General features: G+C 70.0%; 115 protein-coding genes, 1 tRNA gene and 1 other RNA gene (2 of these 117 only partly in view). 56 read left to right on the forward strand and 61 right to left on the reverse strand.

Annotated features, from left to right (window positions below; all coding sequences use genetic code 11):
• The 7 genes from qcrC to EFK50_RS06940 all read left to right on the forward strand — a co-directional run.
• Positions 1–96, forward strand: partial view of a cytochrome bc1 complex diheme cytochrome c subunit gene (gene qcrC / locus EFK50_RS06910; RefSeq protein ID WP_246004070.1) — the final stretch only. The gene continues 786 nt to the left of window position 1, outside the view; only the last 96 of its 882 coding nucleotides appear in the window; its start codon lies beyond the left edge, outside the window; its stop codon occupies positions 94–96.
• Positions 93–1,145 (forward strand): cytochrome bc1 complex Rieske iron-sulfur subunit, encoded by a 1,053-nt coding sequence (gene qcrA, locus EFK50_RS06915; RefSeq protein ID WP_123226831.1) that lies wholly within the window; start codon positions 93–95, stop codon positions 1,143–1,145. The genes qcrC and qcrA overlap by 4 nt, the downstream gene beginning before the upstream one ends.
• The gene (gene qcrB, locus EFK50_RS06920; protein ID WP_425454376.1) at positions 1,142–2,875 is read left to right on the forward strand and encodes a cytochrome bc1 complex cytochrome b subunit; all 1,734 of its coding nucleotides are present in this window, start codon (positions 1,142–1,144) and stop codon (positions 2,873–2,875) included. Before qcrA ends, qcrB begins: the two co-directional genes overlap by 4 nt.
• Before the next feature lie 170 nt (positions 2,876–3,045).
• Entirely contained in the window at positions 3,046–3,552 is a 507-nt protein-coding gene (locus EFK50_RS06925) for a SigE family RNA polymerase sigma factor (RefSeq protein WP_123226832.1), read from the forward strand.
• Positions 3,545–4,552: a hypothetical protein gene (locus tag EFK50_RS06930; protein ID WP_148046076.1), complete on the forward strand. Its 1,008-nt coding sequence runs from the start codon at positions 3,545–3,547 to the stop codon at positions 4,550–4,552. The genes EFK50_RS06925 and EFK50_RS06930 overlap by 8 nt, the downstream gene beginning before the upstream one ends.
• Before the next feature lie 58 nt (positions 4,553–4,610).
• Positions 4,611–5,360 carry a FadR/GntR family transcriptional regulator gene (locus EFK50_RS06935; RefSeq protein ID WP_123226834.1) on the forward strand — a complete coding sequence of 250 codons (750 nt, stop codon included), beginning with the start codon at positions 4,611–4,613 and terminating at the stop codon, positions 5,358–5,360.
• Positions 5,357–6,082 carry a sterol desaturase family protein gene (locus EFK50_RS06940; protein WP_123226835.1) on the forward strand — a complete coding sequence of 242 codons (726 nt, stop codon included), beginning with the start codon at positions 5,357–5,359 and terminating at the stop codon, positions 6,080–6,082. The genes EFK50_RS06935 and EFK50_RS06940 overlap by 4 nt, the downstream gene beginning before the upstream one ends.
• 53 nt (positions 6,083–6,135) lie before the next feature.
• On the opposite strand, the gene EFK50_RS06945 is transcribed toward EFK50_RS06940, so the two are convergent.
• The 4 genes from EFK50_RS06945 to ctaC form a co-directional block, all read right to left on the reverse strand.
• Positions 6,136–7,335, reverse strand: a complete 1,200-nt coding sequence (locus EFK50_RS06945) for a L,D-transpeptidase (protein ID WP_123226836.1) — start codon at positions 7,333–7,335, stop codon at positions 6,136–6,138.
• Positions 7,336–7,444: 109 nt separating this feature from the next.
• A complete protein-coding gene (locus EFK50_RS06950) occupies positions 7,445–7,840 on the reverse strand; it encodes a cytochrome c oxidase subunit 4 (protein ID WP_123226837.1) in 396 nt (131 codons plus the stop codon).
• Positions 7,840–9,585 carry an aa3-type cytochrome oxidase subunit I gene (ctaD, locus tag EFK50_RS06955; RefSeq protein WP_123226838.1) on the reverse strand — a complete coding sequence of 582 codons (1,746 nt, stop codon included), beginning with the start codon at positions 9,583–9,585 and terminating at the stop codon, positions 7,840–7,842. The genes EFK50_RS06950 and ctaD overlap by 1 nt, the downstream gene beginning before the upstream one ends.
• A complete protein-coding gene (ctaC, locus tag EFK50_RS06960; protein WP_484213814.1) occupies positions 9,582–10,472 on the reverse strand; it encodes an aa3-type cytochrome oxidase subunit II in 891 nt (296 codons plus the stop codon). Before ctaC ends, ctaD begins: the two co-directional genes overlap by 4 nt.
• 152 nt (positions 10,473–10,624) lie before the next feature.
• Here ctaC and EFK50_RS06965 point away from each other — a divergent pair, with 152 nt between their 5' ends.
• Entirely contained in the window at positions 10,625–11,722 is a 1,098-nt protein-coding gene (locus EFK50_RS06965) for a cysteine desulfurase family protein (protein WP_123226840.1), read from the forward strand.
• Positions 11,719–11,952, forward strand: coding sequence for a sulfurtransferase TusA family protein (locus tag EFK50_RS06970; protein WP_246004071.1), 234 nt, complete (start codon positions 11,719–11,721; stop codon positions 11,950–11,952). Before EFK50_RS06965 ends, EFK50_RS06970 begins: the two co-directional genes overlap by 4 nt.
• On the opposite strand, the gene EFK50_RS06975 is transcribed toward EFK50_RS06970, so the two are convergent.
• A complete protein-coding gene (locus EFK50_RS06975) occupies positions 11,945–12,919 on the reverse strand; it encodes a carbohydrate kinase family protein (RefSeq protein ID WP_123226841.1) in 975 nt (324 codons plus the stop codon). The genes EFK50_RS06970 and EFK50_RS06975 overlap by 8 nt on opposite strands.
• A 126-nt stretch (positions 12,920–13,045) precedes the next feature.
• On the opposite strand from EFK50_RS06975, the gene EFK50_RS06980 reads away from it, so the two are divergent.
• Positions 13,046–13,282: a hypothetical protein gene (locus EFK50_RS06980; RefSeq protein ID WP_123226842.1), complete on the forward strand. Its 237-nt coding sequence runs from the start codon at positions 13,046–13,048 to the stop codon at positions 13,280–13,282.
• Between the two features lie 57 nt (positions 13,283–13,339).
• Here EFK50_RS06980 and erpA read toward each other — a convergent pair whose 3' ends face one another.
• On the reverse strand, positions 13,340–13,711 hold the full coding sequence (gene erpA, locus EFK50_RS06985; RefSeq protein WP_123226843.1) for an iron-sulfur cluster insertion protein ErpA: 372 nt from the start codon (positions 13,709–13,711) through the stop codon (positions 13,340–13,342).
• A gap of 98 nt (positions 13,712–13,809) precedes the next feature.
• On the reverse strand, positions 13,810–14,901 hold the full coding sequence (locus EFK50_RS06990; protein WP_123226844.1) for a glycerate kinase family protein: 1,092 nt from the start codon (positions 14,899–14,901) through the stop codon (positions 13,810–13,812).
• Positions 14,902–14,983: 82 nt separating this feature from the next.
• On the opposite strand from EFK50_RS06990, the gene nadA reads away from it, so the two are divergent.
• Both nadA and EFK50_RS07000 read left to right on the forward strand, forming a co-directional pair.
• On the forward strand, positions 14,984–16,159 hold the full coding sequence (gene nadA, locus EFK50_RS06995) for a quinolinate synthase NadA (protein ID WP_123226845.1): 1,176 nt from the start codon (positions 14,984–14,986) through the stop codon (positions 16,157–16,159).
• 47 nt (positions 16,160–16,206) lie between these two features.
• On the forward strand, positions 16,207–16,791 hold the full coding sequence (locus EFK50_RS07000) for a DUF3043 domain-containing protein (protein WP_123226846.1): 585 nt from the start codon (positions 16,207–16,209) through the stop codon (positions 16,789–16,791).
• Here EFK50_RS07000 and EFK50_RS07005 read toward each other — a convergent pair.
• Positions 16,788–17,036, reverse strand: a complete 249-nt coding sequence (locus EFK50_RS07005; protein ID WP_246004072.1) for a hypothetical protein — start codon at positions 17,034–17,036, stop codon at positions 16,788–16,790. The genes EFK50_RS07000 and EFK50_RS07005 overlap by 4 nt on opposite strands.
• The gene (gene gcvT / locus EFK50_RS07010) at positions 17,033–18,130 is read right to left on the reverse strand and encodes a glycine cleavage system aminomethyltransferase GcvT (protein ID WP_123226847.1); all 1,098 of its coding nucleotides are present in this window, start codon (positions 18,128–18,130) and stop codon (positions 17,033–17,035) included. Before gcvT ends, EFK50_RS07005 begins: the two co-directional genes overlap by 4 nt.
• A gap of 66 nt (positions 18,131–18,196) precedes the next feature.
• On the opposite strand from gcvT, the gene EFK50_RS07015 reads away from it, so the two are divergent.
• A complete protein-coding gene (locus EFK50_RS07015) occupies positions 18,197–19,687 on the forward strand; it encodes a leucyl aminopeptidase (protein ID WP_123226848.1) in 1,491 nt (496 codons plus the stop codon).
• Here the strand turns inward: EFK50_RS07015 and EFK50_RS07020 are convergent.
• Positions 19,684–20,067, reverse strand: a complete 384-nt coding sequence (locus EFK50_RS07020; RefSeq protein WP_246004073.1) for a hypothetical protein — start codon at positions 20,065–20,067, stop codon at positions 19,684–19,686. The two genes, EFK50_RS07015 and EFK50_RS07020, sit on opposite strands and share 4 nt — an antisense overlap.
• 130 nt (positions 20,068–20,197) lie before the next feature.
• Here EFK50_RS07020 and lpdA (EFK50_RS07025) point away from each other — a divergent pair, with 130 nt between their 5' ends.
• The 3 genes from lpdA (EFK50_RS07025) to EFK50_RS07035 are packed head-to-tail and all read left to right on the forward strand — an operon-like array spanning position 20,198 to position 24,150.
• Positions 20,198–21,592, forward strand: a complete 1,395-nt coding sequence (gene lpdA / locus EFK50_RS07025) for a dihydrolipoyl dehydrogenase (RefSeq protein ID WP_246004074.1) — start codon at positions 20,198–20,200, stop codon at positions 21,590–21,592.
• 27 nt (positions 21,593–21,619) lie between these two features.
• Positions 21,620–23,395: a 2-oxoglutarate dehydrogenase, E2 component, dihydrolipoamide succinyltransferase gene (gene sucB, locus EFK50_RS07030; RefSeq protein WP_123226851.1), complete on the forward strand. Its 1,776-nt coding sequence runs from the start codon at positions 21,620–21,622 to the stop codon at positions 23,393–23,395.
• 47 nt (positions 23,396–23,442) lie between these two features.
• On the forward strand, positions 23,443–24,150 hold the full coding sequence (locus tag EFK50_RS07035) for a YwaF family protein (protein ID WP_123226852.1): 708 nt from the start codon (positions 23,443–23,445) through the stop codon (positions 24,148–24,150).
• Positions 24,151–24,412: 262 nt separating this feature from the next.
• Here EFK50_RS07035 and lpdA (EFK50_RS07040) read toward each other — a convergent pair whose 3' ends face one another.
• Positions 24,413–25,810, reverse strand: a complete 1,398-nt coding sequence (gene lpdA, locus EFK50_RS07040; protein ID WP_123226853.1) for a dihydrolipoyl dehydrogenase — start codon at positions 25,808–25,810, stop codon at positions 24,413–24,415.
• 61 nt (positions 25,811–25,871) lie between these two features.
• Between lpdA (EFK50_RS07040) and EFK50_RS07045 the strand changes: the two genes are divergently transcribed.
• From EFK50_RS07045 to EFK50_RS07070, 6 genes are all read left to right on the forward strand, one after another.
• Positions 25,872–26,768: a TIGR01777 family oxidoreductase gene (locus EFK50_RS07045; RefSeq protein WP_123226854.1), complete on the forward strand. Its 897-nt coding sequence runs from the start codon at positions 25,872–25,874 to the stop codon at positions 26,766–26,768.
• 4 nt (positions 26,769–26,772) lie between these two features.
• Positions 26,773–27,495: a lipoyl(octanoyl) transferase LipB gene (gene lipB, locus EFK50_RS07050; RefSeq protein ID WP_123226855.1), complete on the forward strand. Its 723-nt coding sequence runs from the start codon at positions 26,773–26,775 to the stop codon at positions 27,493–27,495.
• A 55-nt stretch (positions 27,496–27,550) separates the two neighbouring features.
• Positions 27,551–28,492: an ABC transporter ATP-binding protein gene (locus tag EFK50_RS07055; RefSeq protein WP_123226856.1), complete on the forward strand. Its 942-nt coding sequence runs from the start codon at positions 27,551–27,553 to the stop codon at positions 28,490–28,492.
• Positions 28,489–29,460, forward strand: a complete 972-nt coding sequence (locus tag EFK50_RS07060) for a hypothetical protein (RefSeq protein ID WP_123226857.1) — start codon at positions 28,489–28,491, stop codon at positions 29,458–29,460. The genes EFK50_RS07055 and EFK50_RS07060 overlap by 4 nt, the downstream gene beginning before the upstream one ends.
• A 147-nt stretch (positions 29,461–29,607) precedes the next feature.
• Positions 29,608–30,558, forward strand: a complete 951-nt coding sequence (lipA, locus tag EFK50_RS07065; RefSeq protein WP_123227006.1) for a lipoyl synthase — start codon at positions 29,608–29,610, stop codon at positions 30,556–30,558.
• A gap of 45 nt (positions 30,559–30,603) precedes the next feature.
• The gene (locus EFK50_RS07070) at positions 30,604–31,308 is read left to right on the forward strand and encodes a DUF4191 domain-containing protein (protein WP_123226858.1); all 705 of its coding nucleotides are present in this window, start codon (positions 30,604–30,606) and stop codon (positions 31,306–31,308) included.
• Between the two features lie 111 nt (positions 31,309–31,419).
• Here EFK50_RS07070 and EFK50_RS07075 read toward each other — a convergent pair whose 3' ends face one another.
• Positions 31,420–31,812: an RDD family protein gene (locus EFK50_RS07075; protein ID WP_123226859.1), complete on the reverse strand. Its 393-nt coding sequence runs from the start codon at positions 31,810–31,812 to the stop codon at positions 31,420–31,422.
• A gap of 193 nt (positions 31,813–32,005) precedes the next feature.
• Between EFK50_RS07075 and glnA the strand changes: the two genes are divergently transcribed.
• Both glnA and EFK50_RS07085 read left to right on the forward strand, forming a co-directional pair.
• On the forward strand, positions 32,006–33,427 hold the full coding sequence (glnA, locus tag EFK50_RS07080; protein WP_123226860.1) for a type I glutamate--ammonia ligase: 1,422 nt from the start codon (positions 32,006–32,008) through the stop codon (positions 33,425–33,427).
• 171 nt (positions 33,428–33,598) lie between these two features.
• Positions 33,599–35,053 carry an ApeA N-terminal domain 1-containing protein gene (locus tag EFK50_RS07085; RefSeq protein ID WP_123226861.1) on the forward strand — a complete coding sequence of 485 codons (1,455 nt, stop codon included), beginning with the start codon at positions 33,599–33,601 and terminating at the stop codon, positions 35,051–35,053.
• Positions 35,054–35,099: 46 nt separating this feature from the next.
• Here EFK50_RS07085 and EFK50_RS07090 read toward each other — a convergent pair whose 3' ends face one another.
• The 5 genes from EFK50_RS07090 to EFK50_RS07110 all read right to left on the reverse strand — a co-directional run bounded on the left by EFK50_RS07090 (position 35,100) and on the right by EFK50_RS07110 (position 39,875).
• Positions 35,100–35,516, reverse strand: coding sequence for a hypothetical protein (locus EFK50_RS07090; protein ID WP_123226862.1), 417 nt, complete (start codon positions 35,514–35,516; stop codon positions 35,100–35,102).
• Between the two features lie 566 nt (positions 35,517–36,082).
• Positions 36,083–36,448, reverse strand: a complete 366-nt coding sequence (locus tag EFK50_RS07095) for a hypothetical protein (RefSeq protein WP_148046077.1) — start codon at positions 36,446–36,448, stop codon at positions 36,083–36,085.
• 215 nt (positions 36,449–36,663) lie between these two features.
• Positions 36,664–38,289 (reverse strand): hypothetical protein, encoded by a 1,626-nt coding sequence (locus EFK50_RS07100; RefSeq protein WP_221177309.1) that lies wholly within the window; start codon positions 38,287–38,289, stop codon positions 36,664–36,666.
• Positions 38,290–38,446: 157 nt separating this feature from the next.
• On the reverse strand, positions 38,447–39,220 hold the full coding sequence (locus EFK50_RS07105; RefSeq protein WP_221177310.1) for a hypothetical protein: 774 nt from the start codon (positions 39,218–39,220) through the stop codon (positions 38,447–38,449).
• Positions 39,213–39,875 (reverse strand): excisionase, encoded by a 663-nt coding sequence (locus EFK50_RS07110; protein WP_148046078.1) that lies wholly within the window; start codon positions 39,873–39,875, stop codon positions 39,213–39,215. Before EFK50_RS07110 ends, EFK50_RS07105 begins: the two co-directional genes overlap by 8 nt.
• A gap of 101 nt (positions 39,876–39,976) precedes the next feature.
• On the opposite strand from EFK50_RS07110, the gene EFK50_RS07115 reads away from it, so the two are divergent.
• Both EFK50_RS07115 and EFK50_RS07120 read left to right on the forward strand, forming a co-directional pair.
• Positions 39,977–40,159, forward strand: a complete 183-nt coding sequence (locus EFK50_RS07115) for an ArsR/SmtB family transcription factor (RefSeq protein ID WP_246004090.1) — start codon at positions 39,977–39,979, stop codon at positions 40,157–40,159.
• Positions 40,160–40,372: 213 nt separating this feature from the next.
• Entirely contained in the window at positions 40,373–40,594 is a 222-nt protein-coding gene (locus EFK50_RS07120) for a hypothetical protein (RefSeq protein WP_123226867.1), read from the forward strand.
• 169 nt (positions 40,595–40,763) lie between these two features.
• Here the strand turns inward: EFK50_RS07120 and EFK50_RS07125 are convergent, their stop codons facing one another.
• The 6 genes from EFK50_RS07125 to EFK50_RS07150 form a co-directional block, all read right to left on the reverse strand.
• A complete protein-coding gene (locus EFK50_RS07125) occupies positions 40,764–41,372 on the reverse strand; it encodes a hypothetical protein (RefSeq protein WP_148046079.1) in 609 nt (202 codons plus the stop codon).
• A 101-nt stretch (positions 41,373–41,473) separates the two neighbouring features.
• A complete protein-coding gene (locus tag EFK50_RS07130) occupies positions 41,474–41,944 on the reverse strand; it encodes an aminoacyl-tRNA deacylase (RefSeq protein ID WP_123226869.1) in 471 nt (156 codons plus the stop codon).
• A gap of 138 nt (positions 41,945–42,082) precedes the next feature.
• Positions 42,083–44,332: a heavy metal translocating P-type ATPase gene (locus EFK50_RS07135; protein WP_123226870.1), complete on the reverse strand. Its 2,250-nt coding sequence runs from the start codon at positions 44,330–44,332 to the stop codon at positions 42,083–42,085.
• Positions 44,329–45,237 carry a hypothetical protein gene (locus tag EFK50_RS07140; protein WP_123226871.1) on the reverse strand — a complete coding sequence of 303 codons (909 nt, stop codon included), beginning with the start codon at positions 45,235–45,237 and terminating at the stop codon, positions 44,329–44,331. The genes EFK50_RS07135 and EFK50_RS07140 overlap by 4 nt, the downstream gene beginning before the upstream one ends.
• Entirely contained in the window at positions 45,234–45,476 is a 243-nt protein-coding gene (locus tag EFK50_RS07145) for a heavy-metal-associated domain-containing protein (protein ID WP_123226872.1), read from the reverse strand. Before EFK50_RS07145 ends, EFK50_RS07140 begins: the two co-directional genes overlap by 4 nt.
• A 146-nt stretch (positions 45,477–45,622) precedes the next feature.
• Positions 45,623–46,093, reverse strand: coding sequence for a tRNA (cytidine(34)-2'-O)-methyltransferase (locus tag EFK50_RS07150; RefSeq protein ID WP_123226873.1), 471 nt, complete (start codon positions 46,091–46,093; stop codon positions 45,623–45,625).
• Positions 46,094–46,231: 138 nt separating this feature from the next.
• On the opposite strand from EFK50_RS07150, the gene EFK50_RS07155 reads away from it, so the two are divergent.
• The 4 genes from EFK50_RS07155 to EFK50_RS22610 are packed head-to-tail and all read left to right on the forward strand — an operon-like array spanning position 46,232 to position 49,412.
• Entirely contained in the window at positions 46,232–46,816 is a 585-nt protein-coding gene (locus EFK50_RS07155) for a M15 family metallopeptidase (protein ID WP_221177311.1), read from the forward strand.
• Between the two features lie 19 nt (positions 46,817–46,835).
• Positions 46,836–48,401, forward strand: a complete 1,566-nt coding sequence (locus EFK50_RS07160) for a peptide chain release factor 3 (RefSeq protein ID WP_123226875.1) — start codon at positions 46,836–46,838, stop codon at positions 48,399–48,401.
• Positions 48,391–49,095: a 5'-3' exonuclease gene (locus EFK50_RS22605; RefSeq protein ID WP_246004075.1), complete on the forward strand. Its 705-nt coding sequence runs from the start codon at positions 48,391–48,393 to the stop codon at positions 49,093–49,095. The genes EFK50_RS07160 and EFK50_RS22605 overlap by 11 nt, the downstream gene beginning before the upstream one ends.
• Entirely contained in the window at positions 49,023–49,412 is a 390-nt protein-coding gene (locus tag EFK50_RS22610) for a hypothetical protein (RefSeq protein WP_246004076.1), read from the forward strand. The genes EFK50_RS22605 and EFK50_RS22610 overlap by 73 nt, the downstream gene beginning before the upstream one ends.
• Here EFK50_RS22610 and EFK50_RS07170 read toward each other — a convergent pair.
• A complete protein-coding gene (locus EFK50_RS07170) occupies positions 49,357–50,877 on the reverse strand; it encodes an acetyl-CoA acetyltransferase (protein WP_123226876.1) in 1,521 nt (506 codons plus the stop codon). The genes EFK50_RS22610 and EFK50_RS07170 overlap by 56 nt on opposite strands.
• A 4-nt stretch (positions 50,878–50,881) precedes the next feature.
• The gene (locus EFK50_RS07175; RefSeq protein WP_123226877.1) at positions 50,882–51,619 is read right to left on the reverse strand and encodes a glucose 1-dehydrogenase; all 738 of its coding nucleotides are present in this window, start codon (positions 51,617–51,619) and stop codon (positions 50,882–50,884) included.
• A gap of 49 nt (positions 51,620–51,668) precedes the next feature.
• On the opposite strand from EFK50_RS07175, the gene EFK50_RS07180 reads away from it, so the two are divergent.
• Positions 51,669–52,754, forward strand: coding sequence for an NAD(P)H-dependent amine dehydrogenase family protein (locus EFK50_RS07180; RefSeq protein ID WP_123226878.1), 1,086 nt, complete (start codon positions 51,669–51,671; stop codon positions 52,752–52,754).
• Positions 52,755–52,820: 66 nt separating this feature from the next.
• Positions 52,821–53,111 (forward strand): excalibur calcium-binding domain-containing protein, encoded by a 291-nt coding sequence (locus tag EFK50_RS07185; RefSeq protein ID WP_183407706.1) that lies wholly within the window; start codon positions 52,821–52,823, stop codon positions 53,109–53,111.
• 11 nt (positions 53,112–53,122) lie between these two features.
• On the opposite strand, the gene smpB is transcribed toward EFK50_RS07185, so the two are convergent.
• Positions 53,123–53,602, reverse strand: coding sequence for an SsrA-binding protein SmpB (gene smpB, locus EFK50_RS07190; RefSeq protein ID WP_123226880.1), 480 nt, complete (start codon positions 53,600–53,602; stop codon positions 53,123–53,125).
• A 19-nt stretch (positions 53,603–53,621) separates the two neighbouring features.
• The gene (gene sigJ, locus EFK50_RS07195; protein ID WP_123226881.1) at positions 53,622–54,521 is read right to left on the reverse strand and encodes an RNA polymerase sigma factor SigJ; all 900 of its coding nucleotides are present in this window, start codon (positions 54,519–54,521) and stop codon (positions 53,622–53,624) included.
• A gap of 127 nt (positions 54,522–54,648) precedes the next feature.
• Between sigJ and EFK50_RS07200 the strand changes: the two genes are divergently transcribed.
• Positions 54,649–55,224 carry an NADPH-dependent FMN reductase gene (locus tag EFK50_RS07200; protein ID WP_123226882.1) on the forward strand — a complete coding sequence of 192 codons (576 nt, stop codon included), beginning with the start codon at positions 54,649–54,651 and terminating at the stop codon, positions 55,222–55,224.
• On the opposite strand, the gene EFK50_RS07205 is transcribed toward EFK50_RS07200, so the two are convergent.
• Positions 55,221–55,841 carry a TetR/AcrR family transcriptional regulator gene (locus tag EFK50_RS07205; RefSeq protein WP_221177312.1) on the reverse strand — a complete coding sequence of 207 codons (621 nt, stop codon included), beginning with the start codon at positions 55,839–55,841 and terminating at the stop codon, positions 55,221–55,223. The genes EFK50_RS07200 and EFK50_RS07205 overlap by 4 nt on opposite strands.
• Positions 55,842–55,863: 22 nt before the next feature.
• Here EFK50_RS07205 and EFK50_RS07210 point away from each other — a divergent pair, with 22 nt between their 5' ends.
• Complete coding sequence (locus EFK50_RS07210; RefSeq protein ID WP_123226883.1) at positions 55,864–57,069, forward strand: alpha/beta hydrolase; 1,206 nt, start codon at positions 55,864–55,866, stop codon at positions 57,067–57,069.
• Here the strand turns inward: EFK50_RS07210 and EFK50_RS07215 are convergent.
• Positions 57,020–57,856 (reverse strand): pseudouridine synthase, encoded by an 837-nt coding sequence (locus EFK50_RS07215; protein WP_123226884.1) that lies wholly within the window; start codon positions 57,854–57,856, stop codon positions 57,020–57,022. The genes EFK50_RS07210 and EFK50_RS07215 overlap by 50 nt on opposite strands.
• Positions 57,857–57,976: 120 nt before the next feature.
• The gene (locus EFK50_RS07220; RefSeq protein ID WP_123226885.1) at positions 57,977–58,729 is read right to left on the reverse strand and encodes an SDR family NAD(P)-dependent oxidoreductase; all 753 of its coding nucleotides are present in this window, start codon (positions 58,727–58,729) and stop codon (positions 57,977–57,979) included.
• Between the two features lie 92 nt (positions 58,730–58,821).
• Between EFK50_RS07220 and EFK50_RS07225 the strand changes: the two genes are divergently transcribed.
• From EFK50_RS07225 to EFK50_RS07240, 4 genes are all read left to right on the forward strand, one after another.
• Complete coding sequence (locus EFK50_RS07225; protein ID WP_123226886.1) at positions 58,822–59,727, forward strand: NAD(P)H-dependent flavin oxidoreductase; 906 nt, start codon at positions 58,822–58,824, stop codon at positions 59,725–59,727.
• Between the two features lie 182 nt (positions 59,728–59,909).
• Positions 59,910–62,732: a putative Ig domain-containing protein gene (locus EFK50_RS07230; protein WP_123226887.1), complete on the forward strand. Its 2,823-nt coding sequence runs from the start codon at positions 59,910–59,912 to the stop codon at positions 62,730–62,732.
• Positions 62,733–62,756: 24 nt separating this feature from the next.
• Positions 62,757–63,434: a response regulator transcription factor gene (locus tag EFK50_RS07235; RefSeq protein ID WP_123226888.1), complete on the forward strand. Its 678-nt coding sequence runs from the start codon at positions 62,757–62,759 to the stop codon at positions 63,432–63,434.
• On the forward strand, positions 63,431–64,783 hold the full coding sequence (locus EFK50_RS07240; RefSeq protein WP_123226889.1) for a sensor histidine kinase: 1,353 nt from the start codon (positions 63,431–63,433) through the stop codon (positions 64,781–64,783). Before EFK50_RS07235 ends, EFK50_RS07240 begins: the two co-directional genes overlap by 4 nt.
• Here EFK50_RS07240 and EFK50_RS07245 read toward each other — a convergent pair.
• Positions 64,780–65,631, reverse strand: coding sequence for a COG4705 family protein (locus EFK50_RS07245; RefSeq protein ID WP_246004077.1), 852 nt, complete (start codon positions 65,629–65,631; stop codon positions 64,780–64,782). The genes EFK50_RS07240 and EFK50_RS07245 overlap by 4 nt on opposite strands.
• A gap of 122 nt (positions 65,632–65,753) precedes the next feature.
• Here EFK50_RS07245 and EFK50_RS07250 point away from each other — a divergent pair, with 122 nt between their 5' ends.
• Positions 65,754–67,271 carry a glycosyltransferase family 39 protein gene (locus tag EFK50_RS07250; protein ID WP_123226891.1) on the forward strand — a complete coding sequence of 506 codons (1,518 nt, stop codon included), beginning with the start codon at positions 65,754–65,756 and terminating at the stop codon, positions 67,269–67,271.
• On the opposite strand, the gene EFK50_RS07255 is transcribed toward EFK50_RS07250, so the two are convergent.
• From EFK50_RS07255 to EFK50_RS07270, 4 genes are read right to left on the reverse strand one after another with little or no spacing between them, the layout of a single operon-like run.
• Positions 67,202–69,721 (reverse strand): AMP-binding protein, encoded by a 2,520-nt coding sequence (locus EFK50_RS07255; protein ID WP_123226892.1) that lies wholly within the window; start codon positions 69,719–69,721, stop codon positions 67,202–67,204. The two genes, EFK50_RS07250 and EFK50_RS07255, sit on opposite strands and share 70 nt — an antisense overlap.
• Positions 69,718–70,746 carry an ABC transporter ATP-binding protein gene (locus tag EFK50_RS07260; protein WP_123226893.1) on the reverse strand — a complete coding sequence of 343 codons (1,029 nt, stop codon included), beginning with the start codon at positions 70,744–70,746 and terminating at the stop codon, positions 69,718–69,720. The genes EFK50_RS07255 and EFK50_RS07260 overlap by 4 nt, the downstream gene beginning before the upstream one ends.
• Complete coding sequence (locus EFK50_RS07265) at positions 70,743–72,278, reverse strand: ABC transporter permease (protein WP_123226894.1); 1,536 nt, start codon at positions 72,276–72,278, stop codon at positions 70,743–70,745. The genes EFK50_RS07260 and EFK50_RS07265 overlap by 4 nt, the downstream gene beginning before the upstream one ends.
• Entirely contained in the window at positions 72,275–73,300 is a 1,026-nt protein-coding gene (locus tag EFK50_RS07270; protein WP_246004078.1) for an iron ABC transporter substrate-binding protein, read from the reverse strand. Before EFK50_RS07270 ends, EFK50_RS07265 begins: the two co-directional genes overlap by 4 nt.
• 129 nt (positions 73,301–73,429) lie before the next feature.
• On the opposite strand from EFK50_RS07270, the gene EFK50_RS07275 reads away from it, so the two are divergent.
• The 6 genes from EFK50_RS07275 (at position 73,430) to EFK50_RS07300 (ending at position 79,553) form a co-directional block, all read left to right on the forward strand.
• On the forward strand, positions 73,430–74,755 hold the full coding sequence (locus EFK50_RS07275; RefSeq protein ID WP_123226896.1) for a serine hydrolase domain-containing protein: 1,326 nt from the start codon (positions 73,430–73,432) through the stop codon (positions 74,753–74,755).
• Between the two features lie 152 nt (positions 74,756–74,907).
• Positions 74,908–75,432: a CAP domain-containing protein gene (locus EFK50_RS07280; protein ID WP_183407708.1), complete on the forward strand. Its 525-nt coding sequence runs from the start codon at positions 74,908–74,910 to the stop codon at positions 75,430–75,432.
• A gap of 16 nt (positions 75,433–75,448) precedes the next feature.
• Positions 75,449–76,465 (forward strand): alpha/beta hydrolase, encoded by a 1,017-nt coding sequence (locus tag EFK50_RS07285; RefSeq protein WP_123226898.1) that lies wholly within the window; start codon positions 75,449–75,451, stop codon positions 76,463–76,465.
• 75 nt (positions 76,466–76,540) lie between these two features.
• Complete coding sequence (locus EFK50_RS07290; protein WP_123226899.1) at positions 76,541–77,389, forward strand: LLM class F420-dependent oxidoreductase; 849 nt, start codon at positions 76,541–76,543, stop codon at positions 77,387–77,389.
• A 2-nt stretch (positions 77,390–77,391) separates the two neighbouring features.
• Complete coding sequence (locus EFK50_RS07295) at positions 77,392–78,018, forward strand: TetR/AcrR family transcriptional regulator (RefSeq protein ID WP_123226900.1); 627 nt, start codon at positions 77,392–77,394, stop codon at positions 78,016–78,018.
• A complete protein-coding gene (locus EFK50_RS07300) occupies positions 78,015–79,553 on the forward strand; it encodes an FAD-dependent oxidoreductase (RefSeq protein WP_123226901.1) in 1,539 nt (512 codons plus the stop codon). The genes EFK50_RS07295 and EFK50_RS07300 overlap by 4 nt, the downstream gene beginning before the upstream one ends.
• A 37-nt stretch (positions 79,554–79,590) precedes the next feature.
• Here the strand turns inward: EFK50_RS07300 and EFK50_RS07305 are convergent, their stop codons facing one another.
• From EFK50_RS07305 to EFK50_RS07355, 11 genes are all read right to left on the reverse strand, one after another.
• Entirely contained in the window at positions 79,591–79,926 is a 336-nt protein-coding gene (locus EFK50_RS07305) for a DUF4288 domain-containing protein (protein ID WP_123226902.1), read from the reverse strand.
• A gap of 21 nt (positions 79,927–79,947) precedes the next feature.
• Complete coding sequence (gene arfB, locus EFK50_RS07310) at positions 79,948–80,382, reverse strand: alternative ribosome rescue aminoacyl-tRNA hydrolase ArfB (RefSeq protein ID WP_123226903.1); 435 nt, start codon at positions 80,380–80,382, stop codon at positions 79,948–79,950.
• Positions 80,382–83,372: a bifunctional [glutamine synthetase] adenylyltransferase/[glutamine synthetase]-adenylyl-L-tyrosine phosphorylase gene (locus tag EFK50_RS07315; RefSeq protein ID WP_123226904.1), complete on the reverse strand. Its 2,991-nt coding sequence runs from the start codon at positions 83,370–83,372 to the stop codon at positions 80,382–80,384. The genes arfB and EFK50_RS07315 overlap by 1 nt, the downstream gene beginning before the upstream one ends.
• Before the next feature lie 5 nt (positions 83,373–83,377).
• Positions 83,378–84,715, reverse strand: coding sequence for a glutamine synthetase family protein (locus EFK50_RS07320; RefSeq protein WP_123226905.1), 1,338 nt, complete (start codon positions 84,713–84,715; stop codon positions 83,378–83,380).
• Positions 84,708–85,340, reverse strand: a complete 633-nt coding sequence (locus tag EFK50_RS07325) for a hypothetical protein (RefSeq protein ID WP_123226906.1) — start codon at positions 85,338–85,340, stop codon at positions 84,708–84,710. Before EFK50_RS07325 ends, EFK50_RS07320 begins: the two co-directional genes overlap by 8 nt.
• Positions 85,319–86,554 (reverse strand): hypothetical protein, encoded by a 1,236-nt coding sequence (locus EFK50_RS07330; RefSeq protein ID WP_123226907.1) that lies wholly within the window; start codon positions 86,552–86,554, stop codon positions 85,319–85,321. Before EFK50_RS07330 ends, EFK50_RS07325 begins: the two co-directional genes overlap by 22 nt.
• Positions 86,551–87,297 (reverse strand): ABC transporter ATP-binding protein, encoded by a 747-nt coding sequence (locus EFK50_RS07335; RefSeq protein WP_183407709.1) that lies wholly within the window; start codon positions 87,295–87,297, stop codon positions 86,551–86,553. The genes EFK50_RS07330 and EFK50_RS07335 overlap by 4 nt, the downstream gene beginning before the upstream one ends.
• A 37-nt stretch (positions 87,298–87,334) precedes the next feature.
• Positions 87,335–87,811 carry a hypothetical protein gene (locus tag EFK50_RS07340; RefSeq protein ID WP_123226909.1) on the reverse strand — a complete coding sequence of 159 codons (477 nt, stop codon included), beginning with the start codon at positions 87,809–87,811 and terminating at the stop codon, positions 87,335–87,337.
• Positions 87,812–87,902: 91 nt separating this feature from the next.
• Entirely contained in the window at positions 87,903–89,945 is a 2,043-nt protein-coding gene (locus EFK50_RS07345; RefSeq protein ID WP_123226910.1) for an NAD(+) synthase, read from the reverse strand.
• Between the two features lie 39 nt (positions 89,946–89,984).
• On the reverse strand, positions 89,985–90,905 hold the full coding sequence (locus tag EFK50_RS07350; protein ID WP_123226911.1) for a methylenetetrahydrofolate reductase: 921 nt from the start codon (positions 90,903–90,905) through the stop codon (positions 89,985–89,987).
• Positions 90,906–91,044: 139 nt separating this feature from the next.
• Entirely contained in the window at positions 91,045–91,674 is a 630-nt protein-coding gene (locus EFK50_RS07355) for a DUF6924 domain-containing protein (RefSeq protein ID WP_123226912.1), read from the reverse strand.
• A gap of 40 nt (positions 91,675–91,714) precedes the next feature.
• Between EFK50_RS07355 and EFK50_RS07360 the strand changes: the two genes are divergently transcribed.
• The 5 genes from EFK50_RS07360 to EFK50_RS07380 are packed head-to-tail and all read left to right on the forward strand — an operon-like array spanning position 91,715 to position 95,397.
• Positions 91,715–92,047: an antibiotic biosynthesis monooxygenase family protein gene (locus EFK50_RS07360; protein ID WP_123226913.1), complete on the forward strand. Its 333-nt coding sequence runs from the start codon at positions 91,715–91,717 to the stop codon at positions 92,045–92,047.
• Complete coding sequence (locus tag EFK50_RS07365) at positions 92,047–92,619, forward strand: GNAT family N-acetyltransferase (protein ID WP_123226914.1); 573 nt, start codon at positions 92,047–92,049, stop codon at positions 92,617–92,619. Before EFK50_RS07360 ends, EFK50_RS07365 begins: the two co-directional genes overlap by 1 nt.
• Before the next feature lie 60 nt (positions 92,620–92,679).
• Positions 92,680–93,525: a 3-methyl-2-oxobutanoate hydroxymethyltransferase gene (gene panB, locus EFK50_RS07370; RefSeq protein ID WP_123226915.1), complete on the forward strand. Its 846-nt coding sequence runs from the start codon at positions 92,680–92,682 to the stop codon at positions 93,523–93,525.
• Positions 93,526–93,572: 47 nt separating this feature from the next.
• Positions 93,573–94,190, forward strand: a complete 618-nt coding sequence (locus EFK50_RS07375; RefSeq protein ID WP_123226916.1) for a class I SAM-dependent methyltransferase — start codon at positions 93,573–93,575, stop codon at positions 94,188–94,190.
• Between the two features lie 49 nt (positions 94,191–94,239).
• Positions 94,240–95,397 (forward strand): PQQ-dependent sugar dehydrogenase, encoded by a 1,158-nt coding sequence (locus EFK50_RS07380; RefSeq protein WP_123226917.1) that lies wholly within the window; start codon positions 94,240–94,242, stop codon positions 95,395–95,397.
• 9 nt (positions 95,398–95,406) lie between these two features.
• Here EFK50_RS07380 and EFK50_RS07385 read toward each other — a convergent pair whose 3' ends face one another.
• Together EFK50_RS07385 and EFK50_RS07390 are read right to left on the reverse strand one after the other, a co-directional pair.
• Positions 95,407–95,706, reverse strand: a complete 300-nt coding sequence (locus EFK50_RS07385) for a hypothetical protein (RefSeq protein ID WP_123226918.1) — start codon at positions 95,704–95,706, stop codon at positions 95,407–95,409.
• Complete coding sequence (locus EFK50_RS07390; RefSeq protein ID WP_123226919.1) at positions 95,703–95,924, reverse strand: hypothetical protein; 222 nt, start codon at positions 95,922–95,924, stop codon at positions 95,703–95,705. Before EFK50_RS07390 ends, EFK50_RS07385 begins: the two co-directional genes overlap by 4 nt.
• Positions 95,925–95,948: 24 nt before the next feature.
• On the opposite strand from EFK50_RS07390, the gene map reads away from it, so the two are divergent.
• The gene (map, locus tag EFK50_RS07395) at positions 95,949–96,797 is read left to right on the forward strand and encodes a type I methionyl aminopeptidase (protein WP_123226920.1); all 849 of its coding nucleotides are present in this window, start codon (positions 95,949–95,951) and stop codon (positions 96,795–96,797) included.
• Here map and EFK50_RS07400 read toward each other — a convergent pair.
• From EFK50_RS07400 to rnpB, 5 genes are all read right to left on the reverse strand, one after another.
• Positions 96,794–97,207 (reverse strand): tetratricopeptide repeat protein, encoded by a 414-nt coding sequence (locus EFK50_RS07400; RefSeq protein WP_123226921.1) that lies wholly within the window; start codon positions 97,205–97,207, stop codon positions 96,794–96,796. The two genes, map and EFK50_RS07400, sit on opposite strands and share 4 nt — an antisense overlap.
• A 58-nt stretch (positions 97,208–97,265) precedes the next feature.
• Positions 97,266–97,691, reverse strand: a complete 426-nt coding sequence (locus tag EFK50_RS07405; RefSeq protein ID WP_123226922.1) for a nuclear transport factor 2 family protein — start codon at positions 97,689–97,691, stop codon at positions 97,266–97,268.
• A 62-nt stretch (positions 97,692–97,753) separates the two neighbouring features.
• A complete protein-coding gene (locus EFK50_RS07410; protein WP_123226923.1) occupies positions 97,754–98,452 on the reverse strand; it encodes a hypothetical protein in 699 nt (232 codons plus the stop codon).
• Between the two features lie 44 nt (positions 98,453–98,496).
• On the reverse strand, positions 98,497–98,937 hold the full coding sequence (locus EFK50_RS07415; RefSeq protein ID WP_123226924.1) for a ScoMcrA-related endonuclease: 441 nt from the start codon (positions 98,935–98,937) through the stop codon (positions 98,497–98,499).
• Between the two features lie 628 nt (positions 98,938–99,565).
• Positions 99,566–99,943: RNase P RNA component class A (gene rnpB / locus EFK50_RS07425), an RNA gene on the reverse strand.
• 124 nt (positions 99,944–100,067) lie between these two features.
• On the opposite strand from rnpB, the gene EFK50_RS07430 reads away from it, so the two are divergent.
• Positions 100,068–100,910 carry a hypothetical protein gene (locus tag EFK50_RS07430; protein ID WP_123226926.1) on the forward strand — a complete coding sequence of 281 codons (843 nt, stop codon included), beginning with the start codon at positions 100,068–100,070 and terminating at the stop codon, positions 100,908–100,910.
• A 5-nt stretch (positions 100,911–100,915) separates the two neighbouring features.
• Here EFK50_RS07430 and EFK50_RS07435 read toward each other — a convergent pair whose 3' ends face one another.
• Complete coding sequence (locus EFK50_RS07435) at positions 100,916–102,355, reverse strand: RNB domain-containing ribonuclease (RefSeq protein WP_123226927.1); 1,440 nt, start codon at positions 102,353–102,355, stop codon at positions 100,916–100,918.
• An 88-nt stretch (positions 102,356–102,443) separates the two neighbouring features.
• Between EFK50_RS07435 and yaaA the strand changes: the two genes are divergently transcribed.
• Positions 102,444–103,241: a peroxide stress protein YaaA gene (yaaA, locus tag EFK50_RS07440; protein ID WP_123226928.1), complete on the forward strand. Its 798-nt coding sequence runs from the start codon at positions 102,444–102,446 to the stop codon at positions 103,239–103,241.
• Here yaaA and EFK50_RS07445 read toward each other — a convergent pair.
• From EFK50_RS07445 to EFK50_RS07450, 3 genes are read right to left on the reverse strand one after another with little or no spacing between them, the layout of a single operon-like run.
• A complete protein-coding gene (locus EFK50_RS07445) occupies positions 103,238–103,954 on the reverse strand; it encodes a histidine phosphatase family protein (RefSeq protein WP_246004079.1) in 717 nt (238 codons plus the stop codon). The genes yaaA and EFK50_RS07445 overlap by 4 nt on opposite strands.
• Positions 103,951–104,712: a zinc ribbon domain-containing protein gene (locus EFK50_RS22615; RefSeq protein ID WP_425454377.1), complete on the reverse strand. Its 762-nt coding sequence runs from the start codon at positions 104,710–104,712 to the stop codon at positions 103,951–103,953. Before EFK50_RS22615 ends, EFK50_RS07445 begins: the two co-directional genes overlap by 4 nt.
• Complete coding sequence (locus EFK50_RS07450; RefSeq protein WP_123226930.1) at positions 104,713–105,831, reverse strand: Nif3-like dinuclear metal center hexameric protein; 1,119 nt, start codon at positions 105,829–105,831, stop codon at positions 104,713–104,715. It lies immediately after the preceding gene.
• Positions 105,832–105,877: 46 nt separating this feature from the next.
• On the opposite strand from EFK50_RS07450, the gene EFK50_RS07455 reads away from it, so the two are divergent.
• Entirely contained in the window at positions 105,878–106,744 is an 867-nt protein-coding gene (locus EFK50_RS07455; RefSeq protein WP_148046080.1) for a hypothetical protein, read from the forward strand.
• Here the strand turns inward: EFK50_RS07455 and EFK50_RS07460 are convergent.
• The gene (locus EFK50_RS07460; protein WP_123226932.1) at positions 106,741–108,267 is read right to left on the reverse strand and encodes an AMP-binding protein; all 1,527 of its coding nucleotides are present in this window, start codon (positions 108,265–108,267) and stop codon (positions 106,741–106,743) included. The genes EFK50_RS07455 and EFK50_RS07460 overlap by 4 nt on opposite strands.
• A gap of 219 nt (positions 108,268–108,486) precedes the next feature.
• Between EFK50_RS07460 and EFK50_RS07465 the strand changes: the two genes are divergently transcribed.
• Positions 108,487–109,440 carry a hypothetical protein gene (locus tag EFK50_RS07465; protein ID WP_123226933.1) on the forward strand — a complete coding sequence of 318 codons (954 nt, stop codon included), beginning with the start codon at positions 108,487–108,489 and terminating at the stop codon, positions 109,438–109,440.
• 27 nt (positions 109,441–109,467) lie between these two features.
• Here the strand turns inward: EFK50_RS07465 and EFK50_RS07470 are convergent.
• The 3 genes from EFK50_RS07470 to EFK50_RS07480 form a co-directional block, all read right to left on the reverse strand.
• A tRNA-Val gene (locus EFK50_RS07470) sits at positions 109,468–109,539 on the reverse strand.
• A 176-nt stretch (positions 109,540–109,715) separates the two neighbouring features.
• Positions 109,716–110,177, reverse strand: a complete 462-nt coding sequence (locus tag EFK50_RS07475) for a peroxiredoxin (protein ID WP_123226934.1) — start codon at positions 110,175–110,177, stop codon at positions 109,716–109,718.
• A gap of 3 nt (positions 110,178–110,180) precedes the next feature.
• On the reverse strand, positions 110,181–110,600 hold the full coding sequence (locus tag EFK50_RS07480) for a DUF3052 domain-containing protein (protein WP_123226935.1): 420 nt from the start codon (positions 110,598–110,600) through the stop codon (positions 110,181–110,183).
• Positions 110,601–110,810: 210 nt separating this feature from the next.
• On the opposite strand from EFK50_RS07480, the gene aceE reads away from it, so the two are divergent.
• Positions 110,811–112,625, forward strand: partial view of a pyruvate dehydrogenase (acetyl-transferring), homodimeric type gene (gene aceE, locus EFK50_RS07485; protein ID WP_123226936.1) — the 5' portion only. Its footprint extends 996 nt past the window's final position; the window shows 1,815 of its 2,811 coding nt (coding positions 1–1,815); it begins with the start codon at positions 110,811–110,813; its stop codon lies off the right edge, out of view.

Raw genomic sequence — 112,625 nt, forward strand, 5'->3', positions numbered from 1 at the left:
CTCCTCGGGATCGGCGGCCTCACCGTCGCCGGCATCTGGATCACCTCGCAGACCGCCCGTTCCAAGAAGACGATCAAGAAGGGGGCGGACGCGTGAGCACCGACAACCACGACGAGGGCCACGAACTGGTTCCCGCTGAACCGCTGGCCGATCCCGGCCTGCCGGAGCACCTCCCGCGCCCGACCGACGTCGACGAGGGTGCCGCGAAGCGCGCCGAGCGTCAGGTGGCGACCCTCTTCGGTCTCTCCTCCGTCTTCGCGCTGCTCTTCTGCGTGAGCTACTTCGTCTTCGACATCGGCGACGACCCGGACACCGTCGGCGGCCTCGGTGCCTCCAACGTGTTCCTCGGCAGCTGCCTCGGCCTCGCGCTGCTCTGCATCGGCATCGGCGCCATCCAGTGGTCGCGGAAGCTGATGAGCGACCACGAGATCGTCGAGTTCCGGCACCCGGCCGCTTCTCCGCAGGAGGACCGCGACGAGGCGCTCGCCGCGCTGGACGCCGGCATCACCGACTCCGGCATCGGCCGCCGACCCCTGGTGCGCAACTCGCTCCTCGGTGCGATGGCGGTCCTCGGCCTGCCGGCGATCGTCGCGCTGCGCGACCTCGGCCCGCTGCCCGGCAAGAAGCTGGAGCACACCGTCTGGAAGAAGGGCATGAAGGTCGTCCAGGACGTCGACGGCACGCCCATCAAGCCCGACATGATGGAGATCGGCCAGCTGGTCAACGCCGAGCCCGCGGTCTTCTTCCCGCAGGACGGCGAGCCGGAGCTCTCCGGTCACAAGATCCTCGCGGAGAAGGCCAAGGCCGCGGTGATCCTGGTCCGGATGCACCCCGACGACATCAAGCCGACCGAGCTGCGCAAGAACTGGGGCGTCGACGGCATCCTCTGCTTCTCGAAGATCTGCACCCACGTCGGCTGCCCGATCTCGCTGTGGGAGCAGCAGACGCACCACCTGCTCTGCCCGTGCCACCAGTCGACCTTCGACCTCGCCGACAACGGCCGGGTCATCTTCGGACCGGCCGCTCGTCACCTGCCGCAGCTCCCGCTGGAGCTCGACGCGGACGGCTACCTCGTCGCCCAGAGCGACTTCACCGAACCCGTTGGCCCGAGCTACTGGGAACGAGACAGGACTGATCTGAAGTGAGCGCAGTCTCCAACGGCACCACGCCTGCCGCGACCCCCAAGCCGAACCCCGCCGGCGCCGTCGCCAACTGGGCGGACGAGCGTCTCGGCATCGCGACCGCGACCAAGAAGCAGCTCCGCAAGGTCTTCCCGGACCACTGGTCCTTCATGCTCGGCGAGATCGCGCTGTGGAGCTTCGTGATCCTGCTGCTCACCGGCGTCTTCCTGTCGCTGTGGTTCAAGCCGAGCATGGGCGAGGTCGTCTACAACGGCTCCTACGACCAGCTCCGCGGCATCCACATGTCCGAGGCCTACGAGTCGACGCTGCACATCAGCTTCGACGTCCGCGCCGGACTGCTGATGCGGCAGATGCACCACTGGGCAGCGATGCTCTTCATCGCCGCGATGCTGGTGCACATGATGCGGGTCTTCCTGACCGGCGCCTTCCGCAAGCCCCGTGAGCTCAACTGGATCATCGGCGGCGTGCTGCTGCTGCTCGGCATCCTCGAGGGCTTCGCCGGCTACTCCCTCCCCGACGACCTGCTCTCGGGCACCGGTCTGCGGATCGCGGACGGCCTGGTGAAGGCGACACCGGTCCTAGGGTCCTACATGTCGTTCTTCATGTTCGGCGGCGAGTTCCCGGGAGACGTGATCATCCCGCGCCTCTACACGGCGCACATCCTGCTGATCCCCGGTCTGCTGCTGGCACTGATCGCGGCGCACATGCTGCTGCTCGTCTACCACAAGCACACCCAGTGGCCCGGGCCCGGCCGCACCGAGCAGAACGTCGTCGGCTACCCGATGATGCCGGTGTACGCCGCCAAGGCCGGCGGGTTCTTCTTCATCGTCTTCGGTGTCGTCGCCCTGATGGGCGGTCTGATGACCATCAACCCGGTCTGGCGGTACGGGCCCTACAACCCGGCCGAGGTGACCGCGGGCTCGCAGCCCGACTGGTACATGGGCATCGCCGAGGGCCTGCTCCGGATCATGCCCGGCTGGGAGACGCACATCTTCGGCGTCACGCTGAGCTGGAACGTCTTCCTGCCCGGCCAGATCGCGCCGATCGCGCTGCTGATGCTGGTGCTCGCGTACCCGTTCATCGAGCAGTGGATCACCGGGGACAAGCGGGAGCACCACCTGCTCCAGCGTCCGCGCAACGCCCCGACCCGGACCGCGTTCCTGGCCGCGATGATCACGCTGTACGGCCTGCTCTGGGCCGCCGGCGGCAACGACATCCTGGCCACGGTCTTCCACCTCGACCTGAACACGATCACGTACTTCATGCGAGGCGCGATCTTCGTGATCCCGCCGCTCGTGTTCATCCTGGCCAAGCGCTGGTGCATCTCGCTGCAGCGTCACGACAACGAGATGCTGCTGCACGGCTACGAGAGCGGCATCATCATGCGGGACGCCCAGGGCGGTTACACCGAGAAGCACCTGCCGCTCAGCGAGGACCGGGCCTACACGCTCACCGCTCGCGCCCGCGACGAGGTGTACGCCGGGATGAGCGGCGAGGACGCGAACGGCGTCAGCGCTCCGAAGGCGCGGATGGACCAGCTCCGGGCGAAGGCCTCCAAGGCCTGGTTCGCGACCAACGTGCAGAAGCCGACCGCGGAGGAGTTCGAGGAGGCGCACCACCACGCCGAGCTCGAGCACGCGCACGACGCTCCGCTCGAGGGTCACGCCGCGGACGGTCACCAGTTCGACGGTCGCCACGATGTCGCCGGAGACGACCTGACCCACAAGCACTAGTTGAGTGGGCCCTTTCTGAGGGTCGAAACGGCCCGAATCTCGTTCGAGATTCGGGCCGTTTCGACGTTCGGAAAGGGCCCACTCAACCTTTTCGGGAAGAATGCAACCGAAGGCCCCGCCCACGCGTATCTGCTGTGACACCACCCCTACACCCCCCTCGGAAGGGTTCCATGGACGAGGCAGAGTTCGACGAGTTCTACACCGCGTCGTTCGCCCGGATCACCGGCCAGCTCTACGCGATGATCGGCGACCGCGACGAGGCGCAGGACTGCGTCCAGGAGGCGTTCGTGCGCGGCTGGGCCCAGCGCCGCAAGCTGGCGAAGGCCGACCACCCCGAGGCCTGGATCCGGACGGTCGCCTACCGGCTGGCGGTCAGCCGCTGGCGGCACCGGAGCCTCGCCCGGCGGCCGTCCGACCGGGCCCTCTCCCCGGACACCCGCACCGAGGCGGTCGACGAGTCCAGAGTGGCCCTGGTGACCGCTCTGCGGCGGCTGCCGGCCAACCAGCGCCAGGCCCTGGTGCTGCACCACCTCTGCGACCTGCCGGTCCGAGCAGTCGCCCGCGAGGTCGGCGTACCCGAGGGGACCATCAAGGCCCGCCTCTCCCGGGGACGCGCTGCCCTGGCCGTCCTGCTCTCCCCCACCGACGTGACAGACCCGGGAGCCCACCATGTCTGACCACCGCGACCCGATCGAAGAACTCATGAGCTTCCGCACCGGCGGCATCGCCGCTCCCCCGCTGCCCGCGAACGAGGTCCGCCGCCTGGGCGACCGCCGGCGTACCCGGCGCAACGCCGTCCTGGCCGGCACTGCGGCACTCGCCCTCCTCGCCGTCGTCGTCCCGGTCGCGTTCCTGGCGAACCGCGGTGACGACACCGTGACGCCGAGCCCGCCGGTTCCGACGGCCACCGGTGATGCCGGCGTGGCCAGGGTGATCACCTACCCGGAGCCCGGCATCGAGGTCGTCGACCAGGGAGACGTCGGCAAGCTGACCGGCACGACCGCCGAGTTCAAGGCCTTCATCGGGCAGCTGGCCGAGAAGCAGGCCGACGACGGCGCGTCCTGCCCCGGTGCCTTCCACGGCGTCACCGTCCAGAAGTACGCCACCGCCGGCTACGCGCTCGGCGGGGTCAGCAGCTGCGGCGGGTACGTCGCACTCTGGGCGCTGCGCGACGCCGGCTGGCAGGAGGTCGCCGGCGGCCAGGAGGCCTTCGACTGCGACCAGCTCCGGTACTACGACGTCCCGGCCTCGTTCGCCGGCGGCTGCTACGACTACAAGGGCGACTTCGGCCCCGCGACGGCGAACGGGTTGCGGCTCGGGATGTCCCCGACGGAGGTGCTGGCGACCGGCGCGACGATCCGGCCCGGTGATCCCGACCAGTGCCGCACCGTGGTGCCGAACGGGCTGACCCCCGAGGAGGACCGGATCGACGCGTTCCTCTCGCCCACCCTCGGCGTGGTCGGGATCGGCGCCAGCCCGGGGACGAAGACCCCGGAGGGCATCGGACTCGGGTCGACCCTGGCCGAGGTGAAGGCCGCCTACCCGGACGGAGCGCTGCAGAACGGCTACTGGGTGGTGCCGCTGGCGCCGGGCACCGAGTACGAGATCGGCATCGAGTCCAGCGGGCTGGTGGGCGAGCTGATGCTGGCCAACGGCAACCAGGACTGCTTCGGGTGATCTCACCAACTGGTCATACCACTTGACCAGTTGACCAGTTGCGGGTGATCCTCGTGGCATGGCACTCACCCCGATCACCAAGCGCCTCGTCCCGGACGACGTCTTCGAGCAGCTGATGACCGAAGTCGTCGACGGGTCCTTGAGCCCCGGCGACGCGCTGCCCAGCGAGCGACGCCTGGCCGAGCTGCTCGGCGTCTCCCGGCCGGCGGTGCGGGAGGCGTTGCAGCGCCTGTCGGCGACCCGGCTGGTCGAGGTGCGGCACGGCGGCGCCACGGTGGTGCGGGATCTCCAGCGGCACGCCGGGCTCGACCTGCTCCCCCGGCTGCTGGTCCGCGACGGCGAGCTCGACCCGACGGTGGCCCGCAGCATCGTCGAGGCCCGGCTCTCGATCGCCCCCGACGTCGCCCGGATGGCTGCTGAGAGAGCCGATCGAGCCTCGGAGACGGCACGGGACGGGCTGCTCAGCGCCCAGCAGACGCTCGCCGAGGCGGAGGACCCGGTAGCGCGCCAGTACGCCGCCCTGGCCTTCTGGGACGCGGTCGTCGACTGCGCCGACTCGATCGTCTTCCGGCTGATGTTCAACAACCTGCGCCAGGCCTACGAGCCCGCGATCGAGCCCCTCGCTCCGCTTCTCGACGGCGAGGTCAGCAACGTCGAGGGCTACCGCGACGTCAGCGCAGCCGTGCTCGCCTGCGACGGTCCGGCGGCCTCAGCGGCAGCCGACGCCCTGCTCCGGCCGGCGACCGAGGCGATGGTCGGATTCCTCGACGCGTTCCAGGACGAGCCCGATGAAGGAGAAGCACGATGACCCAGCACAACTTCAAGGCGACCCCGGAGATCGAGGCGGTCGCGCAGGAGCGCCTCGCCGCGGAGGAGCGCCGGATCACCGGCGCCGGCCGGAAGACGGTCGGCCTCGGCGAGACCTTCGCGGAGTTCCTCCGCCACCCCAGCCCCTGGATGATCGCCGGGGCCCTGGCGACCGCGGTGACCTGGCGGATCGTCGAGGGCGACTGGCGACTCACCGACCTGTGGGCGCCGGTGATCCTGGTCGCGCTGTTCCCGGTGCTGGAGTGGGTCATCCACGTCTTCATCCTGCACTGGCGGCCGCGCAAGGTCGCCGGGGTGATGATCGACAGCGAGCTGGCCAGGGACCACCGCCGCCACCACGCCGACCCGCGGGACATCCCGCTGGTCTTCATCCCGTGGAGGTCGCTGGTCGTGGTGATCGCCGCCGACTTCGCGATCGCGCTCTTCGCCTTCCCCCGCCTCGGGCAGGGGCTCACCTTCATGGCTGCCGTCGCCGCCACCGGGTTGATCTACGAGTGGTCGCACTACCTGATCCACAGCGACTACAAGCCCCGGACCGCGACGTACAAGGCGATCTGGCGCAACCACCGGCTGCACCACTACAAGAACGAGCACTACTGGTTCACGGTGACCAGCACCGCGACCGCGGACCGGCTCTTCGGCACCTACCCGGACCCGGGCGAGGTCAAGGCGTCACCGACCGCCAAGAACCTGCACGGCTGATCCCCGGACGTCGAGCGATCCCCGGACGTCGAGCCTGTCGAGACGCGGTGCCCTCAGAGCGCCGAGTTCTGGGCGTACTCCGCGAACGGCACGTTCCAGTCACCGAAGCCGTTGCTCAGCGTCATCTGCTTGCTGGTCCCGGTGTACTCGATGACGTCGCCCACGATGCTGTTGTCGTAGAGCCAGCCGGCGTTCGCGGTGCTCATGCCGGTGCACCCGTGGCTGACGTTGGCCCGGCCCTGGGAACCCACCGACCACGGCGCGGCGTGCACGAACTCGCCGGAATAGGTCAGCCGCATCGCGTACTCGACGTCGTCGAGGTCGTAGCCGTCAGCACTGTCGACAGGGATGCCGACGGTCTCGGAGTTCATCCGCTTGTGCCGGAACTTCTCGACGATGACCTTGATCCCCGAGCGGGTGGTGAACTTCGGCTGCTCGCCGGTGGTGATCGGGATCGTCCGGATCAGCTTGCCGTTCTTGAACACCTTCATCTGGTGGGTGTTCATGTTCACCTTGCTGACCATCGAGCGGCCGATGGTGAACTTGTTGACCCGGCTCTTCTGACCGAAGACCCCGTTGCCGGCCGGGACGCTGTCGATGTCCGCGTCCACGGTGACCTTGGTGCCGGCCTTCCAGTACTTCTTGGGACGCCAGTGCACCTCGGTGTCGGAGATCCAGTGGAACGCGCCGACCTGGGCGGGCACGCTGGTGACCTTGATGTGCTTCTGGATCGACTCGTGGTCGGTGACCGGGACGTCGAACCGGATGATCACCGGCAGGCCGACGCCGACGGTGGAGCCGGAGGTCGGGAAGAAGCTCGGGAAGGTCTGCTTCTCGAGGGTCAGGGCCTCGGTGCGGAACCGCGACTTGTACGTCGTCTGCTCACCGCGCTCGTCGGTGGCGATCCCGTTGACCCGGTACAGCTCGCCGGGCTGAAGCCGGCCGGTGCTCTGCCAGCTGAGCTTGTCGGCGGACAGGCTGCCCTGCACCGAGCCGGACTTGCTCTTCACGGTGACCGAGTCGAAGGTGCCGTCGGTGACGTTGAGCCGCACCGAGCGGTTGATCTTCACGTTGCGGGCGCCCGCGGCGATGCTCGAGGTGATCGCGGCGTCCGACACCGGGGCGGCCGACGAGCTGTTCGTCGCCCCCGGCTTCGGGTCGTCCTCAGCCTTCTTGGAGGCACCGCCGCAGGCAGCGGTGGTGGCCATCAGCAGGGCAACGGATACCGCTGCCCAGGTACGTCGCGAACGCATGGGTCTCCCGATTCAGGGACAACTGGACCCCGCAAGCCTAACAACACAGCCGTCAGGTTCTGGGCTCCACGAGCGTGCGGAACGTCACGGTTTGCGCTGTCACGAAGCGTCAGTGCGCGTGTTCTCCGCGGTAGTACTCGAAGACCAGGCCGATCAGGGCCACGGTGCCGAGGACGGAGCCGATGATCACCAGCCACCAGCCGATGACGACCCCGACCACGATCAACGCCAGCGTCAGACCGCACCACAGCGGCCACCAGCTGTACGGCGGGAAGAAGCCCAGCTCGCCCGCACCGTCGGCGATCTCGCCGTCCTTGCGGTCCTCGGGGCGAGGCTCCATCTTCCGGGCGTGCGCACCGAGGTAGAAGCTGACCAGCAGCGTCAGCAGCGCGGTCATCACCAGCGCCGAGGTCCCGGTCGGGTCCTCCGTGACGAACCAGTACGCCGGCGCCACCAGCACGAAGAAGAACGTGCAGATCACGAAGAACCAAGTCTCGGACTTCATCAGGCGTCGTCTCCTTCACGGCGGTTCTCGTCCAGGTTGGCCTTGCGACCTTCCATCTCAGGCGCGTCGGCAATGCCGGCGGACTCGAGGTTGTCGTTGGCCTCGTACTCCAGCGCGGCGATCTCCGGGTGGTGGAGGTCGAACGCCGGCGACTCCGAGCGGATCCGCGGGATCGAGACGAAGTTGTGGCGCGGCGGCGGGCAGCTGGTGGCCCACTCGAGCGAGCGGCCCCAGCCCCACGGGTCGTCGACGGTGACCTTCGGGGCGCGCCGCGACTTGTAGACGTTCCAGAGGAACGGCAGCGTCGAGGACGCCAGCAGGAAGGCGCCGACCGTGGAGATCTGGTTCAGGACGGTGAAGCCGTCGTCCTTGCCGTAGTCGGCGTACCGACGCGGGAAGCCCTCGACACCGAGCCAGTGCTGGACCAGGAAGGTGACGTGGAAGCCGATGAAGAGCAGCCAGAAGTGGATCTTGCCCAGCCGTTCGTCGAGCATCCGGCCGGTCATCTTCGGCCACCAGAAGTAGAAGCCGGCGAACATCGCGAACACCACGGTGCCGAACACCACGTAGTGGAAGTGCGCCACCACGAAGTACGAGTCGGAGACGTGGAAGTCCAGCGGCGGCGACGCCAGGATGATGCCGGTCAGGCCACCGAAGAGGAAGGTCGTCAGGAAGCCGATCGACCACAGCATGGGGGTGTCGAAGGACAGAGATCCCCCCCACATCGTGCCTATCCAGTTGAAGAATTTGACGCCGGTGGGCACCGCGATCAGGAACGTCATGCCGGAGAAGAACGGCAGGTCGACCGCGCCGGTGACGAACATGTGGTGGGCCCAGACCGCGACCGAGAGGATCGCGATGCCGAGGGTGGCGCCGACGAGGCCGACGTACCCGAAGATCGGCTTGCGGCTGAACACCGGCAGGATCTCGGTCACGATGCCGAAGAACGGCAGCGCGATGATGTACACCTCGGGGTGCCCGAAGAACCAGAACAGGTGCTGCCAGAGGATCGGTCCGCCGTGCACCGCGTCGAAGACGTGGGCGCCGAACTTGCGGTCGGCCTCCAGCGAGAGCAGCGCACCGGCGAAGATCGGGAACGCGATCAGCACGAGCAGGCTGGTGACCAGGGTGTTCCAGACGAAGATCGGCATCCGGAACATGGTCATGCCGGGCGCGCGCATGCAGATGATCGTGGTGATGAAGTTGACCGCACCGAGGATCGTGCCGAGACCGGCGAGCCAGAGGCCCATGATCCAGAGGTCACCGCCGACGCCCGGCGAGCGGACGGCGTCGGAGAGCGGCGCGTAGGCGAACCAGCCGAAGTCGGCGGCGCCGGACGGGGTCAGGAAGCCCGAGGCGGCGATCAGGCCGCCGAAGAGGAACATCCAGTAGCTGAGCATGTTGAGCCGCGGGAACGCCACGTCGGGCGAGCCGATCTGCAGCGGCATGATCACGTTGGCGAAGCCGAAGAACAGCGGCGTCGCGAACAGCAGCAGCATGATCGTGCCGTGCATCGTGAACAGCTGGTTGTAGACCTCGTCGTTGACGAGCTGCTGGCCCGGGAACGCGAGCTCCGAGCGGATCAGTAGCGCCATCACGCCGCCGATCATGAACCAGGCGAACGAGGTGCCCAGGTAGAGCTTGCCGATCAGCTTGTGGTCGGTCGTCGTCAGGACCCGGACGACCTGCTGCCCCAGGGTGCGGGTCGGGGCGCCCACGGCGGGCGCGTCAGAGACGGCGGTCACTCTTCTCCTCCGTTGCTGTGGTCACCCAGACCGGGGACCTCCTGGATCATTTCGCCACCGAGGTTGACCCCCGTGTTGCCCTCGGCCTTGAGCCGGGCCATGTGCGCGTCGAAGGTGGCCTGGTCGGTCACCTCGACGTTGAAGAGCATCCGCGAGTGGTAGACGCCGCAGAGCTCGGCGCAGCGACCGTCGAAGGTGCCCGCGCGGTTCGGCGTGAACGTGAAGTGGTTGTACTTCTCGCGACCGGGCACGACGTCCATCTTGTAGAGGAAGTTCGGGACCCAGAAGGAGTGGATGACGTCGGGAGAGTAGAGGTCGATCGAGACGCTCTGGCCCTCGACGAGGTACAGCGTCGGCCGCTTCTCGGTGGTGCCGGCCTCCCAGACGGGCTGGCTCTCGATCGCGCTGTTGCCCTTGGTGTAGTTGAACGTCCAGGACCACTGCTGACCGACGACGGTGACGTTGAGGTCGGCCTCGGCGTTGGCCGCGACCAGGTCCTTCGGCGCGTGGTGCACCTTGTCCTGGGTCTCTACAGTCCAGAAGAAGAAGACGATCACCATCATCACCGGGGCGACGGTGTAGAAGATCTCGATCGGCAGGTTGTACCGGGTCTGCACCGGCACCTCGGACTCGTGGCGACGGCGGTACTTGATGAAGACGTAGAACATCAGTCCCCACGTCACGACACCGGTGATCATCGCGGCCAGCCAGGACCAGGCCCAGAGGTCGTAGATGTACTGGGCTTCCTTCGTTGAAGGAATCGGCATCGCGAGACGCATGACATCGGAGTTCTCATCGACTGAGCAGCCGGACAGCAACAGGAATGCCGAACCAGCAATGACACCAAGTGACAGCTTCCGCGCACGCTTGGGGAGTTCCAGACCCACGAACGAGCCCTCTCTCTTGACCGAACATCTTCTTGAGACGGACAACCGAACCCTACTACTGAGTGACCCTGCTTCGACGCACAGGGAGGGGGTTGGACGGGTGTGCCGCCCGCCACTCCTCGGCTTGCCGGGCCGCCCGCTAGTTTTCAGGGGTGACGACGTACCTGGACACGGCCTCCGGCGAGCCGCTGCACCCTGCCGCGCGGGCCGCCCTGGAGCAGGCCCGCGAGCACGGGTACGCCGACCCGCGGCGCCTGCACGGCCCCGCCCGTAATGCCCGGATTCTCCTGGACAACGCGCGGGAGGCGACGGCCGAGGCGCTCGGGATCCGGGCCGACGAGGTCACCTTCACGCCGAGCGGCACCCATGCCGTGCACCTCGGTGTCCTCGGCCTGCTGCTCGGCCGGGCCCGCCAGGGGAACCTGCTGCTCGCGAGTGCCGTCGAGCACGCGTCGGTGATGCACGCCGGTCAGTGGCACCAGGCCCGCGGCGGTGCGTTCGAGACGCTGCCGGTCGACGCTCTCGGACGGGTCCGCGTCGACGACGCCGAACGCGCGACCGTCCTGGCCGTGCAGACCGCCAACCACGAGGTCGGCACCGTGCAACCCGTCGCCGACCTCGCCCAGCACGCCCCGGTCTTCACCGACGCCTGCGCATCAGCCGGCCGGCTGCCGCTGCCGGAGGGCTGGTCGGCAGCCGCGGCGTCGGCGCACAAGTGGGGCGGACCCGCCGGGGTCGGCCTGCTCCTGGTCCGCAAGGGTGCCCGCTGGCGCAACCCCTTCCCCGGTGACGACCGGGTCGACGAGCGCGCCACCGGGATGGAGGACGTCGCCGGGGCGCTCGCCGCCGCTGCCGCCCTGCAGGCGGTGGTGGCGGAGCGCGAGGAGACCAACGCCCGGCAGGCGGCGCTGATCGACCGCCTGAGGGCCGGGGTGACCGCGATCCCGGACACCGACGTCGTCGGCGACCCGGTCGACCGGCTCCCCCACCTGGTCACCTTCTCGTTCCTGTACGTCGACGGCGAGGCGATCGTGACCGAGCTCGACCGCCGCGGTTTCGCCGTCGCCAGCGGATCGGCCTGCACCGCCAGCACCCTCGAGCCGAGTCACGTGCTCACCGCGATGGGCGCGCTCACCCACGGCAACCTGCGGGTCTCGGTCGGCCGTGAGAGCACCGAGGCCGACGTCGACAGGCTGCTGGCGGCGCTGCCCGAGGTGGTCGCCGGGATCCGCCGGGACGCCGGGCTGTGAACCCCGACCTCGAGCTGGACTGCCGCGGGATGCTCTGCCCGCGGCCGATCATCGAGCTGGCCCGGCACCTCGGGGACGTACCCGTCGGTGGGGAGATCGTGGTGTACGCCGACGACGTCGCGGCAGCTAGCGACGTCCCGGCCTGGTGCCGGATGCGCGCGCAGGAGTACGTCGGCGTGCAGAACGCCGACGACGGCGTACCCGGCTACCGGGTCCGCCGCCTCAGTTGAGGTGCTTGCCGACCTCGGTGCCGGCGTCCTCGCCGTACGACGCGCCGAGCCGCGCCACGAACTCCTCGCGGGTGAACGCGTACTCCTGGGTGCCGACGGTCTCGACGACGTAGGCGGCGAGGGTGCAGCCGACCTGGGCGGCCCGCTCGTGCGACAGACCCCACTCGGTGGCGGCCAGGAAGCCGGCCCGGAAGGCGTCGCCGACGCCGGTGGGCTCGACCGCGTTCACGTTGTCGAGCGCCGGGACCACGATCGGGTCCTGGCCCTTCGCGACGATCTTCACACCGTCCTTGCCCAGCGTGATCACCTGGGTGCCGACCAGGTCGAGGATCTCCTCGGCGCTCCAGCCGGTCTTCGACTCGATCAGGTGCGACTCGTACTCGTTGCTGAACAGCAGGGTCGCGCCGTCGATCAGCTTGCGGATCAGGTCGCCCTCACCGAACGCGAGCTGCTGGCTCGGGTCGGCGATGAAGGCGAACCCGCGCTGGCGGCACTCCTCGGTGTGCCGGAGCATCCCGTCGGGGTCGTCCGCGCCGATCAGCACGAAGTCCGGGGCGCCGACGCGCTCGACGATCGGTCCGAGCTCGATCAGCCGGGCCTCGCTCATCGCGCCCGGGTAGAAGGACGCGAACTGCGCCATCGTGGTGTCGGTCGTGCAGACGAACCGCGCGGTGTGCTTGCTGTCGGAGACGTGCACGGACTCGCAGTCGACGCCGTGGCGCTCCAGCCAGGAGCGGTAGTCGGCGAAGTCCTCGCCGACCGCGCCGACCAGGACCGGGCTCAGACCGAGCTGGCCGAGACCGAAGCAGATGTTCGCCGCGACACCGCCGCGGCGGATCTCGAGGTCGTTGACGAGGAAGCTCACCGAGAGCTTGTCGAGCTGCTCGACGACGAGCGAGTCGGCGAACTTCCCCTCGAAGGTCATCAGGTGGTCGGTGGCGATGGAACCGGCGATCAGGAGCGGCATAAGTCCTCAGCTTGGGGAGCCAACAATGGGTGGTCAGGCGGCGCGAAGATGTGCGCCTCGTGAACTCTGGAGCCTACCGGCCGGTACAGGTAGGAGTACTGGAAAGTAGCCAATAGCGTCGATCACATGAGTTACGAACGGCTTGCCTACGACGACCAGGACACCGCCCTCCAGATGCGCACCGACTGCACCGCCTGCGCCTCCGAGATGGGCATCCCCGAGCAGCGGATCATGCCCGACGCGCTCGGCGCGGCACCGTCGATCGCGTTCGCCGACTTCCCCCGCGAGATCCGCAAGCCCGAGATCACGGTCAGCGACGCGGCGGCGCACCTGGCGTCCCGGATCCACCTGCACTGGGACTGACCCCGGACACGACAAAGGGCCGCACCCCTCGGGGTGCGGCCCTTTCGTCTGCTCAGATCAGTGGAAGCTGTCGCCGCAGGCGCAGGACCCGGTGGCGTTCGGGTTGTCGATCGTGAACCCCTGCTTCTCGATGGTGTCGACGAAGTCGATGGTCGCGCCGTTCAGGTACGGGACGCTCATCCGGTCGCAGACGACGCTGACGCCGTTGAAGTCGGTGACGACGTCGCCGTCGAGGGTGCGCTCGTCGAAGAAGAGCTGGTAGCGCAGGCCGGAACAGCCGCCGGGCTGGACGGCGATGCGCAGCGCCAGGTCGTCGCGGCCTTCCTGCTCGAGGAGGCTCTTGACCTTGGCGGCCGCGGTGTCGCTGACGTTGATGCTGTCGGTGCGGTGCTCGGTCGTCGCGGTCGTGGACTCGACCTGTTCGGTCATGGTGCTCTCCCGGGTGTGTTCGTGGTGGTCCGCCGGAGTGGTTTCTACGGACCCTTCAACAGGCTCAATCGTCTCACACGGGTGGATATTCCCGGGTCTCAACGTCCCCACGTGCGGGCGACTCGCTCGGCGAGGTCGGCCAGGGCCTCGGCGGGCGCCGAGAACGCACGTTCCGCACCCACCCGGTCGACCACCGAGTACGCCGCCTCGATCCCGAGCGCCCGCATCTCCCGGGAACCCACCAGCACCTGGCCGGCCAGCGCGATGCACGGCACCAGCGCCGAGGTGGCGGCCTGGGCGACGCCGTACGGGACCTTGCCGGAGCGGGAGGAGAAGTCGAAGGCGCCCTCGCCGGTGATCACCAGGTTCGCCCCGGCGAGGTGCCCGGCCAGGTCGACGGCCTCCGCCACGACGTCCACCCCGGCGGTGCGGGTGGCGCCGAGCAGCATCAGCGCGTAGCCGATCCCGCCCGCGGCGCCGGCCCCCTTCGCGTCGGCGAGCTTGCGATCGGTCGCCTCCGCCAGCTCCCGGAGCCGGCCGTCGACGAGCAGCAGCTCCTCCTCGGAGAGACCCTTCTGCGGGCCGAAGGTCTTGGTCGCGCCGAGCAGGCCGAGCAACGGGACGTCGACGTCGGAGGCGAGGACCAGCTCGACCCCGGCCAGCCGTTCGCGAGCCGCGGCGAGGTCGATCGCGGCGATCCCGCCGAGCGCGACCGGTCCGGCGTCCAGGGGCTTGTCGGCGGTGGCGCCGAGGGCGGCGAGCAGGCCCGCTCCCCCGTCGTTGGTGGCGGTGCCGCCGGCGCCGATCACCACCCGGCGAGCGCCCGCGTCGAGGGCGGCGAGCAGCAGCTCCCCGACACCACGGCTGGAACCGGCCAGCGGGCGGCGCTCCGGCTCGGGGGTCAGGTGCAGTCCGACCGCCTGCGCGGTCTCCACGTACGCCGTCGCGCCCACCACCAGCACGGCCGCCGGAACCGGTTCGCCGTACGGGTCGGGGACGGTGGTGGCGACCAGCTCACCGCCGAGGGCGGCGTGCAGGACGTCGACGAACCCGGGTCCCCCGTCGGACATCGGCACCTCGACGATCTCGGCGTCCGGGACCCGCCGGATCCAGCCCGCGCCGATGGCAGCCGCGGCCTCGACCGCGCTCAGGGTGCCGGCGAACTTGTCCGGGGCGATCACGACACGCATGCGGCCATCCTGCCGTAGCCGGAATGACCGCCGGCCAGCGGCGGTTAGCCGAGTGAGACCGCCACCGTGGGAGGATGAGGACATGACCATGATCGACCTGCCGCTGCTTCCGCTGGGCCGGGGCAAGGACCTCTCCGCCGAGCGCGGGGTGGAGTGCCCCGGCGACCTGCCACCGGCCTCCGACCCGGACCTGGTGGCCCGGGCGGTCGCGGCCAAGAAGGCCCTCGGCGACAAGGTGTTCATCCTCGGCCACCACTACCAGCGCGACGAGGTCGTGCAGTTCGCCGACGTGATGGGCGACTCCTTCAAGCTCGCCAAGGACGCGGCGGCACGGCCCGAGGCCGAGTACATCGTCTTCTGCGGCGTGCACTTCATGGCCGAGTCCGCCGACATCCTCACCGGCGACGACCAGAAGGTGATCCTGCCCGACCTGGCCGCCGGCTGCTCGATGGCCGACATGGCCCGGCTCGGCCAGGTCGAGGACGCCTGGGACGCGCTGACCGATGCCGGCATCGCGGACGTCGTCGTCCCGATCACGTACATGAACTCCTCGGCGGACATCAAGGCGTTCTGCGGCCGGCACGGCGGTGCGGTGTGCACCTCGTCGAACGCGGACGTCGCGCTCGAGTGGGCCTTCGCCCAGCACGGCCCCGAGACCAAGCTGCTGTTCTTCCCCGACCAGCACCTCGGCCGGAACACCGCCGTCCTCAAGCTCGGCTACTCCCTGGATGACTGCATCGTCTGGAACCCGCTGCTGCCCAACGGCGGCAACACCGTCGAGGAGCTGCGCGCGGCGAAGGTCATCCTCTGGAAGGGGCACTGCTCGGTGCACGGCCGGTTCTCCGCCGAGGTCGTCGACGAGCTCCGCGCGACCATTCCCGACGTGCAGATCCTGGTGCACCCGGAGTGCGCGCACGAGGTCGTCCTCAAGGCCGACCTGGTCGGCTCGACCGAGTTCATCATCAACACCATCGAGGCGGCTCCGGCCGGCTCGTCGTGGGCGATCGGCACCGAGCTCAACCTGGTCAAGCGGCTGGCGAACGCGCACCCGGACAAGAACATCGTCTTCCTCGACAAGACCGTCTGCTACTGCTCGACGATGAACCGGATCGACCTGCCGCACCTGGTGTGGGCGCTGGAGTCCCTGGTCGAGGGCACGGTCGTCAACCAGATCCAGGTCGACGGCGAGACCGAGAAGCAGGCCAAGATCGCGCTGCAGCGGATGCTGGACCTGCCGGGACGGTCGCACCGGGACTAGTACGCCCGGGTAGTCTGCACACGTTCCGTCCCCACCCCTGATGAGGCATGAAGTTGTCCGGTAGTCCCGAGAAGCAGAAGTCCGCCGCGCAGGCGTCCACCGAAGCGGCGCCGACCTCCGGCAAGGGCCGCCCGACGCCCAGCCGCAAGGAGGCCGAGGCGGCCGCCAAGGAGCGCGCCCGGGCCGCGACCGACAAGAAGGCGGCGCAGAAGCTGCTGCGCGAGAAGCGGGCCGAGTCCAACCGCCGGATGCGCGAGGGGATGAAGTCCGGCGAGGAGAAGTACCTCCCCGCCCGCGACCAGGGACCGGTCAAGCGGTTCGTCCGCGACTGGGTGGACGCCCGGCTGACCTTCGCCGAGTTCCTGCTTCCGGTGCTGGTGCTGATCATGATCGGCAACTCGGTGCCGAACGACGACGTCAAGTCGATCATCAACGGACTCTGGCTGGCGAGCATCCTGCTGCTGCTCGTCGACACCGTGCTGCTGCGCTTCCGGCTGCGGAAGGCGCTGACCGCCAAGTTCCCGGACGAGAGCCTCAAGGGCACCACGTTCTACGCCTACATCCGGATGCTTCAGATCCGCTTCATGCGGTTGCCGAAGCCCCAGGTGCGCGTCGGCGGGAAGCCGCGCTAGGCGCCCAGACTCATGGGGCCGTACACCTCGCGCTCTCCCTCGAAGAGCGTGACGGCTGCGATCCCCTGGTCGGCCAGGTCGGCCCAGTACTCCCCCACCCAGGACTCGGCGTCGCTGCGGGTCGGGAAGTCCTGCCGACCCTCGCTCGGCTCGACCACGCGTCCGTCGTCGTCCAGGCACTGCCACCACCACGGGATCGTCGCCGACGCGGGCTGGAAGGCGCCGGGCTCGGGTGCGTTGGTCATGACTCCTTCACCTCCGGGGTGACGAACGGCGGCTTGGTCACCACGAAGACCTCCATCCGGCCGCGGACGTCGACGCTGACCTCGGCCCCCTCCTCCACCTGGGAGTTGATCAGGGCCAGCGCGACGCTCTTCTTCAGCGTCGGCGAGAACGTCCCGGAGGTGATCTCGCCGATCGGCAGGTCCGCGGTCAGCTTGACGGTCATGTGCGGGCGGGCGATGCCGCGACCGGCGGCCACCAGGCCGCGCAGCGTCACCACCGGTCCGGCCTCGCGCTCGGCCTCGAGCGCGGCCTTGCCCCAGAACGCGTCCTTCTTCCAGCCGATCGCCCAGCCCAGGCGGGCCTGCACCGGGGTGATCGCCAGGCTGATGTCCTGGCCGTGCAACGGGTAGCCCATCTCGGTGCGCAACGTGTCCCGGGCACCGAGGCCGCAGGGCTGTACGTCGTACCGGGCTCCCACGCGCAGGAGCGAGTCCCAGAGCGAGCCGGCGACCTCGTTGGGGGCGATCAGCTCGTAGCCGCGCTCTCCCGTGTAGCCGGTCCGGCAGACGACGACGTCGACGCCCTCGAAGGGTGCCTCGACGAACGACATGTACTCGTGGCCGACCGGGAAGCCCAGCGCGGAGAGGATCTCGTCGGACCGGGTGCCCTGGACGGCGAGCACCGCGTGCGTCTCGTGGTGGTCGGTGATGGTGATGCCGGCCGGGGCCTTCGCCTGGAGGCGGCGGGCCACCTCGGCGGTGTTGGACGCGTTCGGGACCAGCAGCAGGTGGTCGTCGTCCTTGAGGTAGACGATCAGGTCGTCGACGACGCCGCCGGACTCCTCGTCGCAGCAGAGCGTGTACTGCGCCTTGCCCTTCTCGATCCTGCCCAGGTCGTTGGTGAAGCAGGAGTTGATGAACGCGACCGCCCCTTCCCCGCGGACCACCAGCTTGCCGAGGTGGCTGACGTCGAAGATGCCGACGGCTTCGCGGACGGCGGTGTGCTCGGGGATGACGCCGGCGTACTGCAGCGGCATCTCCCAGCCTCCGAACTCGGAGAACTTCGCGCCGAGGGCGACGTGACGATCGTGCAGGACTGACTGCTTGAGGACCATGCGCAGAAGTTACCGCAGCCGCGGGTGGGGCCTCGAGCAAGCTCGGGCACTCGGTAGCCTCGACCCGTGACGACCTACACACTGCGCAAGGGCTCGGCCGACAAGGTCCGGACGGACCTCGTCGTCATCGGCGTGGCCACCGGCAAGGGCAAGACGCTGGTGCCCGGTCCCGGCGGCGAGCCGGTCGCGGCGGCGTACGGGCGCGGGTTCGCGCCGCTGCTGGCGGCGCTCGGCTTCACCGGCGGCTTCGGCGAGGTCGCGAAGGTGCCGACCGCCGGACCGCTGAACGCGGGGCAGCTGCTGGTCGTCGGCCTCGGCCCGCAGGACGCCCTCACCACCGAGAAGGTACGGCGCGCCGCCGGCGTCGCCGCCCGCAGCATCGGCAACGTCGCCTCGGTCGCGGTGGCCCTGCCGGCCGTCGACGCCGCGCACGTCCGAGCCGTCGTCGACGGCTTCTCCGCGGGTCTCTACCAGTACCGGGGCCTCAAGTCCGGCCCGAAGCCGACGGCGGTCGCCGACGTCGTGGTGCTCAGCGACGTCGCCCGCCGCGCCGACGCCGCGGCCGCGCTGGAACGGGCCACCCTCGTCGGCGGCCTCGCCGACCAGGTCCGCGACTGGGTGAACACGCCCCCGAACGTGCTGGTCCCGCTGCAGTTCGCCGCCGAGCTCAAGAAGGCGACCGCGAAGAGCGGCGTCGACTACGAGCTGGTGACCGCCGCCCAGCTGAAGAAGCTCGGCTGCGGCGGCATCCTCGGCGTCGGCCAGGGCTCGGAGAACCCGCCCTGCCTGGTGAAGCTGACCTGGACGCCCCCGGAGCCGCAGGGCTCGGTCGCCCTGGTCGGCAAGGGCATCACGTTCGACTCCGGCGGCCTGACCATCAAGCCTGCTGGCGGGATGGGGACGATGAAGTCCGACATGGCCGGCGCCGCCGCGGTGGCCGGAGCGATCCAGGCGGTGGCCGCCCTGGAGATCCCGGTCAGCGTCACCGCCTACCTGCCGCTCGCCGAGAACATGGTCGGCGGCGCCTCGATGCGCCCCGGCGACGTGCTGACGATGCACTCCGGCAAGACCGTCGAGGTGCTCAACACCGACGCCGAAGGACGCCTGGTCCTCGCCGACGCGCTGACGATGGCGGTCCGCGACGAGCCGGACGTGATCATCGACGTGGCCACCCTCACCGGGGCCTGCGTGGTCGCCCTGGGGGACCGGATCGCCGGCCTCTTCGGTGACGACGAGATCGTCGCCGAGGTGGAGGCCGCGGCGGCCAGCTCCGGAGAGCTGTTCTGGCACCTGCCGATCCCCGAGGAGCAGCGCCGGACGGTCCGCACCGAGAGCAAGGTGGCCGACCTGCAGCAGCACGTCTGGGTGCGCTGGGGATCGGCGCTCTACGCGGCCGCGTTCCTCGAGCAGTTCGCCGAGGGCGTCCCGTGGGCGCACCTGGACATCGCCGGGCCGTCGTATAACGCGGGCGGCCCCTGGGGGCACGTCCCCACGGGTGGCACCGGGTTCGCGCTGAGCACGCTGGTCGAGCTGATCGCGAGCCGCGCGAAGGCCTAGGGCGTGTCGGTCGGCGGCGGCTGCGAGAACGGGTTCGGAGCCTTCGCGGCCTTCTGCCGGCTGTTGTAGTCGCGCATCCGCTGCGGGATGCCCACCACGGCGGCGTCGTACGACGGCACGCCAAGCTTGTTCGCGAAGTCGTGCGCCCACTGCACCGACGGCACCCGGCGCCGCGTCCACTCCCCGTCGTGGGCGACGAGCAGCATCGTCACCTCGCTCACCGTCGTGCGGGGCTCGACGAATCCCTCGACCCCGCGGCGCGCCGCCACGAACTCCCGGAGATGCTTGGCATCGGCGGAATCGGACGACCGCACGGTCGAGCCGGTGGGGCCGCCACGGCTGAGGCCGTCACGGCGGCGGAATCGATCCATCAAACCCATGAGGGCAATTGTGCGGCATGGCCGGTGATCGCGCCCAGCGGATGCCCAAACCCCGCGTGTCGGCCTGCCGGTGGACATGATGGAGAGAAGTGCAAGGATGGTCCGAGTCAATCGAGCGAGCGGAGGGATCGTGGCGGACGCCAACCACGTCGACGTGGTGATTCTGGGAGCAGGATCGGGCGGCTACGCGTGTGCGCTCCGCGCCGCGCAGCTCGGTCTCACGGTCGTGCTGATCGAGAAGGACAACCTCGGCGGGACCTGCCTGCACGTCGGCTGCATCCCCACCAAGGCCCTGTTGCACGCCGCCGAGGTCGCCGACGCGACCCGCGACGCCGGCCAGTTCGGCGTCCAAGCGACGTTCGACGGCATCGACATGGCCGCCGTGAACACCTACAAGGACGGCGTCGTCCAGCGGCTCTTCAAGGGCCTCACCGGCCTGATCAACGGCCGCGGCATCACCGTCGTCGCCGGAGCCGGCCGGCTGACCGCGCCGAACACGGTCGAGGTGGACGGCCCCGAGGGCAGCACGGCGTACGTCGGCAAGCACGTCGTGCTGGCCAGCGGCTCGTACTCGCGGACGCTGCCGGGCCTGGAGATCGACGGCGAGCGGGTCCTCACCTCCGAGCACGCGCTCCGGCTGGACCGGGTGCCGTCGTCGGTGATCGTGCTCGGCGGCGGCGTGATCGGCTGCGAGTTCGCCAGCGTGTGGCGCTCCTTCGGCGCCGAGGTCACCATCGTGGAGGCGCTCCCCCGACTGATGGCCGCGGAGGACGCCGACTCCTCCAAGCAGCTCGAACGCGCCTTCCGCAAGCGCAAGATCAAGGCGCTCACCGGCACCGCGTTCGAGTCCTACGAGAAGACCGAGACCGGCGTCCGGGTGACGGTCGCCGGCGGTGACGTGCTCGAAGCCGAGCTGCTGCTGGTGGCGGTCGGCCGTGGCGCGACCACCGACGGCCTCGGGTACGACGAGCAGGGCGTCGCGATGGACCGCGGCTTCGTGCTCGCCGACGAGCGCTGCCGGACCAACGTTCCCGGTGTCTTCGCGGTCGGCGACATCGTCCCCGGGCTGCAGCTCGCGCACCGCGGCTTCGCCCAGGGCATCTTCGTCGCCGAGGAGATCGCCGGGCTGTCCCCGGCGCCGATCGACGAGGCCGGGATCCCGCGGGTGACCTACTGCGATCCCGAGCTCGCCTCCGTCGGGCTGACCCAGGCCCAGGCCGAGGAGGCGCACGGGGCCGACGGCATCGAGACGCTCACCTACGACCTCGGCGGCAACGGCAAGAGCCAGATCCTCAAGACCCAGGGCAGCGTCAAGCTGGTACGCCGCAAGGACGGCCCGGTGGTCGGCGTCCACCTCGTCGGTGCCCGGGTCGGCGAGCTCATCGGCGAAGCCCAGCTGATCTACAACTGGGAGGCGTTCCCCGAGGACGTCGCCCCGCTGGTGCACGCGCACCCGACCCAGAACGAAGCCCTCGGCGAAGCCCACCTGGCCCTCGCCGGCAAGCCGCTCCACGCCCACTCCTGAGCACCACACCAGATACGAAGGAAGCACATGTCGACTCCCGTCACTCTTCCCGCACTCGGCGAATCCGTCACCGAGGGCACGGTCACGCGCTGGTTGAAGCAGGTCGGCGACACCGTGAGCGTCGACGAGCCGTTGCTCGAGGTCTCCACCGACAAGGTCGACACCGAGATCCCCTCGCCGGTGGCCGGCGTGATCCTGGAGATCAACGCTGCCGAGGACGAGACCGTCGAGGTCGGTGCGCAGCTCTGCGTGATCGGTGCCGCCAGCGACGCACCGGCGGCTCCGGCTGCTGAAGCTCCCGCCCCGGAGGCTCCGGCCGCGCCTGCTCCAGAGGCGCCGGTTGCCGAGGCGCCGGTTGCCGAGGCGCCCGCCCCGGTCGCCGAGCCCGCCCCGGTCGCCGAGGCACCTGCTCCGGCAGCCGCCGGTCCCGGCACCTCGGTCACCCTGCCCGCGCTCGGCGAGTCGGTCACCGAGGGCACCGTCACCCGCTGGCTGAAGCAGGTCGGCGAGGCGGTAGCCGTCGACGAGCCGCTGCTCGAGGTCTCCACCGACAAGGTCGACACCGAGATCCCCTCGCCGGTCGCCGGCACCCTGCTGGAGATCAAGGTGAACGAGGACGAGACCGTCGAGGTCGGTGCCGAGCTCGCCGTGATCGGTGCCGCCGGAGCTGCTCCGGCCGCTCCCGCCCCTGTCGCACCGGCACCCGTCGCCGAGGTGCCGGCGCCGTCCGCTCCTCCGGCTCCCGCGCCGGTGGCCGAGGCCCCCGCTCCCCCGGCACCCGCGCCGGTGACTGAGGCCCCCGCACCCCCGGCACCCACGCCGCCGGCGCCCCCGGCTCCGGCGGCTGCTGCCCCGGCACCGTCCACCGACAGCGGCAACTACGTGACGCCGCTGGTGCGCAAGATGGCCGCCGAGCACGGCGTCGACCTGGGCTCGATCACCGGCACCGGTGTCGGCGGCCGGATCCGCAAGCAGGACGTGCTGGCCGCCGCGGACGCCAAGAAGGCCGCCGCTGCACCGGCTGCGGGCTCCTCGACAGGCTCGACGTCCGGGGCGGCCGCCCCCGCCGCAGCTCCGTCGGCGCCGAGCCCCCTGCGCGGCACTACCGAGAAGGTGTCCCGGCTCCGCAAGGTGATCGCTGAGCGGATGACCGAGTCGCTGCACATCTCGGCCCAGCTCACCCAGGTGATGGAGGTCGACGTCACCAACGTGGCCCGGCTCCGCGAGAACGCGAAGGCGGACTTCCTGGCGCGCGAAGGCGTCAAGCTGACGTACCTGCCGTTCTTCGCGAAGGCGGCGATCGACGCGCTGAAGTCGCACCCGAAGCTGAACGCGCACCTCAACGCCGAGGCCGGCGAGATCACCTACTGGGACGTCGAGAACGTCGCGTTCGCGGTCGACACCGAGCGCGGTCTGCTCACCCCGGTCGTCAAGAACGCCGGCGACCTCTCGATCGCCGGACTGGCGAAGAAGATCGCCGACGTCGCCGACCGCACCCGGACCAACAAGATCACTCCGGACGACCTCTCCGGGGGCACGTTCACGATCACCAACCTGGGCAGCTTCGGCGCGCTCTTCGACACCCCGATCATCAACCAGCCGCAGGTCGCCATCCTCGGTCCCGGAGCCGTCGTGAAGCGCGCGGTCGTGATCGACGACCCGAACCTGGGCGAGACGATCGCGATCCGGCACATGGTCAACCTCGCGCTGACCTACGACCACCGTCTCGTCGACGGCGCCGACGCCGGCCGCTTCCTCCAGGACGTGAAGGGACGCCTGGAAGCAGCGCAGTTCGAGGTGTGAGCACCCGGGCTCATGCTCAGGACGCGGAGACGTAGCACCCTGGACCCATGACCCTGCTCAGCACCCGTTTCGAGTCCTTCAGCCCGGAGCACTTCGGGCTGATCGGGTTGTTCCTCGCGGTGTTCGTCGGCCTCGTCGTCTACGGACGCAGGCGCGGGGACAACCCGCGCTTCCGACGCGGGTTCGCGATCGTCATCCCCTGCTTCACGCTGCCGATGCAGATCCAGCAGCTGACGCCCGGAGAGTTCGGCCTGGGGACCTCGCTCCCCCTCCAGTACTGCGACCTGGCCTGGATGCTCGCCGTGTACGCGCTCTGGACCCGAGCGCCCTGGGCTTTCGTGCTGACGTTCTTCTGGGGCCTGACCCTCACCCTCCAGGGCGTGATCACCCCGTCACTGGGTCAGGAGTTCCCCGAGCCCCGGTACTTCATGTTCTGGGGGATGCACTTCCTGACGATCTGGGCAGCCGGGTACCTCACCGCCATCGGGGACCGACCGACCTGGAGGCTTTACCGGTTCACCGTGGTCGTCACCGCGGCCTGGGCGGGTGTGGTGATGATCTTCAACGCCCTGACCGACACCAACTACGGCTACCTCAACCGGAAGCCGCCCGGGGCGTCGCTGCTCGACGCGCTGCCGGGGTGGCCGGCGTACGTGGTGATCGAGATCGCGATCATCGCCGCCGTGTGGGCGGCGATGACCTGGGCGTTCCAGACGCGACCACAACGCGCGAAGCGCACGTCGACCGAGCGCTAGCGGGGCCGAGGAGCACAGCATCAGGTGACCCCGACACAGGGTCGACCGCCAACGCGACCACAACGCGCGAAGCGCACGTCGACCGAGCGCCAGCGAGGCCGACCGAGGAGCACAGCATCAGGTGACCCGGACACAGTGTCGACCGCCGACGCGACCACGACGCGCGAAGCGCACGTCGACCGAGCGCTAGCGAGGCCGACCAAAGAGCACAGCATCATGTGTCCGGGCACATGATCGGCCGGCGAAACGAGCGAAGCGAGTTTCAGAGGTTGATCATGTGTCCAGCGATGCCGTGGACCGCTTCCTTGACGGCCTCCGACAGCGTCGGGTGGGCGAAGACGTTGCGCGCGACCTCGTCGGCGGTCAGGTCCCACTTCTGGGCCAGGGTCAGCGCCGGCAGCAGCTCGGTCACGTCGGGGCCGATCAGGTGGGCGCCGAGAATCTCGTTGTACTTGGCGTCCGCGACGACCTTGACGAAGCCGACCGCGTCGCCGAGCCCCATCGCCTTGCCGTTGGCGGAGAACGGGAACTTCGCCGTCTTGACGTCGTACCCCTTCTCCTTCGCCTGCTCCTCGGTGTAGCCGAAGGAGGCGATCTGCGGCTGGCAGTACGTCGCCCGCGGGATCATGTCGAAGTCGATCTCCTGGGTCTCGGCTCCGGCGATCGTCTCGGCCGCCACGACACCCATCGCCTCGGCGGTGTGCGCCAGCATCAGCTTGCCGGTGACGTCGCCGATCGCGTAGACCCCGTCGACGTTGGTGCGGCCGCGCTCGTCGACCGCGATCGCGCCGCGCTCGGTGGTGGCGACGCCGGTGTTCTCCAGCCCGTAGCCGGTCAGCCGCGGCGCGAAGCCGAAGGCGGCCAGGAACTTGCCGGCCTCCAGCACCTGCTCGTCACCGCCGCCCGCCGGGGCGACGGTGACCCGGACGCCGGAGCCGGTGTCCTGGACACCCTTGACGGCGGTGGAGAGCAGCACGTTGATGCCGAGCTTCTTGTAGTGCTTGAGCAGCTCCTTGGACACCTCGGCGTCCTCGGTGGGCACCATCCGGTCGAGGAACTCGACGATGGTGACGTCGACGCCGAAGTTCTTCATCACGTAGGCGAACTCGACGCCGATCGCGCCCGAGCCGCCGATGATCATCGAGGCCGGGAGGTTCGCGTCGAGGATCTGCTCCTCGTAGGTGACGACGTTCTGCGACAGCTCGACACCCGGGACCAGGCGGACGGTCGCGCCGGTGGCGATGATGATCTTGTCGGCGGTGACGGTGCGCACCGAGCCGTCGTTGCCCTTGACCTCCAGGCTCTTGGGTCCGGTGAAGGTCCCCCAGCCGTCGATCTCGGTGATCTTGTTCTTCTTCATCAGGAAGTGGACACCCTTGACGATGCCCTCGGAGACCTGACGGCTGCGCGCGTGCGTCGGACCGAAGTCCATCGAGGCATCGCCGGTGATCCCGAACTTGTCCTTCTCGTGGGTCAGCACGTGCGCCAGCTCGGCGTTCTTCAGCAGCGCCTTGGAGGGGATGCAGCCGACGTTGAGACAGACACCTCCCCAGTACTTCGACTCCACGACCGCGGCCTTGAGGCCGAGCTGGGAGGCGCGAATGGCGGCTACATAGCCACCGGGGCCGGCACCGACGACAACCACATCGAAATCGCTCACGGGATGAGGCTACAACCGCCGCCCGCTGTGGCGGTTCCCGGTCGCGTGCGAGGCTGGACACATGCGCTTCCTCATCGCCGGGGCGTCCGGCTTCCTCGGAACCCAGCTGCGCGCGAGCCTGACCCGAACGGGCCACGAGGTGACCGCCCTGGTCCGGCGTACCCCCGGGGCCGGGCAGGCCCGCTGGGACCCGTACGCCGACGATCCGAGCGCGGCGCTGGACCCGGCGCTGGTCGAGCAGGCCGACGTGGTCGTCAACCTCGCCGGCGCACCGACCCTGGGCAACCCGCACTCGACGACGTGGGCGACCCAGCTCCGGGACAGCCGGGTCACCACCACCCGGGTGCTGGCCGAGGCGATCGCGGCGAGCTCGCGACGCCCGGCGTTCCTGGCCGGAAACGGGATCTCCTTCTACGGCGACCACGGCGCCGATCCGGTCACCGAGTCCGCGGAGAGCCGCGGCGAGGCCTTCCTGACCGGCGTGACGGTCGCGTGGCAGGACGCCACGTCGGCGGCGGTCGAGGCCGGTGCCCGGGTCTGCGTCCTGCGCACCGCCCCGGTCCTGGACCGGCGCAACGCACCGCTCAAGCAGCTGCGGCTGCTGTTCAAGTCCGGACTCGGCGGCCGGATCGGTGACGGCAAGCAGTACTTCCCGGTCATCTCGACCCAGGACTGGGTCGCCGCGGTGACGTTCCTCGGCGAGCACGACGAGGTCGCCGGCCCGGTGAACCTCTCCTGCCCGGTCGCGCCGACCAACGCCGAGTTCACCCGAGAACTGGCCGCCGCGGTGCACCGGCCGGCGTTCCTGCCGGTGCCGGCGGCGATCATCCGGCCCGCCGCGGGCCGGATGTCCAGCGAGCTGCTCGGCTCGATCCGCGCGGTCCCCGAGGTCCTGATCGAGGGCGGGTTCCGGTTCGCCGACCAGGACGTCGCGGCCATCCTGCGCGGCGTAGGCTGAGGAGGTGACCAGCCTCGTGCACCGCCACCTCGGACTCGTCGACTACCGCGAGGCCTGGGAGCTGCAGCGCCAGGTGCATGCCGACGTGCAGGCGGGCGGCCCAGACGTCACCCTGCTGCTGGAGCACCCGCCGGTCTTCACCTGCGGCAAGCGCACCACGCCGGACGAGCGCCCGCTCGACCCCGGCACGGCCGAGGTCATCGACGTCGACCGCGGCGGCAAGATCACCTTCCACGGCCCCGGCCAGCTCGTCGGCTACCCGATCGTCCGGCTGCCCGACCACGTGCTGGTCGTCGACTACGTGCGCCGGGTCGAGGAGGCGCTGATCGGTGCCTGCGCCGAGTTCGGCGTGACCACGGCCCGGGTGCCCGGACGGAGCGGCGTCTGGTTGCAGGCCGCTCCCGAGCGCGGCCTTCCCGAGCGGAAGATCGCCGCCCTGGGGATCCGGGTGAGCCGCGGCGTGACGATGCACGGGTTCGCGCTGAACTGCGACGTCGACCTGGCCTGGTACGACCGGTTCGTGCCGTGCGGGATCGACGACGCCGGGGTGACCTCGTTGTCGGCGGAGCTCGGCCGGCCGGTCAGCACCACCGAGGCGATCCCGGTGGTCGAGGCGCACCTGACCCGGCTCCTCGCCTGGGCGCCGTACGACACCACCCCGGACTACGAGGCGAGGCCCGAACCCGGCCGCGGCCTGCGTGTCCCGGTCCTCAATCCCCTGGGCTGACCTCCGCCTGGGACATGCTGGGTTCCCCGAGCTGGAAATGGGGTAAGCCAAGCCGATGAGCGACCTCGTCGTCGAAACGCGCGGCCTGCGCAAGGTGTACCGCGACCGCGGGCGGAAGGTGGTGGCCGTCGACGGCCTGGACCTCGCGGTCGAGCGCGGCGGCGTGCACGGCTTCCTCGGGCCCAACGGCTCCGGCAAGACCACCACGATCCGGATGCTGCTCGGACTCGCCCGCCCCGACGCCGGCGAGATCACCGTGCTCGGCGAGCGCTTCCCCGCCGGGGTCCCGGCGGCGCTCGCCCGGGTCGGTGCCGTACTGGAGCGCGGCCAGTTCGCCCCGGACCTCTCCGGCCGCCGCAACCTGGACCTGCTGGCCCGCGCGGCGGGCCTGCCCTCGAACCGGGTCGACGAGGTGCTGGAGCAGGTCGAGCTCACCGCCGTCGCCAAGCGCCGCTACCGGGGCTACTCGCTCGGCATGAAGCGCCGGCTCGGCCTGGCCGCGGCCCTGCTCAAGCAGCCTGAGCTGGTGATCCTCGACGAGCCCTCCAACGGCCTGGACCCCGCCGGCATCCGGGACATGCGCGACACCATCCCGCGGCTGGCCGAGTCGGGGGTCAGCGTCGTCCTGAGCTCCCACATCCTGGCCGAGGTGCAGCAGGTGTGCTCCTCGGTGACGATCATCAGCGAGGGGGCGCTGCTGAAGGCCGGCCGGGTCGCCGACCTGCTCGGTGAGAGCACCTCCCGGACCCGGGTCGGCGTCGCGGACGTCGACCGCGCCACCGCCTGCCTGCTCGGCGCCGGGTACGAGGTGGTCGTGGAGGGGGCCTTCCTGGTCGTCGAGGGCCACGAGCACCCCGAGGTGATCAGCCGGCGGCTGGCCGACGTCGGGATCTACCCGTACGAGGTCTCCGCGATCCGTCCGACGCTGGAAACGTTCTTCCTCAAGCTCACCGGGCACCGCCCGACGCCGATGCCGGACCCGGAGGTCGAGGCATGAAGCGCCTGATCCTGGTCGAGCTGACCCGCTACCGGACCCGCCGGGCGATCGTTCTGCTGGTGCTGCTCGCCGCGCTGCTGGCGGCCTTCGTGGCGTTCCAGTCGGCCTGGGACACCCGGCCGCCGACCGAGGCCGAGATCGCCACCGCGCAGGCCAACGCCGACATCGAGGCGACCCGCGCCGGGCTGCAGGAGGATCTCGCCCAGTGCCTCAAGGACGCCACCAGCGGCGTCGCCGGGGTGCCCGGGGCCGAGCAGTGCCGGGAGATGTACGCCCCGAACACCGCGAGCTACCTCCCCCGCGACCCGTTGAGCCTCACCGGCACCCTGAAGGGCAACGGCATCGGGATCGCGATCCTGGTCGTCGGCCTGCTGATCATCGCCGGCAGCACCTTCGCCGGCGCCGACTGGAGCTCCGGCTCGATGCGCAACCAGGTGCTCTTCGAGCCGCGGCGGTCCCGGGTCTGGGCCGCCAAGGCGACCGCCGTGACGCTGTCGAGCGGTCTGGTGGCCCTCGTCGTCCTGGGCGGCTTCTGGCTGAGCCTCACCCTGGTCGCGGCCGACCGCGACGTCCCGCACGGGTCCGGGGTCCTGGAGGACGTCGGCTGGCACCTGCTCCGGGCCGTGGTGCTGGCGATGGCGGCAGGGCTGGGCGCGTTCGCCCTGACCACCGTGTTCCGGGGCTCGTTCGCGACCCTCTCGGTGCTGTTCACGTACAGCGTCGGCGGCGAGATCGTGTTCAGCCTGCTGCCGATCGACGGGATCGCCCGCTGGTCGCTGGGCAACAACGTCTTCGGCTGGCTGGAGACCAACCTGCGGTTCTACGACCCGACCACCCGGTGCATCGAGAACGGCACCTGCAAGGGCGCCCAGCACATCAGCCACCTGGACGCCGGGTTGTACCTGCTGGCGCTGCTCCTGATCGCCCTCAGCGTGTCCTGGTGGTCGTTCCGACGCCGCGACATCTGATCGCAGACGCGCCAGCGGACGCGATCGCCGGGCATCGAGCAGCGAGCGCCGGAGCGAGGAACGAGCCCGGCGACCGGGCGTGCCGAGATGTGGTGACGCTTGCGCAGACCGCTACACCAGCGGGCGTAGGCTGGAGCCGTGACTGATCTGCAGCCCGCTCCCCCCACCTCTGCACCCGAAGGCCGCAAGTTGCTGCGCCTGGAGGTCCGCAACGCGGAGACCCCGATCGAGCGCAAGCCGGAGTGGATCAAGACCCGGGCGAAGATGGGCCCGCAGTACCGCGAGCTGCAGCAGCTGGTGAAGTCGGAGGGCCTGCACACGGTCTGCCAGGAGGCCGGCTGCCCGAACATCTTCGAGTGCTGGGAAGACCGTGAGGCGACCTTCCTCATCGGCGGTGACCAGTGCACCCGGCGCTGCGACTTCTGCCAGATCGACACCGGCAAGCCGCAGCCGCTCGACCGCGACGAGCCGCGCCGGGTCGCCGAGTCGGTGCAGACCATGAACCTGCGCTACGCCACCATCACCGGTGTCGCCCGCGACGACCTCCCCGACGGCGGCGCCTGGCTGTACGCCGAGACGGTCCGCGCGATCCACGAGCTCAACCCGGGCACCGGCGTGGAAAACCTGATCCCCGACTTCAACGGCCAGCCGGACCTCCTCGCCGAGGTCTTCGAGTCCCGCCCCGAGGTGCTCGCGCACAACGTGGAGACGGTGCCGCGGATCTTCAAGCGGATCCGGCCGGCGTTCCGCTACGACCGGTCGCTGGACGTGCTCACCCAGGCGCGCGCCTTCGGCCTGGTCACCAAGTCGAACCTGATCCTCGGGATGGGCGAGACGCGCGAGGAGGTCAGCCAGGCACTGGTCGACCTGTACGACGCGGGCTGCGAGCTGATCACGATCACCCAGTACCTGCGGCCGTCGCCGCGGCACCACCCGGTCGAGCGCTGGGTGAAGCCCGAGGAGTTCGTCGAGCTGCAGGCCGAGGCGGAGGAGATCGGGTTCCCGGGCGTGCTCTCCGGGCCGCTGGTCCGGTCGTCGTACCGGGCGGGGCGGTTGTACAAGCAGGCCATCGAGGCCCGGGCCGAGAGTCTCGACTAGGCTCGACCAGCCCCCTCACCACCGCGACAGACAGGCACCACCGCCATGGCGAAGAAGGTCAAAGACCCGAACAAGGTCTCCAGGACGCGTCAGATCCTGCAGAGCTACCAGATGACCAAGAAGTCCGATCCCAAGATCGGGCTGATCCTGCTGGGCGTCTTCCTGCTCGCCGCAGCCGGTGGTTGGGCCGCGATCTACCTGCTGCTCGGCTCGGACGGCTACCTCTTCCCGACCATCTTCGCGATCCTGGTGGGCACCCTGGCGGTGCTGATCATCTTCGGCCGGCGCGCCCAGGCGGCTGCGCTGGCCTCGATCGAGGGCCAGCCGGGGGCGGCTGCCGCGGCGCTGGGGATGCTCCGCCGGGGCTGGAAGACCGACCCTGCCATCGGTTTCACCAAGCAGCAGGACGTCGTGCACCGCCTGGTCGGCCCTCCGGGGATCGTCCTGATCGGCGAGGGCAACCCCAACCGACTGAAGCCGCTGCTGCTGGCCGAGCGCCGCAAGCACGAGCGGGTCGTCGCCGAGACCCCGATCCACGAGGTGTACGTCGGCGACGGTCCCGGCGAGGTGCCGCTGCGCAAGCTCGTCCGCTACGTCTCCAAGCTGGGCCGCAACCTCAAGCCGGCCCAGATGACCGACGTACTGGCTCGGTTGAAGGCGCTGGACGCCAACCGGTCGAACGTGCCGCTGCCCAAGGGGCCCGTGCCGACGTCGATGAAGGGCGCCCGCGGCAACATGCGCGGGCGGTGATCAAGAACGCGTCAGCGGACTTGATCGTCGGTCATCGAGCGGCGAGCGCCGAGACGAGGAACGAGTTCGGCGACCGAGCGTGTCGAGATGCGGTGAGGCACCCGCAGAGCGTCACACCCGGTTGAAGGCGGCTGACCGCGTCCAGAGGTCGTGCAGGCCACGGCCGTCGGCGCGGAAGACCAGCGGCGGGATCACCAGGCAGACCAGCACCTGACGGAGCAGGGCCTGGAGCAGGCTGAGCGGCTGGCCGTCGAGCCGGTGCACCCGGACCTTCGTCGCGAGCTGCCCGAACGAGCCGCTGCTCAGCGCGACGCCGACGGCGGACTCGAGCAGGAAGATCGCCATCGTCAGGGCCCCGAAGGCCGTGTGCTGGACGTCGCGCAGGATGAAGAAGGCGACACCGTAGCTGGCGATCCAGTCGATCAGGAGCGCCAGGATCCGGCGCGGCCAGGACGCGAAGTCGGGGAATGTCTGGGGGCCGGCGGGCCCGGTGCTCTCGGTCATCGCGGCGAGCCTACCCAGCGTCTCGCAGCGGTCCGTCGGCCGGGACGTGTTACATGCCCGAAACAAACCCGATACGGTCGATTAACCGGCTCGTCGTACGTTTTCGACGCGTTCCCACGCGTTGTGACTCACCGTCGCGTCGCTCACCTCACCACCCTTGATCCAGGTCGCGGGTTGCGGCCAAGGAGGACGAATGTTCAGCAACAGCGAAGAGCTCCTGAAGTACCTGAAGGACGAGCGCGTCGAGATGGTCGACGTCCGCTTCTGCGACCTGCCGGGCGTGATGCAGCACTTCACCGTCCCGGTCTCGTCCTTCGACCAGTCGGTCTTCGACGACGGGCTCGGCTTCGACGGCTCCTCCATCCGCGGCTTCCAGGCCATCCACGAGTCCGACATGCAGCTGTTCCCGGACCCGACCACGGCCTACATCGACCCCTTCCGGGTGGCCAAGACGCTGGTGGTGAACTTCTTCATCCACGACCCGATCACCGGTGAGCCGTACTCGCGCGACCCGCGCAACATCGCCAAGAAGGCGATGGCTTACCTGGCCAGCACCGGCATCGGCACCAACGCGTACTTCGCTCCCGAGGCCGAGTTCTACGTCTTCGACTCGGTCCGGTTCGAGACCGGCGTGAACAAGGGTTTTTACCACATCGAGTCCGAGGCCGGCGCCTGGAACACCGGCCAGGACAGCGAGACCAACCGCGGCTACAAGGTCCGCTACAAGGGCGGCTACTTCCCGGTCGCGCCGTACGACCACTTCGGTGAGCTCCGTGACGAGATGGTGATCGAGCTCGAGAAGGCGAACCTCCAGGTCGAGCGCGCCCACCACGAGGTCGGCACCGCCGGCCAGGCCGAGATCAACTACCGGTTCGACGAGCTGCTCAAGGCCGCCGACGACGTGATGAAGTTCAAGTACATCGTCAAGAACGTCGCCTGGCGCAACGGCAAGACGGCCACCTTCATGCCGAAGCCGATCTTCGGCGACAACGGCTCGGGCATGCACGTGCACCAGTCGATCTGGAACGACGGCTCGCCGCTGTTCTACGACGAGACCGGGTACGGCGGCCTCTCCGACATGGCCCGCTACTACATCGGCGGCATCCTGAAGCACGCCCCGTCGCTGCTGGCGTTCACCAACCCGACGGTGAACTCCTACCACCGCCTGGTGCCGGGCTTCGAGGCCCCGATCTCGCTGGTCTACTCGCAGCGCAACCGGTCCGCCTGCGTCCGGATCCCGATCACCGGCTCGAACCCGAAGGCCAAGCGCATCGAGTTCCGCTGCCCCGACCCGTCGGCGAACCCGTACCTCGCGTTCTCCGCGCTGCTCCTCGCGGGCATCGACGGCATCAAGAACAAGATCGAGCCTGCTGCCCCGATCGACAAGGACATCTACGAGCTGCCCCCGGCCGAGATGGCCGAGATCGCCCAGGTCCCGACCTCGCTGAACGCGGTGCTCGACAACCTGGAGGCCGACCACGACTTCCTCACCGTCGGCAACGTCTTCACCCCGGACCTGATCGAGACCTGGATCGACTACAAGCGATCCAACGAGATCCTGCCGGTCCAGCTGCGGCCGCACCCGCACGAGTTTGAGCTGTACTACGACATTTAGGTCGTAAACTGATCGAATTGCTCATATTCGGTCAGCGTGATGGCCCCGGGGTTCCCCGGGGCCATCGCTAATTCGCAGCAGGGAAGCGCCGGCAAGGCTGTGCGTCACTCCGCCCAGAGTGAGACACCTGCAAGCGTTTGCAATGTCGGCGGACAGGTGCAACCTGTACCTATGGACGGACCTGAATCGAACGCGATCGATCTCCTCGCGCACTGGTGGCTGCCGGTCGAACGAGAGAGCGAACAGCCAGGTCGGCGGGTCCCTGGCCGCTTCGTGTGGGAGCCGGATGAGGGCGGCGACCTGCAGTTGATGGGCGAGCTGCGCGAACCGAAGATCCTTGAGAACCACCTGGAGAGCGGCGGCGTCCAGAGGTACCGGGCGCGGCCAAGTGAACTCGAAAGGCGGTACCCGGTGATTCATGGGAGTCGCACGACCCAAGGTGGCCATGAGGAGGCGTACACGCTTCTGCACTCACTAAGCCTCAACGCAGTCGGTTTCCACGGACTTGATGAGCTGCCCGAACACATCACTGTGGGCGCAGTCCTTCGCGGCGCCTGGTACTCCGATCCGAGCGAGATCGAGGCGGACCGCGCCATCTTTGACCTGCAGCACCTCGCAACTTGGGTCGATCAGGACAGCATCAAGACGGAGTTCCTTCCGCTCAACGACGGGCCGAACGGTGCACACCTGACTATCGAGGCGCACACCAGGCCTGCGATCTCCACCACGTACGACGGCGCAGAGGTGAAGCTCGTGCAACGCCTTCCCCACACCGGATCGGACCACTCCAGCGGCGTCGCGCAGGAGTGGCAACTCGTCATCGAGATCAAGCCGATGGGCGAGCTGGACCGCTACACCGACATCGCAACGGACATGCGGGCGCTCGTCACGATCGCTGCCGGGAAGACATCCGACATCACGGCAGCGGTTCTGCAGCATCCGAAATTGCACAAGTATCGGCTGGACGGAACGCCCGCTCCGGGCTTCCGCGACGACATCACCTACTGGAATCGGTGGGCTCATCGAGGCAAGGACTCGTCGATCGTTCGATCACACGACCTGTACTTCAACTTCGAGCAGTTCGGAGGCGCCGACGGGATTCGGTGTTGGCTCGAAACCGCGAGCACGTACCGCACGGAACTCCGACGGGTCATGGCGACCAGGTACACCGACTGCATGTACCTGGAAGACCGGATCATGAACACATGCGCAGCGCTTGAGCGGTTCGACAAGGTGCGTCGTCCCGGAGAGACCAAACTGAGTTCCAAGAACGAGCAGGTCAAACTGTCGTTCGTGGACCATGTCCAGGCGTGCGTCGGTTACGTCGGCAAGCCGTTCGAGGACCTGATTGGCGAGCCAACCTCCGATTGGGCCAAGAGGGTACGCGTTGCGCGCAATCAGCTCGCGCACCATGACGACCCGTTCCGAACGACTGGGCAGGTCGGAGAGTATCTCCTGGCCGAGCAGGTCTTCTGGCTGTTCGCGATGTGCATGTTTCGAGCCTCTGGTGCGCCTGAGTCGACGTTCGAGGCTGTCATGGAGCATCAGCAGATCAGGTGGCTCCAGAGTGAAGCGGCTAAGCGGCGGGCCGAAGAGACGCCTCACGAGGAGACAGCGGACGAGTAGGGACCGAGGCAGGCGTTGATTGGGCGCCGGACCGCTACTTGTTGCGCTACTTTCTCTTCTTCCGCTTGCTGTTGTTGTTCTTGGCCCGCGCTCGTGAAGGAGGCCGGGTCCCGGTCCGGCTGGGGATGTTCATGTCTTCGGGAACAACGAACGTCGCCCCCGGGTCATGCTCGGAGAGTTTGCCGGGTTCGAGCGTCTCGGTCATCTCGCGGAACTCCGCGGCGAGGGCTTCCCACTCCTTGAGGGTGGCGAATTGGTACTCGTACAAGCGCTCTCGGTGCCACCCGTAGAGGACGTCGACGACGGCCGCGTACTCGTGCATTACGTCGTAGAGGTTGACGTTGGGAGAGTGCGCGAGAAGGTATCGCTTGGCGCCGGCGTTCCATGAGGACGCGTATCGATTCAGCATGTGGTCGGTAAGGCACCGCACGTCGAACCGGATCCGGCCGCGCTCGTAACGCATGGCAGCACATGGTGAAGACGCCGCGATGCAGAGCGACGTTGCGCGACTCGTGCACGAAATGAACGACGTCGTGCGGCTTGATCAGCTCGCTGATCATCGCTTCGTATTCGGCGAGTAGATCGGGCGGCTGGTTCTTGGAAAGGATGCGCATGAGATCGACGACAGTCTTCGCGCCTGCCACGTAGTTGTGCCAGCGCCGACCGATCTCGACGAAGTACTCGCGTGCACCGTCCTCGTTGTCCCAAGCGACTTCGTCACCCCGCATGAACAGGTGGAAGCCAAGGCCATCGTGGTTGAGCGCATCGATCGCGTCGATGAGTTCGTCGGAGTTCCGGACGTACATCTCTCGGGCCCGGTCGATCTCCTCCATCTCCTGAACCCGCATGAGAGCAGGATGCTGCTCCATGATCGCCTCCATATCAGCGAGGCGCTCACCCAAGGCTTCGATGGAAGGCTCCCTGCTCGTCTCATCAATGGCGTCGTCGGTCATCCTCAAACCATTTCAGACGGCACGGACATTGAAGAGCGAGTTCTCGGCTCAGCTCATGTCACGATCAGAGTTCGGACTAGCCGGGGAACGGGAGCGAGTCGATGCCGCCAGGACAGACTCCGACGTCTTGGCCGTCGACTGTGTAGGCGGCCGACCACGAGCCCACCTGGACTCCCTCCAGCGGCCCCAGGTCACCGTCGTCGATGGACATCTGGACAGCTTTGCCGCTGACCTCGGGAGCGCCCGGCAAGTTCGTCTGGGCGCCGGCACCGAAGTCGAATACGAAGAAGGCGATCTGCTTCCCGTCCTGGAACTTTGCGCCAATCTGGCCGCCTTGTTCTCCTGCAGCGTCATAGGCGGTCACGGAGTAGAGAACCACCCCTGTCGCAGGAACCGGACGACCGGCGAAACGGATCGTCAGTCCGTCGTCGGTCTGCGTCAAGCGGACTTTGGCGCCACCCTTCCCCTCAAGGACACAGGTTGAAGACCTCTCGGCTTCGGGTTCCGGAGATGCGCTCTCACTCGGCGTTGCACCGGGCTGCGTGCTCCCAGCTTCGGGAGCGGAGGTCGATTTGGGATCCTCGGCACCACATCCGAGCGTTGTTGCGAGCGCGGCAGCAGAGAACACCGCTACGAGCGCCGGTCTATGCAGGGGCCTCACGCGTCGGCCTGGAGGTGAGGGTCGTCGTCGTCGTTTAGACCTGGACGACCAGGAAACGGAACAGGTGGCTGCGAGTAGCCAGGCGGCTGATCAGCGCGCTCCGCGCCCCCCAGGGCATGCACCGTGACGTCGGTGCCCTGAGGAGCGTCGCCTGCTGCCTGCGTCGACGAGAAGGAGTCCGAGGGAACGTGGTGGCTCTCGCGGACCGAAGCGGAGACGTCCTCGCTATCGAGGACCTCCGCCTCAGTGTCGTCGTGTGCCGGCTCGCGCACGGCAGCACCCTCGACCTGCGGTTCGTCCTGCGACGAGAGTGCGGTGGAGACCAGCGACGGCCGCACGTCAGAAGGCAGGTCGGGTTCGTCCCGCAACTTGGGGGGTGCGGCCGCCCAAGGCTTGAGCTGCTGGAGCACCTGCAGGTAGAAGTCGTCGACTGCCTCGATGACCGAGTCGATGAACCCGCCACGCCCGCGACCTCGCTTCGCTCCCATGTTGGTTGCTGATGCAACGCGGAAGCCTCGCAGATCCTTCGACGGGTCAAGGATGAGGACATTTGGATCTTCACGAACCACGCCCAGGAGTTCTGAGGCTCCTTGGCCGCGTTGGTTCGCAACGAAGGCTTCGACGCGAAGAGACGCGGGGGCGTCCTTCAGTTGCCGCACGAGCCAGTTGATTCGGGTTGCGGGGCGACCCGTCTTCGGGGACTCGAGGTCGACCTGGCACGTCACCTTCGAGGACCGAAGATCCGCAGTCACCTGGATGTCCCCAACAGTTCCGGGCAGTCGGATCAGACCGGTCAGGGAACCATTGCCGACAAGTTCAGTCTTCAGGCGGGCAGCGCGCAGGCTCGGGTCAGCAGACTCCTTACGGTTCAACTGGTGCGTGACTTCGGCGCCAAGTCGCCGCCCGAGGTGAAGTGCCGCGTAGCGAAGCATCGCATCGAAGCGAGACGTGACCCCTGCGATCGTTGAGTCGGTGGCTCGGAGTGTTCCTGCGGCGACGGCCTCGCGAAGAGTCACCCAGTCGGCACCCATGTCATCGAAGTCCAAGGCGCCGGACTTGGGGTGCTCCAGGTACCTGATCAACTCACCCAGGATCCATGCCTGGTCCGGGTCAGCGACGCCACGGTGCTCCTTCTGCATGACTGCCTGAGACAGCACATGGGACCAGGACAGGTGGTGCAGTTGAACGCGCTTCAACTTGCGCTTGTCGATGCCGGCCGTCGGGTGCAGCATTGGGTTGGCCGGGATCTCGTTGCTGATAGTGATGAGGGCGTCGAAGCCTTCGCCACGAGCGATGTCCAGGTATGCCTCAAGCTGCGGCGCAGCGAGATCGTTTTTCCCGGTCTTCACCTCGACAAGGGCAGTCCACGTCTTCGAGCCGCGCTTGACCCGGATCAGACCGTCAGGCCGGTAGTCGCGCTCCCCCAGTTTGAACGGGACTTCGATGAAGGACTCGATCGAGCCGGACGGCGCGCCGAAGGGGGCCAGGAGAGTTCGATGGAACTCCTTGACTGCCATCAGAACGGCGAGAAGCGCAGAAGTTGCGCGGCGCTCCTGCTCCTCGGCCCCGGAGATTCCAGAGGTGGGAATCAATCGCGCGCTGTGCCACGACTCTTCGGACATCGTTCACCTTCCATTCGCCGCCCCCGGAACTGAACATAGACCGGAGGTCCGGCACACGCAGCGAAACGAGACTGCCGAGGCTCGAACTTGGACGGAGGAGTCCGGATCTGCCGCGATACGTGCGTCATACCGCCGCGAGTGACGCGCCAGCCACCGCTCAGGCGTTCAGGATGCGCAGCGCAGTCTGACCGTTGGCGCGGGCGTCGGCCGGCAGCGTTCGCCATTGGGTGGCGGAGTCTGGAAGTGCGCGTACCAACGTCTGCAGTCGGGAACGATCCGAGCCGGCGAACTGCACGCGCTCGGCGTAGGGATCCTCAATGACCGCGAGCAATAGCGCGGCGTCCTGGAGATGACGCTCGCGGTCACGGGAGTCGGTCTCGTAGGCAGCAGCCTTGAGGATCACCGCGCCGAACGGCGACGGGACGCTCACCGTGGTGGTGCGGCCCGTCGTGATCTGGAGCCGTGCGTTGACCGTTCGGCGCAGGGCTTGCGTGCCTCCCTCGATAGCGATCATCGTGCGACCACGGAGCTTCTCGACCACCCGCGGTGCGACATGGTCAGCGATGAGGATGTCGACGACATCGGGACTGGCTGCCACGACATCGACCGTCGAAACCCCTCGCTTGAACCGATGAGCGGTGTTGTTCCGTTCGTCGATCGACGGCGCAAGCTCGTAGCCGAGCGACTCGAGCGCCCGGGCGGTCTCCGACGCAATGCCGCGGGTGGTCTCGACGTGGAGGACGATGTCGACGTCGTTCGTGGGGCGCACGGCATCGATACCTGCGTGGATTCCGTGCAGCTGAGCCATCAGGCCGCCGACGAGCGTCCACTTGTCGTGGGGCAGCACGGCCTCGATCTCGGCGACGTTCGGCCACGGCGCACCCCAGCCACCGGTGGGCGTAGCGACGTCGATGGTCGGCCGATCAGCCACGGAACGCCCCCAGCGCTCGGTCGATCGCATCGATTCCGGCTCGGCGCTCGCGGACGTCGAGGGACTCGGCCAGGTCGAGTGCGGCGAGAGCATCGCTGGCGCCGACCAGGTCGCGAACCACGTCGAGATCCATGGAAGTCGCGCGTAGCGTCACGCTCCCGGCGTCATCGCGAATCAGGCCATGACGCGACACGACCGCCTTCAAGTCGGTCGTGCCCAGGTAGCCGTCGATCGCGTTCGTCGCCGCCAGCCCTAGTCGCGCAGCCGCCGGCCACGTGTCCACCAACTCCGCGCGCAGCCGCTCCCCCGCACTGCGATGCGCGACGTACCGGCTCACGCTGGCCCGCCCACGCGCGCGCTCGGCCAGCTCCTCGGCTTCGAGCCCACGGAGGCGTCCTCTGAGCCGGGACCGTTGGCTGTCCCCCAGCCACCCCGACTCACGTCCGGACAGCAGCGCAACGGCGGCCCATGCCGTCGACTCAGCCCACGCCCTCGTGTGCGAACCGCGGCGAACGGCCAGCAGTCGCTCGACTGAGGTCTCGTCGACTACTCCTCGGGCCAACGACCGCAGGTCACCTCGCGCGACCAGGTGCTGGACCTGCCGCGTCGAGACGCCGAGCCGCTCAGCGGCCTCGGAGACGGCGAGCAATGTCATGACATACATGTTCGCTTAGGCGAAGTTATCCGTCAAGTTAGTCTCGGACCCGGAGAGCGATCGTCACCGAGCTCGCTGCCGGTGAGCGAACGGTCGGCGAGCTGGCCGCCGCACTGCCCGTGGCCCAGCCGGCCGTGTCCCAGCACCTCAAGGTTCTCAAGCAGATCGGCCTGGTCTCCGACCGAGCCGAGGGCACCCGTCGGCGCTACCGGCTGAACGAAGCCGGCGCCGCCGCTCTGCGTGACCAACTCGACGGAAGAACTGCAGGAAATCGAGATCGGTGATGCTTCCGTCGTACGAGCCGTAGACCCTCAGTGACTTGGACGGTTTCTCCTGGAACCACTCGCCCAGCAGCTCGTAGTCCGAACGCTTCAGCGCTGAATCGAACTGGATCGTTTCGGGCCGGTCGTCCAGCCAGTCAAGATCCGCGACCCTGATGGGTGAACGCACGTCGTACGGCACGACCAACAAGGTACGCGTGCGCATAAGGTCAGAGCATGGATTCGACCACGGTGGGCTACCTCGTGTTGGCGCTGGCGGCTGTCGGACTGATCGGCGGCGGGATCAACCTGTATCAGGCGCATACCGGCCGCGAGATCATCAAGACCGGCAAGGACGCTACGCCCGAGGATCTACGCCGGAACTCAACGACTGCCGGGCTGATCCTGCTCCTGTCAGCCGTGGCCGAGATCGCGCTGGGCTTCTACCTCCTGAGTTGACTCGTGTCCGACGGGCCGCAGACCTATGACCTGAGAACTGGTCATATGACCAGCATTCTGTTCCTACGAACTTCGGCGAGCCTTTCGGCGGTCTGATGCCCGGAGCTGCGCACAAGCACTCGCCGATCTCGCGAGGCAGATCGTGCGGCCGGGATACTGACTCCCCCGCCTAGGTCGCGCTCATCAACCACGGATCGCGGAAGTCGAAGAAGGACGGCTCGCCGACCGACAGCGAGTTCAACTCCGCCAGCTGCGCCTCGACCTCGGGGGGCATCTGCGACTGCTCGCCCTCACGGGCGGCGGCCTCGGAGGTGAAGTAGATGGCCATGCTCCACGCGCCGTCCGCGGTTCCGGCCCAGAGCGTGCCGAGGATGTCGGGGCGGAGGGTCGGCCAGTCGATGCTGTCGTCGCTCATCAGCGACCGCACCCGATCGATGTCGCTGACCTGGCCCTGCATCACCTGGACGAACCCGGCCGAGCCGAGGTCGCCGTACTGGTCGTGCTCGACGAGGGTGCAATTCTGGAAGGTCGGCTCGCCCTCGAAGAACCCCTCCATCGTTCCCCACCAGACACCCTGCTCCGGGCGTTCGCTGTTCGCCGCGGCGGCCTCCTGGGAGGCGAACCGGACCATGGCGACCGTCTTCCCGTCGGCGGTCACTCCTGCGGTCGAGTCGAGCCACCCGGTGGCACCGGCACCGATGTCGACGGCCCAGCGCTCGACGTGGGCGCGCATTCCTGCCTCGTCGGCGACGCGTCCCTGAATCACTTGTACGAACATCTGCTTCTCCTTCGCGGGTAGGGCCACCACCTTCCGAGGCTCGTCCTCTTGAGGCGGTTCCGCAATGGAAGCCAGGTCACAGACTGGTGACGAACGCCGGGTCAGCCCGCGGGGTCGGTGACGTCAGCCACCTGCGCACCCAGTACGGCGACCAGGTCGGCGGCCGGCACGGTCGCGGAGACGCCGTGTCCCCCGCCGCCGATGGACACGGTCCCGACGACGTGGGTGTCGGCGATCACCGGCCACGGGCTCAGCGATCCGAACGGGGTGATGGTGCCGCGCTCGTAGCCGGTGACCTCGCGAGCGGTGTCCGCGTCCGGCATCGAGAGCCGGTTGACGTCGAGCAGGGCGCGCAGCTTGGGCCAGGAGATCTGACGGCCCCCGGGCACCAGGACGAACAGGTAGTCGTCGGCGCCCCGCCGTACGACGAGCGTCTTCACGATCTGCTCGGGGCGGAGGCCGCGCCGCTCGGCGGCCTCCTCGAGCGAGGACACCTGTCCGTGCCGGACGATGGTGTGCTCGATCCCGGATGCGGCCAGCGCCTCGGCGGTGCGCTCCTCACCTGCGGTCATGAAGCGATCCTCCCCGAGCCGACACCGTCCCGGCGGCGCACCGGACCAGGCACGACACGGCCCAGACGGCAGCGCTCGCCAGGACGTCGCGTCCCCGCGACACCGGAAGGTGCCGCGGGGAGCAGGTGCCGACGTCGCTCACAGCGAGCTCTTGAACCGCTTGAGCCGCAGGCTGTTCCCCACTACGGAGACCGAGGAGAACGCCATGGCCGCACCGGCGAGCATCGGGTTGAGCAGGCCGGCCGCGGCGATCGGGATCGCGGCGGTGTTGTAGCCGAACGCCCAGAACAGGTTGGACTTGATGATGCTGAGCGTCCGCCGGGACAACCGGATGGCGTCGACCGCGACCCGCAGGTCGCCACGGACCAGGGTCAGGTCGCTGGCCTCGATCGCCACGTCGGTGCCGGTGCCCATCGCCAACCCGAGGTCGGCCTGGGCGAGGGCGGCGGCGTCGTTGACCCCGTCGCCGATCATCGCCACGACCTTGCCCTCGGACTGCAGCTTCTTGACCACCTCGACCTTGTCGCTGGGCAGCACCTCGGCGTACACGTCGCCCGGCTCGATACCGACCTGAGCGGCCACGGTGCGAGCGACCCGCTCGTTGTCGCCGGTCAGCAGGATCGGACGCAGACCCAGCTGGCGCAGCTCCGCGATCGCCGCCGCGGAGGTCTCCTTGACCTGGTCGGCGACGACCAGGACCGCTCGGGCCCGCCCGTCCCAGCCCACCGCCACCGCGGTCAGACCGCGATCCGAGGCCCGGTCGAACTCGCTCTGCAAGCTCTCGGGCAGGTGCTGCGACCACTCGGCCAGCAGCTGCGGGCGACCGACCAGGACGGCGTGTCCGTCGACGATGCCCTGGACCCCGAGTCCCTCGACGTTGCCGAAGTCCTCGACCTGGCCGAGGTCGCCCGAGGCGCGGGCCGCATCAGCGACCGCACGGGCGATCGGGTGCTCGGAGGCGTTCTCGAGAGCTCCGGCGAGGCGCAGTACCTCGGCGACGTCCTCGCCGTCGGCCACGTGGGTCTCGGCCAGGCTCATCTCGCCGGTGGTGACCGTGCCGGTCTTGTCCAGGACGACGGTGTCGACCTTGCGGGTCTGCTCGAGCACCTCGGGCCCCTTGATCAGGATGCCCAGCTGCGCGCCACGTCCGGTGCCGACCATCAGTGCGGTCGGGGTCGCCAGACCCAGGGCGCACGGGCAGGCCACGATCAGTACGGCGACCATCGCGGTCAGCGCCCCGGCCGCCCCGGCGCCGCTGCCGTACCAGAACCCGAAGGTACCGACGGCGATCGCGATCACGATCGGCACGAAGATCCCGGAGATCCGGTCGGCCAGCCGCTGCACGGCCGCCTTGCCGGTCTGAGCGTCCTCGACGAGCCTCGCCATCTGCGCGAGCTGGGTGTCGGCACCGACCCGGGTGGCCTTGACGACCAGCCGGCCGCCGGCGTTGACGGTCGCGCCGACCACGGAGCTGCCCACGCCCACCTCGACCGGGACGGACTCGCCGGTCAGCATCGACTCGTCGACCGCGGAGCGGCCCTCGACGACCTCGCCGTCGGTGGCGATCTTCTCCCCCGGCCGGACCACGAATTCGTCACCCGCGACGAGCTGCGCCACCGGGATCCTGTGCTCGACGCCGTCGCGCAGGACGGCGACGTCGCGGGCGCCCATGTCCAGCAGAGCCCGCAGTGCCGCGCCGGCGTTCCGCTTGGACTTGTGCTCGATGTAGCGGCCCAACAGGATGAACGTGATGATCCCGGCGGCGGCCTCGAGGTAGATGTTCGAGGTGCCGCTGGTCCGCTCGATGGTCAGCTCGAACGGGTGGGTCATCCCCGGCGTACCGGCGTCACCCCAGAACAGTGCCCAGACGGACCAGCCGAACGCGGCCGCGGTGCCCATCGACACCAGCGTGTCCATCGTCGCCGCACCGTGCTTCAGGTTGGTCCAGGTCGCCTTGTGGAACGGCAGCGCGCCCCAGATCACCACGGGTGACGCCAGGGTCAGCGACAACCACTGCCACGAGGTGAACTGCAGCGCGGGCACCATCGCCATCGCGATCACCGGGACCGACAGCAGCGCCGAGACGATCAGCCGGGTCCGCAGCGCGCTCAGCGCCCGGTCGGCGTCCGTCTCCTGGCTGTCGCCGGTTGCGGCGGCGGCCGGGTCGGCAGCGGGTGGCAGCTTGGCGCCGTACCCGGCGGACTCCACGGCGGCGACCAGGTCGTCGGTGGAGATGCCGTCCGCGACGGTGACCTTCGCCTTCTCGGTCGCGTAGTTGACGGTCGCGGTGACGCCGTCGAGCTTGTTGAGCTTCCGCTCGATGCGGTTGGCGCACGAGGCGCAGGTCATGCCGGTCAGCAGCAGCTCGACATCGGTGCCGGTGCTCATCGCGTCCCCCTCGTTGCGTCGAGCGCGAACTGCGCGGTTCGGACCACGCCGCCGACCTTGAAGTCGAGGTAGAGGTGGTAGCGACCGGCGCTGGGCACCTCGGCCCCGAAGTCGATGGTCGGTCCCGGCTCGGTCTTGCCGTCGCCCGGCTCCCCGCCCGGGTGGACGTGGAGGTAGGCCAGGTCCCGTTCGCGCAAGGCCACCAGATGACCGTACGCCCCCAGGTAGGGCTCCAGGTCGGTGACCGGACGGCCGTTCCTGCTGACCTCGAACTCGAGCATCGAGTGCTCGCCAGCAGCCAGGTCGCCGGCCACCGTGACGGTGAAGCCGCCGACGGTGGCGGTCCGCACCACCTCGGGCAGGGACTCGTTGCCCGGGGACCCGGCCACGAACAGGTCGGTGCCCAGGGTCAGCCCCTCGTCAGCGCCGGCCGGGACGAAGTCGGCGAAGACCCGCCAAGTGCCGGGCTCCAGGTCCACGTCGACCGACCAGGTGCCCGTCGTCCGGTCCAGGGTCGGGTGGACGTGCTGGAAGTCGGAGAAGCTCCGTCGCACCACGATCAGGTGCAGGTCCTTCTCGTGCTCCTCGGTGTAGTCGGTGAGCGGCTCGCCGTCGGGGCCGAGCACCTTGAACTCGATCGTCTGCGTGCCGGACGTGTAGCCGGTGGGCGCCAGGTCGAGGCTGTAGCCGTTCTCGGCGACCTGCAGTCCGCCGGGCACCTTCGCGGTGCCATCGGTCATCTTCATGTCGTTTCCTTCCGCGGTGTCACCCGCGTGCGCGCCGGAGTGGCTCTCCGTCGGCCGGTCGACGTCGCCGAGATCGGTGCGATCTCCGAGGAGCCATCCACCGGTCAGGACGACCGCGAGACCGGCGCCGTACGCCGCCAGCCGGGTCGGGGTGTTCATGCGAGCTGGTAGCCGGCCTCGCGAACCGCAGCGTTCACTGCGTCTCGGGAGACGGGCTGGTCGGAGTTGAACGTCAGTGCGCCGGAGGCGAGGTCGACGGAGACGTCACGGACGCCCGCGATCTCACCGACCTCCTCGGTCACCGAGGTGACGCAGTGGCCGCAGGTCATCCCGACGACCGTGTACGCACCGGCGTTGTTGTTCTTCTGGGCGTTGTTGGTGCTGCAGCAACCGGACATCGTTCTTCCTCTTCCCTTGGTCTTCCTGACTCGTTCAATGCATACCACCGTGGGGTATGCCTGGAACCATACACATACCCCCCAGGGGTACGCAAGAACTGTGCCCGGCATCACGACGGGCACGCAGGAGACCTCAGGCCGAAGCCTTAACGAGCGCCCGGGAATCCCTGCTGGCGCCAGGCCTCGTAGGACACCACCGCGGCGGAGTTCGCCAGGTTCAGCGACCGGCGGCCGTCCAGCATCGGGATCCGGAGGCGATCGGTGATCCGGGGGTGCCCCAGCACCTCGTCCGGCAGCCCCGTCGGCTCCGGCCCGAACAGCAGCACGTCACCCGGCTCGAACGCGACGTCGGTGTACCAACGGGTTGCCTGGGCCGTGAACGCGAACACTCGCGACGGGGCCAGCTCCGTGCTCGTCAGCGCGGCGTCGAGATCGGGGTGCACCACCACTGATGCCAGGTCGTGGTAGTCCAGACCCGCACGTTGCAGCTTGGGCTCGGAGAGGTCGAACCCGAGCGGCTCGACCAGGTGCAGGGTGGCTCCGGTGCCGGCCACCATCCGAATCGCGTTCCCGGTGTTCGGAGGGATGCGCGGCTCGAGGAACATCACGTGGAACACGCCTCACCGTACCGCCCCGGCGCCTACCCGATGCGTACCCCGGGGCCACTCCAGGTACCGCTAGGTCGGCACCTGGAGCCGCCGATCCGGCACCAGCGGACGACGACGCGCTCCGGGGCCGCTGCCTACGTTCGATCCGTGAACCTGATCAGCGCTCCGCGCCTCGCCGTCGTCGTCTTGGCCCACGCCCTCGTCCTCGCCCTGGCTGCGTGCGGGACCGAGCAGCCCACGCGCAGCGATCCGCCGCGGAAGGATGTCGAGAAGGTCGAGCATCCCCGGACGGCCCCGATGAGGCCCGGCCGGCCGCTCGACGACACGCCCTCGCCGTTCGACCTCGACGACCCGCAGGTCTCGCGGCTGGATCCGCAACTCCTCAAGGCCGTCCAGGCGGCGGCGCGCGACGCGGGAGCCGACGGCGTGCGGTTCTGGATCACCAGCGGGTGGCGGAGCCGGGCGAAGCAGCAGGCACTGTTCGACGCGGCCGTGGTCAAGTACCGAAGCGTCGAGGAGGCTCGGCGCTACGTGTCGACGCCGGACAAGTCGGCGCACGTGACCGGGGACGCCGTCGACATCGGCCCCACCGAGGCGGACAGCTGGCTCGCCCAGCACGGGTCCGACTACGGCCTGTGCCAGAGCTTCGCCAACGAGATCTGGCACTTCGAGCTCGCGGTGGAACCGGGCGGGACCTGTCCGGCGCCGATCCCCGACAGCAGCTACCGGTGACGGCCTGTAAATTCACCCGGTGTCCGACAAACGCCCCCGCCGTACCTTTGCCGTCATCAGCCACCCCGACGCCGGCAAGTCCACGCTCACCGAAGCCCTCGCGCTGCATGCCCGGGTGATCAACCAGGCCGGCGCCGTGCACGGCAAGGGCGACCGGCGCGCGACCGTCTCGGACTGGATGGCGATGGAGAAGGCGCGCGGGATCTCGATCACCTCGGCCGCACTTCAGTTCGTCTACCGCGACCACGTGGTCAACCTGGTCGACACCCCCGGTCACAGCGACTTCTCCGAGGACACCTACCGGGTGCTGTCCGCGGTCGACTCGGCGGTGATGCTGGTCGACGCCGGTAAGGGCCTCGAACCGCAGACCCTCAAGCTGTTCCGGGTCTGCGCGCTGCGCGGCATCCCGGTCATCACGGTGATCAACAAGTGGGACCGCCCCGGCCTGTCGCCCCTGGGGCTGATGGACGAGATCGAGCAGCAGATCAAGCTGCGGCCGACCCCGCTGACCTGGCCGGTGGGCGAGGCCGGCGACTTCCGGGGCGTCCTGGACCGTCGTACGGGCGAGTTCGTGAAGTACACCCGCACGGCCGGCGGCGCCACGCGCGCGCCCGAGCGCCGGATGGCGGCGGACGAGGTGGAGGAGGCCGACACCGCTGTCTGGGCCGACGCGGTCGACGAGCACGAGCTGCTCAGCCTCGACGACAAGGACCACGACCAGGAGCGCTTCCTCGCCGGCGAGACCACCCCGGTGATGTTCGCGTCGGCGCTGCAGAACTTCGGCGTCGCCCAGCTGCTCGACCTGCTCCTCGAGCTCGCCCCCGGGCCGAGCGCGACAACCGGGGTCGACGGCTCGGTCCGCGAGGTGGAGGACGCCTTCAGCGCGTTCGTGTTCAAGGTGCAGTCCGGCATGAACAGCTCGCACCGCGACCGGCTGGCGTACGCGCGGGTGGTCTCCGGGACGTTCGAGCGCGGCATGATCGTCACGCACGCCTCGACCGGCCGACCGTTCGCGACGAAGTTCGCGCAGGCCATGTTCGGCCGCGAGACCACCTCGGTCGAGCAGGCCTCCCCCGGCGACATCATCGGTCTGGTGAACGCTCAGGCGCTCCGGGTCGGCGACACCATCTACGAGGGCGAGCGGATCGACTACCCTCCCGTGCCAAGCTTCGCGCCCGAGCACTTCATGACCGCGAACGCCGCCGACATCGGCCGGTACAAGCAGTTCCGCAAGGGCATCGAGCAGCTCGACCAGGAAGGCGTCGTGCAGGTGCTCCGCTCGGACCTGCGCGGCGACCAGAGCCCGGTGCTCGCGGCGGTCGGCCCGCTGCAGTTCGAGGTGGTCGAGGAGCGGATGAAGAACGAGTTCAACTCCCCCATCCGGCTCTCCCGGCTCGAGTACGGCGTGGCCCGGCGTACCGACGCGGCCGGGGTCCAAGCCCTGGCCGGTAAGCGCGGCGTCGAGGTCCTGCAGCGCACCGATGGCGCCTACCTGGCACTCTTCATCGACAAGTGGCGGGCCCAGACGACCGTCCGAGAGAACCCGGACGTGCTGCTCGAGGAGCTGCCCGCCGGTGGCAACTGACCCGGGATCCCGCAAGCTGCTGCTGGTCGTCGACGCGCCCTCGTTGCTGCACCGCAACCACCACGCGCGGGCGCACACCCGGATCACCGACCGTTCGGGCCGGCCCGCGTGGGCGCTGCACGGGATGCTCCGCCAGATCATCGAGGCCATCGACAGCTTCGCCCCGGACGCGGTGATCTTCGGGCTCGACGACCGCACCGCGTCGGTACGCCGGGACTTCTACCCCGACTACAAGGCCGGCCGCGCCGAGAAGCACCCCGAGCTGATCGACCAGCTCGAGCGGGCCGGCGCCCTGCTCGACGCCCTCGGCCTGGCCACCCTCACTCCCCCGGGGCTCGAAGCCGACGACGTCAACGCCTCCGGCGCCACCTGGGCCCGCGAGAACGACTGGAACTGCGTGATCATCACCTCGGATCGGGACGCGTTCGCGCACATCAGCGAGCACACCCAGGTCCTCCGGCTGATCGACGGCGGCATCAACGGCTCGCCCCTGCTCAATCCCAAGCGCCTGTTCGCTCTGTACGGCGTCGCGGCCGAGCACTACCTCGACTACGCGGCGCTGCGCGGCGACGCCAGCGACAACTGCCGGGCGTCTCGGGCATCGGCGAGAAGACGGCCGCGGTGCTGCTCGACCAGGTCGGCTCGATGCAGGCGATCTGGGCGGACATCGACCAGAACGAAGGCCGCGTCCTGATCGCGACGCTGGACGCCTGGGCCGCCGAGACCGGTGGCCGGCGGATGGGCGCCACCGTGGTTCGCCGGCTCTCCGCTCCCGGAGCTCGCGAGCGCTACGACTTCAACGTGCGGATCATGTCCGGGCGCGACGACCTCGACCTCGGGCTCACGCCGGACGTGCCGGGCAGCCCGGGGTTGCTGCCGCTCGAGATCGAACGGGTGCAGCGGGTGGTCGGGTTCCTGAACGTCGAGGCCACCACCTCGCTGGCGTTGCGGGTGCTCAGCTCCGATCCGGCGTCCGCGCAGAGTTCACACCGTCCGCCGACGTCACCGTGACCCGCGCGCCGATCCCGTCCCCTGCCCGCAGCAGCGCGAGCAACGGGTCGTCGACCGGGGCCATCGCGACGAATCGCTCGCCGGTCGCGTCCAGCCGGCCGACCACCACTCCCGCGTCGCCGGTGCCGGGGAACGTGTAGGTCTCGACCACACCGGGACCGTCGGCCCGTGCTGCCACCGCCAGCCGCTCACCCTGGTCGGTCAGCACCGGACCGCGGCCTGACCAGCCCGTCGGAGTCGAGGAGTAGACGCCGACCGAGTACTTGCTCAGCAGTCCCCCGTTGGCGCCGACGAGACCGAAGCCGTCGGCGGTGCGCAGCCGGCGTACCGTCTCGGCGATCGCGTGCAGCGAGTAGTTGTTGCCCGGGCCGCCGAAGAACGGGAGTCCGCCGGTGACCGTCAGGCCGCGCGGGTCGTCGGCCTCGATCCCGAGCGCGTCGGTGATGTTGAAGACTGGGATCGCGAAACAGCTGTACAGGTCGAGCGCGGTCAGGTCGTCCGGGCCGATCCCGGCCATCGCCAGCGCCGCTCGGACCGCCTGCACCGAGACCGGGCCGCCGCCCAGGTCGGGGCGCTCCAGCAACGGCGCCTCGACCGCGTCGGCGTGCCCGTGCAGGTACACCCACTGGTCCTCCGGTACGCCGCAGCGCCGCGCGACCTCGACCGAGGTGATCACCACCGCGGCGCCGAGGTTGACCTTCTCCCGGGCCACCGTCCAGCGCGGGTACGGGTCGTAGATCAGCGGGTTGTCGGCCGTGACGGCGGCCAGCTCGGCAGCGGTGCGCACCGTGCGGGTCGACGCCAGCGGGTTCGCCGCCGCGACCTCCGAGAACGGGGCGAACAGCCGCCCCATCTCCCGCCGGTACTCCTCGACCGAGAGCCCGAGCCGGCCCCGGCGCGCGTGGTCCATCAGCGCGTAGGCCGCGGACGCGATGAAGAGTCCGTGCGCGATCAGGTTGTCGTCGAGGAGGAACTCCCAGTTCGCGCCGCGGTCCTCCCACGGGCCGGTGACGTCGTCGGAGAAGTCCGGCGCGTCCTCGCGTCCGGTGAAGTGCGCCTGCGTGGAGAGGGACTCCCCGCCGGCGATCAGGACGGCCTGGTGCTCCCCGGCGGAGATGCGGTCGGCGTACTCGCTGACCAGCTGCTGCGGACTCTGACCGCCGACGGACTCGAGGACGGCGTGCTCGGGTTCCAGTCCGAGGCACTGCGCCACGGCTCGCGGGAAGTTGCTCGACGCGCCGAGGGCCGGCGGGAGCGGCGTGGAGAGCTCCATCGGCCGGACGCAGGCGAGTACGTCGACCAGACCGGCGATCGAGGCGGTGCCGCAGTCCTCCAGGGCGGCGGAAGCGGCCGCGGCAGCGAGCTCGACACTGGACAGCGCGGCGTAGTCGGCGCTGCCGAACGGGTCGGTTGACTGGCCGACGCCGATCAGGACCGGCGTACTCGGGTCGAGGGGCGCTGCCACGCGATCAGATGTTGGTCGGGATGTGCATGACGGTGCCGCCGTCCACCACGAACTCGGAGCCGGTCGCGAACGACGACTCGTCACTGGCCAGGAACACCACGAACGTCGCGACCTCGTCGGGGAGACCCGGACGGCCCAGCGGAATCGGGATCAGGCCCTCGGGCATCTGGTCGGTCGCCGGCGTGCTGATCCGGCCCGGGTGGATCGAGTTCACCCGGACACCCTGCGGAGCGAGCTCCATCGCCAGCGACTTGGTGAGTCCGGTCAGGCCCCACTTCGAGGCGACGTACCCGTGCGCCCACGGCGTGCCGCGCAGCCCCTCGATCGAGGACGTGTTGATGATCGAGCCGCCGCCGGCCGCGATGATCGCGTCCGCGGAGTGCTTGGCGCCGAAGAACGCACCGGTCAGGTTGACGTCGATCATCTGGTTCCACTGCTCGGCCTTGTAGCGCTGGAGCTGGCCGCCGTTGAAGATGCCGGCGTTGTTGAACAGGACGTTGAGCTTGCCGAACTCTGCGACCGTGAAATCGACGGCGGCCTTCCACTCGTCCTCGGAGGTCACGTCGAGGTGGACGTAGCGGGCGTTGTCGCCGAGCTCCTCGGCGAGCGCCGTGCCCTCTTCGTCGAGGAGGTCACCGATGACGACCTTGGCGCCCTCGGCGACGAGCTGGCGCGCACTGGCCCCGCCGATGTTGCGCGCTCCGCCGCTGATCAGCACGACCTTGTCGTCTACACGTCCCATGCCCGGGACGATACATTGTCGCTAGAACACGTTCTAGTAGGAGGTTTGCATGGCCCCGATCCGTGTCGCCCAGGTCGCCACCGGCAATGCCGGGATGCTGACGCTTCGCCAGCTCATCAACGACGCCCGGTTCGAGCTCGTCGCGGTCTCGACCTCCACACCGGAGAAGGTCGGCAAGGACGCCGGTGAGCTCGCCGGTCTGGGAGTGACCACCGGGATCACCGCCGTCGGCGACCTGGACGCGCTGATCGCGACCGCGCCCGCGTGCGTCGTGTACTGCGCGATGGGCGACACCCGTCCGGTCGAGGCCACCAACGACGTCCGCAAGCTCCTCGAGGCCGGCATCGACGTCGTCGGCTCCGCGCCCGGCACGCTGCAGTTCCCGTGGGGCACGATGCCGGAGAAGGTGATCGAGAAGGTCGAGGCGTCCGCGCAGGCCGGCGGTGCGTCGATCTACATCACCGGCGTCGACCCCGGCTTCGCCAGCGACCTGATCCCGCTGGCGCTCGCCAGCACCTGCCAGCGGATCGAGCAGATCAAGTGCTACGAGCTGGCGGACTACGCGACGTACGACGGCGCCGAGGTGATGTTCGACCTGATGGGCTTCGGGCACCCCGTCGACTCGACCCCGCTGCTGTTCCTGCCCGGCGTCCTCGGCCTCGCCTGGGGCACAGCGATCCGGATGATGGGGTCGGCGCTCGGCATCGAGGTCGACGAGATCGTCGAGTTCTGGGAGGCCGAGCCTGCGCCGGAGACCTACGAGATCGCTGCCGGCACCATTGAGAAGGGCACCATCGCAGCGCTGCACTTCTCGATCAGCGGCATGGTCGACGGGCACCCCGCGATCGTCGTCGAGCACGTCACCCGGACCCGCGACGACCTGCGCCCCGACTGGGCCCGGCCACCGTCGGGTGGTGGCGCCTACCGGGTCGAGATCACCGGCGAGCCGAACTACGTAGTGGACATCGTGCCGAGCAGCGAGCACGGCGACCACAACCACGCTGCGATCGTGGCGGCCTGCGGGCGGATCGTGAACGCGATCCCGGACGTCGTCGCGGCCGCACCCGGGATCCGTACGACGTTGGAGCTGCCGCTGCCGACCGGGCACGGGACGTACGTCGCGCCGACCCGCTGATTTCAACCGGTGACGGATCCGCGAAAGCAAGCACCGGAACCCGGTGGCCGTGCCACGATGCCGCGCATGACTACCTGCAAGCGCGCCGTCGCGTCCGCATTCGTAGCAGTCCTGCTGGCACCGGCCGCTGTCATGGCGACCTCAGCCCCGGCCTCCGCAGCCGGCAAGTACTACGCGTCCTGCGCGAAGCTCACCAAGGACTTCCCGCACGGGGTCGCCAAGAGCGCCGCCGCGGCGCAGCGGCAGGTCAACCAGGGATACGGACGCCCGGCGTACGGAGCCAAGGCCAAGAAGGTCTACGCGAAGAACAAGGGCCGGTTGGACCGCGACAAGGACGGAACCGCCTGCGAGCGCTAGCCGCTCACCAGTCAGTCCCGCCGGCCCTTCATCCGCCGGCTGACCTCCCGCTCCGCCTCGCGACCGGCCTCGCGCTCCGCGAGGGCGTGCCGCTTGTCCCAGGTCTTCTTGCCGCGCGCCAGCGCGATCTCGACCTTGGCGCGACCGTCCTTGAAGTACAGCGTGACCGGGACGATCGTCCGGCCGCTCTCGGTGACGAGGCGCTCGATCTTGTCGATCTGCGCCCGGTGCAGCAGCAGCTTGCGCTTGCGCCGTGAGCCGTCGTTGACCCAGTGCGCCTGGGCGTACTGCGGGATGTGGACGCCGTGCATCCAGACCTCGCGGTTGTCGACGTCGACGAAGCCGCCGACCAGCGAGGCCCGGCCGGCCCGGAGCGCCTTGACCTCGCTGCCCTCCAGCACGATCCCCGCCTCCCAGGACTCGCCCAGGTGGTAGTCATGCGCAGCCTTGCGGTTGCGCGCGATCACCGGGTCGGCCTGGGGCTTCTTCACCCCCACATCCTGCCAAACCTCAGAGCTCGCGCCAGGTGCGGAGCTTCTCCGGATTGCGCACCACCCAGATCCGCTGGATCCGGTCGTCTGCGATCTCGAAGGCGTAGACCGCGACCGTCGCGCGGCCGGCCCTCGCGACTAGGCCGGGCTGACCGTTCACGGTGCGTTCCAACAGGTCCAGGCTCCCGGCCCGCTCCGCCAGACCCACCAGGTAGCGGGCGATCTCCGCACCACCCTCGACTGGGTGCAGGGACGCCGCCACCAAGCCGCCGCCATCGGCGATCGCGGCGGCGGCAGGGTCGAGCAGGCCGATCAGCGCGGCGACGTCCTTCGCCTGCCACGCCTCCTTGAACCCCCGCACCACCCGGGCACGCTCGGCCGACGGCACCGCGATCGGCTGGGCGTCCCGGACCCGGCGCCGCGCCGAGGACGCCAGCTGCCGGCAGGCCGCCGAGGAACGACCGACGATCTCGGCGACCTCGTCGAACGGGTACCGGAAGACGTCGTGCAGCAGGAACGCCACCCGTTCGGCCGGCGTCATCGAGTCCAGGACGACGAGGAAGGCCATGTCGACCGACTCGTCGAGGGTGATCCGGTCAGCAGGATCGGCGTGCGCCGTACCGGACCACTCGGCGGTGTCCGGCACCGGTTCCGGGATCCACTCGCCGACGTACTGCTCCCGGCGGACCCGGGCCGACCCGAGCACATCCAGACAGATCCGGCTGGTGACGGTGTTGAGCCACGCACCCGGGGACGCGATCGCGGCCTGCTGCTCGGGTGCCAGCCCGTACCAGCGGGCGTACGCCTCCTGCACGGCGTCCTCGGCGTCGGCGAGCGAACCGAGCAGCCGGTAGCCGAGGTTGATCAGCCGACCCCGCTCGGTCAGCAGTACCTCGGGCGGCTCCGGGCGGTTGCTCATGGTGTCGACTCTCTCCCTCGAAGTGGTCCTTCACCAACCTCGACGGAGCACCGCGGCGGAATGTGAGGCCTGACATTCCCGGCCCCGCATTCGTCGTACCGGCAACGACGACGAAGGAGATCAGCCCATGCTGAAGATCGGCATCATTCTCGGCAGCACCCGCCCGAACCGGGTCGGCGCCCAGGTCGCGGCCTGGGTCCAGGAGCACGCCTCCCGGCGTGGCGACGCGACGTACGAGCTGGTGGACCTGCTCGACCACCCGCTTCCCCTGCTCGACGAGCCGCTCTCACCGATGCTCGGCCAGTACCAGCACGAGCACACCGTGGCCTGGGCCGGCACGATCGCGCCGTACGACGGCCTGGTGTTCGTCACCCCGGAGTACAACCACGGCCTGCCCGGCTCGCTCAAGAACGCGATCGACTACCTGCACGCCGAGTGGCGCAACAAGGCCGTCGGGATCGTCTCGTACGGCGTCGCCGGCGGCACCGGTGCGGCCGCGCAGCTGCGGCAGATCTGCGGCCAGCTCGGGATGGCGGACGTCTCCCGACAGGTCGTGCTGAACCTGCACACCGACTTCGAGAACTACTCCGTCCTCCAGCCCAACGAGGCGCACGTCGCCCTGCTCGGCTCGACGCTGGACCAGCTCGTCGACTGGAGCGCCGCCCTGGCGCACCTGCGGGTCGAGGCCGCCTTCGCCGGCTAGGACAGCACCCGCACCAGCCGCGCCCGGGTCTCCTCCCAGAGGTGGTCGACCGTCCGCTCGCTGCCGCCGTTGCTGATCCGCAGCAGCGCCAGCCCGCGGATGGTGGCGAGCGCGAACACCAGGTCCTCGGCGAACCCGGGACGGCGGGCGATGTCGCCCAGTGCGTCCACGGCGACGCGTGCGATCGTGGCGCCGACCTTGCGCTCCAGGCGGTGCAGGTCGTCGCGGAGCTCGTGGTCGGTGCGCGAGGCCACCCAGAGCTCGAGGGCGGCGTGGAACATCACGCCCTGGTGCTCGGCCCACAGCGCGTCGAGGGCTTCGGCGACGGAGACCGGTCCCTGGGTGAACACCTCGCGGACCGCGGCCACCCGCTGGTCGGCCAGGTGCGCGACCGCGGCGCCGACGAGCTCGGCACGGGTCCGGAAGTAGAGGGTCTGGGCACCGCGCGAGACGTTCGCGAGCTCGGCGATCCGGACGGTCGTCGTCCCGGCGTAGCCGTGGCTGACCAGGCACTCGATCGTCGCGTCGAGGAGCGCCGTACGGGTCTCGGCGCGGCGTTCGGCCTGGGTACGGTGACGACGAGGCGCCTTCGCCAGCACATCTGTAGATATCTGCACCTCTGCATGTTAACGTCCGCGAATGCTGACCCGCGCACTGGCCGCCCTCGCTCTGGCTCTCGGGGTCGCCGGCCTCGCGCCGCTCGACGGCGCGCAGGCGGATCCGACGAGCGGGCCGACCCTCCTCGACGTCTCGATCCCGGCCGTCCACGGCCCGATCGACGACAAGTGGCTGCCTGGCTACACCGGCGGGCCCCGGGCCAAGGTGCTGCTGCCGGCCGGCTACGACCCGGACCGCGAGTACCCCCTGCTGGTGCTGCTGATCGGCCTGACCAGCAGCTACCACATGTGGTCGGACGCCGGGCTCGGCCAGATCGCCAAGACCGCGGGCGGCCTGGACGCGATCATCGTGATGCCCGAGGCCGGCAACGGCTGGTACACCGACTGGTGGAACAAGGGCCGGCGCGGCGGCCCGTCCTGGGAGACCTACCTGCTCGAGGACGTCATCCCGTACGCCGTCGCGAACTACCCGATCCGACCCGAGCGCCGCTGGCACGCCCTCGCGGGGGTCTCCATGGGAGGACTCGGTACGACGTATCTCGGCGGCCGGCTCCCCGGGTTCTTCGGCTCGATCTCGGTGTTCTCCGGCCTGGTCGACACCCACCTGATCTACGGCGAGAACCTGGTGCAGTCGTTCATCCCGCAGTACCTCGCCAAGACGCCGACCTACGACCCGCAGATCGTCTACGGGCCCGAGTTCGGGTTCTACTCGCTCGGCCACGACCCGACCCGGCTGGCCGCGAACCTGCGGAACACCCGGGTGTTCCTCACCACCGGAAACGGCATCCCGACCGAGGACGGCGAGCCGCACCGGGACGCCCCGACCGATGCTGCCGCCGAGGGGCTGATCATCCGGCCGGCGATGAACAAGTACGCCCAAGCACTGCGCGCGGCCGGGGTGCCGATCACCTCGCGCGTCCACACCGGCGCGCACTCGTGGCCGAACTTCCGCTCGGAGTTCAAGGAGGCGATGGCCTGGGGGTTCTTCGAGCCCGTCGTCGAGCACCCGACCACCTGGGTCAACGACACCGTCGCGACCCGCGGCACCCTCTGGGGCATCGACTACGCGTTCACGACCCCGCCGACGAGGATCGTGCGGTTCAGCCGGAACGGCGGGTCGCTCTCGGTCAGCGCCGCAGGCTCGCCGGTCACCCTGAGGACGGCCGGCGGCTGCTCGATCACGACGCCGACCCCGGCGACGGTGCCAGTGGCAGCCGACGGGTGCTGACGTAGCGTCGCGCGGTCCCGTCGATCGGGTCCGTGAACGACAGCTCGCTCGCCAGCAGCTGCAGCGGCCGGGTGAAGTCGTCGACCGACCTCTCGACGACCTCCGGGTAGAGCGGGTCGTCGACGATCGGGAGGCCGAGGCCGTTCAGGTGCATCCGGAGCTGGTGAGTCTTTCCGGTGCGCGGGGTGAGCCGGTAGACGGCGAGCTCGCCCACCCGCGACTCGACCTCGATCAGCGTCTCGGCGTTGGGCGGCGCGTCCGGCACGACCTCGGCCTGCCAGACGCCGCGCTCCTTGCGGAGATGGTTGCTGACCGTCATCGGGAAGGTCAGGTCGGCACGCCACGGAGCCAGCGCCCGGTACGTCTTGCTGACGGTGCCGTGCTCGAACATCACCTGGTACGGACCGCGCCACCGACGCTCGGCCGCCAGCATCAGCACCCCTGAGGTGATCCGGTCGAGGCGGTGCAGCGGCGAGAGCTCGGGCAGGCCGAGCTCCTCGCGGAGGCGGACCACGACGCTCTGCCGGACGTGCCGCCCGCGCGGGATGGTCGCGAGGAACGGCGGCTTGTCCACCACGACGATCCGCTCGTCGCGATGCAACACCGGCAGGTCGCCCGGCACCTCGACCTCCTCGCGCAGGTCCCGGTGGAACCAGACGAAGGTGTGCGGCGCGTACGGGTCGTCGTCCCGCACGGGCCTGCTGTCGTCGTACACGAAGCGGCCGGAGGCCAGCATCCCGCCGACGTCGACCCGGTCCGGGAACCGGTCCCGCAGCCAGGCGCCCATCGTCGGCCAGCCCTGCTCCCCCGGGTGGCCCCGATCGGGGGTACGCGCCCACGCGGCGTTGAGACCGTGACGAGGAGGCAACGGGGAACGCGGGGGCACCTGGCGATCGTAGGCGTCCGGCTACCAGGCGACCGGGCCGGCCGCGTCGAAGAAGCTGCCGCTCGGCCCGGCCTCGTCCAGCAGGGCGGCAGCGACGACGACCTCCGCGGCCGCCAGTGCTGTCGTCGGTGCGGCTGCCCGGTTGTCCGGGCCGCCCAGATCCGTCTGCACCCAGCCCGGACAGACCGAGTTCACCTTGGTCGTCCCTGCGGCCAGGTTCTTCGCCAGCGCGATCGTCAGACCGTTGAGTGCCGCCTTCGACGCCTGGTACGCCGGCACCACCAGGTCGTAGTAGGGCGAGGCCGGATCGGTCTGGTCGGCCAGCGACCCCATCGTGCTGGAGACGTTGACGATCCGGCCGGCCCTGGAGCGTTCCAGCAGCGGCAAGAATGCCTGGGTGACCGCGACGGCGCCGAAGAGGTTGGTCTGGAACGTACGACGGAACAGGTCGAGGTCGAGCGGTGTGGTTGCGTCGGCGGTGGTGGCCTCCGGCAGGATGCCGGCGTTGTTGACCAGGATGTCCAGGCGTCCGAACTCGCGGTCGACGCGTGCCACCGCAGCCTCGACACTCGCCGGGGAGTCGACGTCCAGCGGCACCGCGATCGCGAGGATGCCGCGCTCACGGAGCTCGACGACGGCGTCGTGGCCGCTGCGCTCGTCGCGGGCGCCGATCAGGACGGTGGCGCCGGCGGCGCCGAGCAGGTGTGCGGTGGCCAGGCCGAGGCCGCGGTTGCCGCCGGTGATCAGGGCCAGCTTGGTGGTGGTTGTTGTCATGCGTCGAGCCTGGCCGAGCTGCCGGCTCGGATCCGGCGGGAATCAGACTCGACGTCCGGGCCTTCTGCTCCGAGACGTGATAGCCCTGTCCCGTGACCAATCGCGTGCAAGAGCTCCTCGGCGTCGAGATCCCGATCGTCCAGGCCCCGATGACGTTCATCGCCAACGCTCCGCTGGCGGTCGCCGTCTCCGAAGCCGGTGGCCTGGGGGTGATCGAGACCCTCTCACCGCAGGGCCGCGAGGACCTGGGCCGGGTGCGCGACCTCACCAGTGCTCCGGTGGGCGCGAACCTGATGATCCAGGGCTGGAAGAAGGACCCGTCGATCGTGGAGGTGATCGCCGAGGCCGGCATCAGCTACGTGGCGACCTCGGCCGGCGATCCTGCGCTCTTCACCGAGCGGCTGCACGACGCCGGGATGACCGTCTTCCACGTCGTCGGCTCGTTGCGGGCCGCGCAGAAGGCGGTCGACGCGGGCGTGGACGGGATCGTCGTCGAAGGGGTCGAGGGCGGTGGCTTCAAGGGCGCCCTCGGTGCGTCCACGATGGTTCTCCTCCCACTGATCGCGTCCAAGGTCGACCTGCCGCTGATCGCCGCCGGCGGGATCTGCGACGCGCAGTCGATGGCGGCGGCGTTCGTCCTCGGTGCCGAAGGAGTCCAGCTCGGTACGCGGATGCTCGCCACCGACGAAGCGGTCGTCCACCAGAACTTCAAGGACGCGATCGTCTCGGCGGGCGACGACGGCACCGTGCTGATCAGCGTGCCCGGCAACCCGACGATGCGGGTGCTGCGCAACTCCATCACCGAGGCCGGCGAGCACGCGAGCCTGCTGGGCAACATCACCGACCTGTACTTCGGCGGGGACATGGAGGCCAGCGTCGCGAACACCGGGCAGGTCTCCTCGCGGATCGAGGCGGTGCTGCCGGTCCGGACCCTGATCGAGGAGATGTGGGCGGGCTGCCACGCTGCGCTCGAGGCCGGTCGCGTCCGACTCGGCTAGCTATTTCCCGGTCACCCAGCGACCAAATGTCCGGGCTCACCCGTTTCGTCCGGTCGCCGGGGCCGGTGCCGGGTCCGCAATCCGGTGGGTCGCTATACGGAGAAGGAACGAGACCGTAATCTCGACAGCGGCGCGCGTGGGGTGCGTCCTCGGGTTTGCGTTCAGCAAAGGGTAGATAACTGATGGGTTCTCTTCAGACCAAGCAACGTTCCGCGATCGCCGTCGTAGCGGGCCTCGTGCTCGCACTGACCGGCCTCGTCGGCCCCGCCAGCGCGGCCACGTCGCGGACCGCCACTCTCGGCGTCAGTCCGACCACGCAGAACGTGGGTTCACCGGTGACGCTTACCGGCAACGTGAGCAAGTCCGGCAAGGGCGCGGTCGTCAAGATTCAGCGCCGCGCCGGCTCCGCCGCCTGGGTCACCGCGGGTCAGACCAAGACCACCTCCACCGCGGGCCGCTACTCGGTCAAGCTGAACCTGCCCGCCTACGCCGGCACCTACAGCTTCCGCGCCTACGCGCCGAAGACGAGCAAGTTCCGTGCCGCGTACTCCCCGGCACGCGCCGTGACCGCGCTGCGCAAGGCGACCGCGACGATCACGTCGGCGACGCCGGCGACGATCCCGCTGGGCTCGTCGAGCAACCTGGCCGGCAAGGTCACCCCGTTCACCACCGGCACGGTGGCCGTCATCCAGAAGCTCACCAGCGGCACCTGGTCGACCGCGACCACCGCCACCGTGAAGTCCGACGGCACCTTCCTCGCCAACGTCAGCCCGACCGCCACCACGACGTACCGGGCCTACGTTCCGCGCAACGGCCTGAACGCCGTGGCCATCTCCGCCGGGAAGACCGTCAACGTCGGACCCGCGCAGACCCCGCCGAACATCACCAGCCCGGCCACGCTGCCCGAGGGTGACAAGGGCGTCGCCTACTCGACCACGCTCACCAAGACCGGCGGCGCCGGCACCTGGTCGCTGGTCTCCGGGCTGCTGCCGGCCGGCGTCACCCTGAACGGCGCCACCGGCGTCCTCTCCGGCACCCCCACCGCAGGCGGGACGACGAACTTCACGATCAAGTTCACCGAGACCGCCACGAACCTCACCGACAGCCAGGCGTTCACCCTGGTGATCACGCCGCCGCCGACGATCACGACGGCCTCCCTGCCGGACGCGACGCGCGGCCTGCCCTACACGACCACCCTGGCCAAGACCGGCAAGGCCGGCACCTGGTCGCTCTTCGAGGGCAACACCCTTCCGGCCGGTCTCAGCCTGAACGCCACCACCGGTGAGATCTCCGGGACCACCACGGCCGCCGCTGCCACCTACCCGGTCTACGCGGTCTTCACCGAGACCTCGACGAGCCGGACCGCCTTCCGGGCGCTGGCCCTGAAGCTGGTCGACGCTCCGCCGGCCGGCTCCCCGGCGATCACCACCACGACCCTCCCAGACGCCGACAAGGGCGTTGCCTACACGACGACGCTGGCCAAGACCGGTGCCGCCGGCACCTGGTCGCTCAACTCCGGGTCCCTTCCGGCCGGGATCACCCTGACGCCCGCCACCGGCGAGCTGGCGGGAACCCCGACCGCCGCCGGCACCGCGAGCTTCGAGGTGAAGTTCACCGAGACCACCTCCGGTCTCTCCGCGGTCAAGGCGCTCACCCTGCTGGTGACCCCGGCCCCCGCCATCACCACCACGGTGCTGCCGACCGCGACCCGGGGCGCGCCGTACACGACGACGTTGGCCAAGACCGGCAAGGCCGGCACCTGGTCGCTCGTCACCAACCCGCCGCTGCTGCCGCTGCCGGCCGGCCTGACCCTCAACCCGGCCACCGGTGAGATCTCCGGCACGACCACCGCGGCGGCCGCGACGTACCCGGTCTACCCCGTCTTCACCGAGACCTCGACCGGTCGGCAGGCAGCCGCCTCGCTGGCCCTGACGGTGGCCGAGCCCGGTACGCCGGGCGAGGTGACGATCACGACCACCACGCTCCCGGACGCCGACAAGGGCGTCGCCTACACGACGACGCTGACCAAGACCGGCGGTGCCGGCGTCTGGACCGTCGTCACCGGCAGCCTGCCGGCGGGCATCACGCTGGCCCCGGCCACGGGCGTGCTCTCCGGCACCCCGACCGCGGGCGGCACCGCGAGCTTCGAGGTGAAGTTCACCGAGACCAGCTCCGGGACCTCGGCCCTCAAGGCGCTCACCCTGCTGGTGACCCCGCCGCCGACGATCACCACGACGACGCTGCCGGACGCGACCCGGAACGTGGCCTACACCGCCACCCTGGCCAAGACCGGCAAGGCCGGCACCTGGTCGCTCGTGCCGGAGACCACCCTGCCGACCGGGCTGACCCTCGACAGCGCCACCGGCGTGATCTCGGGGACGACTCCCGGACCCGCCGCCACCTACCCCGTCTACCCGGTCTTCACGGAGACCTCGACGGGCCGCAGCGTCGCCGCCGCGCTCTCCCTCAAGGTCGGCCCGGCCGACCCGGTGGTGACCACCACCAGCATCCCGACCGGGATCACCGGGGCCGCCTACAGCCAGCAGCTGGAGAAGACCGGCGCGGCGGGCACCTGGGCGCTCAAGAACGGCGTCCTGCCGGACGGCGTCACGTTGTCGGCCGCGGGCCTGCTCGCCGGGACGCCGACCACGGTGGGCGACTACGGCTTCACGGTGACCTTCACCGAGACAGCCACGGGCTTCTTCGACAACCAGGTCTACCTGCTGCACGTCGAGGCGCCGGGCTCCCCGCAGATCACCTCGCCGGCCGTGCTGCCGGACGCCACCAAGGGCACGCCGTACTCGTACACCGTGGACGGCGACGGCACCGGCACCTGGTCGATTGCCTACCAGATCCTGCCCCCGGGGATCACCCTGAACGCGGCCACCGGCGCTCTCACCGGGACGCCGACCGTGAAGGGCGACTTCCTCTTCATCCTCAAGTACACGACCGGCTCGGGCTCCAACACCAAGGTGTTCAGCATCCACGTGGCCGACACCCCGTAGCCGGACCGGTGTGAGACTGGGACCATGCGGATCCTGGTCGTCGAGGACGAGAAGCGGCTGGCCGCGTCTCTTCGCACCGGGCTGGAAGCCGAGGGCTTCGCCGTCGACGTGGCGTACGACGGCGGCGAAGGCCTCTGGTACGCGCGCGAGCACGCCTACGACGCGATCCTGCTCGACATCATGCTGCCGGTGCTGAACGGCTACAAGGTCTGCGAGACGCTGCGCGCCGAGGAGATCTGGACGCCGATCCTCATGCTCACCGCCAAGGACGGCGAGTGGGACGAGGTGGAGGCGCTCGACACCGGTGCGGACGACTACGTCACCAAGCCGTTCTCCTTCGTGGTCCTGCTCGCCCGGTTGCGCTCGTTGCTGCGCCGCGGAGCCGCCGAGCGGCCCGCTCAGCTGGTCGTCGGCGACCTGGTCTACGACCCGGCTGCGCGGCAGGTGACCCGGGCCGGGACCGAGCTGAGCCTGACCAGCCGGGAGCTCTCGGTCCTCGAGCTGCTGATGCGCCGTGCCGGTGACGTCGTGACCAAGGCCGAGATCCTCCACCACGTCTGGGACTACGCGTTCGAGGGCGACCCGAACATCATCGAGGTCTACATCGGCCGCATCCGGCGCAAGGTCGACAAGCCGTTCGGGCGCGAGGACATCGAGACCCTGCGCGGCAGCGGGTACCGGCTGCGGGCGGCGGCCCGATGACCTTGCTGAGCCGTGCGACCTCGTCGGTCCGGGTCCGCGTCACCGTGGTCGCGTCGCTGTTCGTCCTCGTCGTGACCGCCGTCGGCTCGGTGGTGGTCGTGCTGGTGATCGGGCACTCCCTCAGCCAGGGCCTGATCGACTCGGCCGGGCAGGACGCCGCCGCGATCGACGCCCAGCTCGGCCGCGGTGTCACCCCGGCCGCAGCAGCCACCACCGGCCGCAACGACGTGCTCGTCCAGCTGATCGACAACAGCGGCGCGGTCGTGGCCAGCGACCAGCCGGCCCAGCTCGAGGAACCGCTGCGGACCACCGCCGGCGTGACCGGGACCGTCGTCGTCCCCGGCCTGGTCGACACGTACACGGTGGTCGCGCGCCGGGCGTCGGCCAGCTCCCAGCCGGTCGCCCTGATCGTGGTCGGACGCTCGACCGAGCAGCGCGACAACACCCGGGCGGAGATGGCGCGGGCGCTCGGGATCGCCGTCCCGCTGGTCGTCCTCGCCCTCGGCGTGATCGTCTGGATCAGCGTCGGACGGGCGCTGCGGCCGGTCGAGGTGATGCGCGAGCAGGCGGACCAGATCACTGCCACCCACCTCCCGGACCGGCTCGCCGTGCCCGCGGGCTCGGACGAGATCCCCCGCCTGGCGCACACCCTCAACGAGATGCTGGACCGGATCGACGACGGCCAGAGGCTGCAGCGTCAGTTCGTCTCGGACGCCTCCCACGAGCTGCGCTCGCCGCTGGCAGTGATCCGGCAGACCGCGGAGGTCGCCCGCGCGCACCCGGACCGGATCGGCGTCGACCAGCTCGCTGACGACGTGCTGCACGAGGGCGGCCGACTGGAGGCCCTGGTCGGTGCGCTGCTGCTGCTGGCCCGCCTCGAAGGGCATCCGGCGCTGCACACCGAGCCGGTCGACCTGGACGACATCGTCCTGGTCGAAGTGGCCCGGCTGCGCGACGCCGGCGCCCGGGTCGCCCTCGACGTCTCGGCCGTGAGCGCCGGCCAGACCCGGGGCAGCGCGGTGCTGCTCGGCCAGGTCGTGAGCAACCTGTTGGCGAACGCCGTCCGGCACGCGTCCACGACCGTGCGGGTCGGCTTGCACCAGACCGGGCAGCACGTCGAGCTCCTCGTCGACGACGACGGCGCCGGGGTGCCGCCGGAGAAGCAGGACGCGATCTTCGAGCGGTTCGTGCGACTCGACGAGGCCCGGACCCGGGACGAGGGCGGTAGCGGACTGGGCCTGGCGATCGTCCGCTCGATCGTGCTCGCCGTCGGCGGCTCGGTCACGGTCGGTACGGCGCCGCAGGGAGGAGCCAGGTTCACGGTCCTCCTCCCCACAGAAGCGGACTAGCCGACCAGGACGCCGTCGTCCAGGTCGTCGTCCCGGTCGTCTGCCGGGCCATGCTCCGGGTCATGCTCTGGGCCACTGTTCGACCGGCCGGAGCCGAGCTCGATCACGTCCCGCCGGGTGATCGTCAGGTAGGCGACCAACCCGGCGATGCAGGTCAGGAAGATCGCACTGGTCCCGGTCGTCCCCAGCCCGAGACCGCCGTCCGACCGGGGCTGGGACATCAGGTCCCCGATAGAGGCGCCCAGCGGGCGGGTCAGGATGTACGCCAGCCAGAAGGCCAGCACCGCTCCGAGCCGGAAGCGCAGGTGCGCCACCGTGATCGCCGCGATCGCGACGGCGAAGACCCCGACCGAGAGCAGGTAGCCGAGTGCGAGCTTCTCCGCCAGCAGGTCGCCGGCGGCAGTGCCGAGCGCGAACGTGAACAGGATCGTCAACCAGTACCAGGCCTCCCGCCGGGTGCTGGTGATGGTGTGGATCGACAACGTCCGCTCGCTGCGGTACCAGCCGGCGAAGGTCGCGACCAGTGCCAGGGTGAAGACCCCCGTGCTCACCCAGAGCGAGACGCCGAGGTTGTCGGTCAGGTTGTCGGTGATCAGGGTGCCGACGACGCTGATCAGGACCACCGACACCCAGTAGAGCGGTGCGACGTAGCGGCGTGCTCTGAGCTGGAGGGCGAGCGCCACCGCCAGCAGGCCGCTCATCACCCAGGACGTGTTGGTCAGACCGAACCCGAGGGTGTCGTTCAGGTAGTCCGCGGCGGTCTCGCCGACCGTCGTGCAGAGAATCTTGATGACCCAGAAGTAGAGCGTGACCTCGGGCACCTTGTTGAGCAGAGACCGCAGGTCCACCCTGCGTCCGGATGTCGTGGGAGTCGGTGTCATGGAAGCAGCGTGGGACACCGTCCCTGACTCCCACCTGAACAGCCGGACCCTTCAGGAGAAGTTCAGCCGGCAGGCTCTACCTTTGCTTCGTGGCAGCTGACCTGACGACCCGGAAGACGACCCGGTGGACGACCCCGAAAGCGGCACCGGCCGTGCTCTGGGCGACGATCGCCGCGGTGCTGGCGATCCGGCTGCTGCACATGCGCGACGGCGCCTCCCCCGACGAGGGCGGGTTCCTGGTCGTCGCCTCCCAGTGGCACTCCGGCGGCTCCTCGTTGTACGGCGACTACTGGGTCGACCGGCCGCCGCTGCTGATCACGGTCTTCAAGCTGATCGACCTCCTCGGCGGCGTGGTTGCGCTGCGGATCGTGGGCGCGCTGATCTGCGCCCTGACGATCTGGATGCTGCACTCCACCGCGCGCCGGGTCTTCGGCGAGCGGCCCGCGGCCTGGACGGCGATCACCGCGGGCGCCTTGCTGATCAGTCCGCTGTACGGCGCGATCGACGTCAACGGCGAGCTGATCGCGCTCCCGTTCGTGGTGCTCGGGATCCGGCTGGCCGTCGAGGCCGTCCTGGCCGAGGACGGCCTGGTCGCCCGCCTGGCCGCCCTCGGCGCCGGCATGGCTGCGGTGGCCGCGGTGCTGGTGAAGCAGAACATGGCCGACGTGGTCGTGTTCGCGGCGATCGCCTGGGTGGTCGGCTGGCGGGTGCGCCGGATCTCCGGTTCCCGGCTGCTGGCGCTGGTCGGCTTCGCCGCCCTCGGTGCGGTACTGGCGTACGCGCTGGTGATGCTCTGGGCGCTCGCCCACGGCACCTCGCCGTACGCCGCCTACGAGGCCACCTACCCGTTCCGGGTCAAGGCCGGCGAGCTGATCGCCGACGACCTGCGCACCTCCAGCAGCGAGCGACTGCGCAACCTCGTGCACGCGTTCCTCGGCAGCATGGTGCCGATCGTGCTCGCCGCGACGGCCGTCTTCGGGCTGCGCCGGTCCCGCGAACCGTGGATGCTCTTCGCACTCGCCGGTCTGCTGGCCTGGGGCGCGTTCTCGGTGCTCGCCGGCGGCAGCTACTGGCTGCACTACCTGATCGAGACCCTGCCGGCGGTCGCCCTGTCCGCCGGCGTCCTCGCTGCGGCCGCACCCCGGATCGTCCGGCCGGTCGTCGGCCTGGTCGCCCTCTCCGGGCTGATCGCCGGCACCACCGTGATCTTCTCCCCCACCCCGACGCCGGGCACCGAGATCGGCCGCGCCCTGGACGCCGTCGCCCGCCCCGGCGACACCGTGATCTCGGCCTTCGGCGACGCCGACATCCTCCGCGTCACCGGGATGCGATCGCCGTACCCGTACCTGTGGAGCCTGCCCTCCCGGGTCCGGGACCCGGAGATGACGCTGCTGCGCGGGGTCCTGACCGGGCCGGACGCGCCCGCCTGGATCGTGGTCCGCGGCCCGGGCACCGAGACCCGGTTGAAGCGCCGCGGAGCGATGGCCGAGATCACCGACCGCTACCGGAAGGTCGGCACGGTCTGCGAGCGGAACATCTACCTGCGCGACGACCTGGAGCGGAGCGCCCCGGTCACACCTGCCGGTGCGGACTGCGGCCCGCGCTGAACCAGCAGCCGCCGCCCGCGGGTGTACAGCCACCACGCCAGGACGCCGACAGCCAGCGACGCCGCCCAGGCCAGCACCGAGCTTCGGTTCTCCAGGTGCGGGTAGACCTGCCAGTGGGTGAGGTAGACGAACAGCGACGCCGAGGCCAGCAGTCCGACCAGCCGGTCCAGCGGACGCGGCACCGGGATCGTCGGGATCCACAGGATCGCCAGGATGCCGACGATGATCACCCACTCGCGCTGCAGGTCGTCGGGGATGAAGCCGAGCACGGTGACCGGCACGAGCGCGGTGACCAGCAGCCGCTGGGGCAGGGTCCGTGCCGTGAAGACCAGCCAGCCCAGCGCCACGAACCACGCGGTGCGCTCGATCGCGAACCGCTCCAGGTGCCCCGCCGAGTAGTCGAACGAGGCCCGCAGCGCCAGGGCGCCGGCCAGGACCATTCCGGCGGCGGCGAACGGGTACCGCCGGATCACCCGGTCGACGGCCGGGATCGCGACCAGCGCGGCCACACCGACGGTGGACCACAGGGCGCTCTCCAGGAACCACAGGTGCCAGTCGTCCGACCAGCCTCTGCCCCCGACGAACCCGTGCACCAGGAACACCGCGGGCCAGTTGTAGACCCCGAGAAGCAGCGTCACCGGCACCAGCCACAGCAGTACCGGGATCGCCGTGTCGCGGATCGTCCGGCCCAGCGCCAGCAGCCGGTCTGCTCGAGTCGGTGAGCTGAGCGCGAACCGCCCCAGCGCGAACCCGTACGCCGCCAGCAGCACGTGCGCGCCGCCCATCACGTTCCAGAGCTCGGTGTGCGAGCCGACGATCAGCACGATGGCGAGCGCCCGCACCAGCACCGGCGTCTCGACGGCGGCCCACCAGCGGCGGCGGCGCACTCGCAGCGCGGAGAGCTCGGCCACCGAGCAGCTGGGCCAGTCGGCCGGTACGGCGCCGAGCAGGCGCTCCAGGCGGACGTAGGTCTCGACGTACGAGAGCGAGTCGCCGCCGAGGCTGACGAAGCTGTCCTCCGGTGCGACCGGACGGCCGAAGACGATCGCGTACTCACCGCGGACGTCGACACCCGTCGTGGCCGGCAGCGGCACCTCGCCGAGCGCGGCCAGGTCCGGCTTGCCGGTCGCGGTGACCGGGAAGGCAGTCAGGGTCTGGACGGTGATCGCGTGCCCCGGAACGCAGTGCTGCCCGGCGAGCAGCTGAGCAGCACGATCCTGATCCGCCTCGTCGAGCACGAAGGCGCGGAGCCGGTCCGGGGTGGCGACCAGCCGGGCCGTGACGCCCTGCTCGGCGAGCATGGTCTCGGCATGGTCGAGGTCGAGCCGGACCCCGAACAGCTTCGCCATCCGGCTGCTCCGGCCGACGATCTCGAAGAGCCCGTCGTCGTGCTGGACCGCGAGGTCACCGGTGCGGAGCTCGGTGACGGTCCGGCCGAGAGCCAGGTCCGCCGGCGTCCGGGCGTAGCCGAGCATCACGTTGGGACCGGTGTAGACGAGCTCGCCGTCGTCGAGGCGGAGGTCGCCGCCGTCGATCGGCACCCCGATGCACTCGGGCCGGTCGGCAGCCAGGTGCGGAGGCAGGTAGGCCATCCGTGCGGTGGCCTCCGTCTGGCCGTACATCACCACCAGGTCGACACCGCAATCCGCGGCGCGCTCGGCCAGGTCGCGCACCCGTGCCGGCGGCATCCGGCCGCCCGCCTGGGTGGCCTGCCGCAGCCCGGGCTGCCGCGTCCAGTCGACGCCCGCCCGGTCCAGCAGCTCGTAGGTGTACGGCACGCCCGCGAACGATGTCGCGCCGGCCGCGGCGAACTCGTCCCAGAACTCCGGCTCGACGACCGACCGCTCGGTGAGAAAGACGCTGCCGCCGGCGTACAGGTGGCTGTTGAGCACCGAGAGGCCGTAGCAGTACTGGAACGGCAGGGTGGTGGCCGCGCGCGCGTCCGGGCCGAGCTTCAGGTACGACGCGATCGCGGCGGCGTTGGCGCGCAGGTTCTCCCGTGACAGGCGCACCAGCTTGGGGGTCCCGGTGGATCCGGAGGTGCCGAGCAGGACGGCGAGGTCCGGGTGCAGCTCGTGGGCGGAGATCTCCCGGACGCTCTCCAGCTCCCAGCCGTCCCGGCCCCGGGTGCAGCGCACGTCCGGGTCGTACTCGGCGATCAGCCGCTCCAGCTGCTGGCGCGATGCCGGCCCGGTCTGCCGCGGCACCAGCAGCACCGGGTGCCGGCCACGGAGCGCCGCCAGGTAGGTCACCAGCGGCTCGAGCTCGTTGGCGCACTCCAGCAGGATCAGCCGGCGGGCGATGCCGAGCCGGTCCGCCTGCTCGTCGACCAGCAGGTCGAGCTCGGCGTAGGTGAGGCTGCGCTCCCCCAGCACCAGCGCGACAGCATCGCCGTGCCCGGCCAGGTCGAGGACCGGCAGGTCGGCGGGGTACTCACGGAGGACGGTCACGACTCGTCACCGAACGTGACCGCGGAGCCCTCGATCACGACCCCGACCTCGTCGCCCGGCCGCGGCGTCCGCGCCGAGGGAGCGCGCGCGGTGAGCGGGGTGCCGTCGGCGAGCGCCAGGGTGACGACGACCTGGGCGCCGTAGAACCCGACCTCGGTCACCTGCCCGACGACCGCCGCGCCCGCCGCCGGGCCGAGGAGCACCTGCTCGGGCCGGATCAGCACCCGGACCCGGCCGTCGGCCGCCGCTACCGGGATGGCACCGGCCACGCACCGGGCGATGCCGCCGCTGACCTCGGCTGCGATCATCGACGCGCCGCCGACGAACTCGGCCGTCTCGGCGTCGGCGGGCCGCTCGTAGATCCCGGCCGGGCTGTCGACCTGGACGAACCGGCCCGCTCGCATGACTGCCACCTGGTCGGCGAGGGACAGCGCCTCGCCCTGGTCGTGGGTGACGATCAGCGCGGTGGCGCCGGCGTGGCGGAGCACCCGCGTGACCGCCTTGCCGGCCGAGATCCGGAGCGCGGCGTCCAGGGAGGAGAACGGCTCGTCGAGCAGGATCACCCGGGGCGCGGGCGCCAGCGCCCGGGCGATCGCCACGCGTTGCTGCTGACCGCCGGAGAGCTGGTGCGGCTGCCGGTGCGCGAGGTCGGCGGGCAGCTCGGCCAGCTCCAGCAGCTCGCCGAGCCGAGACGTCGTCCGCTCGCCGCGCGGGATCCCGAACATGATGTTGCCGGCGACGTCCAGGTGCGGGAACAGCGCGCCCTCCTGGGGCACGTAGCCGACGCCGCGACGGTCCGGGGCGACGGCGGTGCGCCCGTCCTCGACCACCCGCTCGCCGAGCGTGACCGAACCGGCGTCGGCACGGACGAAGCCGGCCACGATCCGCAGCAGGGTGGTCTTGCCGCACCCGGAGGCGCCGAGGACCGAGGTGATCGAGCCGTCGGCGACGTGCAGGTCGACGGCGTCCAGGACCCGGCGGTCGCCGTACGCCTTGACGACACCGGCAATCGTGACCGAGCTCATCGGGAGACCTCCTGGGGTCGGGCCTGCCGCGAGAGCATCACGGTGGCCGGTAGGGCGGCGAGGATCAGCAGCACGGCGTACGGCGCGGCGGCGCCGTACTGGACCGAGGACGAGGCCGACCAGAACTTGGTCGCCAGCGTGTCGGTGCCGATCGGCGAGAGCAGCAGGGTGGCGGTCAGCTCGGTGCTGATCGCCAGGAAGACCAGGGCCGCCCCAGCGCCGACGCCCGGGCTGACCAGCGGCAGGGTCACCCGCCGGAAGGTCGCCCAGGTGGACTGGCCGAGGCTGCGGGAGACCTCGTCGAGCAGCACCGGAGCGTGCTCGAGCGAGCTGCGCACGCTCACCAGTGCTCGCGGCAGGAACAGCACCGCGTAGGCGAGCAGCAGCACCGGGAGCGTCTGGTAGAGCGACGGCACCACCCGAATCGACACCGTGATCAACGCCAGCGCCACCACGATCCCGGGTAGCGCGTTCGCGATGTACGCCGCCCGCTCCAGCACCGTGCTGGCGGCACCGCGACGCCGGACGACGAGCCAGGCCAGCGGCATCGCCATCACGACCGTGACGGCCGCTCCGGCGGCGGCCAGCCCGAGGGTGCTGACCAGCGCGCCGACCAGGTCTCCCACCGGGAACGCCGTCGACGAGCCGACCACCAGCCAGTGCGTCAGCGAGTAGAGCGGCACCCCGAGGGTGAGCGCGACCAGCCCGAGGAGGCCGAGCAGCGCCAGCGGACGGAACCGGCCGAGCGGCACCGGCTCGGGCCGGCGGCCGGTCCCCCGGCCGACCCGGTCCAGCCGGCGACGGCCGCGGGCGAGCAGCTCGATCAGCAGCAGCACGATGCAGAGCGCGACCAGCACACTCGCGAGCACGGTGCCGGCATTGCTGGTGAAGCTGGACCGGTACTGGCCGTAGATCGCGGTGGTGAAGGTCGGGTAGTTCAGCAGCTGCAGGGCGCCGAACTCGGCGAGCACGTGCAGCCCGACCAGCAGCCCGCCGCCGAGGACCGCCGGGAGCAGCCGCGGCAGCGCCGCCGTCAGGAAGGCCCGGGTCCGGGAGCGGCCCAGGGACCGGGCCACCTCCTCCGGCGCGGCCTCCAGGGTCGCGAGCGCGCCGACCACCGGCAGGTACACCAGCGGGTAGTACGACAGCGAGATCACCAGGACCGCACCCAGGTAGGACTGGACGTCGCTGGTCAGCGAGACCCAGCCGTAGGAGTTCACGAACGCCGGTACCGCCAGCGGTGCCGAGAGCAGCGCGTGCCACCACCCGCGCCCGGGTAGGTCGGTCCGGCTGACCAGCACCGCCGTCCCGACGCCGAGCACGGTGGTGACCAGCACGGTCCCGACCAGCAGCTTGAGCGTGTTTCCGAGCAGCTCGCCGACGCGGGCCCGCCAGAGCAGCGCGCCGAGCTCGTGCGGTCCCATCGTCACCGTGGCGACGACCACGTAACCGAGCGGGATCAGCGCGAGAACGACGACGACGAGGCCGGTGAGCAGCAGCGGTGAGAGCTGCGGCCGACCGGTCCGGGTCATGCCAGGAAGCCGGCGTCCTGCATCAGCTCGACGACGCGGGCGCTGTCGAGGTCGGAGATGCCGACGGCCGGCGGGTCGAGCTCACCGAGCGGCTTGACCTCGCGGCCGAGCGGGACCTCCGGGTTCAGGGTGTACTCCAGGGCGTAGCTGTCCGCGATCACCTGCTGGCCGTCCTTGCTGGTCAGGTAGTCGACGAACTTCTCGGCGTTGGCGTTGTGCTTGCCGTTGGCGAGGACACCGGCACCAGAGGTGCTGACGAAAGCGCCCGGGTCCTTCTTGCCGAAGAAGTGCAGCGCGGTGTTCTTGCTGTTGTCGCCGGCCTCTTCCTGGTCGCGGTACCAGTAGTAGTGGTAGATGATCCCGGTCGCGGTGTCGCCGTTGTTGACCGACTTCAGGACCACGTTGTTGCCGTCGTACACGGTGCCGTTGGCCTTCAGGCCGGCCAGCCACGCCTTGGTCGCGGGCTCGCCCTTGAGCGCGAGGACGCCGGCCACGATCGCCTGGAAGTCGGCGCCGGTCGGCGAGAACGAGACCTTGCCCTTCCACTCGGGCTTCGCCAGGTCCATCAACGAGGCCGGCAGGTCGGCCTCCTGGACCTGGGCGGTGTTGTAGACCAGCACGGTCGAGCGGCCGGCGAACCCGGTCCAGTGCCCGTTGGTCGGCCGGTACTGCGCCGGGATCCTGTCCAGCGTGGTCGCGGGCAGCGGGGCGAAGAGGCCCTTCGCGTCGACGACGGCCATCGCCGGGGAGTTCTCGGTCAGGAAGACGTCAGCCGGCGAGCGCTTGCCCTCGGCGACCAGCTGGTTCGCCAGCTCCAGGTCCGAACCGTTGCGCAGCTCGACCTTGATCCCGGTCTCGGCGGTGAACTTCTTCGCCACCGCCGCGATCAGCTCCTCGTGCTGGGCGTTGTAGACGACGACCGAGTCCTTGTCGTCGCCACCGCAGGCGGCCAGGACGGGGACGGTCAGAGCGGCCGCGATCAGGGCGGCGGCCACACGCTTGGAACGGAGTCGGGCGAGCACGTCGTACCTTCCGATAAGTTTAGGATTGCCTAACTTTAGGTGATTCCACAGCGAACGCATAGCCACGCCCATGTGACGGACGTCCCGTCGAGATCGGACATTCCGGACGGCGGGCGGTACCCTCGCGCCATGCGCCGCTCCCGGAAGATCGCGCTCACCGCGCTCGCCGTCGTCCTCGTCCTCCTGGTCGGCGGATACTGGTACGAGCGGCCGATGCTGCTGACCGGCACCGGGTACGCCGCGCACAACGCCTGCGCCCTGGCCGCGATCGCGGACCGCGGCGATCCCGGGGACGACCTGCCGCCGAACCCGCTGGTCCCGGTGCTGAAGACCCGGACCTCCGGCACCGAGACCACCGCCGGCATCCTCGGCGTCCTCGCGAAGAAGCACGCCTGGGCCACCTCCGGCTACGGCTGCACCCTCGCCGAGGAGCGGCCCCGGTTCCCGGCCGCGTCCACGGTCAGCGCCACCGGCAACCCGTACGCCGGCGCGACGGCCCCGACTCCCCCGGCCGCCGTGTCCGCCGCCCTGGAGCGGGCGTTCGGCGAAGACCTGTCCGCGAGCGCACGCAAGGATCTCGGCACCCGCGGCGTGGTCGTGCTCAAGGACGGCGACCTGGTGGCGGAGCGCTACGCGGACGGCTTCGCGGCGACCACGCCGCAGCTCGGCTGGTCGATGACCAAGAGCGTCACCAGCCTGCTCGTCGGCCGGCTGGTAGCCCAGGGCGACGTGGGACTCGACGACGACCACCTCCGGCCGGAGTGGAAGGACCGCCGGGCCGGCATCACCGTCCGGCAGCTGCTCCAGATGACCAGCGGCCTGCACTGGGACGAGACCTACTCGCTCGGGACGCCGATCACCCGGATGCTCTACCTCGAGCCGGACATGGGCCGCTACGTCGCCTCGCAGGAGCTCGACCACGACCCGGGCACGTACCTCCAGTACTCCAGCGGCAGCACCACGCTGCTCTGCTCGATCCTGGCTCCGAAGCACGGCGGCGCCGACTTCCCGAGGCGCGAGCTGTTCGCGCCGCTCGGACTCGCGAGCGCCGTCCTGGAGCCGGACGCCGTCGGCACCCCGGTCTGCAGCTCCTACCTCTGGGCGACCCCGCGGGACTGGGCCTCGATCGGGCAGTTCGCGCTCCAGGACGGCGTCTGGAACGGCGCTCGCCTGCTGCCGACCGGCTGGATGGCCGAGACCACCAAGGCCGTCGTGGTCCCGAAGAGCGAGGAGGAGGGCTACGCCTCGGGCTGGTGGGCCAATCAGCAGGCGGACGGCTCCCTGGTCGAGCCGACCCTCCCGGCCGACACCTACTTCGCGGAGGGGCACGACGGCCAGTGGCTGGTGGTCGTGCCGTCGCACCGGCTGGTGATCGCGCGGCTCGGCTTCACCCCGACCGAGGTCGACGACCGGGTGGTCTCGACGACCGCGGCGCTGATCGCGGCGCTCGGCTGAGGTCCGGAACACCGTCACGAACTGACATTTCGGACGTCCCGGTAGTGGGACGGGGCTCAGCTGGGAGCCTCCGCCGCCGACGGCTGGGGACGAACATGGGAATTGTCCGGAATACCCTGCGGACAGATCAGGACATGCGCCACAGTTGGCGCATGTCGACACGGACCGGCGCCGCGCGCCGATTCTCAGCGATCCTCACGGCGCTCCTCCTTCTCGGCCTGGTCGGCCTCCCCGCCGCCACCGCCGCGACGCCGGCACCCTCGTCCGACCGGACCGCCTCGCTCACGACGGCCCAGTTCGAGGCCAGGCTGGTCGCGCTGACCAACGCCCGCCGTAAGAAGGTCGGCTGCCCGGCGTACAAGGTGCACACGGCGCTGGTCAGGTCGTCGCGGCTGCACACGCAGCGGATGGTGGAGACCGGGTCGTTCCTGCACCGGGTGGCCCGCGAAGCCAGCCTCGGCACCCGGATCTCCCGGGCCGGCTACAAGAACTGGAAGGCGCTGGCCGAGAACATCGCCTGGGGCAAGGGCGTGTCCCCGGCGAAGGTCTTCTCGCTCTGGGTGAACAGCCGCCCGCACCGCGCCAACCTCGACAACTGCAAGCTCCGCGACCTCGGGTACGGCGTCCGCTACGAGGGCCGTCAGGTCTGGGTTACCGGGGACTACGGACGCCGCTGAGCCCTACGCTGCCCGGGTGAGCCTCGTACGACGCAGCCTCCGCCTGGCCCTCGCGATCCTCGGCGCGGTCCTGGTCAGGGTCCTCGCCCGCCTGTCGCCGCAGCGCTGGTGCCCGCCGGCGATCAGCCTCCGGCTCTTCCGGCTCACCTCCGAGCCGGCGTCCACGATCACCGCCGCCGACCTGCGCAGCCGGCTCCCGGAGGGCGGCCGGCGCACCCGCACCGATCTCGAGTACGCGCCGGGGTCCGGCCGGCACGGCCGCTTCGACCTGGTGCTCCCCGACGGCCCCGGGCCGCACCCGCTGGTGGTCTGGCTGCACGGCGGCGGGTGGCACTTCGGCGACAAGGCCGACGTCCTGCCCTACCTGGAGCACCTGGCGACCCGGGGCTTCGCCGGGGCTGCGGTGAACTACCCGCTGGCGCCGGAGAGTCGCTACCCGGCCGCGCCGCGACAGGTCAACGAGGCGGTCCGGCACCTGCTCGCGCACGCGGACGAGTACGGGATCGACCCGTCCCGGGTGGTCCTGGCGGGCGACTCCGCCGGCGCCCAGGTGGCCGCCGAGCTGGCGGTACTGACCACCAGCCCCGGGTACGCCGCCCGCACCGACCTGGCGCCGGCCCTGGCTCCCGAGCAGCTGCGCGGGGCGCTGCTCTTCTGCGGGATCTTCGACCCCACCGGCCTGGACGACTCCAGCCGGATGTTCGAGGCCGTGCTCGAGTCGGCGATGTGGTCGCTGACCGGCACCCGGCGGTGGAAGGACAGCGAGGTCTGCGAGCGGATGAGCGTACGGACCCATGCCACGGCCGCGTTCCCGCCGACCTTCCTCTCGGCCGGCAACCAGGACCCGCTGACCCGGCGCCAGACCCCGCCGATGGCGCTGCGGCTCGGTGAGCTCGGAGTCGCGCTGGACGAGTACTACCCGGGCGACGAGGCGGCACCGATCAACCACGAGTTCCAGTTCTGGCTCGGGACGCCGGAAGGAGCCGAGGCGTTCGAGCGCGCGGTCGCCTTCCTGGAACGTGTCGCCGGTTAGCTCTTCCAATTCTCATTGAGTCCTCTATGATTCTGGCCGACACCCGCGCCGGCGGGGGAACCAGGAGACGACTTCATGCGCCACGGCATCGTGCTGTTCACCAGTGACCGCGGGATCACCCCCGCCCAGGCGGCCCAGGGTGCCGAGGACGCCGGGTTCGACACCATCTACGTCCCCGAGCACACCCACATCCCCGTCAAGCGCGACGCCGCGCACCCGGGCACCGGCGACGAGACCCTTCCCGACGACCGCTACATGCGCACCCTGGACCCGTGGGTCTCGCTGGCGACCGCCGCCGCCGTCACCTCGAAGATCCGGCTCTCCACCGCCGTCGCGCTGCCGGTCGAGTCCGACCCGATCACGCTGGCCAAGACGATCGCCACGCTCGACCACCTCTCCGGCGGACGGGTGAGCATCGGGGCCGGCTTCGGCTGGAACACCGACGAGCTCACCGACCACCACGTGCCGGCGAACAAGCGTCGTACGGTGCTGCGCGAGTACCTGGAGGCGATGCGCGCGCTCTGGACCCAGGACGAGGCGTCGTACGACGGCGAGTTCGTGAAGTTCGGGGCCTCGTGGGCCTGGCCGAAGCCCGCCCAGGCGCACGTCCCGGTGATCATCGGCGCCGGCGCCGGCCCGAAGACGTTCGCCTGGATCGCCGCGAACGCCGACGGCTGGATGACCACGCCGATCGAGTCCGACGTACCGGCGAAGGTGGCCGCGCTGAAGGAGGCCTGGGCCGCGGCCGGCCGGGCCGGCTCCCCCGAGATCCACGTGCTGATCGCGATGCGGCCCTCCCCCGAGGACCTGGCTGCCTGGGAGGAGTGCGGCGTCACCGAGCTGATCTGGGGGCTGCCGGACAAGGAGACCGACGAGGTCCTCGCGTTCATCGCCAAGCACGGCGCGCGGCTCGGTCTGAGCTGACCTTGAACGAGACCGCTGTCTCGGCGAAGGGGACCCGCCTGAACAAGCGGGGCCTGGAGACGCGTCAGGCTCTGCTGGCCACGGCGGTGGAGTGCCTGGCCGACGGCGGACCGGAGTCGGCCAGCGCCAGCCTGATCGCGCGCGAGGCCGGCGTCACCTGGGGGACTGTGCAGCACCAGTTCGGTGATGTCGACGGACTCTGGGCCGCGTTGCTGGAGCACCTGCTGCGCGACGGGTCCGTCGCCGTGCTACCGGTGCCGGCGTCCACGGACGTCGGCGAGCGGATGGAAGCCGTCGTCGGTCAGCTCTGGACGGCGATGGACCTGCCGACCGTCCGGGCGATCCACCACCTGCGCCTCGCGCTCCCCCGCCAGCGCGACGAGCTCGAGGCGGCGTACCCGCTCACCGCCGCCGCGATCGGGCGCTGGGACGTCGCCTGGACGGCGACCATGGAGCAGGCCTTCGCCGGACTCGACCTGGATCCCGTCCGGCTGTCCCGGGTGCGGAGCCTGCTGCCGGGCGCGATGCGCGGCCTGCACAACGAGCAGTACCTGAGCACCTACACCGATTCCGCCGAGGCCCGTCGCGGCCTGGTCGATGCCCTCAGCAGCTACCTGGAGAACCGATGACCGAGACCTCGAACCCGACCAGCGACTACGACGTGATCGTGGTCGGATCCGGCGGCGGCGCCCTGACCGCCGCGTACCTGGCCCAGAAGAAGGGCCTGCGCACCGTCGTGGTCGAGAAGACCGAGTACGTCGGCGGCACCTCGGCGTACTCCGGCGGCGCCTGCTGGCTGCCCGGGTCCGACGTGCAGCAGCGCGCCGGTATCGCCGACTCGACCGAGTCCGCGCGCACCTACCTCGGGGCGCTGCTGGAGGACCCGGACGTCGCGAAGATCGAGGCCTTCCTCGCCGAGTCGCCGCGCTTGGTCGCCGAGTTGGAGGCCGACGACGCCTTCGCCTTCGAGTGGCTGCCGTTCCCGGAGTACTACGACGCCCCCGGCCGGGTCTCGTGGGGCCGGTCGATCCAGCCCACCAACCTCAAGCGCGCCGAGCTGCCCGAGGAGGTCGCCGCGCTGGTCCGGCCGCCGGTCGAGCTGGACCGCGCTGGACTGCCCGGACGGAACACGCTGTCCGGCGGTCAGTCGCTGATCGCCCGGCTGCTGCACGCGTTCACCCGCGACGGCGGCACCGTGCTGACCGGGCACGCGGTGGACGGGATCGTCACCGAGGACGACCGGGTGACCGGGGTCGAGGCCAGCACCGCGGGCGGCCAGGTGATCCTGACCGCGAGTCGTGGCGTGGTGATCGCGTCCGGCGGTTTCGAGCACAACCCCACCTGGCGGACCCGGTACGGCGTCCCCGGCGACTCGACCTGGTCGATGGCTCCCGAGGGCACCAACCTGGGCGAGCCGATCGCCGCCGCGATGAGCATCGGCGCCGCCACCGACCTGCTCGACCAGGGCTGGTTCTGCCCCGGGCTGGAGCACCCCGACGGGCACGGGTCGTTCACCCTGGGCTTCCGCAGCGGCGTGATCGTGAACTCCTCCGGGAACCGGTACGCCAACGAGTGCCTGCCGTACGACCGGTTCGGCCGGGAGATGGCGGCGTCGACCGATCGCATCCCGTCGTGGTTCGTCTTCGACTCGCGCGAGGGCGGCCGGCTCCCGGCGATCGCGATGCCCGAGGGCGACCCGGCTGCCCACCTCGCCGCCGGAACCTGGGTGCAGGCGGACACGGTGGCCGAGCTCGCCGAGAAGGTCTCGCTCCCGGACCTGGAGGCCACCGTCGAGCGATTCAACGGCTTCTGCGAGACCGGGGTCGACGAGGACTTCGGTCGCGGCGGCGACGAGTACGACACCTTCTTCGCCGGCGGCGAGGGCCCGAACAAGGCGCTCGTCGGCGTCACCCAGGGACCGTTCTTCGCGGCCCGCTTCGTGCTCTCCGACCTCGGCACCAAGGGCGGGATCGTCACCGACACCGCCGGCCGGGCGCTCCGCGAGGACGGGACGGTGCTGGCCGGCCTCTACGCCACCAGCAACTCGGCCGCCTCCGCCTTCGGGGCCTTCTACCCCGGCCCCGGCGCCCCCCTCGGCACTGCCATGGTCTTCGCCTCCCTCGCCATCCAGGACCTCGCCGAGCAGGCCCAAGTCGTCGGTTGAGCAGGCCCGAACCGTCGCCAGCCGGTCGCGCCCGGACTCAGTCCTCGTGGCTGGTGCGCTCGTCACCGCTGTCGAAGAACGTGTCCAGGTAGTCGTCGGGCTCGAGCTCGCTGTCCCGCATCAGCGAGAAGATCTCGGCACCGTCGGACGGGTCGTCGAAGAGGTGGAAGCACTGGGCCAGGCCCAGGTAGTTGACCTCGACCTCCTCGATCGAGGCCGCGTAGGCGAGCGCCTCGACCTCGGCGCGCTCGATCGCCTCGTCGGCACTCGTCGCCTGCCAGAGCGTGATCCGCTCCTCGTAGGTGGTCTCGTCCTCGTTGTCGGCCTCCGACCCGAAGACGCACCGCACCGCGTACCAACCCAGATCGCTCATGGGTCCATCGTCCCAGAGGACCTATTCGTCGGTCACGCGGCCGCGCAGGTCCTTGGTCCGGCCGCGCTGCTTCTTCGCCTCCACCCGGCGGCGCTGCGAGGCCTTGCTCGGCTTCGTGGGACGCCGGGGAGGCGGCGGTGGCGCGACGGCGGCGCGCAGGATCGCGACCAACCGCTCCCGGGCGGCACCCCGGTTCCGCAGCTGGGACCGGTGCTCCGAAGCCGTCACCGAGATCGGTCCCGGTGGCAGCGCCCGCAGGATCCGGCGCAGCTGCGGCTCGGTGAACGCCGTCGAGGCGGCCGGGTCGAAGAGCAGCTCGACCCGGGTGTCACTGGTGTTGACCGACTGGCCGCCGGGCCCGGGCGAGCGCGAGAAGCGCTCGACCAGCTCCCCCGCCGGGATGGACGTCCCGGTCGGCAGCCCCGGCCCGGGCGGCACGACCAGGTCCTCGGCCATCAACTCCCCCAGAACACCCGGTCGACCACGCCGAGCGCGCGCCGGGTGGTCCGCTGGTAGTCGTTGACCATCGCCGTCGACTCACCCTGGCCGTAGCCGAGCACCTTGGCGACCGCGGCGCGCTCGCGCGGGTCGGTCGGCAGCTGGTCCGAAGGCTTGCCGCGGACCAGGACCGCGGCGTTGCGGGCCCGGCTCGCCAGCAACCAGGCGTCCCGCAGGATCTCGGCGTCCTCGGCGGCGATCAGGTCGTGCGCGACAGCGGCATCGAGAGCCGGCAACGTCTTCGTCGTCCGCAGCTCCGGTACGGCGCCCGCGTGCTGCAGCTGAAGAACCTGGATCGTCCACTCGACGTCGGCCAGCCCACCGCGACCGAGCTTGAAGTGCGTCGCCGGGTCGGCGCCGCGCGGCATCCGCTCGTCCTCGATCCGTGCCTTGATCCTCCTGATCTCGACCAGGTCGTCCTCCCCGAGGCCGGCTGCCGGGAAGCGCAACGGGTCGATCAGTTCCCGGAACCGGTCCTTGAGGTCCTCGTCGCCGCAGACCGGCTCGGCACGCAGCAGTGCCTGCGCCTCCCAGACGGCCGACCACTTCGCGTAGTACGCGGCGTACGCCTCCAGGGTCCGGACCATCGCCCCCTGCTTGCCCTCGGGGCGCAGGTCGGCGTCGATCTCCAGCGGCGGGTCGGTCGCCGGCAGGGCCAGCAGCCGGCGGAGCTCGTTGACCACCGCCTGAGCCATGCTGCTCGCCTCGTGGGCATCGGCCCCGGGATGCGGATCGTGCACGAACATCACGTCGGCGTCGCTGCCGTAGCCCATCTCGTAGCCGCCGTACCGGCCCATCGCGATGATCGCGAACCTGGTCGGCAACGGTCGCCCGCGCTCGGCCTCGACGGCCTCGATCGCGATCCGCAGCGACGCCTCCAGGGTCGCGTCGGTCAGGTCGGTGAGCGCGTACCCCACCTCGGCGACCCCGAAAGGCACGCACAGGTCGGCGGCGCTGATCCGGAGCAGCTCGCGACGGCGGATCGCCCGGATGCTCCGGATCGCTTCGACCGGGTCGCCACGACGGGACGCGTTCGCGAGCATCTCGGTCTGCAACGCGTCCCGGGTCAGCGGCCGCAACGAGTCCTCACCACCGAGGATCTTCACGCCTTCCGGCTCGCGCTCCAGCAGGTCGGTGGCGTACCGGCTGGTGGCCAGCACCTGGGCCAGTCGTTGCGCGGTCTCGCCCTCGTCGCGCAGCATCGTCAGGTACCACGGCGTACTGCCCAGCGTGTCCGAGATCCGCCGGAAACCGAAGAGTCCGGCGTCAGGATCCGGCGCGTCCGCGAACCACTCCAGCAGCACCGGCAGCAGGGTCCGCTGGATCGCCGCCGTCCGGGAGACCCCGCTGGTCAGCGCCTCCAGGTGCCGCAGCGCCGCGTCCGGATCGGTGTAGCCGAGGGCCGCGAGCCGTTCCTTGGCCGCCTCCGTGGTCAGCCGGGCACCGTCGCCGGGGATCCGGGCGACGGCGGCCAGCAGCGGACGGTAGAAGAGCTTCTCGTGCAGCCGACGGGCCTCCCGCCGGTGGTGCCGCCACTCCTTCTCGAGCTCCAGGACCGGGTTGCGCAGGTGGCCCAGGGATCGCCCGAGCCGGCGCAGCGCCGCCTCCGCCTCCGGTACGACGTGGGTACGGCGCAGCTGGAAGAGCTGGATCCGGTGCTCGAAGGTGCGTAGGAACGCATACGCCTCGTGCATCGTCCGGCCGTCCTCACGGCCGATGTAGCCCCCCGCGGTGAGGCTGGACAGCGCGCTCAGCGTGGTCGGCTGGCGGACCTTGTCGTCGGTGCGACCGTGCACGAGCTGCAGCAGCTGGACCGCGAACTCGACGTCCCGCAGGCCGCCCGACCCGAGCTTGAGCTGGCGCTTGGCCTCGTTGGCCGGGATGTGCTCGAGGACCCGCCGGCGCATCGCCTGGACGTCGTCGACGAACCCGTCGCGCTCGGCGGCCTGCCAGACCATCGGGCCGACGATCTCGACGTACTCCCGGCCGAGCTCCAGGTCACCGGCCACCGGCCGCGCCTTGAGCAGCGCCTGGAACTCCCACGTCTTCGCCCAGCGTTCGTAGTAGCCGCGGTGACTGGCAAGGGTGCGCACCAGCGGTCCGGACTTCCCCTCCGGGCGAAGGTTCGCGTCGACGGGCCAGATCGTGCCCTCGGCGGTGTGGTCGCCGCAGACCTGGATCAGCGTCGAGGCCAGGTGGGTCGCGACCCGCAACGCCGCGGACTCCTCGACGCCGTCGGCGGGCTCGGCCACGAAGATCACGTCGACGTCGCTCACGTAGTTGAGCTCGTGCCCGCCGCACTTGCCCATCGCGATCACCGCGAGCCGGCAGCCGGCCGCCTCGTCACCCACCTTGGCGCGCGCGATCGCCAGCGCGGCGTCCAGGGTGCCGGCCGCGAGGTCGGAGAGCTCGGCGGCGATGTCGTCCATCCCGACGTGGTGGGCCAGGTCCCGGCTCGCCAGCCGGAGCAGCACCCGGCGGTACTCCACCCGGAGCGCGTCCACGGCGGACGCGTAGTCGGACCCGGAGACCGGCCGTGCGGCCAGCGGGTCGGCCCCCACCGCGGCCACCAGCCCCGCACGCACCGCGTAGGCGGCCGGCCGGGTGGAACCGAGGGTCGGGTCCGTCAGCTCGTGCCAGTGCTCGGGGTGCCGCACGAGGTGCTCGCCGAGGGCAGCGCTCATCCCGAGCACCGAGAGCAGCCGCATCGCGGTGCCCTCGTCCTCCTCCAGCGCCTGGATCAGCACGTCACCGTCGGCGGCGGCCGCGTGCAGCCGGACCAGGGCGTCCAGCGCCAGGTCGGGGTCGGCGGTACGCCCCAGGATCGCGACCACCGGGGAGGCCGGCGGGCCGAGCTCGGACAGCCGTGCGGCCGCGACGTCGGTCTCCTGGAAACCGAGTCGGGCCAGGCTCCCTGCGGACAGGAAGTTCGATCCCTCGCGAGGCATGGCGACTAGATGACCGGCAGCATTCTGTCGCGCTCGAAGGCCGAGACCTGGCCGCGGTACTCCTCCCACTCCTGGCGCTTGTTGCGCAGGAAGAAGTCGAAGACGTGCTCACCGAGGGTCTCGGCGAGCAGCTCCGAGCGCTCGGCGATCCCGATGGCGTCGTACAGGCTCTTGGGGAGCTGCTCCAGGCCGAGCGCCTGGCGCTCGCGGTCGGTCAGCGACCAGACGTCGTCCTCGGACTCGCGGGGCAGCTCGTACTCGCCCTCCAGCCCCTTCATCCCGGCCGCCAGCACCACCGCGAACGCGAGGTAGGGGTTGCAGGCAGCGTCGATGGTGCGCAGCTCGATCCGGGTCGACTGGCCCTTGTTCGGCTTGTACATCGGCACCCGGACCATCGCGGAGCGGTTGTTGTGCCCCCACGAGATGTACGACGGGGCCTCGCCGCCGCCGATCAGCCGCTTGTAGGAGTTCACCCACTGGTTGGTGACTGCGGTGATCTCGGCGGCGTGGTGCAGGATGCCGGCGATGAAGTGCCGGCCGGTCTTCGAGAGCTGGTACTCCGCCCCGCCCTCGAAGAAGGCATTCCGATCGCCCTCGAAGAGCGAGACGTGGGTGTGCATCCCCGAACCCGGGTGCTCGGTGAACGGCTTCGGCATGAAGCTCGCCCAGACGCCCTGGCTCAGCGCGACCTCACGAACGACGGTGCGGAACGTCATGATGTTGTCGGCCGTCGAGAGCGCGTCGGCGTAGCGGAGGTCGATCTCCTGCTGGCCGGGTCCGCCCTCGTGGTGGCTGAACTCGACCGAGATGCCCATCGCCTCGAGCATCGTGATCGCCTCACGCCGGAAGTCGGAGCCGGCACTGGTGGCGGTGTGGTCGAAGTAGCCGCTCTGGTCGACCGGCACCGGCGGCCGGCCCGGCTCGAGCGCGCCCTTGAACAAGTAGAACTCGATCTCCGGGTGGGTGTAGAACGTGAAGCCCTTGTCGGCGGCGCTCTGCAAGGTGCGCTTGAGCACGTACCGCGGGTCGGCGTACGACGCGGAGCCGTCCGGCATCGTGATGTCGCAGAACATCCGCGCGGTTGCCGGGCCGTCGCCGCGCCACGGCAGGATCTGGAACGTCGAGGGGTCCGGGCTGGCGAGCATGTCCGCCTCGGTCACCCGGGCGAAGCCCTCGATCGCCGAGCCGTCGAACCCGATGCCCTCGGAGAAGGCGCCTTCGAGCTCGGCCGGCGCGATCGCGACCGACTTGAGGTAGCCGAGGACGTCGGTGAACCACAACCGCACGAACCGGACATCGCGCTCTTCGAGCGCGCGGAGTACGAAGTCTTCCTGCTTACCCATGGGGGCAACGATAGGGGTATCTCGTTACCGCTGGGTGACGAGGCCGCAACCGGTTGCTGCCCCACCGGACGTAGCCGACGAACCCGAGCGCGATCAGGCTCCCGACCACGACGGCGACCAGGCCCTGATCGAAGCGCCACGGGTTGCCGGTATCACCGTAACGGCGGACGTTCACCACGATGTGCACCATCGCCGCCGCGCCGAGGACGACCGCACCGCGACCGATCACCGAGGACAACCCGAAGGCCCCGACGACCATGATCATCGTCGCCGGGGCCAGCGCCGGGAGACCCGAGACCAGGTCGACGACGTGGACGCACGCACCGGCGGTCGCTGCCACCGTGACGCACCACGCCGCGCGCGCGGCGTAGACCTGGGACGTGGCGTGCTGCGCGGGCAGCCCGTTGATCGCTGCCTGACTGGTCACCAGGGCGAACAGCGCCGGCATCAGCTGCCAGACCGGAAGCGCGCGTTCTGTCCCCGGCACCGGCAGCAGGCCGTCGGCGCCGACGGTGAGCAGCGCCGTCAGCACGACCGTCACGATCAGCACGACCGGACCGTCGTGGGCCACGAACCACGCCGCTGCCGCGCTCCCCCTGCCCCTCACCGGGTCGGCTGCGTCCACGGCAACGAGATCCGGTCGAACGCGCAGGACCGGAGCTGACCGAACGTCGCCGACACCCAGCTCGTCGCAGCTTCGCCGTCCGCCTCGGCGAGCCAGCGCCGGGCTTCGGGCTCGGAGGCCACCGGGTCGTGCCCCGTGCGCACCAGCAACCAGTCGACGATCAGGTCCCGACCGTCGAACGCGCCGTCAGGCGGTGCCTGGCGCGGATCGGTCCAGGCCGGACAGGCGGCCGGCGTGGCCACGTTCCGCAGGCCGGTCCCGAGTCGCAACCGGGCGTCGCCCTCCACCGCGTCGATCATCCCGGCGGTGACCGGTGGTCGATATCCGGGCAGGAGCTCCTCGTACCGCGTCGGAAGGTCCACCCCGATCTCACGCAGCTCCTCGATGCCGGTCCTCATCGTTGTCGCGGTCGCACTCAGCGCGCGTCGCTCGGACGGCGAGAGGCAGATCCGTGGCGCGGTCCCCACGCAGGCATCCGGTCGCTCTCCGGAGGCCTCGAACCGCTGGTGATGCGTCGAGCCGAGCGTCGCGCCGAAGATGACGACCGTCACGGACACCCCTCCGAGCAGCACACCGCTCCACGAGAGCGGCGTCCGCACCAGCACCCCGAAAGCAAGCGCCAGGCAGATCAGGATCAGCAGGATCATCTGCACCGCCCAGGTCCTCGGGTCGTACACCAGACCGGCGAGCGACCCGGTGGTCGGGCCGGGACGGAGCAGCGCCGCGTAGGGGTGCGGCCCGAACGCGCCGAAGACGAAGACGGTCGGGCCGACCAGCACTGCCGCCATCGGGTGCTGCCAGAGCCTGATCGCGAGTACGCCGAGCAGCGCCCCGACGGCGAGCACCAGCGGCCCGATCAGCGCAGCCCACCACGGGGCCGGACCTCCGTGCGGGACGGCCAGGGTGACGAGGGCGGCGCCCACGGCCGCGGTCAGGTACAGCGCTGCCGACCAGAGCCAGGCACGCTGTGCGCTGAGCAGCAGGACCAGCCTTCCGCGGAGGGTCGAGTCGGTCAGCTCCGCCATCCGCGTCTGGCCGAGCGCGATCCAGGCAGCGAAAGCGGCGGTCAGCGGTGCGGTGAGCACCGTGCCGCCGGTGACGCTGTCGATGGTCCACATCCACTGACCGGGCCACGGCGCCCCGAAGGCGCAGAGCACGTACACGTTGAGCGCAGCCAGCGGGAGCAGGAAGATGCCGCCGGTCCAGCGATTCACGTGGCCACCCGCTCGGACAACAGACTCAGGAACGCCGCCTCGTGGGCACTCAGCCCACTGCCGGCGGCGACCAGTCCGGCTCCGCGCGCCCCCAGCTCGTCGATCGACCCGTCGAAGACCAGCTGTCCGCCGTCGAGCATCAGCACCCGGCGCGCCACGGGCACCAGGTCCTCGATGAGGTGGCTGCTGACCACCGTCGCGCAATCCGGCCGGGTCCGCCCGATCAGCTCACGCACCCGGACCCGTTGCTCGGGATCCAGGCCCGCGGTGGGCTCGTCGAGGACGAGCAGCTCGGGCTCCCCCAGCACCGCCTGGGCGAGCAGGAGTCGGCGGAGCATCCCGCCGGACAGGCTGCCGACGCGGGACCTCCCCCGGCCGGTCAGATCAGTGGCGACGAGCGCCTGATCGATCAGGTCGGGTCGCTGCCGTCGGCCGTAGCCCCGCAGCCACGCCATGTAGGCGAGGAAGTCGCGCACACCCAGCCCTCCGGGGATGTCGAGGGACTGCGGCATGTAGCCGATGCGGCGCCGTACATCCGCGAGCTGGTGCGCCGGATCCGAGCCGAACAAGGTCAGCGACCCGGACCGGGGCAGCAGCGTCGTGCTGAGCAGCCGGAGCAGGGTCGACTTCCCGGCACCGTTGACGCCGACCAGGCCCGTCACCCCGGGAGCCAGGCTGAACGTGACGTCGATGAGGGCGTCGTGCCGCCCGTAGCGGTGGCTCAGGTCTCCAGCCTGAGCCACCGCCACAGCTGCCGAAGGCAAGCTCACCATCAGCAGGTCAGTAGCTGAAGGACGGCCAGGCGTGCGCGCTGCAGGGATCGGGGTGCCAGGCCTGGATCTCGCAGATGTTGATGCCTCCGCGGGTGCCGGTTGCCTTGCCGTGCAGGTTGCGGGCACGCGACGCCTTGATCCAGGCCGCGTCGTTGCTCTCGGGCGTCTGCTTCGACACGTCGAAGACCCAGCAGGCACCGCCTCCGGTGCAGCCGGCGCCGACCTCGTAGAAGTAGAAGTCGGTCTCCATCCGGACGTTGTTGCCGCCCGCCTGGATGTCGTACTGGTACGACGTGCTCATCGCGCTGACGTTGCCGTCGTTGTAGTAGTTGCCGTAGGCCTTGCCGAACTTGTCGCCGTCCTCGTAGCCGAACAGCGGATCCGTCTTGGACTTCCAGGCGACCGCCATCGCGGGCGCGGCCGCGCCCAGCGTCAGTCCGAGGATCGCCATGCTGGCGGCGATCATGGTGATGACTCGCTTCATGTTCCCTCCATCGTCACTTGTAGGATGGAGGGAACATTAGGGCGTTACGAGGAATATCGGATTTAGTTATCCACAGGGGTCATCCTCGGAGTTACCGAGTCGGCACCTTCTCCAGATCGGCGAGCCAGACCCGCGCGTTGGCGTCCGAGGGCATCCGCCAGTCGCCGCGCGGTGACAACGAGCCGCCCGAGGAGACCTTCGGGCCGTTCGGCAGCGCCGAGCGCTTGAACTGGCTGAACCCGAAGAACCGGTTCACGAAGACACCGAGCCAGGACTTGATCGTCGGCAGGTCGTAGCCGATCCGGCGATCCTCCGGATAGCCCTCCGGCCAGGCGCCGCGCTCGGGGTCGGACCAGGCGTGCCGGGCCAGGAACGCGATCTTGCTGGGCCGGAACCCGTGCCGCAGCACGTAGTACAGGGTGAAGTCCTGGAGCGCGTACGGACCGATCTTCGCCTCGGTGCTCTGCGGCACCTCGCCGGGCTTGGTCGGGATCAGCTCGGGGGTGATCTCCTGCTCGACGATCTCCATCAGGACGGCGTCGACTTCACCATCGAACTGGTCCGTGGAGACCGCCCAGCGGATCAGGTGCTGGATCAGCGTCTTCGGTACGCCGGTGTTCACCGCGTAGTGCGACATCTGGTCGCCGACGCCGTACGTGCACCAGCCGAGGGCCAGCTCGGAGAGGTCGCCGGTGCCGAGCACGATGCCGCCGCGGTGGTTGGCGATCCGGAACAGGTAGTCGGTGCGCAGACCCGCCTGGACGTTCTCGAAGGTGACGTCGTAGACGTCCTGGCCCTCCGAGTACGGGTGCCCGAGGTCGTCGAGCATCTGCGTCGCCGCGGGCCGGATGTCCAGCTCCTCGAAGCTGACCCCGAGCGCCTTGCAGAGCCGGGTGGCGTTGTTCTTGGTGTAGTCCGTGGTCGCGAAGCCCGGCATCGTGAACGCCAGGATCTCACTGCGCGGCCGGCCGAGCCGGTCCATCGCCTTCGCCGCCACGATCAGCGCGTGCGTGGAGTCGAGGCCGCCGGAGACGCCGATGACGACCTTCGGATTGTCGATCGCCCGGAGGCGCTGCTCCAGGCCACTGACCTGGATGTTGTACGCCTCGTAGCAGTCCTGGGCCAGCCGGTCGGGGTCGTTCGGCACGAACGGGAAGCGGTCCACGGGGCGGAGCAGGCCGATGTCGCCGGTCGGCGGGTCGAGCGTGAACTCGATCCGCTGATAGCCGTCGGGATCGATGCCGGCGGACCGGCGGTTGTCGTCGAAGGTGCCCTGGCGGAGGCGGTCCTGACGGATCCGGTCGAGATCGACGTCGACGACCGTGCGGCGGGGTCCGTCCGGGAACCGCTCGCTCTCCCCCAGCAGCTCGCCGCACTCGTAGACCATCGTCTGGCCGTCCCAGGACAGGTCGGTGCTCGACTCGCCCTCCCCGGCCGCGGCGTACAGGTAGGCGGCGAGGCACCGGGAGCTCGCGCTGCTGACCAGCTGGCGGCGGTCCTCGGCCCGGGCCACCGTGATCGGGCTGCCGGAGAGGTTCGCGAGCACGGTGGCGCCGGCCAGCGCGGCGGTCGCACTCGGCGGCACCGGGACCCACATGTCCTCGCAGATCTCCACGTGCAGGACGAGCCCGGGGACGTCCGCGGCCTCGAAGAGCAGGTCCGGCCCGAACGCGTACTGCTCCCCGTGCAGGTCGATGGTGCCGCCGATCTCGTCGGCACCCGAGGCGTAGTGCCGGGCCTCGTAGAACTCGCGGTACGTCGGCAGGTGCCCCTTCGGTACGACGCCGAGGATCGCGCCTCCCTGGATCACGACCGCGCAGTTGTAGAGCCGGTGCCCCTTGCGGAGCGGAGCGCCGACGACGATGACCGGGCGCAGGTCGTCGCTCGCGAGCACGATCTCCGCGATCGCCTCCAACGCGGCGTCCAGCACGACGTCCTGCATCACCAGGTCGTCGATCGCGTACCCGGTCAGGCACAGCTCCGGGAACACCGCGACCGCAACACCCTCGTCGTGGCACGCCCGGACCTCCGCGAGCACGGTCGCGGCGTTGGTCGCGGGATCAGCGATGGCGACCGGGATCGTGCAGGCGGCCACCCGGGCGAACCCGTGCGCATAGCTGGAGTCGAAGTCCACCCCACCAGTCTTGCCGATCGCAGGTCCGGTGTCGAAGCACTACCGGCGAAGCAGCTGCGCCACCTCGCGGACGAGGTCGACCGAGGCGTCGATCTCGACCTTCCGGTTCGAGACGCTCTCGACGTTGAACCCGAAGGGGACCCGGAGCCGGCGAGCGAACTCGGCCAGCTCGGCGGCGGCGTGGACGCAGTGCTCGTAGGAGACCGCGAGGGTGTCGTCGGAGTGCGCCAGCTCGTTGCGCAACCACCGCGGGACCTGCACGCCCAGCCACTCGAGGAAGGTCAGCGTCTTGTACGACCCGCAGACCGAGAGCGTGAACACCACCGGTACCGGTTCGCTCCCCTGGTCCCGGCAGGCGTAGACGTAGTCGGAGAGCAGGTCCTTCGCGGCGGCGACGTCGTAGACGACCTGGGAGATGAAGAACGAGCACCCGTTCCCCTGCTTCCGGATCAGCCGCAGGTGCTCGTCCCCGCCGCCGGCATGGCGTTCGGGGATCGCGACTCCCCCGACCAGCAGCTCCGGCCGGGTCGCCTTCCGGACCTCGTGCGCCTGGGCGAGACCGGTGCGCACCTCCGTAGTACGGGAAGCGGCGCCGACGAAGACGGTCAGCACCCGCTCGACGTCCTGCCCGGCGAGCCAGCCCTCCAGGTCGGCGGGGTCGTACTTGCCCACGCAGCGGTAGATGACGACCGGGAGGTCCAACGCGGCCAGGTTGTCGGCGTAGAAGACCGCCGGATCCAGAGTCGGCAGGTACGGGAACGGCCGCGCCTCGGGGTTCCGCTCGCTCTCGTCATCGATGTCGTAGAGGATCAGCCCGTCCAGGTCGAGACCGGCGAGTCGCTCCAGGGTCACCTCGGCGATGCGGTCCACCTCAGCCGGGGCCGTGGACTCCTTCGGCGGAGTGAGGCTGAACAGCAGCAGCTCTCCCTCGCGCGCCGAGACCTTAGTCGTCAGTGACACAGCTCGCTCCTCGATCGACCTTCACTCCGCCATTGTCCCGGACAGGGTGCCGACATCCGCGAAAGCGCATGCCTCCGCGACCACCAAGGCACCCAAGAACTCACACCCCGACCCATCGATCCACCCGGAGGCTGAGGGACTACTCCTCCGCGAAGCCACGGAACACGGCGTCGTGCGGATCGACGCCATCGGCGAACTCGTCGAAGTCCATGTTCGAGATCGACAGGTTGGCCTCGATGCTCGCGATCTCCGAGGTGAGCGTCCTGAAGGATCTGCCGTACTTCCAGCCGAACTCGGCCTCGAGCTCGGGAGTCGGCGTGAGGTCGAGGTACACGACCGTGATCTCTCCTCCGGCCGCAGCCTCCGCCATGGACCGCGCGTCGGCGATCAGGGCGTAGCCAGCGACGTCTTGCGCACGGTCCCACTCGGCAGCAATGTCTGCGGGTGCCAGCCCGTCGAAATGACGGTCGGCCACCTGCTCGACGTGGGGCTGGTAGTCGTCCTCGGTCGGTTCAGCCTCCGGATCCTCGAGGTTGACCGGACGGATGACCTCGTCGATCACCTTCTGCCAGGCAGAGTCGTCGGCGAAGTCCACGCGGACCAGCGGGGTCGCACCGCTTCCGAAGGCCTCGACCAGCACCGACATCGGCTCCGCTCCTGTCTTCCCGGACGATGCCGGGACCTCAGCCGTTCCGGCGTCACCGCATCCCGACAGGAGCACCCCGCCGAGAGCCACCGCCAAGAACACGTTGATCTTCGTCCAGCCCATGGCGCCTACGCTAGACGGATCCACCCGGCAGACTGGCCCCATGACCGGAATCGCCGACCTCCCGGACCCGCCGTACACGGCGGTGATCTTCAGCAACCTCCGCACCGAGGGCGACCAGGGGTACGCCGTGATGGGTGCCCGGATGCAGGCGCTCGCCAAGGAGCAGCCCGGCTACCTCGGCTACGAGTCTGCGCGCGACGAGGCCGGCTTCGGGATCACCGTCTCGTACTGGGCCGACGACGCCTCGGCGCGTGCTTGGAAGGACGTCCACGAGCACGCCGTCGCCCAGCAGCGAGGCCAGGACACCTGGTACTCCGACTATCAGGTGCGGGTCGCGACGGTGGGTCGGGCCTACGGTCCCGGCCGGCACTGATGCACGAGCTCCGAACGCCTCGGCTGCTGCTGCGGCAATGGCGTCAGGAGGACCTGGCGCCGTACGCCGTGCTGAACGCCGACCCCGTCGTGATGGAGTTCTTCCCGGCGCCGCTGACGACGGCAGAGAGCAACGCGCACGCCCAGCGCCAGCACGACCTGCTCGATTCCGACCGCCCGGCCCTCTTCGCCGTGGAACGCCGGGGCGAGGGCGACTTCATCGGCTTCATCGGGCTCGCGGTGCCGCGTTTCGAGGCCCCGTTCACCCCGTGCGTCGAGATCGGCTGGCGGCTCTCCCGGAACGCCTGGGGCCTGGGACTGGCCACCGAAGGTGCCCGCGCCGTCCTGGCCCACGGCTTCGACCACCACCGGCTCACCGAGATCGTCTCGTTCACCACCGTCCAGAACACCCGTTCCCGAGCGGTGATGGAACGGATCGGGCTGGTCCGCGACCCCGCTGGAGACTTCGACCACCCGAGCCTCCCGGACGGGCACCCGCTCCGCCCGCACGTCCTCTACCGGACCGCGGCGGTGACGAGCGACACAGGCGCAAAACCTCCCGAACGGGTCTAGCGTTGTTCGTGGTCCGTGGACTCCGTCAGGGAGCTGCGAGAGCACGTAAGGAACTCAACGATGAGCGAGAACAACCCTGAGGTCGCGTCCCCGTACGGCGGCTCGGCGCCGCGCAAGCGGATCCGCACGCACCACCTGCGGGAGATGAAGGAGCGGGGCGAGAAGTTCGCCATGCTCACCACGTACGACATGTACACCTCCGCCGCGTTCGACGACGCCGGCATCGAGGTGCTGCTGGTCGGCGACAGCGCGTCCAACAACGTCCTCGGCAACGAGACCTCGCTGCCGATCACGGTGGACGAGCTGCTCCCGCTGACCCGGGCCGTCTCCCGGTCGGCGCACCACGCGCTGGTCGTCGGCGACCTTCCGTTCGGGTCGTACCAGCGCTCCCCGGAGCAGGCCTACGACACGGCGGTCCGCTTCATGAAGGAGGGCGGCGCGCACTGCGTGAAGCTCGAGGGCGGTCGCGAGATGACCGGCCAGATCGAGCTGCTGACCCGAGGCGGCATCCCGGTGATGGCGCACATCGGCTTCACCCCGCAGAGCGAGCACGCCCTCGGCGGTTACCGGGTCCAGGGCCGCGGCGAGACCGCGCAGCGCATCCTCGCCGACGCGAAGGCGGTCGAGGCGGCCGGAGCGTTCGCCGTGGTGATGGAGATGGTGCCCGGTGACGTCGCCGCGCAGGTGAGCGCCGAGCTGACCATCCCGACGATCGGTATCGGCGCCGGCAACGGCTGCGACGGCCAGGTGCTCGTGTGGCAGGACGCCTTCGGGCTGCGCACCGGCAAGATGGCGCGCTTCGTGAAGCAGTACGCCGACGTCAACGCCGTGCTCACCCAGGCGGCCCGGGAGTACTCGGCCGACGTCAAGGCCGGGACCTTCCCCGGCCCGGAGCACACCTTCTGAATCCGGCGCTTGACTTCACCTCGACATGAACCGTCATCGTTGAGCACATGAACGAGCGCTACAGCCAAGCCACCTGGGACGCCCGCTACCGAGAATCCGACCGGGTGTGGAGCGGCAACCCGAACCCGCGCCTCGTCGAGCACGTCACCGGACTGACGCCGGGAGACGCACTCGACGTGGGCGCGGGCGAGGGCGCCGACTCCGTCTGGCTGGCACGCCAGGGCTGGCAGGTCACCGCGCTCGACATCTCCCCCGTCGCGCTGGACCGTACCCGGACGCACGCCGAGGAGTCCGGGGTGACCGTCGCGACGGTCCAGCACGACCTGCTCGGCGATGCACCACTCCCGGGCAGCTACGACCTGGTGTCGGCGCAGTTCTGGCACCCGCCGCTGGACCGGTTCGCCGACTTCCGCGACGTCCTCGGGGCCGCAGTGCGGCCGGGCGGGATGCTGCTGGTCGTCGGTCACCACCCGGCCGACCTGAGCACCGGGCTGCGGGACGGCCACGGGCACGCGGAGCTGCTCTTCACCCCGGAGAAGGTGGCGGCGCTGTTCGCCGGCGACGCCTGGGAGGTCCGCGTTGCCGCGGCCCCGACCCGCGAGGTCGCCGGTGCCGACGGCCCGGTCACGGTGACTGACAGCGTGCTGCTCGCCGTACGGCGCTAGACCGGATTTGCCCCTTTCTCTCCCTATTTGAGGCGCGTAGGGTCAGCACATGCGCCGACTCGGACTCGCCACCGTCGTCCTCGCCGCCGTTGCCGCCCTGGTGGCGCCGACCGCCTCCCCAGGGGTGGCGGCCCCCGACCGGCAGAGCGCGATGCCGACCCTGACGGTGACCCGGCAGGTGACCGGGCTGAGCATCCCGTGGGACGTGCAGCCGCTCCCGGGCGGCCGGCTGCTGATCGACGAGCGCGCCAACCGCCGGCTGATCGTCTGGCACAACGGCGTCAAGAAGGTGCTCACCGGCTTCGCGGCCTCGAAGGTGTGGTCCTCCGGCGAGACCGGCGTGATGGGCCTGGAGGTGGATCCCGCGTTCGCGAAGAACCGCCGGATCTACACCTGCCAGGGCGGCTTCACCGCCGGTGGCGGGCACGACGTCCGGGTGGTCGCCTGGCGCCTCAACGCGGCGTACACCGGGGTGCGGTACGTGCGCACCCTGGTCAAGGGCTTCCCGGCCACCTCGGGTCGGCACGGCGGCTGCCGGCTGCTGATCACCCGCAACGGCGCGCTGATCGTCGGGACCGGCGACGCGGCGACTACCGCGAACCCGCAGAACCTGCGCTCCTTCGGCGGGAAGACGCTGCGGCTCAACCGGATGACCGGCGCGCCGTGGCCCACCAACAAGTGGCCGAAGGCGAAGTCCAAGGTCCGCCGCTACGTCCTCACCTACGGGCACCGCAACGTGCAGGGCCTGGCGCAGCGGGCCGACGGCACCCTCTGGTCGATCGAGCAGGGCACCTACCGCGACGACGAGGTGAACCGGCTGGTCAACGGCGGCAACTTCGGGTGGCGGCCCGGACCCGGGTACGACGAGGCGCCGCCGATGACGAACCACGCCCTCCCCGGCGTCCAGTACGGCGCCCGCTGGCGCTCCGGCGACCCGACGCTGGCGACGTCCGGCGGAACCTTCGTCCGCGGTGCGCAGTGGGGCGACCTCAACGGCACCCTCGCCGTCGCCGCCCTGAGGACCAACCAGGTGCTGTTCCTGCGGTTCGACAAGGCCGGGAAGCTGCTCTGGACCCGCGCTCCGGCGGCGTTGAAGTCGTTCGGCCGGCTGCGCTCGATCAGCGTCGCGCCCAACGGGGACCTGCTGGTCACGACGTCGAACGGAAGCAACGACGCGGTGCTGCGGGTGCGGCCTCGGCTCTCCTGAGCCGGCTGCTCAGGTGGTCCGGGCGACCACTACCACGGCCAACCAGCAGGCGAACGCCAGGACGCCGAGCCAGACCACCCGGCGCGGGTAGGTCATGAACCAGCGGGTCCCCTGCAGCAGGATCAGCACCCAGATCACGAAGAGCGCTAGCGCCGCCACCCAGCCGTAGACGTTGAGCGCTCCGAAGATCAGGAACGGGATGCAGGCCAGCACGATCATCCCGATGAACGAGTCCCGGTAGACCCGGATGTCCTTGATCCGGCCAGGGATCTGCCCGGGATCCTGCTCCGGCGGGTGCTGGTCGGTCACGCCTCGTCACTCTTTCCCAGGCCCCACTTGCGGCCCTTCTTCGGCGGATCGTTCCAGACCGGGTCGTTGTCCCACTCGTCGTTGCGCTCGGCGACCTTGTCGAGAGCGCGCGCGGCGTCCTCGGCCGTCGGGTACGGGCCGAGGCGGTCGGAGCTCTTGCAGCCGTCGTTGCCCTCGACCTCGTGGTGCTTGAGGCAGTACCAGAACTCTTCGTCCATGACCGCGACTCTAGACTCACCGGCGTGACTCCCGTAGCCCCCGGCACCATCTCGCCGCGTCGTCCGGTCCCCGCGCACATCCCGCGACCGGAGTACGTCGACAAGCCGGCGCCGGCGAAGTACAGCGGCTCCGAGGTCAAGGACGCCGAGACCATCGAGCGGATGCGGATCGCCGGCCGGATCGCGGCCCAGGCGCTGGCGGAGGTCGGCCGGAACGTCGTACCGGGTGTCACCCACGACGAGCTGGACCGGATCGGGCACGAGTTCCTGCTCGACCACGACGCCTACCCCTCGACGCTCGGCTACCGCGGCTTCCCGAAGTCGCTGTGCACCAGCGCGAATGAGGTGATCTGCCACGGCATCCCGGACAGCCGGGTGGTCGAGGACGGGGACATCGTCAACATCGACATCACCGCGTTCGTCGGCGGCGTGCACGGCGACACCAACGCCACCTTCCTGACCCCGGGCGTCAGCGACGAGGTGCGCGAGCTGGTGGAGCGCACCCAGGAGTCGCTGCGCCGGGCGATCCAGGCGGTGAAGCCGGGCCGGCAGCTGAACGTGATCGGGCGGGTGATCGAGGCCTACGCCAAGCGGTTCGGGTACGGCGTGGTGCGCGAGTTCACCGGCCACGGCATCGGTACGGCGTTCCACTCCGGGCTGATCGTCGCGCACTACGACGATCCGCAGTACGACACCCTGATCCAGCCCGGGATGACGTTCACCATCGAGCCGATGCTCAACCTCGGCACCCACGAGTGGGAGATGTGGGACGACGACTGGACGGTCGTCACGAAGGACCGCCGGATCTCCGCCCAGTTCGAGCACACGCTGCTGGTCACCGAGACCGGCGCGGAAATCCTGACTCAGGCTTAGAGCTTCCCGGCCAGCCGCTCCACCCGCAGCACCGCCAGCTCGTGCTCGGGGTCGCCGGACATCGCCGCCGCGAGCCGCAGGTGCGGGAGTGCGTCGTCGTACCGGGACTGGCGCTCAAGGGTGCGGCCGAGCGCGTACCGGGTCCAGATCCCGTCGGGCGTCTCCTCGACCAGCGAACGGAGCTCCTTCTCGGCCGGGCCGAGCTGGACCTTCACGAAGTACGACCAGGCCCGCAAAGTGCGCAGGCCGGTGTTCCGCGGATCCTCGGCCAGGGCCGGCTCCAGCACGGTCAGCGCCTCGTCGGGGGCGCGCCGGCTGAGCAGGTCGAAGGCGACCCGGTACGCCGACGTCGTGTCGGTCTGCCCCGGGAAGACGATCGCGGGTGCTTGCAGCTCGAGGCTCTCCTCCATGCGCTGTTCAACGCACGAAGGGGTCGCAGGATTCCGCCTCGCTCCCGCGTCGCGGTGCCTACTCCTCGCCCTCGGCGAACACCATCGCGTCCATGTTCCAGTAGCCGCGCAGGTTGGTGATCAGGTGGTCCTCGTTGAGCTTGTAGCAGAAGACTCCGCGGACGTGGCTCTTCAGCCCGTTGTCGAAGGCGCTGTGCAGCACCAGGATGTGCGCGACCTCGAGCTCGGAGCTGGACGGGAACGTCTCCTGGCACTCGACCCGCAGGTTGTTGGTGGCGATGTTCTTGTCGAAGAACTCCTCGACCGCCGCCTTGCCGCGGACGCCCTTGCCGTCCTCGTTGGTGATCGCGACGCCGATCGGGTCCTCGATCACGATGTCGTCGGCCATCAGCGAGAGCCAGCCGGCCTTGTCACGCGCCTGGACGGCCTTCCACGACGCCTGCGAGGCGGCGAGGGCGGGGCTGAGGGTGGTCTGCTCGGACACGGGGACTCCTAGGTCGGTGATGACGCGAGATTCTCAGACGGAACCGCGTGAGGTCAACACTTTCATAGAGGGCTTGATGTTTGGCGGGTTCGCCGGAACCGACGGCGAGTTCGCAGCACCAGGTCCACGGCTGCCGGAGCGAGGGCCAGCGCGAGGATGGCGATTCCCCAGGCGGCACCCAGGTTCGGCGTGCCCTCAACCGAGTCCCGCCAGATCCACAACGGAACGGCCAGGACGATCATCGCGAACCACGCGATCTGCTCGGCCCGGAGCCACCACGCTTCCCGCTCCGACATCGGTGCCGGACCTGCGTCGGCTTCGGAGACCAGGACCCATGCAGAGCTGCCGACGAGGGCGCGGGCGCGGTGGACGTTCCAGTAGGCGGCCCGCCAGGTCCGGTACGGCGCCATCAGCGCGCGGTAGGTGAAGAGGCCCGCTAGTCCGGCATTGGCGAACGGGAAGACGAAGAGGCAGACGAAGAACCAGGGCACTCGGCGCAGGTCCAGCTCGCGCTGCCACGGCAGCGTCAGCAACCAGGGCGCGAGGAAGAACAGTCCCTGGTGCAGGGCCTCCCCCGGGGATCCGGGCGAGCCGCCCCAATCCGTGAAGGCGTAGAAATCCAGGACGAGCACGCTGACGCCGACGACGAGCCCTGCGAGCGCGCAGAGCTCCATCGGCTTGCGCCGCGGCAGCGCGGCGACCGCCTCCGCCGGGAGCAACGGGGCGACGACGCTGTGACGGAAGGCTTGCGTCGTGCTCATCGGCCGATCGTAGGGTCTGCGCTCCTCCCTCGCCAGGCTGACACCTACTCGCAGAAGTCGCAGGTCCCCATCTTCGACAGCTGCGTGAAGCACGACGGGCAGAGCGCGACGACAGGTTCCGGCTTGGCCGGTGCGGCCGCTCGGGACGCCCGCGGCTTCGGGGTGCCCGGAACCCGGGTCCGCGCGGCCGGTGCCTGCTTCGCACGGTCGAGGTCGGCGCGGAACGCGACCTCGAACCCGAGATCGGACAGCACCTTGAGCGAGCCGAGCGAGACCTGGTCCGGGGTGAGGGGCTCCCCCGTCGCCTTGCCGTGGGCGTAGGCGAGCAGCGCGCGGGCGTCGTACCGGCGGCCGCGTTCGACCAGCACCTCGTCGCTAGGCCCCTCGAAGCCGAGCGCCTCCAGGAACGGTCCGGCACCCTGCAGGCCGTGGTCCCGGATCGCGGTCAGAACGTTGATGCGGGAGACCCGAGCAAGACTTGGCACGGGTCGAATCCTATCTGCGGGTGCGGACGGGCTGGCTCCTAGGCCACCTGCGAGACGAAGGAATCCCATTCCCACGCTCCCTCACATCCGCACTCGGAACCCGAATGCACATAGCGCCTGCCACCAATGCGGCAGCGGGAAGCAGGAAGAACAGAAGGAGGTCGACTACCTGCAAGGCGTTGAACCAGTTCGTAGTTCCCTCGAGCACGTCATATCGGTCCAGATTGTGCCGAACCACCATTCTCGTGCCTAGGAAGCTGATCGCAGCGACCATGTACAAGGCGTACACCTTGATGGGCCTCGCGCTAGCAGCTAGCCAAGCGTAGGCAAGGACGGAGACCACGCCTACGAGAGGCGCGAGCCCCTCAACCAGCACGGTTCCTGGACTGACGAGGTTGGTCGCTTGGTCACGCTCCGCCTGCCCGGCGATCACCAAAGGCGCAGAACCGCACGCGAGCGGAACCAAGACCAGGCACAGCAATCGGTTCATCGGCCCCGCCTTCACTTCCGCCATAGAGTTCTTGCTGGCCGTTGGCGTTCCCATCAAGCTACTCGGCAACCCGCGGAAAGTTGCGCTTCCCTACCTCACATCAGCGCACTTGTAGACGTTGTTGTCAGTTCGGTGGTGCGGACGGGCTGGCTCATAGGCCGGGTTCTGTTCCTCCCGGCGCCTCACGACGCCGGGACTGGCGACCATCCATCTAGCGGTGCCGTTGCCGACACCGTCCTGCGATCTACCCGTGAGCTCAGGCGGGCCGCCCTCGAACGCTCACTGTCTGATCTTGCTCCAGGTGGGGTTTGCCTAGCCGTGACGGTCTCCCGCCTCGCTGGTGGTCTCTTACACCACCGTTTCACCCTTACCGCCGGCCCGAAGACCGGTGGCGGTCTGTTTTCTGTGGCACTTTCCCGCGAGTCACCTCGGGTGGCCGTTAGCCACCACCCTGCCCTGTGGAGCCCGGACCTTCCTCGGTGGAGTCGCCCCCAACGCGGTCGCCCGGCCAGCCCATCCGCAGCGACAGCCTAGTGCCTCGTACGGGGCCCGGTCGCTAGCATGTCGTTCCGGGTACTGGGCCCGGGGTGAGGGAGGTCCTCGGGTGAGCCTCGTAGATCCGGCCGTGAGCCGAAGAGAGATGTTGCGCGGACAGCTGGGCAACCAGCGCCTGCTGATGATCGGTACGACGGCGCTGATCGCGCTGGGAGCCGCGGCGGTCTTCGCGGGCGCGACCGGGTCCATGCTGGTCGACGAGATGCGGCACGGCGTCATCGACAGCATCTTCGACGACCGGAGGGCGCTCGCCGAGCGCCATCCGTACCTCCTGCCGGCAGGCGTGATCGCGGCGGTCCTGGGCGGTCTCGCCGGGCTGCCGCTCTACACCTGGGCGATCACCCGCTACCGCGGCGGTGAGCGGCCCTGGCTGCTGCCGGCCCCGGTGGCGGTGCTCGGGTTCACCGCCGGTTTCATCGCCGTGGTGCCCGCGTGGACCGGCCCGCTGAAGGTCGGCACCCGGGTGGATCCGACGTTCCACCACGACCGGGACTGGGGATGGGCGAGCTGGGTCGCCTACGCCGCGCCGGTCTGGGTGCCGGTGCTGCTGCTGGCCGGATCGGCTCTGACGGTGCGCTGGGCCGTGCAGAGCGCCCGGGCCCGGGCGGCGTCCGTGCGCGAGCGCGACCGGCTGCTCCTGCACGGAGCCCGGGTCGCCGGCGAGGTCACCGAGGTCCGGGTGCACCTCTCCTCCGACGACACCGGCAGCAGCCGACCAGCCGGAGCGACCGTGACGGTGCGCTATCCCGACTCCGAGGGTCAGAACCGCTGGGTCACGCGGTACACCCGGTCGACCGACCTGCGGGTCGGGGCCGGCGCGGTCGAGGTGCTGTTCGACCCGCTCCGACCCGACGAGGAGTCGTCGATCTTCGTCGCGTTCCAGCGCGAGCCGTTGGCGGCCGACTGGATCGGGGCGAAGTCCCGGTAGCCGGCTCAGGCCGTGAAGCGGACCTTGCGCGTGGCCGGGTCCGCCTCGGCCAGCGTCAGGGTCAGCTCCTCGCCGATCGGCAGCGGTTGCGATCCGCTCACCGGCGCCTCGACGGCTGCGTCCCGGACCACCGCGTCGCCCTTGCGGGCGTCCTCGCGATCCGCCTCGACGACGACGCCCGAGAACGTCTCCCCGATCCGGCCCTGCAGGGTCGCGGCCTCGACCAGGTTGATCACCGCGTTCTCGTAGGCGTTGGCCCGACGCCCGGACTCGCGCATCGTGTCCGGCAGCTCCGGCAGGGCCTCCAGCACCCACGCGGGGACCGGCGTACCGGCGCACAGGGCAGCGCAGATCTCCAGGCCGAAGCGGTCCACCAGCCGGCGCAGCGGCGCGGTGACGTGCGCGTACGCGGAGGCGAGCGCGGCGTGCTGCGGCTGCTCGGGGACGGTCCCGTTGAAGCCGGCGTAGCCGGCGCCGCGCAGCAGCGAGGTGCAGGCCGTGACCATCGCCAGGTGGTGCGGCTTCTCCGGGTCCAGGGAGCGGATGAAGTCCGGGTACTCCTGCGCCCCGGGCCAGTCGATGCCGAGCCCGCGCGCCGTACGCCGCAGCCGCTTGACCGCCTGGGGGTCGGCCGGCGGCAACGTGCGCAGGATCCCGACCTTGCCCTCGACCATGATCCGCGCCGCCGTGAAGCCGGTGAGCAGCGAGATCTGCGCGTTCCAGTCCTCCACCGGCAGCAGCCGGCGGAAGTCCAGCGACCAGGACGTGCCACCGCCGGCCGGCACGCAGTCGACGACCTGCTCGGGCATCGGCAGGCTGACCCCGCCGCGCTCCGCCTCCTGCTTCTGGCGGAGCAGGCCGATCTCCCGGAGCAGCAACAGCATCGGGTCCGCCTGGCCCGAGTCGATCTGCTTCTGGACGCCCTCGTAGTCGTAGCGCGCGACGGAACGCACCAGGGCGCGCTCGACCCGGCCGTCGGTCGCGACCCCGGTCGCGTCGAGCTTGATCGTCCACAGGAACGCCGGACAGGTCTGCTCCGGGAGCAACGAGGCCGCGCCCTCCGAGAGCTCCTTCGGGTGCAGCGGGATCTTCGACTCGGCCCCGTACAGGGACTCGCCGCGGCGCCGGGCCTCGACGTCGATCGCTCCCCCGGGAGTGACGTACGCCGCGACGTCCGCGATCGCGTAGTGCACGACGAAGCCGTCGCCGTCCCGCTCCAGGTGCATCGCCTGGTCGAGATCCATCGACCCAGCCGGGTCGATCGTGATGAACGCCAGGTCGGTGCGATCCAGGGCCGGCAACCGCGGCTCCCGGGCCGAGGCCACCGCCTCGGCAACGACCGCCGGCGGGAACGCCGGGTCCAGCTTCTGCTCCTGCTGGATAGCGGCGATGCCGTCCTCCAGCGCCGGCACCGAATTGCGGACGCGCAGGACGCGACTGCTCACGTTCACTCCTCTGTCGGGGACGACCTCCGAACACCCTATGCATCGGGGCCGCGAAGCGGGCGCACGGCGCGTCTCCTAGGCTTGCGCGGTGCTGATCCTGCTGCCACCGTCCGAAGGAAAAGCTGCGCCACGCCGCGGCAAGCCGCTGGCCCTGGATGCCCTCGACTTCGCTGGGCTGGCCGGCGCGCGCACTGCCGTCCTCGAAGCCCTGGTGGACCTCTGCGCCACCGATCCCGCCAAGGCTGCCGAGGTGCTCGGACTGGGCCCGACGCAGGCCGCTCACGTAGACGCGAACGCCGCTCTGCTGGGCGCCCCCGCCGCGCGTGCCGACCGCGTCTACACCGGAGTCCTGTACGACGCTCTCGGCCTGACCGAGCTCGAAGGACCGGCCAGGACCCGGGCGACGCGCTGGCTGGCGATCATGTCCTCGGCGTTCGGGGTGGTCCGGCCCAACGACCCGATCCCGGCGTACCGGCTCTCCGGCGACACCAACCTCCCGGGCATCGGCATCGTCAGCTCCTTCTGGCGCGACCACCTCGACGCGGTGCTGACCCCCGCGGCCGGCAACGGCCTCGTGGTCGACCTGCGCTCCGGGATGTACGCCGGCTTCTGGCGACCGCCGGCCGCGATCGGCCCCAAGGTCGCGACGATGCGGGTCCTCCACGAGGTCGGGACCGAGCGCAAGGTGGTCAGCCACTTCAACAAGGCCACCAAGGGCCGGATCGTCCGCGACCTGCTCCTCGACGGCAGCAAGCCGCGAACCCCGGCGGCGCTGGCCGAGCACCTCGGCGGGCTCGGCTGGCACGTCGAGCTCGGTCAGCCCAAGCTCGATCGATCAGGAACAGGGGCCGGTCAGCAGCTCGACGTGATCGTGCGGGAGCTCTAGGTCACGAACGGTGCGTCGGTCGGACGGGCGTTGAAGAGCCGCAGGCTGGAGAGCAGCTCGTCTCCCCCGTATCCGCCGCGGTAGTACGAGATCACCGTGACCGAGGCGGGCGAGAGCTCCATCTTGTAGAGCGCGTCCAGCGGTGCACCCAGAGCATCCGCCACCAAGGTCTTGATCGGTGTCACGTGGCTGACCGCAACCACGGTCTGGCCGGTGTGCGCGGCGAGGATCCGGTCGCGGCCCTCGATCACCCGCGCGGCGACGGTCTGGAACGACTCGCCGCCGGTCGGGGCGTAGTCGAGGTTGCCGAGCCAGGACGCGAGGTCGTCCGGGTACTGCTCCTGGATCTGGGTGAAGGAGAGCCCGTCCCAGGCACCGAACTCCATCTCGGCGATGCCGGCCTCCTCGCGGACCGGCTTGCCGAGGAGCTCCCCGAGGATCTCGGCCGATTCGCGGGTGCGTCGTACCGGACTCGCGATGAGGGCGTCGATCGCCTCCGTGAGCGGCGTCAGCCAGTCCCCGGTCGCCCGGACCTGGTCACGGCCCTCGTCGTTCAGGCCCGGGTTCGATCCGCCCAGACCGCCGGAGAACAGCTTCCGGGTGGTGTGGTCGGTGACGCCGTGCCGCACCAGGATCAGGGTTGTCGGCGGCTCGGTCGGTGCCGACCAGCCCTGGGAGGGCTTCTCCGCTTCGACCTGGGTCTCCGCCGTCACAGTCCCGACTCGGGGGTGCGCACCAGGATCCGGTCGCACTCCTCGCAGCGGACCACGTCGTCGATCGGCTTCGCAGTGATCACGGCGAGGTCGGCGGCGTTGATGGTGATGTGGCAGCCCTCGCACTCCTTGCGGCGCAGGGCCGCCGCGCCGACTCCGCCCTTGGAGGCCCGCAGCTTCTCGTACAGCGCCATCAGGTCGGCCGGCATCCCGTCCGCCTCGGCCGAGCGCTGGTCGACGACCTTCGCCACGTCCGCGTCGAGGTCAGCGGCCTTCTGGGCGCGCGTCGCCTCCAGCTCCGTGGACTCGCGGTCGATCTTCTCCAGCGCCTCGGTGCGGTGCGCGAGCTCGGCCTGAGCCGCCTCGACCCGCTCCATCACGTCGAGCTCGACGTCCTCGAGGTCGGAGATCCGGCGCTGCAACGACTCCAGCTCCCCCAGCATGTGCTGGAGCGCCTTGGGGTCGGAGATCGAGCCCGCGTCGATCATGGCCTGGTCGCGCTCCCGGCGAGCCTTGACCTGCTCCACGTCGGCGTCCGCGCGCTTCTGCTCCTCGTCCAGGTCGGCCAGCTCGATCCGGGCGTCCCGGGCCGCGTCGTCGACGTCGGAGCGGCCGCGGACCAGCTCGGCCAGCGCCACTGCCTCCGGGATGGTGGCGAGCTGGTGACGCAGCGCGTCCAGACGGGAGTCGAGCTCTTGGACGTCGAGCAGCTTCAGCTGGACGTTCGGATCGGCTTTCAGCGGAGTGCTCCTCGGCAGTCAGACCCGGAAGGTCCAGGGATCTGTGTTGATCGTGCTCACGTGCACGGCCACCGTATCGTCCAACGCCTCCACCAGACGATCCCGGAGGGTCGGCAGCCACAGCGACTCGGCAGCCCAGTGCGCGACGTCGACCAGCGCGGGACCGCCCCCTTCGCGCGACTCCGACGCCGGATGGTGCCGCAGGTCCGAGGTGACGTAGACGTCGGCACCGGCCGCCCGTGCTCGATCGAGCAGGAAGTCGCCGGAGCCCCCGCAGAGCGCCACGGTGCGGATCTCGTGCTCCGGGTCGCCAGCGATGCGGAGGCCCTGCGCGGTGGCCGGGAAGACACCGGCCGCGAGGTCGGCGAAGGCACGGAGCGTGGTCGGCGCCGGGAGCTCGCCGATCCGGCCCGAGCCGCGGGTCGGGTCGGGCAGGGCGGCGAGCGCTACGACGTCGTACGCAGGCTCCTCGTAGGGGTGCGCCTCGACCAGGGCGCTGACCACCGCCGTACGACGGGACCGGTCGGCGACGACCTCTACCCGGATCTCGTCGACGACCTCGAGGTCACCGACCGTCCCGATCGTCGGGTTCGCGCCGGCCAGCGGTCGGAACCGGCCCTCGCCAGGCGTGCTGAAGCTGGCCGAGTCGTAGTCCCCGATCGCGCCGGCACCCGCGTCAGTCATCGCCGTGCGGACCCGGTCGGCGTCGGCGACCGGCACGAACACGGAGATCTTGTCGCGCGGCTCGAGGGAGTCCGGGTCGAGCGGTCGGACGTCAGTCAGGCCGAGCGCCAGCGCGATCGACTCGCTGACCCCGCCGGCTGGCGAGTCCGCGTTGGTGTGCGCGGTCAGCAGCCCGCAGCCGGCACCGAGCAGCTGGTGCACGATCCGGCCCTTGGGCGTGCTCGCGGCGACCGAGGTCACGCCCTTGAGGTACAGCGGGTGGTGCACGATCACCAGGTCCGCGTCCAGAGCGACCGCTTCGTCGGCAACGGCCTGCACCGGGTCGACGGCCAGCAGCACCCGGCGTACGTCGGCATCCGGGTCTCCGCAGACCAGCCCGACCGCGTCCCAGTCGTCCGCGCGGTGCGGCGGGTACCAGGCCTCGACCTGGGAGATCACGTCGGCGAGTCGCATAGGCCGCAGGGTATCGGCAAGAATCGCTCCCGGAGAGGGAGGCACCATGACTGACTCGGCGGACTGGTGGGATCACCGGCCAGTGTTCTCGGCCACCGACAAGGGCGGCCGGATCACCGGGCTCGCCCCGGGGCAACGGCCCGGCACCACGAGCGCGGTGCTCTGGATCTCGGCCGGGCTCTGCTTCGCAGCCTGGGGTGCAGCGGCCTTCCTCGGGTCCTCGGCGCTCTGCTCGGGCACGTCGATGCCCGCGTCCCGGTGCTCGGTCGGGGTCGACGGCGGCTGGTTGATCGCACTGGTCGGGGTCACCGCCTTCGCGGCGCAGTGGGTGACGACCGACCTGGCCGACCGGGCCCGGGTACGCCTCGGGCAGTCACGCGCAGCCTCGCTGCTCTGGTCGACGGTCCTCCTCATCGGCGGCGCCGCAGGCGGGTTCGTCGCCGTGGCCCGCCAGCTGGGCCCCGACCCGGCCGAGGTGCTCCGACGGACCTTCGACTTCCAGATCGGCACCGAGTCGGTGTTCATCACCGGCGTTGTGGCGATCGCCGCCTTGCTCTGGGGCCTGGTCACCGCGGCCCGCTTGCCCGCGGGGCTGCGCTATGCGCGGGCGCGCCAAGCCGACATCGAGCGGCTGCGCCGGGACGGAAGCCGGTACGTCGGAAGGCTCCGGCTCGGCGAGATCATCTACTGGCTCGGCAGCAACCCGGAGCTGCACGTCACCGTCGACTACGACTCCCCCGGCGGCGCTCGCGAGGCGAGGGCCCGGATGCGGACCTCGCCGGACCGGGTCCCTGCCGACGGCAGCGCCGTGCTCGTCTTCACCGACCACGCCGGCACCGTTCACCTGGAGCTCGACCCCTCGGCGGAGACCGTCTTCGCCCCCGAGGACCGCTACACCGCCACCGACGGCTAGTTGACCTGGCGGTCGCGTCCTTCCCAGTACGGCGCCCGCAGCTTGAACTTCTGGAGCTTGCCGGTGGCGGTGCGGGCCAGGACGTCGCGAAACTCGACCGAGGTCGGGGCTTTGTAGCCGGCGACCTTGGTCTTGCAGTAGGCGATCAGCTCGGCCTCGGTCAGGGCAGATCCCTCGGCCCTCACCACGAGCGCCTTGATGGTCTCGCCCCACTTGGCGTCCGGGACTCCGATGACCGCGACCTCGGCGACCTCGGGGTGGGAGAAGATCACGTCCTCGACCTCGATCGAGGAGACGTTCTCCCCTCCGGTGATGATCACGTCCTTCTTGCGGTCCTGGATGGTCAGGTAGCCGTCCTCGCCGATCACGCCGCCGTCGCCGGTGTGGAACCAGCCCCCGGCCAGCGCGGTCGCGGACTCCTCGGGCTGCTCCCAGTAGCCCTCCAGGACCACGTTCGAGCGGGCCAGCACCTCGCCCTCCGGGTCGACCTCCAAGGTCACCCCGATCGCCGGGTTGCCGGCGCGGACCAGCTTGCCGGCACGCTCCTCGGCCGACAGGTCGTCCCACTCCGCCCGGGTCCGGTTGATCGTCAGCAGCGGCGAGGTCTCGGTCAGCCCGTAGATCTGGATGAACTCCCACCCGAGCTCTTCTTGGACCCGCACGATCGTCTTGGTCGGCGGCGGTGCCCCGGCCACGATGATCCGGACCGTGTCCCGCCCGGGGATCGGCCCCTCCCAGGTCGTGGCGGCGTCCAGGACCGCGTTCACGACGGCAGGCGCCGCGCACATCACCGTCACCCCGTGCTTCTCGATCCGGCGCAGGATCTCGGCGCCGTCGACCTTGCGGAGGATCACGTGCGGGACGCCGAGCCCGGTCATCGCGAACGGCATCCCCCAGCCGTTGGCGTGGAACTGCGGCAACGTGTGCAGGTACACGTCGCGGTCACTCACCCCGGCGTGGAGCGCGAACGTGAGCGCGTTGGTCCAGATATTGCGATGAGTGATCTGCACGCCCTTGGGGCGCGCCGTCGTACCCGAGGTGTAGTTAATCGTCGCGGTCGCGTTCTCGTCGTGCTCCCACGCCCGCGGCTCGCCATCCAGGTAGAGGTCCTCGTCCTGCCCGATCACGAACTTGAACTCGCACTCCACCCCGGCCAGCGCATCGACCAGCTCCGGATCGACGTAGAGGACCCGGGCTCCGGAGTGCTCGACGATGTAGGCGACCTCCTCGGCCGAGAGCCGGAAGTTCACCGGCACCAGCACCCGCCCGTAATTGCAGACCCCGAAGAACGCGCTGAGCAGCCGGGCGCTGTTGTGCGAGACGAACGCCACCCGGTCCCCCGCCTCCAGCCCCAGCGCATCATGCTTCGCCGCCATCTGCCGCGCCCGCACCCCGAGCTCCGCATACGTCAAATCCCCCAGCGAGGCAGCCGGCTGATCGGGCTCGTCGTACACCCCGATCCGCTCGCGGTAGACCGCCAGCGCACGGTCGAGGAAGTCAGCAGAGCTGAAGGGGACGATCACGAGTGGCCTCCGTCACAGAGTGGATGACGCCAATCTAGCGAGGCTAGGTTGCAGTTGCGTAGCGCCTACCGCCGGCTCAAGCGCCGGAATCAAGAGCGTCGGTCCGGGAACCGGATCCGGATCTGGGCCGTCCTACGAGTCGTGGCCGCCAACCCTTCCGACCCGCGAGTCTCCGACCTGTCGCGTACCGCGACGCGTTGGCGTTGGGCGGCAGTCCCTGTGCTGGTCGCAGCCACCGTGCTCGCCGCGGTTCCGCTCGGAGTCCTGGCCCTCGGTCAGGACGAGCGGGCTGCGTCCCCAGCGGTCGACCGCCCGTCTCCTCCCGTCGAGGTGTCGCCTCCCGGCCCTGCGCTCGTCGAGCGCCTGTTCGGCTTCGCCGACGGCACCGGCAGGTTCCCCGGCGACTCCGAGGTCCGGTTCTACAGCAACGGGTGGTTCTGGAACTCCCTCAGCGGCAGCCAGGCCGAGGACCGCGACCTCTACTCGTTGTGCTCGGGACTGGGCCCGGACCAGTGCGCCGCGTCGTACCTGCACGGGCTGAGGGCCGCTCGCGGGTACCAGGTGGTCACCCGCCTGCCCGATGCCTGCGGACCGTCGAACCGCCTCGTCGGTCCGCGGCGCGGCACCGGTGCCCGCACCGTGTTCGCGGTCTGGGCGGGGCCGGGGCCCTGCGGCGTCGCGTCCGCCATCCAGATCCGGTACGACGCCCCGGACCAGGTCCGAGCCGTCAACCAGATCGACTTCGTCGTCGACGACCCGCACGACGACCTCGCCGTCGCCGATCGCTTCATCGCCTTCGCCCGCGGCACCCGCGACGGCTTCCCGGTCGGCACTGCGCTGCGGCTCTACCAGGACGGGACCCCGGTGCGGACCCTCAGCGCGGTCGAAGCCAGGCAGCGAGCGTCGTACCGGGACTGCGGCGACGAACACTGTGCGTTCTCGGCCGTGCGGCGGATCCGGGGCGTCGCCGAGAAGCCGGCGCTGCGGCGGAGCCCGCGGGTGCCGGCGTGCCTGCTGCGGCGCTCCCCCGCGCTCCCCACGGCCGGGACCGGCGGCAGCAGGTCGCTGCTGGTCTCCGACGTCGACGCGCCGTGCGCCTGGGGCGTCCGGCTCTGGCTCGACGATGCCGGCCGGATCGTCGCGATCGACCTGCTCCGGCCCGGAGCGGACTGAGTGGGCGGGCTGAGTGGACGGACTAAGTGGGCGCGGAGGGGATCGAACCCCCGACATCTTCCTTGTAAGGGAAGCGCTCTACCGCTGAGCTACACGCCCTGGAACCGGCTCAGACTAGAGGTCGCGATGCGCGTGCGCCAAAACCGCCGGGCGTAAAACAGGCTGCGACCGCTGACGTCTCGGGTCATCAGCGGTCGCAACACGACAATCTTGGCAGGTCTCCGGCTAGATGCAAGGGAAACCGGCGAACTGATCCTGCAAATAGTCCAAAAGGACTAGATCGCGTCTCGCAGCGCGGCGGCTTGGACGTCGAGGTCGCGCGGGTCGCCCATCTCGTTGTGGACCGACCAGCGCACCGTCCCGTCCTTGCCGATCACGAACGACGAGCGCTGCGGGCAGCCCTGCTCGGTGTCGAACACCCCGTACGCGGAGGCGACCTCACCGTGCGGCCAGTAGTCGGCCAGCAGCGGGAAGAAGATCCCGTCGCGGTCGGCGAAGGCGCGCTGGCTGTAGATCGGGTCGCAGGAGATCGCGGCGATGGTGCTGTGCTCGGTCTCGAAGTCACCCAGCCGGTCCCGGAAGCCGGTCAGCTCACCGGTGCAGACGCCGCTGAAAGCGAACGGGTAGAAGACCAGCAGGACCGCCTTCTTCCCGGCGTACGACGACAACCGGAAGTCTGCGCCGTGCTGGTCGCGCAGCGTGAAGTCGGGGGCCGCTGCCCCCACCTGGATCGGCATCGCTCAGCGAGTCTTGGGAGCGACGAGCTTCGTGGCCGACCAGTCGGCGCTGACCGGCACCGTGGTCGTGGTCGCAAGACCGGCAACCGGCGCGGCCTCGGCGACAGCGGAAGCGGCGACGGCGTTCGGACGGCCGACCTTCGGGGAGAGCAGCCAGACAGCACCGCCGCCGACGAGGTCGGTCAGGGTGTCGACGAGCGCGTCGACCAGGTCGCCGTCGCCTTCGCGCCACCACAGGATGACGGCGTCGACGACATCGCCGTAGTCGCCGTCCACCAAGTCGGCGTCGATCGCGTCCTCGATTGCCACGCGTACGGCGTCATCGACGTCTTCGTCCCAGCCAAGCTCCTGAACGACCATGCCGGCCTTCAGTCCCAGTCGGTCGGCCACCAGCTGGTCGGCGCCCCCTGCGGACGGGCTCACGTCGATGCCTCATTTCCGTACTTGTACGACCTCCTGGACGGAGGCGGATGCCCAAGTTCAGCGGACTCGGGTACCCGAAAGCAAGCCCGACGCGTCTCGGTACCGCCCTCTGGACGTCGTCCGGGGGTCGGCATCCGTACCTCGCACGGGTGTCACGCGCCTACCGATCAGTAGATTTCTTCGCTCGTTTGAACGTGCCAAGATGCAAGGGTGCCCGATGAGACTGAGACCGTTAACAGCGACACCTCACGCCCGGCGCCGGCCGCTCCCCCCGTCATCCACGAGGGCCTGCCGACGCAACTGCCCGACATCGACCCGGACGAGACGCAGGACTGGATCGACTCGTTCGACTCGCTGATCGACGACCGCGGCCGGGAGCGCGCGCGGTACGTGATGCTGCGGCTCCTGGAGCGCGCCCGCCAGAAGCAGGTCGGCGTCCCGGCGCTGAGGAGCACCGACTACATCAACACGATCCCGCCCGAGCGCGAGCCCTGGTTCCCCGGCGACGAGGACGTCGAGCGCCGGATCCGCGCCTTCATCCGCTGGAACGCCGCGGTGATGGTCTCGGACGCGAACCGGCCCGGCCTGGAGGTCGGCGGCCACATCGCGACGTACCAGTCCAGCGCGAGCCTCTACGAGGTCGGCTTCAACCACTTCTTCCGCGGCAAGGACGCTCCCGGCGGCGGCGACCAGATCTACATCCAGGGACACGCTTCCCCCGGCATCTACGCCCGCGCCTTCCTCGAGGGACGGCTCAACGAGCAGCAGCTGCTGAACTTCCGCCAGGAGGTGCAGCACGGCATCGGCGAGGGGCTGTCGTCGTACCCGCACCCGCGGCTGATGCCGGACTTCTGGGAGTTCCCGACGGTCTCGATGGGCCTCACCGGGATCAACTCGATCTACCAGGCGCGGTTCAACCGCTACCTGTCCGGCCGCGGCATCAAGGACACCTCGGACCAGCACGTCTGGGCGTTCCTCGGTGACGGCGAGATGGCCGAGCCGGAGTCGCTCGGCGCCATCCGGGTCGCCGCTCGTGAGGAGCTCGACAACCTCACCTGGGTGATCAACTGCAACCTGCAGCAGCTCGACGGGCCGGTCACCGGCAACGGCAAGATCATCCAGGAGCTGGAGGCCAACTTCCGCGGCGCCGGCTGGAACGTGATCAAGGTGATCTGGGGCCGCGACTGGGACGACCTGCTCGCCCGCGACGTCGACGGCGTCCTGGTCAACCAGATGAACAGCACCCCGGACGGGCAGTTCCAGACGTTCTCCACCGAGGACGGCGCCTACAACCGCGAGTTCTTCTTCGGCCCTGACCCGCGGCTGCGCAAGATGGTCGAGCACATGTCCGACCGGCAGATCGAGAAGCTCCCCCGCGGCGGCCACGACTACCGCAAGGTGTACGCCGCGTTCGACGCGGCCACCAAGCACGTCGGCCAGCCGACGGTGATCCTGGCGCACACGATCAAGGGCTGGACGATCGAGGGCCTGGAGGGCAAGAACGCCAGCCACCAGATGAAGAAGCTCAAGCTCCCCGACCTGCTGAAGTTCCGGGACCGGCTCTACCTGCCGATGAGCGACAAGGAGATCACCGAGGCCTACGAGACCTCCGGGACCGCTCCGTTCTTCCACCCGGGCGAGAAGTCGGCCGAGATCGAGTACATGATGGAGCGGCGCCGCCAGCTCGGCGGCTCGCTGCCCCGGCGGGTCATCAAGGCCAAGCCGCTGAAGGTTCCCGGCGACGAGGTGTACGCCGACCTGAAGGTGGGCTCGGGCGCGAACAAGATCGCCACCACGATGGCGGTCGTGCGCCTGCTCCGGGACTGGATGAAGGACCCGGAGATCGGCAAGCGGATCGTCCCGATCGCACCGGACGAGTACCGCACCTTCGGGATGGACTCGATGTTCCCGAGCGCCAAGGTCTACAACCCGGGCGGGCAGAAGTACGAGTCGGTCGACCGCAAGCAGCTGCTGAAGTGGCGTGAGGCGACCGACGGCCAGATGCTCCACGAGGGCATCTCCGAG

It is taken from the genome of Nocardioides marmoriginsengisoli (assembly GCF_003725695.1).
GTDB classification, from domain to species: domain Bacteria; phylum Actinomycetota; class Actinomycetes; order Propionibacteriales; family Nocardioidaceae; genus Marmoricola; species Marmoricola marmoriginsengisoli.

Bases quoted from the DNA above. Each gene is read 5' to 3' on its own strand.
- EFK50_RS07055 (WP_123226856.1), top strand. From the start codon at position 27,551: ATGAGCGACCTCGTCGTCGAAACGCGCGGCCTGCGCAAGGTGTACCGC.
- EFK50_RS07085 (WP_123226861.1), top strand. From the start codon at position 33,599: ATGGACGGACCTGAATCGAACGCGATCGATCTCCTCGCGCACTGGTGG.
- EFK50_RS06980 (WP_123226842.1), top strand. From the start codon at position 13,046: ATGAGTTACGAACGGCTTGCCTACGACGACCAGGACACCGCCCTCCAG.
- EFK50_RS07145 (WP_123226872.1), bottom strand. From the start codon at position 45,476: ATGTCCGGTTGCTGCAGCACCAACAACGCCCAGAAGAACAACAACGCC.
- EFK50_RS07290 (WP_123226899.1), top strand. From the start codon at position 76,541: ATGCGCCACGGCATCGTGCTGTTCACCAGTGACCGCGGGATCACCCCC.
- nadA (WP_123226845.1), top strand. From the start codon at position 14,984: ATGACCATGATCGACCTGCCGCTGCTTCCGCTGGGCCGGGGCAAGGAC.
- EFK50_RS07000 (WP_123226846.1), top strand. From the start codon at position 16,207: ATGAAGTTGTCCGGTAGTCCCGAGAAGCAGAAGTCCGCCGCGCAGGCG.
- EFK50_RS07410 (WP_123226923.1), bottom strand. From the start codon at position 98,452: ATGAGCACGACGCAAGCCTTCCGTCACAGCGTCGTCGCCCCGTTGCTC.
- EFK50_RS07390 (WP_123226919.1), bottom strand. From the start codon at position 95,924: ATGGACGAAGAGTTCTGGTACTGCCTCAAGCACCACGAGGTCGAGGGC.
- sucB (WP_123226851.1), top strand. From the start codon at position 21,620: ATGTCGACTCCCGTCACTCTTCCCGCACTCGGCGAATCCGTCACCGAG.
- EFK50_RS06990 (WP_123226844.1), bottom strand. From the start codon at position 14,901: ATGCGTGTCGTGATCGCCCCGGACAAGTTCGCCGGCACCCTGAGCGCG.
- EFK50_RS07090 (WP_123226862.1), bottom strand. From the start codon at position 35,516: ATGCGTTACGAGCGCGGCCGGATCCGGTTCGACGTGCGGTGCCTTACC.
- gcvT (WP_123226847.1), bottom strand. From the start codon at position 18,130: ATGGTCCTCAAGCAGTCAGTCCTGCACGATCGTCACGTCGCCCTCGGC.
- EFK50_RS07380 (WP_123226917.1), top strand. From the start codon at position 94,240: ATGCGCCGACTCGGACTCGCCACCGTCGTCCTCGCCGCCGTTGCCGCC.
- EFK50_RS07200 (WP_123226882.1), top strand. From the start codon at position 54,649: ATGCTGAAGATCGGCATCATTCTCGGCAGCACCCGCCCGAACCGGGTC.
- EFK50_RS07120 (WP_123226867.1), top strand. From the start codon at position 40,373: ATGGATTCGACCACGGTGGGCTACCTCGTGTTGGCGCTGGCGGCTGTC.
- EFK50_RS07430 (WP_123226926.1), top strand. From the start codon at position 100,068: ATGTTGCGCGGACAGCTGGGCAACCAGCGCCTGCTGATGATCGGTACG.
- EFK50_RS07240 (WP_123226889.1), top strand. From the start codon at position 63,431: ATGACCTTGCTGAGCCGTGCGACCTCGTCGGTCCGGGTCCGCGTCACC.
- EFK50_RS06950 (WP_123226837.1), bottom strand. From the start codon at position 7,840: ATGAAGTCCGAGACTTGGTTCTTCGTGATCTGCACGTTCTTCTTCGTG.
- EFK50_RS07275 (WP_123226896.1), top strand. From the start codon at position 73,430: ATGCGCCGCTCCCGGAAGATCGCGCTCACCGCGCTCGCCGTCGTCCTC.
- EFK50_RS06930 (WP_148046076.1), top strand. From the start codon at position 3,545: ATGTCTGACCACCGCGACCCGATCGAAGAACTCATGAGCTTCCGCACC.
- EFK50_RS07455 (WP_148046080.1), top strand. From the start codon at position 105,878: ATGACTGACTCGGCGGACTGGTGGGATCACCGGCCAGTGTTCTCGGCC.
- EFK50_RS07400 (WP_123226921.1), bottom strand. From the start codon at position 97,207: ATGGAGGAGAGCCTCGAGCTGCAAGCACCCGCGATCGTCTTCCCGGGG.
- EFK50_RS07060 (WP_123226857.1), top strand. From the start codon at position 28,489: ATGAAGCGCCTGATCCTGGTCGAGCTGACCCGCTACCGGACCCGCCGG.
- sigJ (WP_123226881.1), bottom strand. From the start codon at position 54,521: ATGAGCAACCGCCCGGAGCCGCCCGAGGTACTGCTGACCGAGCGGGGT.
- EFK50_RS07360 (WP_123226913.1), top strand. From the start codon at position 91,715: ATGACCGGAATCGCCGACCTCCCGGACCCGCCGTACACGGCGGTGATC.
- EFK50_RS07220 (WP_123226885.1), bottom strand. From the start codon at position 58,729: ATGACAACAACCACCACCAAGCTGGCCCTGATCACCGGCGGCAACCGC.
- EFK50_RS06945 (WP_123226836.1), bottom strand. From the start codon at position 7,335: ATGCGTTCGCGACGTACCTGGGCAGCGGTATCCGTTGCCCTGCTGATG.
- glnA (WP_123226860.1), top strand. From the start codon at position 32,006: ATGTTCAGCAACAGCGAAGAGCTCCTGAAGTACCTGAAGGACGAGCGC.
- arfB (WP_123226903.1), bottom strand. From the start codon at position 80,382: ATGGCCGAGGACCTGGTCGTGCCGCCCGGGCCGGGGCTGCCGACCGGG.
- EFK50_RS07315 (WP_123226904.1), bottom strand. From the start codon at position 83,372: ATGCCTCGCGAGGGATCGAACTTCCTGTCCGCAGGGAGCCTGGCCCGA.
- EFK50_RS07230 (WP_123226887.1), top strand. From the start codon at position 59,910: ATGGGTTCTCTTCAGACCAAGCAACGTTCCGCGATCGCCGTCGTAGCG.
- EFK50_RS07365 (WP_123226914.1), top strand. From the start codon at position 92,047: ATGCACGAGCTCCGAACGCCTCGGCTGCTGCTGCGGCAATGGCGTCAG.
- EFK50_RS07070 (WP_123226858.1), top strand. From the start codon at position 30,604: ATGGCGAAGAAGGTCAAAGACCCGAACAAGGTCTCCAGGACGCGTCAG.
- EFK50_RS07280 (WP_183407708.1), top strand. From the start codon at position 74,908: ATGTCGACACGGACCGGCGCCGCGCGCCGATTCTCAGCGATCCTCACG.
- EFK50_RS07135 (WP_123226870.1), bottom strand. From the start codon at position 44,332: ATGAGCACCGGCACCGATGTCGAGCTGCTGCTGACCGGCATGACCTGC.
- EFK50_RS07035 (WP_123226852.1), top strand. From the start codon at position 23,443: ATGACCCTGCTCAGCACCCGTTTCGAGTCCTTCAGCCCGGAGCACTTC.
- EFK50_RS07175 (WP_123226877.1), bottom strand. From the start codon at position 51,619: ATGGGACGTGTAGACGACAAGGTCGTGCTGATCAGCGGCGGAGCGCGC.
- EFK50_RS07075 (WP_123226859.1), bottom strand. From the start codon at position 31,812: ATGACCGAGAGCACCGGGCCCGCCGGCCCCCAGACATTCCCCGACTTC.
- EFK50_RS07210 (WP_123226883.1), top strand. From the start codon at position 55,864: ATGCTGACCCGCGCACTGGCCGCCCTCGCTCTGGCTCTCGGGGTCGCC.
- EFK50_RS07260 (WP_123226893.1), bottom strand. From the start codon at position 70,746: ATGAGCTCGGTCACGATTGCCGGTGTCGTCAAGGCGTACGGCGACCGC.
- EFK50_RS06940 (WP_123226835.1), top strand. From the start codon at position 5,357: ATGACCCAGCACAACTTCAAGGCGACCCCGGAGATCGAGGCGGTCGCG.
- EFK50_RS06925 (WP_123226832.1), top strand. From the start codon at position 3,046: ATGGACGAGGCAGAGTTCGACGAGTTCTACACCGCGTCGTTCGCCCGG.
- EFK50_RS07305 (WP_123226902.1), bottom strand. From the start codon at position 79,926: ATGAGCGATCTGGGTTGGTACGCGGTGCGGTGCGTCTTCGGGTCGGAG.
- EFK50_RS07045 (WP_123226854.1), top strand. From the start codon at position 25,872: ATGCGCTTCCTCATCGCCGGGGCGTCCGGCTTCCTCGGAACCCAGCTG.
- EFK50_RS07355 (WP_123226912.1), bottom strand. From the start codon at position 91,674: ATGGGCTGGACGAAGATCAACGTGTTCTTGGCGGTGGCTCTCGGCGGG.
- EFK50_RS07100 (WP_221177309.1), bottom strand. From the start codon at position 38,289: ATGTCCGAAGAGTCGTGGCACAGCGCGCGATTGATTCCCACCTCTGGA.
- EFK50_RS07020 (WP_246004073.1), bottom strand. From the start codon at position 20,067: ATGGGTTTGATGGATCGATTCCGCCGCCGTGACGGCCTCAGCCGTGGC.
- EFK50_RS07235 (WP_123226888.1), top strand. From the start codon at position 62,757: ATGCGGATCCTGGTCGTCGAGGACGAGAAGCGGCTGGCCGCGTCTCTT.
- EFK50_RS07450 (WP_123226930.1), bottom strand. From the start codon at position 105,831: ATGCGACTCGCCGACGTGATCTCCCAGGTCGAGGCCTGGTACCCGCCG.
- EFK50_RS07475 (WP_123226934.1), bottom strand. From the start codon at position 110,177: ATGCCGATCCAGGTGGGGGCAGCGGCCCCCGACTTCACGCTGCGCGAC.
- EFK50_RS07300 (WP_123226901.1), top strand. From the start codon at position 78,015: ATGACCGAGACCTCGAACCCGACCAGCGACTACGACGTGATCGTGGTC.
- panB (WP_123226915.1), top strand. From the start codon at position 92,680: ATGAGCGAGAACAACCCTGAGGTCGCGTCCCCGTACGGCGGCTCGGCG.
- EFK50_RS07125 (WP_148046079.1), bottom strand. From the start codon at position 41,372: ATGTTCGTACAAGTGATTCAGGGACGCGTCGCCGACGAGGCAGGAATG.
- EFK50_RS07320 (WP_123226905.1), bottom strand. From the start codon at position 84,715: ATGGGTAAGCAGGAAGACTTCGTACTCCGCGCGCTCGAAGAGCGCGAT.
- EFK50_RS07340 (WP_123226909.1), bottom strand. From the start codon at position 87,811: ATGAAGCGAGTCATCACCATGATCGCCGCCAGCATGGCGATCCTCGGA.
- EFK50_RS07005 (WP_246004072.1), bottom strand. From the start codon at position 17,036: ATGACCAACGCACCCGAGCCCGGCGCCTTCCAGCCCGCGTCGGCGACG.
- EFK50_RS07185 (WP_183407706.1), top strand. From the start codon at position 52,821: ATGACTACCTGCAAGCGCGCCGTCGCGTCCGCATTCGTAGCAGTCCTG.
- EFK50_RS07215 (WP_123226884.1), bottom strand. From the start codon at position 57,856: ATGGGCGCCTGGCTGCGGGACCGGTTCCCGGACCGGGTCGACGTCGGC.
- EFK50_RS07265 (WP_123226894.1), bottom strand. From the start codon at position 72,278: ATGACCCGGACCGGTCGGCCGCAGCTCTCACCGCTGCTGCTCACCGGC.
- erpA (WP_123226843.1), bottom strand. From the start codon at position 13,711: ATGACCGAACAGGTCGAGTCCACGACCGCGACGACCGAGCACCGCACC.
- EFK50_RS07110 (WP_148046078.1), bottom strand. From the start codon at position 39,875: ATGACATTGCTCGCCGTCTCCGAGGCCGCTGAGCGGCTCGGCGTCTCG.
- EFK50_RS07140 (WP_123226871.1), bottom strand. From the start codon at position 45,237: ATGAACACCCCGACCCGGCTGGCGGCGTACGGCGCCGGTCTCGCGGTC.
- EFK50_RS07180 (WP_123226878.1), top strand. From the start codon at position 51,669: ATGGCCCCGATCCGTGTCGCCCAGGTCGCCACCGGCAATGCCGGGATG.
- EFK50_RS07375 (WP_123226916.1), top strand. From the start codon at position 93,573: ATGAACGAGCGCTACAGCCAAGCCACCTGGGACGCCCGCTACCGAGAA.
- EFK50_RS07130 (WP_123226869.1), bottom strand. From the start codon at position 41,944: ATGACCGCAGGTGAGGAGCGCACCGCCGAGGCGCTGGCCGCATCCGGG.
- EFK50_RS06975 (WP_123226841.1), bottom strand. From the start codon at position 12,919: ATGCCGCTCCTGATCGCCGGTTCCATCGCCACCGACCACCTGATGACC.
- EFK50_RS06935 (WP_123226834.1), top strand. From the start codon at position 4,611: ATGGCACTCACCCCGATCACCAAGCGCCTCGTCCCGGACGACGTCTTC.